The following is a 111,391-nucleotide window of genomic DNA, read 5'->3' as shown; positions in this document are numbered from 1 at the left end:
TCGCCCAGCCATGCACCGTCTTCACGCCAGCTTTCTTCAGCAGGCCGGCGACGCCGTTGTTCAGCCGGCTAACGATGCCGTCTTTCCAGGCAATGGTCGCCGCGAGATCAAGCGACGGTGCCGCGACCGTTATGCCGAGTGGGCTTTTGCCGCCGGCCATGTGCGAGAGCTTTTCGAACTCTTCGGCTGCATGGATCAGCGCCTTTGACGGGATGCAGCCGACATTGAGGCAAGTGCCGCCCGGTCTGCCTGCCTCGACGATCACTGTGTCGATGCCCAGCTGCCCGGCGCGGATGGCACAGACATAGCCGCCCGGACCGGCGCCGATGACCAGCAGCTTGCAGGAGATTTCCTTCATGTCAGCTGCGTCCTTTCGGGGATAAATGCCCCACCATCCGGCCGCTGCGCGCCTTTCCTTCTCCCCCTGTGGGAGAAGGTGGATCGGCGCGTAGCGCCGAGACGGATGAGGGGTGTTGGACGGAGTGCGGTAGGTGCCAAGCTGGAGCACCCCTCATCCGTCGCCTTCGGCGACACCTTCTCCCACAAGGGGAGAAGGGGGAGCCAGCGTCCCGGCGCCCCATGCTGCCGGGCGAGGGGGCCTTTGCGACCGTTCTCATCTCCTCAGTCCACAAAAATCAGCGCCGGCGTTTCCAGCAGCGTCTTTATCCGCTGGATAAACACCGCCGCGTCCCAGCCGTCGATGACGCGGTGGTCGAAGCTGGAGGACAGGTTCATCATCTTGCGCGGGATGAACTGACTGCCGTCCCATACCGGCCGCACCATCATCTTGTTGACGCCGACGATCGCCACTTCCGGATGATTGATCACCGGCGTCGTCGCCACGCCGCCCATGGCGCCCAGCGAAGTGATGGTGATGGTCGATCCCGAGAGTTCGTCGCGCGTCGCCGTGCCGGATTTTGCCGCCTCGGCCAGCCTGACAACCTCGGCTGCACAGTCCCAGATGTCGCGCGCCTCGGCGTGCTTGACCACCGGCACCATCAGCCCGGAAGCCGTCTGCGCGGCGATGCCGATATGGACGCCGCCATGCTGGTGGACGATGCCGGCTTCGTCGTCGAACAGTGCGTTGACATTGGGCTGGTCGGCGATTGCCTTGACCATCGCCCGCATCAAGAACGGCAGCAGCGTCAGCTTCGGCCTGTCCGCGCCCGGCCGCTTCTCCTTGTTGAGCGCGGCGCGCAAATCCTCGAGCGCGGTGACGTCGATCTCCTCGACATAGGTGATATGCGGGATGCGCGACTTGGCCAGCGTCATCTTCTCGGCGATCTTTCGCCTGAGTCCGACTATCTTGATGTCCTCGACCGCCTCGTTGCGGGCAAGGCCGGAAACCTTGGCGAGCCGGGGTCCGCGCGCCAGGAAAGCCTCGATATCCTCGTGCCGGATGCGCCCGGCCGCGCCGGTTCCCGGGACCTGCCGAAGGTCGATGCCGGCCTCTTTCGCCCTCAAGCGGACGGCCGGCGAGGCCAGTGGCTTTTCGCCCTCGGGGCGCGGCGCACCGACCGGCACTATACCCCCGAAAGCCGGCGCAGTACCCCCACCCCTAAACCCTCCCCACAAGGGGGAGGGGGACTCCGTATCCGCCGTTCGTGCGCCCTCGGTTCTTGGCACATGCCCGACCAAGGGCGAGCTGGACCTGGCTTCGGCTTTGGCGGCCGAAGCTCGTCCCCCTCCCCCTTGTGGGGAGGGGCTAGGGGTGGGGGTAGGTGCCACCTCACCCTCCGCCGATTTCGCGCCTGCGTTCACATTTCCCTCGCCGGCCACCTTCAACCTGACAATCGGCGAGCCGATCGCCACCGTGTCGCCGATCTCGGCGCCCAACCAGACGATCTCGCCATCGACGGGCGACGGAATTTCGACCGTCGCCTTGTCGGTCATGACAGCGGCAAGCACGGCGTCCTCGCGCACGAGATCGCCGACCTTGACCTGCCATTCGACGAGCTCGGCCTCGGCGACGCCTTCGCCGACATCGGGCAGCTTGATGACATATTCGCCCATCGTCCCCCCTCAGGCTTCCATCGTTTCGATCAGCGCGCGGCCTAGCCGGGCAGGACCGGGAAAATAGTCCCACTCCTGCGCATGAGGATAGGGCGTGTCCCAGCCGGTGACCCGCGCCACCGGCGCTTCCAGATGGTAGAAGCAGTTCTCCTGGACCAGCGCCGAAAGTTCGGCACCGAACCCCGATGTCAGCGTCGCCTCGTGCACGACCACGCAGCGCCCGGTCTTGTTGACCGAGGCGACGATCGTCTCGAGGTCGAGCGGCAGCAGTGTCCTCAGATCGATGATCTCGGCATCGATCCCGGTCTCCTCGGCTGCCGCCTGGGCGACATAGACCATCGTGCCGTAGGCAAGCACGGTGACCGCCGCACCCGGCCGTCGGATCACCGCCTTGCCGAGCGGCACCGTGTAATGGCCGTCGGCAACCTCGCCGAGCTCATGTTTCGACCATGGCGTTACCGGCCGCTCGTGATGACCGTCGAAGGGGCCGTTGTAGAGCCGCTTCGGCTCCAGGAAGATCACCGGGTCCGGATCCTCGATCGCCGCGATCAAAAGGCCTTTGGCGTCATACGGATTCGAGGGCACCACGACTTTCAAGCCGGAGACGTGGGTGAACAGCGCCTCCGGGCTCTGGCTGTGGGTCTGGCCGCCGAAAATGCCGCCGCCGGTCGGCATTCTCACGACGATCGGGCAGGTGAAATCGCCGTTCGACCGGTAGCGCAGCCGCGCCGCTTCCGAGACAATCTGGTCATAGGCCGGATATACATAGTCGGCAAACTGCACCTCGACGCAAGGCTTCAGCCCGTAGGCGGCCATGCCGATGGCCGCGCCGACAATGCCGGATTCGCTGATCGGCGCATCGAAGCAGCGGCCCTTGCCGTATTTCGCCTGCAGGCCTTGCGTGCAGCGGAAGACGCCGCCGAAGAAGCCGACATCCTCGCCGAACACGATGACTTGGCTGTCGCGTGCCATCGACACGTCCATGGCGTCGCGGATCGCCTCGATCATGGTCCGCCGCGGCATGGTCAGACCCCTGCCTGTTGGCGCTGGCGCCTGAGATGCGGCGGCATCTCGGCATAGACGCCCTCGAACATGTCGCGCGCCGAGGGCTTGCCGCCGGCATGCAGCGTGCCGTGGCGCTCGGCCTCCCGCTGCGCCGAAATCACCGTGTCGAGGATTTCCGCCTCGGCCTGGGCGTGGCGCTCGTCCGACCAGACGCCGCGCTGGATGAGATGGTTCTTCAGCCTGACGATCGGGTCACCGAGCGGCCAGGCATCGGACTCGGCCTTCGGCCGGTAGGCCGACGGGTCGTCGGAGCTCGAATGGGCGCCGACGCGGTAAGTGACGTATTCGACCAGCGTCGGCCCGAGATTGCTGCGCGCCCGTTCCGCCGCCCATTTGGCCACCGCATGGACGGCGAGATAGTCGTTGCCGTCGACGCGCAGCGACGGAATACCGAAGCCGAGCCCACGGGCGGCAAAAGTACCGGAGCCGCCGCGGGCGATGCCCTGGAAGGTCGAGATCGCCCACTGGTTGTTGACGACGTTGAGCACGACCGGCGCCTTGTAGGTCGAGGCGAACACCAGCGCCGAATGGAAGTCGGACTCGGCGGTCGAACCGTCGCCGATCCACGCGGCGGCGATCTTTGAATCGTTGCTGATTGCCGAGGCCATCGCCCAGCCGACCGCCTGGATGTACTGCGTCGCCAGATTGCCGGAGATAGAGAAGAAGCCGTGCTCCTTCGATGAATACATGATCGGCAATTGCCGCCCTTTCAGCGGATCGGCCTCGTTCGAATAGATCTGGTTCATCATCGTGACCATCGGGTAGCCGTCGGCGATGAGCAGGCCGGCCTGCCGATAGGTCGGAAAATTCATGTCGCCCCGCGACAGCGCCTTGCGGAAGGCGCAACTCACTGCCTCTTCGCCGAGATGCTGCATGTAGAAAGAGGTCTTGCCCTGGCGCTGCGCCATCTGCATGCGCGCATCGAAGCTGCGCAGCGTCATCATATGGCGCAGCCCCTCCAGCAACTCGTCGTCCGAAAGCAGCCCTGCCCACGGCCCGACCGCCTCGCCGGCGCGGTTGAGCACGCGAATGATCGAGAAGGCCAGATCGCGGATGTCGCGCGGGTCGACGTCGATCTTCGGGCGCGGCACCGAGCCAGCTTTTGGAATGCTCACATTAGAGAAATCCGGCGTCCCGCCCGGCCGCACTTCCGGTTCCGGAACATGGAAGCGCAGCATTCCGGCATCGGCCATGATCTCGGTCCTCCACTGTTGCCCGGCCAGGATATTTGCACACCGCCAGACCAGTGCCAATTCGTCGGGCGAGGCTTCGCTGCCGCTGGCTGCTGCCCGCGGCCGACAGGATGGAGATATGTCGGCGAAATTTCTTGTCGATCTTGCGCGCCGGCGCGCAATTTGGGAGATGATTGCGCCGGGTTTCCCGCCAGATAAGGCATGCGTCGGGTTGGGCGGCGCGAGCACCTCCTACTCCCCTTGTGGGAGAAGGTGGCCGAGCGAAGCTCGGTCGGATGAGGGGTGTTCCAGCTTGGCAAGGACGGCACTCCGTCCAGCACCCCTCATCCGTCTTGGCGCTGCGCGCCAATCCACCTTCTCCCACAAGGGGAGAAGGAAAGGAGGGCGGCGCCGTTCACCCCGCGCCCGCGTCATGCTAATCAGCGCCCATGGCACAAAAGAAAGCATACGAGGTCGATGCATGGCTCGCGAAGCCGGATCCGCGCGTCTCGATCGTGCTGCTTTACGGTCCCGATCGCGGGCTGGTTGCCGAGCGGGCAAAGGCCTTTGCCGGCAAGACCGGCCTGCCGCTCGACGATCCGTTCTCGGTCGTCAGGCTGGACGGATCGGAAGTCGATCGCGACGAGGGCCGTCTGCTCGACGAGGCGCGCACCGTGCCGATGTTTTCGGAGCGGCGCCTGCTATGGGTGCGCAACGCCGGCGCTCAGAAGGCGCTTGCCGATGACGTCAAGGCGCTGACGTCGGAGCCCGCGCGGGACGCCATCATCCTCATCGAGGCCGGCGACTTGAAGAAGGGCGTCGGCCTGCGCGCCGTGGTGGAGGCGGCGGATAATGCCATGGCATTGCCTTGCTATGCCGATGAGGCCAGGGATATCGATACGGTCATCGACGACGAACTGCGCAAGGCCGGCATGTCGATGACACTGGAGGCGCGGCAGGCGCTGCGCCGCAATCTCGGCGGCGACCGGCTGGCCTCGCGCGGCGAGATCGAAAAGCTGGTGCTTTACGCGCATGGCCAGGCCGAAATCGGCCTCGACGACGTCAAGGCGACGTCTGGCGATGTCTCGGGCCTCTCCTTCGACGCGGCGGTCGACGCCCTGCTCGAAGGCAGGATCGCCGACTTCGACACCGCCTTCACCCGCCATTGCCAGTCCGGCGGCCAGCCCTTTCTGGTACTTTCATCGGCGATGCGGCAGTTGCAGGCGATTCAGGCGATGCGCGGCCTGATGGACGCCGGGGGCCGCAATGCCGCTTCGGTCGTAGCCGCGGCGCGCCCGCCGGTGTTTTTCTCCAGGCGCAAGCTGGTCGAGAAAGCCCTCGAACGCTGGAGCAGCGAGGCGCTCGGCCGCGCCCTCAACCGCCTGCAGACGGCGGTTCTGCAGACACGCCGGCGGCCGGATCTGTCGGTCGCGCTGGCACGCCAGGCCCTGCTCGGCATTGCCGTGGAGAGCGCCAGGCTGGCGCAGCGCACCTGATCTCCCCCCTTGAGGGGGAGATGTCGCCAAAGGCGACAGAGGGTCACAGCGCGTAGAACACCAGCCCCTTCCGCGACGACAGAGGAGGTGGGCGCTTGAAATTTGACGACCCCTTCTGGCCTGCCGGCCATCTCCCCCTCAAGGGGGGAGATTAACTACTTCGACGATTTCGCCAATCACCGCACGGCAGCAAAAATCTTATTTGCCGGCTAATTTTAGCAACCTACCTACTCCCGCTTCAGCCTTCGGCAAAGCTCGTCGAGCTGCTCCAGCGTCCGGTAGGCGACGCTGATCACGCCGCCGCGCTGGTTGTGCTCGATCGTGACAATCATGCCGATCGTGCTGGTCATCAGCCGCTCCAGCGCCAGCGTGTCGGCATCCTTTTGCGGCGGTGCGGCGGGCTGGCGTTTTGCCGACGGCGCGCCGACCGGCAGCTGCGCCAAGGCCTCGGCCTGGCGCACCGAAAGCCCCTCATCGATGATCCGCTTGGCAAGCCCGGCCGGGTCGTTGGCCGTCACCAGGGTACGGGCGTGGCCGGCAGAGAGCGCCCCGTCGACCAGCATGTCGCGGATGACGTCGGGCAGCTTGAGCAGTCTCAACGTGTTGGCGACATGGCTGCGGCTCTTGCCGATCACCTGGCCGAGATCGGCCTGGGTATAGCCATGGTCGTCGATCAGCTGCTGGTAGCCGAGCGCCTCCTCGACCGGGTTGAGGTCGGTGCGCTGGACGTTTTCGATGATCGCCAGTTCGAGCGCCGTGCGATCGTTGACGTCGCGCACGATAATCGGGATTTCGGTCAGCCCGGCGCGTTGCGCCGCACGCCAGCGTCGCTCGCCGGCGATGATCTCATAGCGGCCCGGCTGGGTTTTCGACGGCCGCGCCACCACCGGCTGCACCACGCCATGTTCGCGGATGGACTGGGCGAGGTCGGTCAGGTCGGCGTCGCCAAAATGCCGGCGCGGGTTTTTCGGGTTAGGGCTGAGGAACTCGATCGGCACCTTGCCGTCGGCCGCCAACCCGGGCTTTTCCGGTGCCGCCGGGCGATCGATTTCGCCGATCAGGGCCGCCAGTCCCCGTCCCAGTCTTTTCCTCGAAGGGTCTTCGTTCATCGTCCGTCCAGATCGTTTCGGTATCGAATCGCTTGTTGGTTACTGCTAGGCGGCACGCAATTTGCGCTCGCGGCGGATGACTTCCGAAGCAAGCTGCAGATAGGCCTGGCTGCCCGAACATTTGAGGTCGTAGAGAATCGCCGGCTTGCCGTAGGACGGCGCCTCGGAAACGCGGACATTGCGCGGGATGACGGTTTCATAGACCTTGTCGCCCATATGCGCCCGCACATCCTGCACCACCTGGTTGGCGAGATTGTTGCGCCCGTCAAACATGGTTAGCACGATGCCCTGGATCGTCAGGTCGGGGTTGATCGAACGGCGCACCTGCTCGACCGTCTCCAAAAGCTGGCTCAGGCCCTCCAGCGCGAAAAACTCGCACTGCAGCGGCACCAGCACCGAATCTGCCGCAGCCATCGAATTCAGTGTCAGCAGGTTGAGCGAGGGCGGGCAATCGATCAGCACATAGCCGAAATTGGCCGAGCGCGCGGCCGAAGCCCGCAGCGCGTTGCGCAGCCGCAGCACCCGATCCGGCGCCGAGGCGATTTCCATCTCGATGCCGAGCAGGTCGAGCGTCGACGGCACGATCGACAGGCCAGGCACCGCCGTCGGGATTGCCGCCGCTTCGAGGTCCAGTTCGCCGGTCAGCACATCATAGGAGGAGACCATGCGGTCGCGCCGGTCAATGCCGAGCCCGGTGCTGGCGTTGCCCTGCGGGTCGAGGTCGACGATCAGCACCTGTTCGCCTATGGCCGCCAGTGCGGTGGCCAGATTGATGGCCGTCGTCGTCTTGCCGACGCCGCCCTTCTGGTTGGCGACGGTGATGATTCGGGGGCCGTTCTTCATCATGGGTCTATGCCAGAAATTCATTTGGGCCAGAGATTCATTGGGGGTCGCCGGTCACAAGCCAGGGTGCGGTCGCAAGTCGGATACTTCGAGAATGACGCCCTGCGCGTCGGTTGCACTGGCATGTTCTACCAGATCGAAAGACCATCGTTGAGCGCTTTCTGCCACTTCGGCGCGGTAATCCCGGCCTTTGTGAAACAGGCCATGCGACCCCTTGGTTAGCCACGGCGCCGCCAGGTCGAGCAAGTCAGGCAGCGATGCGAGTGCCCTGGCTGTGACGATTTGCGGTGCAGGAACAAGCGGATAGCTATCGTCGATGCGGCGCGCGATGACCGTGGCGGGCAGATTGAACTGTCCGACCACCGTTTGCAGGAACGATGCTTTTTTCCGGTTGCTTTCAACAAGATCGATGCCGGCGCCTTCCCGCTCGGCAAGCAAAAATGCCAGCACGAGGCCGGGAAACCCGCCGCCGGAGCCCAGATCGACCCAGCGCTTCGCCTCTGGTTTGATTCGCGCCAGCTGCGCGCTGTCGAGGATGTGGCGGCGCCAGACATCGTCCTGCGTCGATTGCGCGGCCAGATTGATCCGGCGGTTCCATTTCTGGAAGACGGCCTCGAACGCGACCAGGCGATCGAATGTTTCACGTGAAACCGGGCCTGCTGCCTCTTGCAGGTTTGCCCAGGACGCAGCGCTCACGCGACCTGCTTTCGCGCAGCCGCCTCGGCATTGCGCACATGGGCGACGATAATCGCCAGCGCCGCCGGCGTCATGCCTTCGATACGCTGCGCATCGGCAATGGAGCGCGGCTGGCGTGCCAGCATCTTCTGCTTCAATTCATTGGACAGGCCGGGAACAGAGGCAAAGTCGAGCGATTCGGGAATCAGCCGGCTCTCTTCATGCCTGATCTGCGAGACGTCAGCCCGCTGGCGGTCGAGATAGACAGAATATTTAGCTTCCGTTTCAAGACGTTCGGCCGTTTTGCTGTCGATCGCCGCGAAAGCCGGTTCGATGCGCGCCAGCCAGGCGATGTCGACGCCCGGATAGGCCAGCAACTCATAGGCCGAGCGACGGACGCCGTCCCGGTTGATTTCGAGCCCATGGCGCGCTGCCTCATTGGGGGTCATGGTGGTGCCGAGGGCGAGGTGTCGCGCCTTCTCAAGGTCTTGCACGACATTGTTGAACCGCTGCATCCGCTCCGGCGAGGCAATCCCCAGCCTTATCGCCAGTGGCGTCAGCCGCTCATCGGCGTTGTCGGCTCGCAGCGATAGCCGGAACTCGGCCCGCGAGGTGAACATGCGGTACGGTTCGGCGATGCCGCGGCTGGTCAAATCGTCGACCATCACGCCGATATAGGCTTCGGTGCGGCTGAGCACGATTTCCTCGCTCGCCGACGCCTTGCGCGCTGCATTCAAGCCGGCAAGCAGCCCTTGCGCGCCGGCCTCCTCGTAGCCGGTGGTGCCGTTGATCTGGCCGGCGAGGAAAAGGCCGGCGATCCGCCTGGTTTCCAGCGTTGGCTTGAGCTCGCGTGGATCGACATGGTCATACTCGATGGCATAGCCCGGCTGCAGCATGGTTGCCCGCTCCAGCCCCCGAATGGTCTTCAGGATGTCGAGTTGTACGTCCTCGGGCAGCGAGGTCGAAATGCCGTTCGGGTAGACCGTGTCGTCGTCCAGCCCTTCCGGCTCCAGAAAGATCTGGTGGCCGTCACGATCGCCGAATTTGACGATCTTGTCTTCGATCGACGGGCAATAGCGCGGCCCGACGCCTTCGATCGACCCCGAATACATGGCCGAGCGGCCGAGATTGGCGCGAATCAGCTCGTGCGTTGCATTGGTCGTTCGGGTAATGCCGCAATGGATCTGCGGATTTTCGATGCGCGCGGTGAGCAGCGAGAACGGCACGGGGTCCTCGTCCGCCGCCTGGCTCTCCAGCGACGCCCAATCGATCGTCCTGCCGTCCAGCCGCGGCGGCGTGCCGGTCTTCAGCCGCCCGAGCTTGAAGCCGGCGCGGCTCATCGTCGCCGACAGGCCGACGCTCGCCTGCTCGTTCATGCGGCCGGCGACGATCTTCTTCTCGCCGATATGGATCAGCCCGCGCAAGAAAGTGCCGGTCGTCAGCACCACGGCGCCGCAGGCGAACCTGCTTCCATCCGCCAGCAGCACCGCCGCGATGCGTCCGTCGTCGATTTCCCCGTCGTTGATTTCGAAATCCAGGACCTCGCCCTCGACCACGTCGAGGCCAGCCTGTTCGCGAATCGCCGCCTGCATGGCGAGCCGATAGAGTTTTCTGTCGGCCTGCGTCCGTGGCCCGCGCACCGCCGGTCCTTTGCGGCGGTTGAGCAAACGGAACTGGATGCCGGCCGCATCGGCAACGCGGCCCATCAGCCCGTCCATGGCGTCGATCTCACGAACCAGATGGCCCTTGCCGAGGCCGCCGATCGCCGGATTGCAGGACATCACGCCGATCGTGTCGAAGCGCAGCGTCACCAGCGCCGTCCTGGCGCCAGCCCGCGCGGCCGCACTAGCCGCCTCGCACCCAGCATGGCCGCCACCCACCACCACCACATCGTAGCGATTGGTCATTTCAGAATCCCGAATTCAAGTGGACCGACACATGTCCCTGGAGGCACGCGCTGTCAAGGACGCAGGGCCTTCAGACGCATGACAGCCCCCGACAATGCAGACAGAGATCGCCTGGCGCCGCCCCTTTTCCTTCTCCCCTTGTGGGAGAAGGTGGATTGGCGCGCAGCGCCAAGACGGTTGAGGGGTGCTGGACGGAGTGCAGGTGATGCCAAGCTGGAACACCCCTCATCCGACCGAGCTTCGCTCGGCCATCTTCTCCCACAAGGGGAGAAGGGGAGACGCTACGAGCGAGATCGTTTCACGTGAAACAGTCCCCCTATTCCTGGGCCGTGTTTCACGTGAATCACCGCCGGTGCTCCTTCCCCTATGTTTCACGTGAGTCATTTCCCAATACAAAACTGCGAAAAAATCACATCGAGCATGTCTTCGACATCGACCGACCCGACGATTCGTCCGAGCCGATCCGCCGCCAGGCGCAGCTCCTCGGCCTGCAGTTCCCGGCCGCGATCACCACTGGCCACTGCTGCGAGCAGGAAGCGTTTCGTCTCATTGAGCAACTCGACGTGCCGCAGCCGCGACGGCAGGATATCGCCGGCCTTGCCGATCTGCGCTGCGGCACGACGCCCGATCTCGTCCAGCAATTCGGCCAGACCCGTGCCGTCCCGCGTCGAGATGGCGAAATCATAGTGCGCCGTGGGCGAGGGTGACTTGCCCCCCAACAGGTCAATTTTTGTTCCGACCCTCAGCGCCGGCATGTCGCCCGGCCGCATACCGATCGCGACTGGCTCCGCCAGATCCTCCAGCAGCAGCAGCAGATCAGCGCTGTGCGCCTTGGTCCTGGCCTTCTCTATGCCAATCGCCTCGATCTTGCCGGGCGCCTCGCGCAGACCGGCGGTGTCGGTTACCCTGACCCGCACCCCTTCCAGGTCCAGCACCACTTCTAGCAGGTCGCGGGTCGTGCCGGGCTCGTCGGTGACGATGGCCGCTTCGCGCCGCGCCAAAGCGTTGAACAGGCTGGACTTGCCGGCATTCGGCGCGCCAAGGATCACGACTTCGAATCCGTCGCGGATGATTTCGGCGGCACGAAAGCCGGCGACATGGCGCTCGATTTCGTCGATCATGGCCTGAACATCGGACCAGACCGTATCGGCGACCGAACCCGGCACGTCGTCCTCGTCGGCAAAATCGATCTCGGCCTCGATCATCGCCCGAGCGTGGATCAGCCGTCGGCGCCAGCCCAGATAGAGTTCGCTCTGCACGCCCTGAGCGTTGTGAACGGCAAAGCGCCGCTGCGCTTCGGTCTCGGCGTTGATGAGATCGGCCAGCGCCTCGGTCTCGACCAGATCGAGCTTGCCGCTGAGAAAGGCACGGCGGGTGAATTCACCAGGCTCGGCGTGCCTGACGCCGTCGAAGGAGGCGATGGTTTCCAGCATCCTCGCCACGACGGCGCGTCCGCCATGCACATGGAACTCGGCGACGTCCTCGCCGGTGAAACTGTCGGGCCCGGCAAAGAAGACGACCAGGCCGCTGTCCAGCACCGATCCGTCGGGCGCCCGGAGCTTGCGATAGGCGGCCACGCGGTTCGGCACGGTCGATCCGGAAATCGTTTCGACAACGAATCGACTCTGCGGCCCGGAAATCCGAATCACCGCAATGCCGGCCGGCAGGCGCCCGCTCGACAGCGCTACAATGGAGTCTTTCAAAATCATTTGCCCGCTCTGCCGAAGCGCCCTAGCTATGCCTGTTCAATCCGCCTTCGAGTAGCGCCGTGACCTTGCCTGCACAAAACTTGCTTGCCGAAGAGGCCAGCCCCTATCTGCAGCAGCACAGCGGCAATCCGGTGCACTGGCGGCCATGGTCGCCCGCCGCTCTGGCCGAAGCAAAGGCGCTGCAGCGCCCGATCCTGCTCTCTGTCGGCTACGCCGCGTGCCATTGGTGCCACGTCATGGCGCATGAGAGCTTCGAGAACGACGACGTCGCCGCCGTCATGAACCGTCTCTTCGTCAATATCAAGGTCGACCGCGAGGAGCGCCCCGACATCGACCAGATCTATATGGCGGCATTGTCCTCGATGGGCGAGCAAGGCGGCTGGCCGCTGACCATGTTCCTGACCCCGGATGGCAAGCCGTTCTGGGGCGGCACTTACTTTCCGCGCGAGGCCCGCTACGGCCGGCCGGGCTTTGTCCAGGTGCTGGAGGCGGTTGACAAGGCTTGGCGGGAGAAGAAAGAAAGCGTTAACCAAAGTGCCGACGGCTTGAGCACGCATGTCGAGACGCGGCTGGCGGGCAGCCATGCCAAGGCCGTGCTCGACCGCGGCATGCTGGCAAAGTTCGCCAACGGCATTGACGGCATGATCGACCGCGAGCTGGGCGGCCTGCGCGGCGCGCCGAAATTCCCCAACGCGCCGTTCATGCAGAGCCTCTGGTTGTGCTGGCTGCGCGACGGCACCGCATCCCACCGCGACGCCGTTCTCCTCAGCCTCGAAAAGATGCTGGCCGGCGGCATCTACGACCATATTGGCGGCGGCCTCAGCCGCTACTCGACCGACGCCGGATGGCTGGTGCCGCATTTCGAAAAGATGCTCTACGACAATGCCCAGCTCATCCGCTTGTGCAACTGGGCCTATGCGTCAACCGGCAAGGAATTATTCCGGCTGCGAATCGAAGAGACGATTGCCTGGCTGTTGCGCGAAATGCGGGTCGAGGACGGTGCCTTTGCCGCCAGCCTCGATGCCGATAGCGAGGGCGAGGAGGGGTTGTTCTACACCTGGAGCAGGGATGAAATCGAGACCGTCCTTGGCTACGAATCAGCCTTGTTTTTCAAATACTTCACACTTGCCGATCCGCATGGCTGGGAAGGCAAGCCGATCATCCACCAAACCGAAGCCCAGCAAATACAAAGCGTCGTCGATCGTGACCTCCTGGTTCCGCTCAAGCAAAGGCTGCTGGCAGCGAGGGAACAGCGCGTTCGGCCCGGGCGTGACGGCAAGGCCCTGACCGACTGGAACGGCTTGACGATCGCAGCCCTTGCCGAGGCCGGACGATCGCTTGGCCGATCCGACTGGATCGAAGCGGCGGAAGCGGCCTTTGCCGCCATTGCGGGCGCCGCCCGCGACGCCCGTCTGCCGCATTCCATGCTCGGGGAGAAGAAATTGTTTCCCGCGCTGTCGAGCGACTATGCCGCCATGGCCAATGCCGCCATCTCACTGCTCGAGGCGACCGGCAATCCCGACTATATCGATCGCGCCGGGAACTTCATTGAGCAACTCGATCTTTGGCACCGGGACAGCGACAAGACCGGCTACTATCTGACCGCGTCCGACAGCGCGGATGTGCCGATCCGCATCCGCGGCGATGTCGACGAAGCCATTCCTTCCGCTACCGGCCAGATCATCGAAGCCCTGGTCCGATTGTCGTCGCTTTCGGGCGATCTCGATCTCTGGGAAAAAGCCTGGACAGTCGCCGAGCATGCCGCCGGGCGGGCCGAGCACCAGCCCTATGGCCAGGCGGGTATAGTCAATGCCTGTACCTTGGCGTTCGAGCCGTTGAAATTGGTGATCGTGGATAGATCTGAGAATTCAAGGCTTGTTCCGGTTGCGAATCGAAATCCGGACCCGCGCCGGGTGGACATCGTCGTGCCTGTCGGCTCTGCGACAAACCTGCCGACGCTGCCAGGCGGCGTCCTGCCACCAACCGAAAAGCCCGGCGCCTGGCTCTGCACCGGCCAGGTCTGCCTGCCAGTGATAACGGAAGCTGAGGAGCTGGAACGGATGCTGCGGCGGTGATGGACCTGACGCTCCGTCCCTTCTCCCTTGTGGGAGAAGGTGGATCGGCGCTAAGCGCCGAGACGGTTGAGGGGTGTTGGAAGAAATGAGGCGATGCCAAGCTGGAGCACCCTCATCCGACCGAGCTTCGCTCGGCAACCTTCTCCCACAAGGGAGAAGGGAAGGCCCGCAACCCTACGTGTTCATCGAATCGAAGAAATCCGCATTGGTCTTGGTCTGCTTGAGCTTGTCGATCAGGAACTCGATGGCGTCGGTTGTTCCCATCGGCGCTAGGATGCGGCGCAGCACGAAGATCTTCTGCAGGTCCTGGCGCGGAACCAGAAGGTCCTCCTTGCGGGTGCCGGACTTGAGGATGTCCATGGCCGGGTATATGCGCTTGTCCGCCACCTTGCGGTCGAGCACGATTTCCGAATTGCCGGTGCCCTTGAACTCTTCGAAGATGACTTCGTCCATGCGGCTGCCGGTGTCGATCAGCGCGGTGGCGATGATGGTCAGCGAACCGCCTTCCTCGATATTGCGGGCAGCACCGAAGAAGCGCTTCGGCCGTTGCAGCGCGTTGGCGTCGACACCGCCGGTCAGCACCTTGCCGGATGACGGCACGACGGTGTTGTAGGCGCGGCCGAGGCGGGTGATCGAATCCAGCAGGATGACGACGTCGCGGCCGTGCTCGACGAGGCGCTTGGCCTTCTCGATGACCATTTCGGCAACCTGGACGTGGCGAACCGCCGGCTCGTCGAAGGTCGAGGAGACGACCTCCCCCTTCACCGAGCGCTGCATGTCGGTGACTTCCTCCGGCCGCTCGTCGATCAGAAGCACGATCAGGTAGCATTCCGGGTGGTTGGTAGTGATCGAATGGGCGATGTTCTGCAACAGCACCGTCTTGCCGGTGCGCGGCTGCGCCACGATCAGGGCGCGCTGGCCCTTGCCGAGCGGCGCCACCAGGTCGATGACGCGCGCCGAAATATCCTTGGAGGTCGGAACCTCCATCTCCATCTTCAGCCGCGAGGTCGGATAAAGCGGCGTCAGATTGTCGAAATGGATCTTGTGGCGGATTTTTTCAGGGTCGTCGAAATTGATCGTGTTGACCTTGAGCAGCGCAAAATAGCGCTCGCCCTCTTTCGGGCTGCGGATCGGCCCTTCGACCGTATCGCCGGTCTTCAGTGAGAATCGCCGGATCTGCGAGGGTGAAATATAGATGTCGTCGGGACCTGGCAAATAGTTGGCGTTGGCGGAGCGCAGGAAGCCAAAACCGTCCTGCAGCACTTCGACGACGCCGTCGCCGATGATCTCGATATCCTGGGTCGCCAGTCTCTTCAGGATCGCGAACATCAGCTCCTGCTTGCGCATGACGCTGGCGTTCTCGACCTCGAGCGATTCCGCATAAGCGATCAGCTCTGGTGGTTTCTTGTTCTTGAACTCTGTGAGCTTCATTTCTTGCATCATTAGACGGACTCTGAGTAAGCTTTGGGAAAAATATCGGCGGGATGCGACAAATGCCGGGCGCGGCCGAAGCGATAAATGGGCGGCGCATGACGGGAAGGAAGACCCGTCTTTTATCGTCGGTCGGTTGAAAGAGCAAGCCGCCTTTTGCGGGCAACCGAGGACGTCAGAACGGTTTTACGATAACCAGGACGACGATGACGATCATCAGCAATGTAGGGATCTCATTGACGATCCGCCAGTGCCTTGCCGATTTTTCATTGCGGTCTTCGGCAAATTTGCGGACGGCGCCGGCGAGATAGCCATGCGCGGCCGACAGACCAACCACCGCAGCGATCTTGGCATGCAGCCAGCCGCCCTGAAAACCAAAGCCTTTCCAGGCGAGCCACAGGCCGAATGCCCAGGTAATCACCATTGCCGGATTGATGATGCCGCGCAGCAGGCGGCGCTCCATCACCTTGAAGGTCTCCGACTGGATGGAGCCTTTTTCGGCATCGGCATGATAGACCAGCAAGCGCGGCAGATAGAGGATGCCCGCCATCCAGGAGATGACGGCAATCACATGGATCGCCTTCGCCCACGGATAGAAATCATCGGGCCCGAAGAAAAACAGCAGCCCGGCCAGCACCAGGAAGATGGCGATCGCAATTGCCGCGCGGTGCATCGCCCCTCGACCGCTGTTCGCGTTGTCTGCGCCCATCATCGTCACGATGCGCTCCGCACCAGTTTCACCATCTGCTCGACATGCGCCAGCGGCGTCTCCGGCGTGATGCCGTGGCCGAGGTTGAAGATCAGTGGTCCGTCGCCCAGCGCCTTCAGGATCGCCGCTACGCCGTCGGCAAGCGCCTTGCCGCCGGCTACAAGCCTCAGCGGATCGAGATTGCCCTGCACGGCGCCGTCGCGCTGCAATTCCTTCGCCGTCGACAAGGGCACAGTCCAGTCGAGGCCCAACCCGGTCACGCCGGTCTGCTGGCGATAGCTTCGATAGTGGTCTCCCGCGCCCTTGGGAAAGCCGATGATCGGAACGTTGGGATGGACAGCATTCACTTGCCGGACGATCTCGGCCACCGGCTCGACGCAGAACAATCCGAAAGACGCTTCGTCGAGCACGCCTGACCACGAATCGAAGATCTGCACGACATCGGCGCCGGCTTCGATCTGGCGGATCAGATAGGCAGCCGAATGATCGGCGAGCACCTTCAGCAACCGAAGAAAGGCCGCCGGCTCGCGATAGGCGAACAGCCTGGCCGGCGCCTGGTCGGGCGTTCCGTGGCCGGCAATCATGTAGGTCGCCACTGTCCAGGGCGCACCGCAGAAGCCGATCAGCGTCGTTTCATCGGGCAGTCTGGCGCGCAATCGCCGCACCGTCTCGTAGACCGGCTCAAGATTCACGTGAAACGTTTCGCCGTCGAGAGCCTCGATCTCCACAGCCGTGATCGGCGTCAGCAGCGGGCCGCGTCCTTCCTCGAAGCGCACGTCGCGGCCGAGCGCATGCGGAACGACAAGGATGTCGGAAAACAGGATCGATGCATCGAAGCCGAAGCGTTCGATCGGCTGCAGCGTCACTTCAACGGCGAGATCCGGGTCGTAGCAAAGATCGAGGAAGGATCCGGCCCGCCTCCTCGTCTCCCGGTATTCCGGCAGATAGCGGCCGGCCTGGCGCATCATCCAGACCGGTGGCGGAAACGCCGTCTTGCCTCTCAACACGTCCAGCACGATCCGGTCTTGAGGCATTGAGCGCTAGCCTTTCCAGGCTTCCCTATAATTAAATATTCTATGTTTAGGAATCTTATGATTCTAAGAGTCTGTTGGTTGTGGTGGTTGTCTCCTGTCCCGCTTTGCCCTGGAAAAGACCAGCCAGCATATTGTCGCGCGCATCTCCAGCGGGATTGCAGGACTTTGTGGAAAACCGCGAATTTACGACTGGAGTCAATGCGTTGCCGCCACGCCAGGGAAATTGCCCCTGTGGATGAAGCGAAGGCAAAAAGCTCCGTCCCCGGACTTGTCCCCAACCGCGCGGAGAAGCCGACAGCAGATCGAATTGTGGACAAACCGGCATCTGATACAGTCGCTTTGCGGTGGCCGAGTTTTCCGCCCGGCTTATCCACATCGGCCCACAGCCTGGAATGTATCCTGTGAACAAACCGCAAAGCTTCTTTCATCTTCACCTGATTTCCGACGCGACCGGCGAAACGCTGCTGGCTGCCGGCCGCGCGGCTTCTGCGCAATACAAGGATGCGCGCGCCATCGAACATATCTATCCGCTCATTCGCACCGAAAAGCAGGTGACGAAGGTGTTCGAGGACATCGAAGAGGAGCCAGGCATCATCCTCTACACGGTGGTCGACCAGAAGCTTGCCCGCGGCATTGACGAACGCTGCGCGGCGATGGGCCTGCCTTGCGTCTCGGTGCTGGAACCGGTGCTGACGGTGTTCCAGTCCTATCTCGGCACGCCTGCCGGCCGACGCGTCGGTGCCCAGCATGTGCTGGACGCCGAATATTTCCGCCGCATCGACGCGCTCAACTTCACCATGGAGCATGACGATGGCCAGCTGCCGGCCAATATGGATGATGCCGACATCGTGCTCGTCGGCATCTCCCGCACCTCGAAGACGCCGACCAGCATCTATCTCGCCAATCGCGGCATCAAGACCGCCAACATCCCGATCGTGCTCGGCGTGCCGGTGCCCGAAAGCCTGGTCAATGCCACGCGGCCGCTGATCGTCGGCCTGGTCGCCACCGCCGAACGGATCTCGCAGGTCCGGCAGAACCGCATTCTCGGCACCAGCGCCTACGAACCGACCGACTATGTCGACCGTGCCGCGATCGCCGAAGAGCTCGCCTATGCCCGCCAGATATGCACGCGGCATGGCTGGCCGATGATCGACGTCAGCCGCCGTTCAATCGAGGAGACGGCGGCGGCCATCGTTGCCCTGCGCGGCAAGACGCGGTAGGGCATGTCGATATTCAGGTGATGCCGGCCTGTGAACGGCGGTTTCCTGCGCTTCCGGTACTCACGGACCCAAATGTCCGCTCCGTTCCGGTTCTCGGAACCCACCATTCTCGACGCGGCCTGGCCTGAATCTCGACACACCCTAGTGAGCGCCAGGAAACGGGCGAAAAAAATGGCGGAAAAAATCATCCTTGCCTCGGGCAGCCCGTTCCGCAAGGCGCTGCTCGTCAATGCCGGCATCACTGTCGAAGCGGTTCCGGCTTCTGTCGATGAGCGCGCGCTGGAGGCGCCGCTGCAGAATAGTGGCGTGTCGCCGGAGGACGTCGCCCTGGTGCTCGCCGAAGCCAAGGCCACCGAAGTCAGCGAGCGCAGGCCCGGCGCCCTGGTGCTCGGCTGCGACCAGACGCTGTCGCTCGGCGACGAGCTGTTCCACAAGCCCGCCGACATGGAAGGGGCGCGCCGTCATCTGCTGGCGCTGTCGGGCAAGACGCATCATCTCAACAGCGCCGTCGTGCTCGCCCGTGACGGCCAGGTTCTGTGGCGGCATGTCGGCATCGCCAGTCTGACCATGCGCAAACTCGATCCGGCCTTCATCGGCCGCCATCTGGCGCGAGTCGGCGCCAAGGCGTTGTCCAGCGTCGGCGCCTACCAGATCGAAGGCGAAGGCATCCAGCTATTCGAAAAAATCGAAGGCGACTATTTTACCATTGTCGGTCTGCCACTTTTGCCGGTGCTGGCCCAGCTGCGTGAGTTCGGGGCGATCGATGGCTGAAGCCTCGAAAAAAGCCTTCGTCACCGGCCACCCGATCGCCCATTCCAGGTCTCCGAAGATCCACGGCCACTGGCTGGCGAAATACGGCATAGACGGCGTCTACGAGGCCATTGACGTTGCACCGGAGGCCTTTGCCAAATTCCTGCAGACGCTGCGGGCACAAGGCTATCGCGGCGGCAACGTCACCATCCCGCACAAGGAAGCCGCCTTCGCTTTGGCCAAGCGGCGTGACGCCGACGCCGAACAGATCGGTGCGGTCAATACGCTGTGGTTCGAGAATGGCGAATTGTGGGGCGGCAACACCGATGCCCATGGCTTTGCCGCCAATCTGGACGAATATGCACCGGGCTGGGCGGCCAACGGCCCCGCCGTGGTGCTCGGTGCCGGCGGCGCCGCTCGCGCGGTCATCCATGCGCTGAAGCAGCGCGGCATCAACGATATCCGCATCGTCAACCGGACGCTTGCAAGGGCGCAGGAACTGCGCGACCGCTTCGGTGCCGGCGTCTCGGCCTATGGCATGGTGGCGACCGGCGAATTCCTCGAAGATGCCGGCCTGCTGGTCAACACGACAGCGCTCGGCATGCATGGCAATGAAGGCCTGTCCGCGGATCCGGGCAGACTGCCGGACCGCGCCATCGTCACCGACATCGTCTACGTGCCGCTGGAGACGCCGCTGCTTGCCACCGCCAAAGCGCGCGGCCTGAGAACCGTCGATGGGCTCGGCATGCTGCTGCACCAGGCGGTGCCCGGCTTCGAACGCTGGTTCGGCATCAGGCCACAAGTCACCGCCGAACTGCGGCAAATGATTATTGCCGATATCGGCGCGATAAAATGATCGTGCTCGGCCTCACCGGATCGATCGGCATGGGCAAATCGACGACGGCCAAGATGTTTGCCGAAGCCGGCGTGCCGGTCCATGATTCCGACGAGGCTGTGCATCGCCTCTATGCCGGCAAGGCCGCGCCCTTGGTCGAGGCAGCCTTTCCCGGCACCACCAGATCCGGTGCGGTCGACCGCGCGGCACTGGCGGAGCGGGTGCTCGGCGACGCCCCCGCGCTGAAACGGCTGGAAGCGATCATCCATCCGCTGGTCCGTGCCGATGCCGATACGTTCCTGGCTGAAAATCGTGCCGCCGGCGCGCCGCTTGCCGTGCTCGATATACCGCTGCTGTTCGAGACCGGCGGCGGGAACCGCGTCGACAAGGTCGTGGTCGTCACCGCGCCGCCTGAAGTTCAGCGCGCCCGCGTGCTGGCGCGGCCGGGCATGAACGAGGAGAAACTGGCGTCGATCCTGGCCAGGCAGGTTCCCGACACCGAAAAGCGCCGGCGCGCCGACTTTGTCATCGACACTGGTCAGGGCTTTGACGCCGCTCGCGCGGCCGTCAAGGCCATCATCGCCGAACTAGTCGTGGATAAGGCAGCCAGGCCTGGTTAAGAGGCTTGCAGACCCACATTACTTGTTGCCATTTTGTTCCTGGTGTGATTCGGCTAGAATGATGCCGGCACCAGTGGACTGATTCGATGCGTGAGATCATCTTCGATACGGAAACCACCGGCCTCGACACGCGCGAGGACCGCGTCATCGAGCTTGGCGGCGTCGAGTTGGTCAACCGTTTCCCGACCGGCCGAACCTTCCACAAATATATCAACCCGCAAGGCCGCCAGATCCATCACGAGGCGCAGGCCGTGCACGGCATCAGCGCCGCCGATCTCGTCGGCAAGCCGACTTTCATGGAGATCGCCGAGGAGTTTCTGGCCTTCATCGACGGCGCCAAACTGGTCGCGCACAATGCCGGCTTCGACATCGGCTTCCTCAATCTCGAATTCGGCCGGCTTGGTCATCCGGCCATCGATCCGGGACGGATCGTCGACACGCTGGCGCTGGCGCGCCGCAAGCATCCGATGGGCCCCAATTCGCTCGACGCGCTCTGCCGCCGCTACGGCATCGACAACGGCCGCCGCACCAAGCACGGCGCGCTGCTCGATTCGGAATTGCTGGCCGAGGTCTATATCGAGCTCATCGGCGGCAAGCAGGCAAGCCTTATCCTCGACAGCATCCTGACTCCGGCGGGCGGCAGGCAGAATGTCGAAGACATCGATATTTCGATCGGCGTCAGGCCGATCGCCTTGCCGTCGCGCCTGACCGACGCCGAGCGCACCGCGCACGCGGGCATGGTTGGCACATTGGGCGAAAAGGCGCTCTGGCTGCGCGTCGCCCAGGAAGCGAGTTCCGCGGCATAGTTGGGGCCGATCGGCAGCGAACGTCGATAGTTCTGTTCAGTGGCAAATCGCAAAGTTTCGAGATTAGCTGAAACACCCTCCTTCGTGATCCCAGGGCGGAGCAAGGAGCGCAGCGACGCGGCGCAGACCCTAGGATGACGAAGGCATAGTGGCTAAGGCCAATCGCAGATGTCGCAGATTGGCAGTTGTCTTCCAGACATAGCGGATTGTGGCTGATGGGAACCATCGACGCTTGCGTCCGATCGGCCTTCAGCCTGTCGGGCGGGACATCGTTATAAAAAACCCGGCGCAAGGCCGGGTTTGTCAAACACTGGCGAGACAGCCGCGCTCAGCTCACCTTGACCTTGGCGGCAGCCTGGTCCTCTGCCAGCTTCTGCTGGAACATCTGCGCGAAATCGATCGGGTCCAGCATCAGCGGCGGGAAGCCGCCGTTGCGTGTTGCCTCGGCAATGATCTGCCGCGCGAACGGGAACAGCAGCCGCGGGCATTCGATGAACAGGATCGGCAGCATGTGCTCCTGCGGGAAGCCGCTGATGGCGAAGACGCCGCCATAGACCAGTTCGACATTGAACAGCACTTCCTGGTCGAACGACGCTTTGGCGTTCAGCGTCAAATTGACGTCGAACTGCTTGTCCGAAAGCGGATTGGCGTTGACGTTGACGTTGATGGCGATGCCGGGTGCCTTGTCGCGACCGCGCAGCGAGTTCGGTGCACCGGGGCTTTCGAAGGACAGGTCCTTCACATATTGCGCAAGCACGTTGAGCGAAGGCTGCGCCGCATTTCCATTACCGTTGGCTGCGCCGGTCGGCGCGTCGTCGTTGCTGGCCATAAGCTGTGGTCCTTTTGCCTGGGCAGCGTTGCTGACCGGATTGAAATTCGGGCGTTCGCTATCATGGCCGGCCCGACAAGACAAGTTTGCAAAAGACGCTGGTTGCTTTGCGGCTACTCGTCCTTGAGGCGGCGCCAGGGAGAATCCGGTCCGCGCGTATGGTCGTCGGCACGCGAATAGTCGCCGTCGTCGAGATCGATGATCTTGCCGCGTTGCCTTGCCCGCAAACCACTGCTGAAATCGGTGGCCAGCACGATGCGGCCTTTCAGCATCCGCCAGGCAAGATCGCGCACTGGCGGCAGGAACAGCAGAATGCCGAAAATATCCGAGATGAAGCCGGGGATAATCAAAAGGATCGCGGCCAGCACGATCATGGCGCCATGCGCAAGCTGGCCGCTCGGATCACGCCCGGCGTCCATTTCGGCACGTACCCTGGCCATGACGCCAAAACCCTGGTGTCGAAGGAGCAAGGCGCCGGCGACGCTCGAGGCCAGCACCAGCCCGACCGTCGCCAGCGCGCCGATCTGGCGGCCGACAATGACGAAACCGGCTATCTCCAGCAGCGGAAGCGCGAGAATGAACAGGGGAAACAGCGAGATACGCAAATCTTGACCGATCGTTTCGATGTTTTGCCGGCCGGCGAGCAATCGCCGCTGGCACCAGAGCTGTTAGATAGGTATGGCTGCCTTTGATTTGAATGATTGCGCCATGCGTTCTATATGCTTTGGATACCGAACGCTATGTGATCGCGGCCCCTGCTTGGCCGCTGGTCCGGCCAAAGCAGGGATTGATTGGCGCAAGATATGGGCTTCTTCGACTTCGGCACGATTTTCTTTCTGATTGCGGCGGTGGTGATCTTCTTCCAGCTGCGCAACGTGCTTGGCCGACGCACGGGCAACGAGCGCCCGCCCTTCGATCCATATACGGCAGCGCGCAAAAACGACAAGGATGCCGCCCAGAAACCCGAGAACGTGGTTTCGCTGCCGCGCAAGCGCCTGACAGGAGAGCCGGCGGCCGACACCTATGCGGCGATCGATGCCTTTGCCAAGCCCGACACCGATCTCAACCGGGGCCTGCGGGCGATCAAGGACAATGATCCGACGTTCGACCCGAAGACCTTCGTCGACGGCGCAAAGATGGCTTATGAGATGATCGTCATGGCCTACGCGGATGGCGACCGCAAAACCTTGAAGAACCTTTTGTCGCGCGAGGTCTATGACGGCTTCGTCGCGGCCATCGGCGACCGTGAGGCGAAAGCCGAAAAGATCCAGTCCTCCTTCGTCGGCATCGACAAGGCCGACATCGTTTCGGCCGAGATGAAGGGCAGCGAGGCGCACATCACGCTGCGCATTGTCAGCGAGCTGATTTCGGCGACCCGCGACAAGGCCGGCGCTGTCATCGACGGCGATCCCGAGACCGTCGCCGAGGTCAAGGATGTCTGGACCTTCGCCCGCGACACGCGCTCGCGCGATCCGAACTGGAAGCTCGTCGCCACCGAAGAAGAAGACTGAACTGGACGGCGGCGGAGGCTGTCGTGTCGCTTTCTCGAGCCTTCAGCGAAAAATCCTTTGGCCAATTGCCGGGCTGGGGCGAGGACGACCATCTCCCTGCCTTTGACGCCTTTCGCCGCTCGGCCTTTCATATCCTGACCAAACCCTACCGCTCCGGCGCGCTCGGCGTCGACTACAATGGCTTTGCCGATGCCTATGCCGAAGCGCGTACCGTTTCGTCGGCGAATCGGTTGCAGGCCCGAAGCTTTTTCGAGCGCCATTTCGTTCCGACCCGTATCGATGCCGAAGATGGTGGTCCCGGCCTGGTAACCGGCTTTTATGAGCCGGAGGTCGAAGCCTCGCCGGTGCGCACGGAACGATTTTCGGTACCGTTGCTGGCGCGCCCTGCCGACCTGGTCGACATCGACGACGGCAATCGTCCTTCCGGCTTGGATCCTTATCTCGCCTTCGCTCGTGCGGCGCCGAACGGCCCGGTCGAATATTTCGACCGCGGCGAGATCGAACGCGGCGCGCTTGCCGGAAAAGGGCTGGAAATCGCCTGGCTCGCCGACAAGGTCGACGCCTTCTTCATTCACGTGCAGGGCGCGGCACGGCTCAACATGACCGATGGCAGGCTTCGCCGCATCACCTATGCCGCCAAATCCGGCCAGCGCTTTACCGGACCGGGCAAGATCCTGAGCGAGCAAGGCGAGATCCCGCTGGAGAAGGTGACGATGCAGTCGATCCGTGCCTGGTTCAAGGCGCATCCGGAGCGCGTCGACGAGACCCTGTGGCGCAACCGCTCCTATATCTTCTTCCGCGAGATGGGCGTCGACGACCGGGAGCTCGGCCCGATTGCTGCCGCCAAGGTGCCGCTGACACCCGGCCGCTCGATCGCCGTCGACCGGCTGCTGCACACGTTCGGCACGCCCTTCCATATCGACGCGCCGTCCCTGACCGCCTTCGACGGAAAACCGTTCCGGCGGTTGATGATCGCGCAGGACACCGGTTCGGCGATCACCGGCCCGGCCCGCGGTGATTTGTTTGCCGGGTCGGGCGAAGCGGCCGGCGAGATCGCCGGCGTTATCCGCAACACCGCCGATTTTTATGCGCTGATCCCCCGGTCGCTGGTTTAGAGGAGCAGGCCGATGACCCGGCGCATCGACAGGCTGAGCGAGGACGACCGGGTGCTGTGGAACCTGGTGGCGCGCACGGCAAAACCGCTGAAGGGCAGAACCGCCGTCGAAATTCCACACGTTGGGCCGGAGATCGACGAGACCAGGCAGGCGCCGCCCCCGGAACAGGTCGCGGGCAATCCTGCCGCGGCCGCAAAGCCGAAGGCGCAGCATGTCTCCCATGCACTCGACGAACCGACGCTGGACAAGCTGTCGAACGGCCGGCTGCCGATCGAGGGCCGCGTCGACCTGCATGGCCTGACCCAGGACCAAGCCTATTCACTGCTGTTTTCCTTCCTGTGCCGGGCGCATGCCGGCGGCATCCGCTACGTCCTGGTGATCACCGGCAAGGGCTCTTCGTCGGGCGGTGATGGCGTCTTGCGGCGCGCCGTGCCGTCATGGCTGTCGACACCCGCCTTCCGGCCCCTCGTCTCCAGCCACGACCATGCCGCCCGCAAACATGGCGGCTCGGGTGCGCTCTATGTCCGCTTGCGGCGGGCACGCTCATGAGGGCATGCCGATGAGGGACGCACCTATGAGGATGCATCCATGAAGGTGCGCTTGTGACCCCGTTCGGCGAAAAGCTTCGCGTGCTGCGAAACGAGCGCGGCGTCAGCCAGAAGGACATGGCCAAGGCGATCGGCGTCAGCGCAGCCTATCTCTCGGCGCTGGAACACGGCCGCCGCGGTGCGCCGAGCTGGACGCTGATCCAGAAGATCATCGGCTATTTCAACATCATTTGGGACGACGCCGAGGAACTGGCGCGGCTGGCCGAAACCTCGCATCCGCGCGTCAAGCTCGACACGTCGGGCCTTAGCCCGGCGGCGACCGAACTTGCCAATCTCCTGGCCGACAATATTGAAAAGCTCGACGAAGCCGAGCTTCGCCGCATCACTGCGTCGATCCGCGCCGCGCTGGCACGGCCGAAATGAGTTGCCTTGTTACTGGACCGAGCCGACCAGAACCTGCTGGCCGCCGCGGATGGAGACCCACCGGCCGGTATTGTCGATCGCCTGCCGCTTGAGGAAACGATAGCCGGTCTGGTCCCAGGAACGGACCTGGTCGGTCAGATTGTCAAGGATGTAGTCGCCCTTGTCGGTGCGCACCGTCAGCACCGCGTGGCCTTCGCCATCCGGCTTGCGCACGACGGTCATCAGCAGATCGGCAAACGAGACGCCCAGCCGGTTCAGCTCACGGCGCTTTTCCAGGACATAGTCCTCGCAATCGCCAACGCCCTTGTCGGGATAGGCCCAGACCTCATCCTTGCCGTAGATGTCGAAGTCGCTCTCCGGCTTGACGGCGGCGTTGACCTTTGCCGTGACGCTGAGCAGCTTGCGCCACAGCGAGCCGGTCAGGCTGGCGGGCGACAGATCCTTCGGGCGGATCGAGCATTCGGAGGCGTAGCTCTTGCAGAAATCATAATGGCCGATCGGCTGTGAGGTCGGGCCACCTGTTATCATCGGGCCGGCCGCCGAGGCCGAACTGGCCCAACCTGCCGCCACAGTAAGTCCGGCCAGCGCGCACAGGCGCAGCGTTCTCGCCATTGGTGAGGAAATCATTGTCCCCGCTTGTCCCTTGTTATTAACGAAACGTTAAGGGGTATTTACAGTCCGTGTCAATTATGAGGATGGATTGATTTTGCGGCATGGTTACCCGCGTGGCGCCAACGCGACTATTGTGCAACAGGTCGACCCGCCGCACGGCCGCGCCAACCGATGATTTTGGCATAGACCGACCTGATGCGGATTGACGGGCATCATCACTGGTCGCCTATTTCTTGCCGGTCCTGACCAGCTTGGGCTTCACCGCAACACGGTTCTGACGGCCGTAGCTGGTGATGAAGTCGACGATGCGCGGCACGATTTCGGAACGGAAGCGCGAGCCGTTGAACACACCATAATGGCCGACCGCAGGCTGCATGTAATGGGCGTGCCTGTCGGCCGGGATGTTGATGCACAGGTCGTGCGCGGCCTTGGTCTGGCCGAGTCCGGAGATGTCGTCGTTCTCGCCCTCGACCGTGAACAGGGCGACATTGCGGATCGCCGAAGGGTCGACCGCGATACCGCGATGCGTCATTTTGCCCTTGGGCAGGGCCTGGCGGACAAACACGGTGTCGACGGTCTGCAGGTAGAATTCCGCCGTCAGATCCATCACCGCCAGATATTCGTCGTAGAACTCGCGGTGCTTCTCGGCATTGTCACCGTCATGCTTCACCAGATGCATGAAGAAGTCCTTGTGGGCGGTGATGTGGCGGTCGAGGTTCATGCTCATGAAACCCGAAAGCTGCAGGAAGCCGGGATAGACCTCGCGGCCGAAGCCCGGCACAGGCCAGGGCGCGCGCATGATGACATTGTCGCGGAACCAGTCGATCCCCTTTTCCTGCGCCAGCAGATTGACCGCTGTCGGATTGCGGCGCGTGTCGATCGGCCCGCCCATCAGCGTCATCGTCGAGGGCACGAACGGATCACCCTTGGCTTCCATCAGTGCCGCCGCCGCCAGCACCGGCACCGAAGGCTGGCACACCGCCATCACATGGGTGTCGGGGCCTAGCGCATGCAGCATGTCGACGATGTAGTCGATATAGTCGTCAAGATCGAAGCTGCCGTCGGCCAGCGGCACCATGCGGGCGTCGACCCAGTCGGTGATATGCACGTCGGCATAGGGCAGCATCGCCTCCACCGTGCCGCGCAGCAGCGTCGCGTAGTGGCCCGACATCGGCGCGACGATCAACAGCTTCGGATCCGGCCGGCGCCCTGCAGGAACCGCCCGCTCGAAACGAACCAGGTTGCAGAACGGCCGCGACCAGACGGTGCGTTCGCTGACCTCGACGTTTTTCCAGTCGACCACGGTCTTGGTCAGGCCGAATTGCGGCTTGCCGTAGCGGCGCGTCGTGCGCTCGAACAGTTCGGCCGTTGCCGCAACCGAGCGGCCCCAGGACGTGTGTGAGACCGGATTGAGCGGATTGGAGTAGAACAGGCGCACCGCATCGGCATAGAGGCGCGCCGGCTGCAAGGCGGCGTGGTTCAGTTCGTAGAGCTGGTAGAACATCGAGAACCCCGCTGCCGACTGCGATTGAAGGGCCGACGAGCAGCGCCGAGCCTTGAATGCTTTGCGGGGAAGTTAGCAACAATCTGCTGCGATGCAATACGTCAACCTGCGTGATTTATGCTCGTTCTTTCGTCCAAGGCGTTGAGAATCCGCCTTCAACGGCAACAGCCGGCTCAATGTGCACCTGCGAAGGCCAGGCAAGGGCCGGCTATCGGGACAATCGTTGGAGGCGGCGTCCGGCCGTGGCGGCCGGACCGTTAGACCCGTGCCATGCAGACAGCCGTATGGCCCGAGCTGATGAAGCCAAGCTGACTGGCTGCGCCCTTCGACAGATCGAGCATCCGGCCCCTGATAAAGGGGCCGCGGTCGTTGATGCGCACGACGACGCTGCGGCCATTGTTGCGATTGGTCACCTTCAGCTTGGTGCCGAACGGCAGGCTGCGATGCGCGGCGGTCAGCGCCGACGGGTTCATGCGCTCGCCGGAAGCGGTTCTGGAATGCAGTGAGTACCAGGAGGCACGGCCGCACTGAGCGGCGGCGTTGGCGGTGGATGCGCCGACCGTCAGGCCGGCCGCAATCGTGGCCGCGACGAGCGCGGCCTGATAGCTTTTCTTCATGCTTGGGGTTAGCTCCGTTGACAGACCCAAGCCGTTAGGTGCGGAACAAGGCAGCAAATGCGGCAATGATCTGTCGGTTCCATGGCAATGTTACACGTTTGGAGTCGGCGCGAAACAATTTGTCAGAGACTTTCCGCAGCGAGGCGCAGCTTCTTTGATGATGTCTGCGCCGATCTCCGGGCGTCTTGCACAAGATCAGAGATTAGCATCCAAGTAGAAGTTGGTGTAATCGAGCGGCCTCTTTTCGCTGTTCCATTCCGGCTGGAACGCGGTTTATGATCGACTTGGAACGGAGTTCTAGCGATGAGATTGATCAAAAATCTGCTGGCCTTGATTGTGCTCGCCATGGGCGTGCTGTGGACGTTGCAAGGCATCGGCGTTATCGGCGGCAGCTTTATGACCGGCCAGTCGCAATGGCTCTATGTCGGCATCGTCACCGCGCTGGTCGGCCTGGCCGGCCTGGCCTGGGCGAACCGTTCGCGCGTTTGAACGGGCGTCCATGCTCAAGCTCCCTTGAGAGCAGCGCACAGCGGACCCTGGCGGCCGGTCACCGCGACCAGTACTGCCAGCCCCAGTAGAAACTTTCGTCGCGCGGCGGTAAGCGGTTGCGCTCCGCGTCCAGATGCACCGGCGTTTTGCGTTCGCCGTCAGGCGGCTGTTTGTCCCCGGCCTTGATCAGGCGGAGCCAATGGCCGAAATGCGCGAACAATACAGCGATGGAATGGGGCATTGTCGGTCATTCCCGCCCTGCCCACGGGACGAGCACCCGCTCGATCCTGCGGATGATGAATTCGAGCACGAAGGCAATGGCCGCGATCACCAGTATGCCCATCACCACCACGTCGGTGACGAGGAACTGGGCAGCGGACTGGATCATGAAACCGAGCCCGCGCGTCGCGGCCACCAGCTCGGCGGCGACCAGCGTCGACCAACCGGCGCCAAGCGCGATGCGCAGACCGGTCAGGATCGAGGGCAGCGCGCTGGGCAGGGTGACGTGCCTGATCACTTGGCGCTGCGTGGCGCCAAGCGAGCGCGCTGCATTGATGCGTTCCTGCGAGACGCCGCGAACACCCGATGCCGTCGACAGCGCAACCGGCGCCAGCATGGCAATGGCAATCACCAGGATCTTGGACGGCTCGCCAATGCCGAACCAGATAATGATCAGCGGCAGATAGGCCAGCGGCGGGATCGGCCGCAGGAATTCGAGCAGCGGATCGAAGATGCCGCGCCCGATCGTGCTGATGCCGATAGCCAGCCCGATGGGAACGCCGATGACAAGGGCGACGATCAGCGCTGCAAACACCCGCCACAGACTGGCGGCGATATGCTGGAGCAGCGTCGCGTCGACAAAGCCGTCACCGGCGACGACGACAAATTTGTTCCAGACTGCCACAGGCGACGGCAGGAAAACCGGCGACACCAATTGCAGGCGGGCCGATGCCGTCCACACCGCCACCACCATTAGAATGGTGATCGCGCTGACCACGCGGGCCGAAACGCGGCTGCGTCTCGGCCGCGGCCGCGACCATGGCACCGACAGCGCGTCGGCTCCGTCGTCGACTTTGGAGCGCTGCGGCCGCTCGGTATAGGAGGTAACGGTCATGCTGCCTCCCCTTCGAAGATCGCGTCGGTCAGCTCGCCGCGCGCCGCGGCGAAGGCGGGATCGGCCTTGATGCTACGAATGGCCTCGCCGGCTGCATAGCGCCGGCTGAAACCGGCCTCGAAACTCCGCACCACCCGGCCAGGGCCGGGAGCGAGCACAATGATGCGAGTGGCGAGCACCAGCGCTTCGTCGATGCCGTGCGTGACCATCAGCACGCCGACCTGGCTTGCCGTCCACAGATCGAGCAGCGTTGTCTGCATGCGTTCCCGTGTCAGCGCATCGAGTGCGCCCAGCGGTTCGTCGAGCAGCAGGAATTGCGGCTCGGCTGCCAGCGCCCTGGCCAGGCCGACGCGCTGGCGCATGCCGCCGGAAAGCTCCCAGATGCGCTTGTCGCCGTCGCCGTCGAGCTTCACCAGCGCCAGAAGGTCGTCGGCAGTCCGCGCCCGTTCGGCGGCCCTGACACCGCGCAGCCTGAGAGCAAAGGCGACATTTTCCCGCGCGGTCAGCCACGGAAACAATGCGTCGTTCTGGAACACGACGGCGCGGTCCGAGCCTGGCGCCGTGATCGGCCTGCCGCCAATCGTGGCGCGTCCGCGCACAGGCTCGACCAGGCCCGCGGCGACGTTGAGCAACGAGGTCTTGCCGCAGCCGGAACGGCCGACCAGGACAACGAAGTCGTCCTTAGCGATGTCAATCGACACGCGTTCGACGGCCGGCGCCGGCTGGCCGTCATAGTGAACCGAGACTTGGTCGAGCACGAGATGCGTCATGTGGGGTCGCCGATATTCTGAACCTGCCTGCCCCGAAGCCGTTCCTCGTCAGCGGCTCCGGGGCAGGCAACGCGCGTCAGGGAAGGGAGGACGCGCGGTATTGAGCCGCCGCTAATTCGAGGCCAGCGCCTCGCCGACATATTTCGACGACACGTATTTCGAATAATCCGGCAACACGGCGTCGATCTTGCCCTGCTCCTTGAGGAAGGCCGATGTCGCCTCGACCGCCTTGACAGTGCCGCCACCGAGGAACTTTTCCGAGGCTTGCTCCTCGAGCGTCGGGAAGACATAGCCCCTCAGCAGTTGCGGCACGTCTTCGAGCTTGGCCCCGGTGATCCTGGCGATCTTGGCCGCTTGCGGCGAGGACACCGACCATTGATCCGGCTTGGCCAGGAAGTCGGCATAGGCAGCGCCCGTTACTTTGACGAAGTCGCGCACCGCTTCCGGGTTCCTTTCGGCGAAGTCGGTGCGCACGATCCAGGCGTCGAAGGTTGGCGCGCCCCAGGCGGCGACCTGCGAGGAATCCAGCACGACCTTGCCCGTCGTCTTGATCTGGCCGAGTGCCGGATCCCAGACATAGGCGGCGTCGATGTCGCCGCGCGCCCATGCCGCCGCGATCTCCGGTGGCCGCAGATTGAGAATATCGACCGACTTCGGGTCGATACCCTCATGCTTCAGCGCGGCAAGCAGGCTGTAATGCGTCGTCGAAACGAAGGGCACCGCCACCTTCTTGCCGGCAAGGTCGGCGGCCTTCTCGATGCCGGCGCCGTTGCGGGCGACAAGGGCCTCGGATTCGCCGATCAGCCCGACAATGAAGATTGTCTGGATTGGAAGCTCGCGGCTCGCCGCCGCCGCCAGCGGGCTCGAGCCGACATAACCGATGTCGACCGAACCGGAAGCGATGGCGGCGATCACGTCGGCGCCGGAATCGAATTTCCGCCAGTCGATTGCCGCCTTGGTCGCGCTCTCATAGGCGCCGTCGGCCTGCGGCACCTTCGAGGGTTCGACGACCGTCTGGTAGCCGATAGTGATCTTGAAGTCCTGCGCATCGGCTGGGCCGAGAAAGGCGGCACCAGCCAAGGCCGCCGAAGACAAGAGAACGATACGTCGCGAAATGGTGGACATGAAAGGCTCCTTGGAAACGAGAAAAACCGGATTGCGTCTCATAGTCACCTAACTCTATTGGTCTTGTAGAGTTAATCCTTCCAATCGGTTCGGCCTTGTTAGAAAAAGTCATCTGGCTATGGCAGTTGCCCATTCGCACACTTCTGGGTGATGGCCCCGGGTGAGAATCGTCGTCCTTGCCCGGGAACCGCTTCCGCGCCGTCCATGCGCGCAGCAAGGATTTTCCCGCGTTCGCCCCTGCATCGGCAAATTCATGCTGTGAATAGCCAACAAATTGGAAACAAGTTCCCTGTGTTCGCGGTTAAGTCTAGTATCCTTATCGACATTGAAGGATTGGAGAGGACGATGAGCGACGCCACCCTCCTTGTTGCCGTGCGCGGCATGCTTTGGCCTTCAAATTCAGGGGCAGAAGCTGCCGTCGGTATCCTAGCCGATCGGGACATTCCTGCCGCCGGCCAGTTTGCCGGTGTGCCATTCGCGGCGGCTACTGTGCTCGCAAGGGCACAAGCCCCAACCAAAATGGCCATTGCGGCTTGAAAACGAAGCAAAATCAACGTTTCTGAGCTTGTATATCATGTCACTAGAATTTATCTGTAGTGACAGCTTGGACGCGGCGGGGAGGCACGCCAGGCGTTTCGCAACCGGTGGCCTTGCGCCATCGCATGACAGAGAAACGTTCGGGTTATGCTCACGAAAAAAGGTAAATACGGCCTCAAGGCGCTCGTCCATCTGGCGCGCCTGCCGGTTGGACAGCTCGCCTTCGTCAACGACATCGCCACAGGAAACAATATTCCGAAGAAGTTCCTTGATGCCATTCTTGGCGAATTGCGCAATGCGGGGTTCGTCCAGAGCCGCAAGGGCAAGGACGGCGGCTATCGGCTGGCGCGCCCGGCGGACGAGATCAAGGTCGGCCACGTCGTGCGCGTGCTCGACGGGCCGCTTGCCCCCATTCCTTGCGCCAGCCGCACCCAGTATCAGCGCTGCGAAGACTGCAACGAGGCGACATGCCAAGTCCGACACCTGATGCTGGAGGTCCGGCAGGCCATCGCCGAGGTGCTGGATCAGCGCAGCCTCGCCGAAATGCGCGATATCGTCGGCGACGAAGACTTTTCGGCGGCGTTGAAAATCCAGGCCTGAACCAATCTCTCCTGAGCCGGCGACGATCGCCAGCACAGCTGGTGTGCGTATGACCGGGCGCGTTACGCCAAATTCGATCATCATTGTCGGTGGCGGCGCCAGCGGCGTCGTGCTTGCGGCGCATCTGCTGAAGTCGCCCAATCCCGATCTCCGCGTCAGCCTGATCGAAAAACGCCCGCATTTTGGGCAAGGCATGGCCTATTCAACGCTGCTGTCGGCGCATGTGCTGAATGTCAGTGCGTTGGGCATGAGCGCCTATGCCGACGATCCCGGCAATTTCTCGCGCTGGCTGCTTGAACGCGGCATAGCGACGCCGGAACAGGCGCCAGTCTATGCGCCGCGCAGCGTCTACGCCCGCTATCTCAAGGAGCTGCTCGACGAGCTTGAGGCGCGTGAGCAGCACACGGGCCGGCTGCGCCTGATCCGCGAGGAGAGCCTGTCGATCTCGCCGACCGCCTCCGGCGTCGAGGTGGCGTTGGCCAACGGCACCAGCGTGGTCGCGCATCTTGCCGTGCTCGCCACCGGGCATGACGAAGAGCCGGGGGCGGGGCAGGGGCATGCGATCAGGATGGGATCCGAGGCGGACACTGCGCTCGACCCCGAAGCCCAAGTCCTGGTCCTGGGCACCGGCTTGAGCATGGTCGATGCCTTCCTGTCGCTCGAGCAGCGCGGCCACCGCGGCGCGATCGTCGCGGTGTCGCGGCGCGGCCTGCTGCCTTCGCCGCATCGCAAGGGCAATCCGATCAAGCTCGACGTCGCCGACATTCCGCTCGGCACCCAGCTTTCCTATTTCGTCGGCTGGTTCCGCGACCTGATCCGGGAAAACCAGAAGGCCGGTATCGACTGGCGCGACGTGGTCGACGGTCTGAGACCCTTCAACCAGAAGATCTGGCAGAACTGGCCGTCATCGGCCAAGCGCCGCTTCGTTGAGCACACCAAGGCCTGGTGGGACATCCACCGCCATCGCATGGCGCCGGAAGTCTACACCCGCGTTGCCGAGGCGGTGCAAGCGGGCCGCATCCGCCTTGTCGCCGGGCGCGTCGTCGAGATCGCCGCCGGCGACGGCTTCAGCGTACAGGTCCAGTCGCGCCACACGCAGCAGCTCGAAAGGTTCGACGTCACCCGCATCTATGATTGCACAGGCATCGCCAGGGACATCTCGACCACCTCGAACAGCGTGGTACGGTCGCTGGTCGACCGTGGGCTGGCACGGCCGGATCCGCTGCGCCTCGGCCTCGACGTGACCGCGAACTGCGAGGTCATCGCCGGCGATGGCACGGTATCGGCCAAGATCCTCGCCGTCGGGCCGCTGACGCGCGGCACCTTCTTCGAGATCGACGCCATTCCGGATATTCGCGTGCAGTGCGCGCGGCTGAGCAAGCGGTTGCTCGGATAAGGCCCCTTTGTCTCGACGCAATTTCGGATGCAAGACCGCCGACCAGCCAGCCCGTCGTGGTCGATACAGCCAGGCGATGACGATCGCCACAGGTTTCGGCCGTCTCGCATTGACCGGATTGGTGTCGCGCAGGCTCGTCTTTGTTCTCCTCCATGGATTTTGTCGCCGGCGCGGCCGCGAGCCGCGACCCTGGTCAGATGACCGGGCAAATTCTGCTTTCGTCGTCGCCGTGCCTTGCCTACCATGGGGCATGACCCAACGCGGAAGACTCTACGGCTGTCCGGTCGAGTTCGCGCTCGACGCACTCGGCGGCAAATGGAAGACGGTGATCCTGGCGCGCATCAAGGAACAGCCGATGCGCTAATCCGACCTGCGCCGGCTGATCCCTTCGCTTTCCGACAAGATGCTGAAGACCTCGTCAGCCTCTCGGTCTATATCGCCGCCGACCTGGATATAGGGCCGGCCTTCGGCGCCTGGATGGCCTTCTGGGCAAACCGTGGCGCGCCGCCGATCATCAAGGTGCTGCGCGTCGCCGGCCTCGGCAATCCGGATTTTCTGATCGAGATCGAAGCCCAGGCCGCGATCGCCTGAACCCTAAGCAGGTTCTGCAAATCTTTTGCCCTGCCTGGAGCCGGCGAAGCTTTCGCGAAATTCCATTCCCCTGCTGGCGGCCGGATTGGCACGATCTATCTTCTTTCCAACTGCAAACGGCTGGAAAAGACGGTAGGTTGCCGTCTTCCAGGGCGGTTGCTCATTCTGGCAACGGAGCATCTGATATGAGCAAGCACAAGATCGTGGCACAGGACGATGCATCGTCCCGCCTGCGCCCGCCCTATGCCTCGGTTCTCGACCTGATCGGGCAGACGCCGGTCGTCGAGCTGACCAAGTTCGACATCGGCAAGTGCCGGCTGTTCATCAAGCTCGAAAGCCAGAATCCCGGCGGCTCGATCAAGGACCGCATCGCGCTGTCGATGATTGCCGCCGCCGAAAAACAGGGCAAACTGAAACGCGGCGGGACGATCGTCGAGGCGACCGCCGGCAACACCGGTCTTGGTCTCGCCCAGGTCGGCATCCCCAAGGGCTACCACATCATCCTTGTCGTGCCTGACAAGATGTCGCGCGAAAAGATCCAGCATCTGCGGGCGCTCGGCGCGGAAGTGCGCATGACGCGTTCCGATGTCGGCAAGGGCCATGCCGAATATTATCAGGACATGGCCGAAAAGATCGCCGCCGAGCTGCCCGGCGCCTTCTATGCCAACCAGTTTGCCAACCCGGCCAATCCGCACGCCCACGAGACCACGACCGGGCCGGAAATCTTTCAGCAGCTAGAAGGCGATGTCGATGCGGTGGTCGTCGGCGTCGGCTCCGGCGGCACACTGACCGGGCTCGGCCGCTACTTTGCGAAAGTCTCGCCGAAGACCGAGATGGTGCTCGCTGATCCGGTCGGCTCGGTGCTGGCGCCCCTGATCAAGACCGGCAAGATGGTAGAGGCCGGAAGCTGGACCGTCGAAGGCATCGGCGAGGATTTCGTGCCGCCCAACGCCGATCTGTCGCTGGTCAGGAAGGCCTACTCCATCCCCGACAAGCAGAGCATGCTTGCGGTGCGCGACCTGCTTTCGAAGGAAGGCATTCTCGCCGGCTCGTCGTCCGGCACGCTGCTTTCGGCAGCACTCCGCTATTGCCGCGAGCAGACCGTGCCGAAGCGCGTCGTCACGTTCGTCTGCGACAGCGGCAACAAGTACCTGTCGAAAGTCTTCGACGATTTCTGGCTGGCCGAGCAGGGCCTTGCCGAGCACGAGCAGCATGGCGACCTGCGCGACCTGGTGATGCGCACGCTCCGCACCGGCGATGTCGTGTCCGTCGGCCCCGACGAAAGCCTGCTCAACGCCTATGGCCGCATGCGCCGCTCGGATGTCTCGCAACTGCCGGTGCTGGACGAGGGCAAGCTCGTCGGCATCATCGACGAAAGCGATATCCTGGCCAAGGTCGAAGGCCCCTATGACAGCCGCTGGGACCGCTTCAAGGCCCCGGTTCGTACGGCGATGACCTCCAATCTGCATACGCTGCAGGCCAGCCAGACGCTGGACGCGCTGTTGCCGGTGTTCGACCGCAACGAGGTCGCCATCGTCTTCGACGGCGACGAATTTATTGGCCTGATAACCCGCATCGACCTGATCAACCATCTGAGGCGCGCCCGATGACCATAAAAGCCACTGTATCGGGCAAAAACCGCCTCGCCTTCTCGACCCGCACCATCCATGGCGGCCAGAGCCACGACCCGACGACGGGCGCGGTGATGGTGCCGATCTACGCCACCTCGACCTATGGCCAGCAGAGCCCGGGCGTGCACAAGGGCTTTGAATATGCCCGCAGCCAGAACCCGACCCGCTTTGCCTTCGAACGCGCTGTGGCCGACCTCGAAAGCGGCACAGCCGCTTTCGCCTTCGCTTCGGGGCTGGCGGCGATCGCCACGGTGTTTGAACTGCTCGATTCAGGCGCGCATATCGTCGCCACCGACGACATCTATGGCGGCACGTTCCGATTGCTCGAGCGGGTGCGCAAGCGCTCGGCCAATTTGCAGGTCGACTTCGTCGACTTCACCGATCTTGCCGCCGTCGAGGCGGCGATCCGCCCCGAGACCAAGCTGCTCTGGGTTGAGACGCCGACCAATCCGCTGCTGCGTGTCGTCGATCTGGAAGCGGTCGCGGCACTGGCCAGGCACAAAGGCGTGCTTTCGGTCGCCGACAACACCTTCTGCAGCCCCTATCTGCAGCGGCCGCTGGAGCTCGGCATCGACATATCAGTCCATTCGACGACCAAATACCTCAATGGCCATTCCGACATGGTCGGCGGCGTCGCCGTGGTCGGCGACAACAAGGATCTCACTGAGCGGCTGAAATTCCTGCAGAACGCCATCGGTGCCATTTCCGGGCCGTTCGACAGTTTCCTGGCGCTGCGCGGCTTGAAGACGCTGGCGCTCAGGATGGAGCGCCATTCGTCGAACGGCCAGAAGATCGCGCACTGGCTGGAAGGCCGCCCCGACATCCGTCGTGTCATCTATCCCGGCCTGCCCAGCCATCCGCAGCACGCCATCGCCAGGCGGCAGATGCACGCCTTCGGCGGTATGATCACCGTCGAGCTCGACCGCGACCTCGCCGGCACCAAGCGCTTCCTCGAACACACGCAACTGTTCACGCTGGCCGAAAGCCTCGGCGGTGTCGAAAGCCTGATCGAGCACCCGGCGCTGATGACGCACGGCTCGATCCCGGCGAAAAAACGCGCCGAGATCGGGATATCCGATTCGCTGGTGCGCTTGTCGGCCGGGATCGAGGATGGTGATGATCTGATTGCGGATCTAGATCAGGCGCTCGCGAGTTGAGCCCGGCAACAAGAACCTTGCGAGACGTCGGCGGACAGTGCGCCTCTGCCCTACCGGGCATCTCGGCCACGAGGGGTGAGATTGGCCGTCATCTTGCGCTTTCGCCAACCTCCAACACTGAAACACGGACGGGACGGCGAAGCTGCCAATCTCCCCCCTCGAGGGGGAGATGTCCGGCAGGACAGAAGGGGGCGTGAAGGATCGCCAACGAGCGGCGCTTGTTCTGCATCCATCCATGTGTCTTACATTCTATTCCGTTGACCTTGGCGCCATCTGGCAGAATTGTAGCTTCCTGATCCACCTTGCTGCCTGGCTCCGGAAGCTATGGACAACCGACAACGCAACCAACCGACGGCAAGCGACACCCCGCTCACCTTCGCCATCCTCGTCTTCCCCGGCTTTCCGATGATGGCGTTCAGTTCGGTCATCGAGCCGCTCCGCGCCGCCAACGTGCTGGCCAAGCGGGACTATTATCGCTGGATCATTGTCGGCGCCGCCGAAGGCCCGGTCGAGGCTTCGAACGGCGTCGTCATCCAGCCCGGCTTTTCCGCCCATGACGCGCCGAAGGTCGATCGCATCGTCGTCTGCTCGGGCGGAGATGCCGATCATCTCGTCGCGTACGATGCCGTGAGCTGGATCCGCAAGAGCCTGCGCGGTGGCGCCCATATCGGTGCTGTGGCGGATGCGGCGTTCTTCCTTGCCCGCGCGGGCCTGCTCGACGGCCATGCCTGCACCTTGCACTGGACCAGCCAGGCCGCCTTCACCGAGGCCTTTCCCGACATCGAGCTCAGGCGCGATCTCTACGTCATCGACCGCAAGCGCTTCACCTCGGCCGGCGGTGTCGGCAGCCTCGACATGATGCTGGAGATCATCACCCGCGATTATGGCGCCGAGCTGTCGGCCGGCGTCGCCGAGTGGTTCGTGCACAGCCCGCTGCGCTCCAGCGTCGACCGCAAGCTGATGCCGCTGCGCTTACGCACCGGCGTGCAGAATGAACTGGTGCTGTCGGCCATCGCCATCATGGAGGATGCAGTGGAGGAACGGCTCGGCATGGCGGAGTTGGCGAATAGGCTTGGCGTCTCCTCCGACAAGCTCGAACGCAATTTTCGCTCCGAGCTCAGCATTTCGCCCAACGGCTACTACCGCCGGCTGCGGCTGAAGCGTGCCGCCGACCTGCTGGCGCATTCCACGCTGATGGTGCGCGACGTGGCGCTCGCCTGCGGCTTTGCCTCGATGTCGAGCTTTGCCCGCGCGTTTCGGGAAGAGCATGGGCATGCGCCGAAGGTGATGCGGAGGCATTAGGGGCCTCTGCAAGCCGCAAACGTCGGAGATTGGCCGAACACCCCTCCACTTCGTCATCCCAGGGCGGAGCAAGGAGCGAAGCGACGCGGCGCGGACCCTGGGATCCATGCCGTTACCTCGCGGCAGTGCGCCTGCGGACCCGTCCCGCGAAAAAGCTCGAACCATTCCGGATTGGTCTTCTCGATGAGCTCGATCTTCCATTGGCGTGGCCAGCGCTTCAGCGACTTCTCGCGCTGGATGGCGTCGACAATGTCGAAATGTTCCTCATACCAGACCAGACGCTGCACACCGTAGCGGCTGGTGAACCGCGAGCCCTCGCCGGATTTGTGCTCCGGCATGCGGCGGCCGAGATCATTCGTAACCCCGATATAGATCGTGCCGCGCTTCTGGCTTGCGGTCATGTAAACGTAGCCGGTCATGGTTTCAGGGTAGCGAGCATCGATGCGCGCACAAGCGCCATTCCGCCGCATTCTACGACCAATGTCACGGCATGGATCCTAGGGTCTGCGCTGCGTCGCTTCGCTCCTTGCTCCGCCCTAGGATGACGAAAACGTTCGGGCCCACAGTCAATCGCCGAGGTAATTGAAGGGGGCTGCCGCCTAGCGGCATCCGGCACAACACCTGCGGGATTTCGCACAGACTTTGCGCCACCCTTGGCCCATCCTCGCCGCTTCCAGGAGGCACCCATGAGCATTGTCGTTTTTGACCCCGACAGCACCGAGGACGTCGACTTCAAGGACCGCATGCGCCATCCGGCGGCGGCCGATCCGGCCGGCGGCATGTGGCTGTCCGATACCGAGCCGTCCTTCATCGACGCCGACGCGCTGCGCAAGGGGCGCCTTGCCAAGCTGCGTGCCTGGATGCGCGAGGCCGGCTATGGCGGCGTCGTTTTGTTCGACCCCTACAACCAGCGTTACGCCACCGGTTCGCGCAACATGTTCGGCTATTTCCTGCGCAACTCGACGCGCTACTTCTTCATCCCCACCGAAGGGCCGATCGTGCTGTTCGAATATCCGCAGAGCTACCATGTCTCGATGGTGCTCGACACGATCGACGAGGCGCGTCCGTCCAAGCTGGTATGGTCTTCGGTGTCGGGCCGCGACGACGAAACCGCGGGTCCCTTCGCCGACGAGATCGCCGATTTGCTCAAGGCGCATGGCGGCGGCTCGATGAAGCTCGGCCTCGACCGCTGCAGCCATCTGCAGGCGCTGGCGCTCAAAAAGCGCGGCTGCGACGTCCGCGATTGCCAGGGCGAGATTTTGGCGGTGCGCGCGGTCAAGACGCCCGAGGAAGTAAAATGCCTGCAGGTGTCGATGGCCGGCGCCGAGGCCGCCGTCTATGCCGTGCGCGAGGCGATCAAGCCAGGCGTTTCCGAAAACGAGCTGTTCGCCATCATGTATGGCGAGGTGATCCGCCAAGGCGGCGAGTTCATCGAAACCCGTTTGCTGACCTCGGGCCAGCGCACCAATCCTTGGTTCAACGAAGCGAGCGGCCGCAAGATCAGGCCGGGCGAACTCTTGGCGCTCGATACCGACACGATCGGCTGCTACGGCTATTATTCGGACTTCTCGCGCACCTTCCGCTGCGGCCCGGGCAGGCCGACGGATTACCAGAAGTCGCTCTACAAGATGGCGCACGACCAGGTTCAGCACAATATCGGGGTCGTCAAGCCGGGTATGACGTTTCGCGAGATTGCCGAAAAGGCCTGGAAAATTCCCGACCGCTTCGTCGACCAGCGCTACACCTCGGTCATGCACGGCGTCGGCATGCATGGCGAGACGCCGTTCATCGCGCACGCCATGGATTACGAAACCTATGGTCGCGACGGTGTCATCGTGCCCGGCATGGTGGTCAGCGTCGAAAGCTATATCGGCGAGAAGGGCGGCCGCGAGGGCGTCAAGCTGGAGGACGAGATCCTGATCACCGAGACCGGCACCGAACTTCTGTCGCGGTTCCCTTATGAGGACGATTTCTTGGAGAAACAGGTTTGATGCTCGTTCCCTCGCAAAGTTTTGATAGACGGACGCGTTTGGCCGGTCGCACGCTTTGGCGACTGTCGGAAACACCCTTTGCTTCGTCATCCTGGGGCGGAGCAAGGAGCGCAGCGACGCGGCGCAGACCCCAGGATCCATGCCGTGACTTCAGAACGCTGCTGCGGTGCAGGATTCTGTTCCGCCGCATTCCTCGGCAGCCGTCACGGAATGGATCCCAGGGTCTCCGCGACGGAGCTTCGCTCCTGCTTCGCCCTGAGATGACGAAGCTGGCTAGGCGTCGCCCAATCTCCACGGCTTGCGGTAGCCCACCGAAAGGAACAGCGTTGGCCGGGAAGCCAGGCAGTTTTGCATGAAAAGCCCGATCTCGATCAAGTCCGGCAAGGCGGCGGCGGTGTTCATCGATCTCCAGGAGGAGCATCGGCGGGACAAGCGCTATCTGGTCGAAGGCTATGGCGATATCCTCGCCAACGTACAGCGCCTGCAGGCAGCGGCACGGGCCAATCATGTGCCGTTGTATCACTGGGCCTATGTCGTCGATCTCGCCACAGCACGGCCGTTCCACCCGGTCGAGGCCAACGGCAAGTCGGCCTTTTCCGACAAGGACGATCCGCTGACGGCGATCTGTCCGGAAGTGGCGCCTGCAGCCGGCGAGACGATGCTGGTCAAGACCGATGCCAGCGCCTTCCGCGCGGGGCCTGCCGCCGGGCGGCTCAAGGCCGACGGCATCGAGTGGCTGGTCGTCGCCGGCGTCTGGACCGAGGCCTGCATCGATGCCACCGTCAAAGATGCGGTGGCGCTCGGGTTTCGCGTGCTGCTGGTCAAGGATGCCTGCGGCAGCGGCAGCTCGGCGATGCACCAGACGGCCATTCTCAACCTCGCCAACCGGCTCTATGGCGGCGCCGTCACCACCACCGAGGCCGCCTGCCGGCTGCTGGCCGGCGAGACGGTCGATGCCTGGCAGGTCGAGGGCTCAGTGCCGCTGCGTTTCAGCTACGAAAACGCCGCCCGGCTCTATGCCGAGCTCTGAGCGGAATCGCGCCGCGATGGTCACCGAAGCCGATCGACCCGAAATAAAAGACCGCGGAAAATACCAAACGCTGCTCGATCCGGAACTGTGGGCCTATATCGACAGGGTCAACGAGTGGTATCCGCCCGAAATCGTCTACATGCCGATCGACAGGCAGCGGGCGGTCTATGACGCCATGTGCCGGGCGTTTCGCGAGCCCTATCCACCCGGCGTCAAGGCCAGCGACAGCAGCGTCGGCGACCGTGCGATCCCGGTCCGGCGTTACCATATGGCGGGAACGGCGCCGCAGGCGATGGTCGTCTATTATCACGGCGGCGGTTTCGTGCTTGGCGGGCTCGACAGCCATGACGACATCTGCGCCGAGATCTGCGCCGGCACCGGCTTTGCGGTTCTGTCCGCCGACTACCGGCTGGCGCCGGAACATCTGCATCCGGCGGCCTTCGAGGATGCGCTGGCGGTGTTCGAATGGGCTGCGGCGACGACCGGCTTGCCGATCGTGCTCTGCGGCGAGAGCGCCGGCGGCAACCTGGCCGCAGCAGTGGCGCAGGCGACACGCACTCATCCTCGCCGCGCGATCGGCCAGGTGCTGATCTATCCCGAGCTCGGCGGTGACGAGCTAGACGGCCCAGAGCTGGACCGCAAAGCGCGCACCGGCTCCTATATCGAGCACGCCGAAGCGCCGCTGCTGACGTTGCGGGACGTCGAATTCTATCGCCATATCCGGGCAGCGAAGGGGCAGTCGCCGGACGACCCGACAATTTCGCCACTTGGCGATAGCGACTTCTCCAGCCTGCCGCCGACGGTAATCGTCACCGCGCAATGCGATCCGCTGTCATCGGACGGCCAGACCTATCGCGACCGCATCCTTGCCGCCGGCGGTAAGGCATGGTGGCGCGAGGAGCCGCGCCTCGTGCACAGTTTCCTGCGCGCCCGCAAGACCGTGCCGCGCGCCAGCGAGGCCGTTGATCGCATCGTCGCGGCTATAGCCGCGCTGGGCGGGGGTAAGTGGCCGGAGTGACGGCGGAGTGCGGCTCTCATGCCGGCCAGGCAAGCGCAGAAATCCTCTCTCCTCAAGCTCCCCACTGCGGAACAGCGCACAACAACTGCGGAAAACCGAACACTTGCCCGCTCAGGCCAGCATTATCATCACCTCACGTAAGGCGCCCTGCGAAACGCAACCACCCCCGCGGCGCGGTCGGTCGGAGGCGCCCAACAAAGAGGGAACGACGATGAAGTTCATGCTGACCGATCGGAAATTGCATCCGCAGGCCGCGCCCGTCGCCGACGGCTTCAAGAAGGGCCAGATGAACCGGCGCGAATATCTCGCCACCATGGCCGCGTTTGGTGTCAGCGCTGCCGGCGCGCTGGCGCTTGGCGGGCTTGCTCCGTCACCGGCCAGGGCCGAGGAGGCGAAGCGCGGTGGCGTCTTGCGCGTTGCCATGAACGTCAAGGGCTGGAAGGATCCGCGCACCTTCGACGGCGTCGAGATGTCCAACGTCGCCCGCCAGTGTAATGAATATCTGGTGCGCTGGAACCGCGACTTCACCTTCGAGCCATGGCTGCTCGAGAGCTGGGAGACCAGCGACGATGCCCGCGTGCTGACGCTGCATGTCCGCAAAGGCGTCAACTGGTCGAATGGCGACACCTTCAACGCCGACGATGTCATTCACAATCTGACGCGCTGGTGCGATGCGTCCGTCGCCGGCAATTCTGTCGCCGCGCGGATGGGCGCGCTGGTCAACGCGGACACCAAGAAAGCCGTCGACGGCGGCATCGAACGCGTCGACGACTTCACCGTGCGGCTCAATTTGCCCAAGCCCGACATTTCACTGATTGCCGGCATGGCCGACTATCCGGCGCTGATCATGCACCGCAGCTATGAAGGCGACGGCGACCCGATGAAGGCATTGGCGATCACCACCGGGCCGTGCGAACTCGTGGCATGGGACGCCGAGGTCGGCGCCGAAGTCCGCCGCAAGGACAAGCCATGGTGGAAGGGCGAATTCTACCTCGACGGCATCAAATGGGTCGACTACGGTTCCGATCCCAACGCCATGCTGTCTGCCTTCGAATCGGGCGAGATCGACACCGACCACGAAACCGCCTCCGACACGGTTGCGCAGACGGACTCCATGGGCCTGAGCAATTCCGAGATCGCCACCGGCTCGACGATCGTCGCGCGTTTCAATGTCGCCAATCCGCCCTATGACGACATCAAGGTGCGCCGCGCCGCCCAGCTCGCCGTCGACAACGCCGCTGTGCTGAAGATCGGCATGGACAACCGCGGCAAGCCGGCCGAGAACCATCATGTCGGGCCGATGCATCCCGAATATGCCGATATCGGCCCAGCCGTGCGCAACATCGATCAAGCCAAGGCCCTGCTCGCCGAGGCCGGCAAGGCCGATCACGAATACGAGCTCATTTCGGTCGACGTCGACTGGCAAAAGACCACCGGCGACGCCATCGCAGCGCAGATGCGCGAAGCTGGGCTGAAGATCAAGCGCACGGTGCTGCCGGCCGCCACCTTCTGGAACGACTGGAGCAAATATCCGTTCTCCTGCACCGAATGGCTCGGCCGGCCGCTGGGCGTGCAGGTGCTGGCGCTGGCCTACAAATCGGGTGCCGCCTGGAACGAGAGCGCCTACGCCAATCCGGAATTCGACAGCCTACTCGACAAGGCGCTGGCGATGCCCGATGCCGGTGCCCGCAAGGAGATCATGGCGAAGATCGAGCAGAATCTCCGCGATTCCGGCATCATCATCCAGCCCTACTGGCGCTCGGTCTACCGCACCTACCGCAAGGGCGTCCATGGCTGCGAGCAGCACCAGTCGCTCGAGCAGCATTTCGAGAAGGTCTGGCTCGAGGCGTGACTCGTGCCGCCCGACGGAAGGCCGGCGCGCAAGGCAGCGGAAGCCAGCGTCACCCGGCGGTGCCCGCCCTTGAAATCTCCCGCCCGAGGCGCACCGTTTCCCGCACCAGCAGGTCCAGATCGTCGCGCCGGGTACGGTGGTTGTTGATGGCGACCCTGAGGCAATGTTGGCCATGCACCGTCGTGTCGGAAATGGCGGCGATGCCTTCTTCCTGCAGCCTCAGCATGATCTCGGTATTGAGCGCTTTCAGGCGCTCAGCGTCCAACCCATCGGCGCGATAACCAAAGCAGACGATGTTGATGTTCACCGGCGCCACCAGCTCGAGCGCCGGTTCGGCCTCGATCAGCTGACCGAGATAGTGCCCTTGCGCGATGTTCTGGTCGATCAGCCCGCCGAACTTTTCGATGCCATGTTCTCTCAGCGCCATCCACACCTTCAGCGCCCGGAAGCCGCGTGACGTCTGCAAGCCGTAGTCGTGCAGCCATTGGCCGGAGGCCAGGCCGCGCGGCGTCGATTCCAGATATTCCGGCGTCACCGCGAACGTGCGGCGATGCGCGGAGGCATCCCGGATCAGCGCGCAGCCGACCTCGAAGGGCGCGTGCAGCCATTTATGCGGATCGAGCGCGATTGAGTGGGCGTGCTCGATGCCGGCAACGCGATGCGAATTGTCCGGCGCAATCGCAAGCAAGGCGCCGATGCAGCCATCGACGTGAAACCACAGATCCTCTTTTGCCGCCAGGTCGGCCAGCGCTTGCAGATCGTCGATTGCGCCGGTGTTCACCGTGCCGGCCGTACCGATTACGCAGGCCGGCTTGAAACCGGCGTCACGGTCCTCGGCGATCGCCGCCCGCAACGCAGCGATGTCGATCCGCAGCCCGGCATCGCTCGGGATGCGGCGCAGCGCCCGGTTGCCGAGGCCGAGCGCCTCCATCGCCTTGCGATGGCAGGAGTGAAGCTGGTCGGAGCCGTAGAAACGCAGTGGCTTGTCGATGCCGGCAACGCCGTGCTCGCGTATGTCGATGCCGGCCTTGGCGTTGCGCGCCACGGTCAGACCGATGATGTTGGCCATCGAGCCGCCGCTGACCAGTGTGCCGCTGGCCGATTGCGGAAAGCCCATCATTTCCTTGCACCAGTCGACGACCTGGTTGTCCATCAGCGCGGCGGCATGATTGCCGCCGCCGAGGTTGGAGCCCTGGATCGCCGCCAGGAAATCGCCGAGCGCGCCGGTGAAATTGCTCGAACCCATATACCAGGACCAGAAGCGCGGATGGATATTGCCCATCGGATAGGGCATCAGGCTCCTGGTGACGTCGCCATAGATTTCTGCCAGCGGCGCCGGCGAACGCGGCAGCGGCGATGTGAAGAAGGTCCTCACATCAACCGGCATCTCCTGCCACACCGGACGCTCTCTGACATCGCGCAGGTAAGCGACGGCATCGTCGACGATCCGATGCGACAGGACCTGCACATCGGCCCAGTTCGAGGGGTCAAGCGTTTCCTCGCTGGCCGTGACGGCCAATCCAGGTTTCGTGTCCATGCAGGCCGCTCCCGATGTGCCGCCGTCACGCCGGAAACTGGCAGCCGGGCGTCGACTGCGAAAGCGCGGTCTCCTCGGCGTCCATCTCCGCTTCGATGCCGTCGAACAGCGGCGTGGTCATGTAACGCTCGCCGGTGTCGGGAAGCATGCACAGGATCACCGAGCCGGGTAGCGCCTTTTCCGCGATCTGCCGCGCCACCGCGAAGGTCGCCCCGCCGGAGATGCCGGTGAAAATCCCTTCCTTCTGCGCCAGCGCCTTGGCCCATTTCATGCCCTCGGGCCCGGCAATCGGCACCACGTCGTCGTAGAGGCTTGTATCGATCGCCTCCTGCAGCACGTCCGGAATGAAGTCGGGCGTCCAGCCCTGGATCGGATGCGGCTCGAACGCTGGATGGCTGGCGGCAGGCGCGCCGCCGGCCCCGCGCTGCTGCGGCTTGCCGCTGCCGATAAGCTGCGCATTGGCCGGTTCGGCGAGCACGATCCGGGTCTCCGGCCGCTCGCGGCGCAGCACGCGTCCGACGCCGGCGACGGTGCCGCCCGTGCCATAGCCGGTGACGAAACAGTCGAGCCGCGAGCCGGCGAAATCGTTGATGATCTCGCGCGCCGTGGTCGCTTCGTGAATGGCGGCATTGGCCTTGGTCTCGAACTGGCGGGCAAGGAACCAGCCATTGGCCTCGGCGAGCTCCACCGCCTTCGTGTACATGCCAAAACCCTTCTGGGCGCGCGGCGTCAGCACCACCTTGGCGCCCAGCATGCGCATCAGCTTGCGGCGTTCGATGGAAAAACTGTCGGCCATCGTCACCACCAGCGGATAGCCCTTCTGGGCGCAAACCATGGCAAGGCCGATGCCGGTGTTGCCGCTGGTCGCCTCGACCACGGTCTGGCCCGGCTTCAAGGCGCCGCTGCGCTCGCCCTCCTCGATGATGTTGAGTGCCAGCCTGTCCTTTACCGAGGCGGCGGGATTGAAGAACTCGGCCTTCACATAGATCGTGGCATGGTCCGGTCCGAGATTATTGATGCGGATCACCGGCGTATCGCCGACCGTGTCGAGAATGCTGTCGAACAGACGGCCGCGCCCGGCGGTGGTTCTGATTTTCTGTTGATGCAACATGTCGATCTCCTCGCGTTGTCGTTGTCTCTTGTCGTCACGGGCCGGTTACAGACCGGTGGCTTGGGCGGCGAGGTTTCGAGACCTTGCCACGCTACATCTGCCTCCCGGCAATGCCAGCATCCGGCGCGGGAATTCGCTGCCGGATGCACCGTGTCACGTTTGGTGATAAAACAAAGGCCGACTGGCCAGCGTGGGAGCAGGCGTGGAAACTTACGTGGAATCCGCCCGATCGAGCCTCGGCGGCGAGATGGCCGGTCTTTCCGTGCGTCTGCTCGGACCGCTGACGATCGCACGCAACGGCATCATCATCCAGCTCCCAAAATCGCGCAAGCTGCGTGCGCTGCTCGCCTATCTGGCGCTGGCGCCGCATCCGGTCGGCCGCAGCCGCCTCTGCGAGCTTTTGTGGGATGTGCCGAACGACCCGCGCGGCGAGCTTCGCTGGTGCCTGAGCAAGCTTAGAGGCATCCTCGATGAACCGCACCATCGCAGGGTCGAGACACCAGGCGACACGATCGCGCTTGATCTGAAAGGTGCTTCCGTCGACGCTGTCGACATAGCCTCGGCCGCCGCCAAGGGTGTTGAGACGCTCGGTCTGGAGCGGCTGCAGGCCCTTTCCGGAATGTTCGCCGGCGATTTTCTCGATGGGCTGGAGATCGACCGCAGCCCGCATTTCAACGGTTGGCTGATCGCTCAGCGCCGCCGCTTCAGCTCCTGGCACGCCGCAATCCTGGAACACCTCGTCAACAAGCTTCCGGCGGATGCCGACGAAATGTCCTTCCATCTGGACAAATGGCTGGACCTCGCTCCGTTCGACGGGCGCGCGCATGTGGCTCTTCTGAAAAGGCTGGCGCAGCGCGGCCAGTTTGGCGCGGGCGAGGAACATCTCGCTTCCGCGGCGCGGCTGTTTGCTTCAGAGGATCTGGATTTCGGAGCCGTTCGGGAGGCATGGCGGACGATCCGCGGCGAACGACCTGCAGCAGCGCTCTGGGCGCGACCTTCACTCGTACCCGCGGCCCCCCACGCGTCAATTGTGCCTCCCCGTTCCGATACTGCTGCATCGCAGAAGGCTTCGCTCGCCGTGATGCCGTTTGCCGAAGAGGCGGCTGGCGGGGGCCCACGCGGAGGCATAGCCGATGGCCTCACCCACGACATCATCACCCGCCTGGCCAAGCTCAGGGATTTCTTCGTCATCGCGCGCGGCTCGGTGTTTGCCTTGGCGGAGAAAAACATCGCGCCCGAAGATGCCGGCCGGCGGCTCAACGTCGACTATGTCGCCACCGGCACCGTGCGCTGCCAGGCCGGCCGCGTCACCGTCGCGGTCGAGCTGGTCGAAGTGCGCACCGCCAGGATCGTCTGGGCCGAGACGTTCGAGCGCAAGCCGGACGACATCTTTGCCGTGCTCGACGACATCGGCAACAGCATCGTCTCGTCGATCTCGGCCGAGATCGAGACGGTCGAGCGCAATCGCGCCATGCTGAAGGCGCCCAATTCGCTGAACGCCTGGGAAGCCTACCACCGGGGCCTCTGGCACATGTATCGCTTCACCCGCACGGAAAACGAACAGGCCCGGCATTTCTTCGACATAGCCTTGAAGCTCGATCCGACCTTCGCCCGCGCCTATGCCGGGCTCTCCTTCACCCATTGGCAAAATGCCTTCCAGCGTTGGGGCGACCGCGACCAGGAAAGCGCCCTGGCCTTCGAGGCAGCCGGCCAGAGCCTGCTCGTCGACGATCACAATCCGGCCGCGCACTGGGCCATGGGGCGGGCGCTGTGGCTGCGCGGCGAGCAGGACGGCTCCCTCATCGAGCTCGTACGCGCCGTCGACCTCAGCCCGAATTTCGCGCTCGGTCACTATGCGTTGTCTTTCGTCCATTCGCAGTCGGGCGACCCGCAAGCTGCGATCGGCTCGTCCGATCATTCCAGGCATCTGAGTCCCTTCGATCCGCTGCTGTTCGGCATGTTGGGCGCCAGGGCGATGTCGCATGTCCGGCTTGGCCAGTTCGACGAGGCCGCCGAATGGGCGCTGAAAGCAGCCGCGCGTCCCAACGCCCACGCCATCATCCTGGCGATTGCCGCGCATTGCCTTGCGCTGGCGGGGCGGCTCGAGGAGGCACGAAGTTTCGCCGCTGCGCTGCGCAAGATGCTGCCGAACTACTGCGCCGACGATTTCATCGGCACCTTCCGCTTCGAGCCGGGCGCCGAGGCGCTGTTCCGGCAAGGCGCCAAGCGGATCGGGCTGCGGTGAGACAAGGCGTGGTTCGTCCGGCTCTCTAAACCGCTCATCGCGGCTGGCGCCACGAAACATCGTCATGTCCGCAGCCAAGGCGCATCGTCAGGCTGACCTTGAGGATGTTTGCCGTCGCTTGGCCCGACGGCCAGTACGAAAAGTCGGCAAAGGGGCGGCGTTTCTTTCGGCCCTCGCAACGGGTTGGGCTGGGTTCGAAAAAATACCACAATAGATCACGATTAGGGCGATCTTATAAGAAACGGTTTCGTCGCGTTTTTTCGTAGAGCAGGCGAAAAGTCACAACGATATGGAGTATTATTTGTATCAACGAGAAACAAAGCTAATGGAACGTTCCGTAATCTTGCTGGAGATGCATGTTTCAGTGTCTGCTAAGATAACCGGTTCTGATTCCGAAATATTAAGCATTTGCCAAATTCAATCCTGCGATATTGGGATCTGTCCTTGTCACAGGCGGATTCGAATGCAATTTCTTGGAAGCACAGCCGCGTCAGCGGATTGTTGAAACATGCTTGGGCGGACGGGGCACTAAGCATGGAGAGGAATATTGACATTCGCTAATGCGGCGGCCCCCGCCGGGAGCGTTCCCTCCGACGTTAGAGATTACGACAACCATCGGCTAAGTCGTCGAATGCGTCGCCTACAGCCTGGCTCTCGTTCGATGGCCGGCGAAGCTTTGCCCTCCTCCGATTGGCGCCAGACTCCGCGGCAAAGGCGGGGATCGCCGCCTGCAACGGCCTTCCGACATCGACGATGTCCGCCAGCCAGTCGGAGGAATGAACCATGAAATTCGTAATCTGTGCGGCCTTGGCCACTGCTGTGATGGCGATCGCCGGTTGTACCACCGACGATTACGATGATTGTCGCGGAAAGGGCTGCCTGGTTGATCCGCCCCACAAAGCCGGCCGAAAGATTGATGACCGGCCGCAGTTCGACAGGAACGGCAATCCCAACTTCGATACGCGGGGCCGCTACATCGGCTGCCATGGGCTCGGATGTAAAGTCGATGATCCTGATGACGGGGATCAAAGCATCGACGACAGACCGCAGTACGACAAAGAAGGCAATCCCAACTTCGATACGCAAGGCAACTACCAAGGCTGCCGCGGTATCGGCTGCGAGGTCGATACACCGGACGATGACAGTTCATCGAACGATGACGATTCCGAATAAGGGACTCCGGGGCGAAAAAGGAGGAAGCCAATTATGCCTGAATTCAGCGGCCTGGTCCGGCGACATTTCAAAATCGTTATGGTCGGCCTCGCGGGGCTGGGAATGACGCTGATCTCCGCTTTCGCTGCGGGTAACGCCTGCGACGGCATAAAGGTCGAAGCGACGAAGGCGCGCAAGCAGGAATATGCCACGCTCGTCGCCTCGGCGTTGAACAACAAGGTCAAGCCCGCTCGGGTGAAGTTCATCACGATCATGGAGAACGGCAACTGGAGCGCCGCTTACGTCTCCACGCCCGTGAGCGACGACGGTGTGATGTTCTTCCAGACAGTCGATGGAAAAAAGCAGTTCCGCGACGTCTGGGGCGGCTATGCCGAGCCGTCGGAAAAACCTGAACTGGTATCCTGGGCGAAGAAGCTCGGAGCGCCGCAAGATCTGGCAAAGTGTTTTGCCGAGCAAGTTACGGAATGATGGTGATCGGTGGAGATTTGCCGCCGACGCCGTTGGCGCATGAGGAGAACAACTATTCCGGCGTGACGGAAGTCGTGTCACGGTCTCCGAAGGTGACAAAGCTGATCCAACGAAAACCAGATAATCACGCCATGGGCACGGCTGACCGTGGCAATGACGGACAGCTGAAGAGGACATGGGGCGGGGCTGAGCAACTTAAGAGCTTGACTGCAACCGGAAAGGGAAATCGATGAAAACCGCAATACTGATTGCTGCCGTGGTTCCGGCCATGCCGACTTTCGCCTTCGCCGAGGACAAGTGCGCCGATGCCAACGATCAGGCCACCATGAACCAGTGCTTCGGTGCCGAGTTTCAGAAATCCGACAAGAAGCTCAACGAGCTTTACAAGCAGATCGAAGCCCGCCTGAAGAACGATGCGGATACCAAGAAGCTTCTTGTTCAGGCACAGCGGGATTGGGGCAAGTTTCGCGACGCGGAGTGCAGTTTCCAGACCGCGGGAGCGGCCGGAGGAAGCATGATGCCAATGCTCATCGCGCAGTGCATGGACGGCCTTACGCAATCCCGTGCCAAAGATTTCGAAGGCTATCTGAAATGCCAGGAGGGCGACATGAGCTGCCCTGTTCCGGCCGCGAACTGACACACGCCACAGCTGATCTGATCACGATGACGCCGGCGGCGAGCGTGGCGTCGCCACCGGGCATGAAAGGATGCGAGGCGCGCAAGGGCAGTGCGGACAATTGGCTCAACGGCGATTTCATCGACGGTCCACTGTGCGCTACCGCAACGACAGATCGCTACCTAACCCGGACGGATAGGCATAACCGGAGACCAGTGACAGTCAGGAAATGGCGCCTCTCTGAGCAACACGCTGCGGTACTGTGCCGACGATTTCATCAATCCCTTACGTTTTCGAGCCCGACGCCGAGGCCCGTTTCGGCAAGGCACCAGGCGGATTGGCTGGGGTGATGGCGGCGCGCCTTACTAGTGGTCGCGACAAAGGCAAAACTTCAAGTTGCTCTCACCAAATCTGCAACGAGGATTCGACAGTGTCGTCCGCCGAAGCTAGGCTACTTTGGGGGTATTATGGGCCATGTCTCGCATCTTTTTCGTTCGTGTCTTGTTGTGGTTTGCATCGATGCTGCTGGGCGCTCCGGTGGCGCATGCCGGTTTGCAGTTTCAAGCCGGGCAGACCGACTCCGGATTTCAGTATATCCTCGTGTCGGGTGATTTCTCGTATCAGGACGACCTATCGGTTTTCGAGGCACTGGCACGGTCCAATGCATCAGTCGCTGTCACCTTCCAGTCCCCCGGCGGCAATATCCAGAAGGCTATGGAGCTTGGCCGCCTTATTCGTAGGCTGCGCCTTAGCACGGCTCAATTCAGGGCTGTCGAGTGTGCTTCGGCCTGTTCCCTGGCGTTCCTTGGTGGCGTTGTGCGCTTTGCCGAGCCGGGTTCCATCGGCGTCCATAGATCCTCATTCAGTGGCGACATTCCCGTAAACAGCAAGGACGCCGTTTCCGGCATCCAGCAAATGACCGCCGACATCATCACCTACATGATCGAAATGGGCGTGGATCCCGCTCTGCTTCAGCTTTCGCTGCAATATGACAGTGACGACATACGTTATCTTTCTAGGAGCGAGATGGCTAAGTACAAGGTCGTTACCTTGGAACCCGAAGCAAGCTGGCCGCAGGTCGCAAACCAGGCACCATCCTCGACGCCATCGTCCCAGCAAGCGCCGTTACAACCGCCTGTCGCCTCTTTGCCACCTGCTTCCACGAATCCTTCACTCGTTATTCCTCAAGCCCGCTCGGGCCGTATTCTCCGCTCCCAGGGCGCGGCGCCTTTAAAGGCCCTCCCAGAGGTAAAATCCGCCACGCTCGCAAATGTGCGAAACGGCGGCGCAGTCGTGATCTTGGGTAATGTCGAGCGATGGTACCGTGTCCGTGCAGGCGGTCAGGTCGGCTACATGCATGACACCTGGGTCTACGTCGACCAGTATGAGAGCGGCCCCTTCGGACAGCGTCATATCCAGGTCAAGAGCTTCGACAATCTCGCCGAGACGGAGGCCTATGTGCGATCGGCATCAATCCCGCTTGTCGCCTACCTCGCCACCAACGGGTGGTTCGCCATTACGTTACGCGGCACCTATGCCCAGGATGCCGCTAAGGACCTAGCCAAGGCGATGAAGGAAAACGGGGCGATCCCCGACGACGCCTACGTTACTTATGGCAACACTTACGTCCGCAATGTCTGTTGTCGCTAACCGGCACGTTTAACAGCAAGGGCAGCACTTCACCCGGCCGGACCCCAAAAGGCCATGAAACAACAAAAAAGCCCGGCAAAACCGGGCTTTTTCTTGGGGTCTCCGAACCATATCAAACGGTCCGAAACGGGAATTTGGTGCCCAGAAGAGGACTCGAACCTCCACTCCTTGCGGAACACGGACCTGAACCGTGCGCGTCTACCAATTCCGCCATCTGGGCTGGTGCGCGCTCATTAAGCGGGCGAGGGATGAGTGTCAACGCGCTTTTTTGAAAGCCGCGTTCCTTCTCCGGCTCAATGCTCCAGCACTTCCTTCGATGCCACCGTCGAATCGGTGTTGAGCGTGTATATGACCGGCACGCCGGTGCCGAGCTCGAGCTTGACGATCTCCTCGCCCGATTGGCCGTCCAGCGCCATGATCAGCGCGCGCAGCGAATTGCCGTGCGCCGCCACCAGCACCGTACCGCCGCGCAGCACATGCGGCTGCAGATCGTGCAGGTAGTAGGGCCAGACGCGCGCGCCGGTGTCTTTCAGGCTTTCACCGCCGGGCGGCGCCACGTCGTAGGAGCGGCGCCAGACATGCACCTGCTCCTCGCCCCATTTCTTGCGCGCATCATCCTTGTTGAGGCCGGAGAGATCGCCATAGTCGCGCTCGTTCAGCGCCTGGTCGCGGATGGTCTCGAGCTCGCTCTGGCCAACGGCGTCGAGAATATGCTGGCAGGTCTTCTGCGCCCGGATCAGCGACGACGTGAAGGCGATGTCGAATTTCATGCCGCGCGCCCTGAGCTTGGCGCCCGCCGCCTTGGCCTCGGCATGACCCAGTTCGGTCAGGTCGACGTCGCGCCAGCCGGTAAACAGGTTCTTCAGGTTCCATTCGCTCTGGCCGTGGCGCACGAGCACGAGAGTTCTCGACATATTTGCTCCTTCAAATTTTGTGAATCAGCCAAATCTTCAGCCAAATCTGCGGATCAGCCAAGTCTGTGGATCAGCTTGTCAGGCCGAGCACGTCCCGCATCGAATAGAGGCCCGGCTTGCGGCCGCGCGCCCACAGGGCTGCCTTGACCGCGCCGCGGGCAAAGATTGCCCGGTCTTCGGCGTGGTGGGCGAGCGTGATGCGCTCGCCGGTACCGGCCAGCACCACACTGTGATCGCCGACCACCGAGCCGCCACGCAAGCTGGCGAAACCGATCGAGCCTACCTTGCGCACGCCGGTATGGCCGTCGCGTACGCGAACATCGTTGCCGGCAAGTGCTACGCCGCGCCCGGCAGCGGCGGCTTCGCCGAGCAGCAGCGCCGTGCCCGACGGCGCATCGACCTTGTGCCGGTGATGCATTTCCAGGATCTCGATGTCGAAATCGTCGGCATCGAGCGCGCGCGCGGCCTGCTCAACCAGCACTGCCAGCAGATTGACGCCGAGGCTCATATTGCCTGACTTGACGATCGTCGCGTGCCGTGCCGCCGCCGCGATCCTGGCGTTGTCTTCGGCCGAGCCGCCGGTTGTGCCGATGATATGGGCGATGCGCGCCTGCGCGGCGTAGCCGGCGAATTCGACGGTCGCCGCCGGCGTGGTGAAATCGAGCACGCCGTCGGCCTTGGCGAAGGCCGGCAGCGGATCGTCGCCGATTGCCACCTCGAGCCTGCCGACGCCGGCCAGTTCGCCGGCATCCTTGCCGATATGGGGCGAGCCGGCCCGCTCGATGGCGGCGGCGACGCGGGCACCCGGTATCGTGTGGATGGCGCGGATCAGCGCCTGGCCCATGCGGCCGGCCGCGCCCACCACCACCAGGCCCATTTCCCCCGTTTCATTGATGTCGACGGTCGGTATGTCGCTCATGAATGTCTCCCGGCCGCCTGTTTCGCGTGACCATTTTGCGCCGCAGTCTGGATTGGCTTGGCGTCATCGACAAGCCCCAGCCCTTTCCTGCCCTGCACCCGGTGGAACCGCGCATAGACGCTGTGCGGGTCGGCCATCAACGAGGCATGCGTGCCCTGTTCGACCAGCCGGCCCTGCTCGAGCACGATGATATGGTCGGCATTGACCACCGTCGACAGCCGGTGCGCTATGACGATGGTGGTGCGCCCTTCCATGACATGGGTCAGCGCTTCCTGGACGCGGGCCTCGGCCTCGTTGTCGAGCGCCGAGGTGGCTTCATCGAGCAGCAGGATCGGCGCCTGCCGAACGATGGCGCGTGCAATCGATACACGCTGGCGCTGGCCGCCCGACAGCGTCACGCCGTTCTCGCCGACCGGCGTGTCGTAGCCTTGCGGCTGCTGGCGGATGAAATCGTCGGCCGCGGCCTGTTGCGCGGCGCGTTCAATCTCGGCGTCGGTGGCGCTCAGACGTCCGTAGCGGATGTTGTCGCGGATGGTGCCTTCGAACAGATAGGGCTGCTGCGAAACATAGGCGATCGAGCCGCGCAGCGAATGCTTGGTGACCTTTGAAATGTCCTGGCCGTCGATTTCGATGCTGCCCGACTCGACGTCGTAGAAGCGCTGCAGCAGCGCAACCAGCGTCGTCTTGCCGGCGCCCGAGGCGCCGACGATGGCGGTCACCTTTCCGGCGGCGGCGACAAAGCTCAAATCCTGCAGGACCGGCGCTTCTTCGACATAGCGAAAGGACACGTTGTTGAAGCGCACTTCGCCAGAGGTGAATTTCGCCTCGGCGGCTCCCGGCACGTCACGCTGCTGCGGCTCGAGGTCGAGAAGCTCGTAGATCATGCGCGCATTGACCAGCGACTTTTCCATGCCGACCTGCATGCGCGCCAGCCGCCTGGCGGGGTCATAGGCAAGCAGCAGGGCGGTGATGAAGGCAAACACCGCGCCGGGCGGCTGGCCGCCGACGGTCGCCCGGTAGCCGGAATAGGCGATAACGCCGGCGACGGCGAAGCCGGCCAGCATTTCGGAGATCGGCGTCAGCCGTTCCGAGACGCGGGCGATCTTGTTTGCCCGCTGCTCGGCGCCCGCGACGAGGCCGCCGATGCGGCGCGACAGCTCGTCTTCCAGGGTGAGGGCCTTGACGATGGCGATGCCTTGCGTTGCTTCTTGCATGGCGCCGATCAGCCGCGAGTTGATCTGCACCGATTCACGGGTGATGCGACGCACCCGGCGCATCAGATAGGTGACACTGTAGATCAAAGGCGGGCCGATCAGCAGCGACATCGCGGAGAGCATCGGGTCCTGCCAGATCATGACGCCGACCAGCGCGACAAGCGATACCGCATCGCGCGCCAGCGATGTCAGCGTCATCGACAGGAGATCGCGGATGCCGTTGACGTTCTCGTTGATCTGCGCGGCGAGCCGGCCCGAGCGGGTGTCGTTGAAGAAGCCGACGCCGAGCTTCATCAGGTGGTCGAAGATGCGGCGTTGATAGCGCGCCACCAGATTGTTGCCGATTTTGGCCAGCGTCACTGCCTGACCGTAGCTGGCCAGCCCGCGCAGCATGAAGGCGGCCAGGATCGACACGCTGATCAGCGCGATAAGATCGCCGCGCCGTTGGTAGAAGATCTGATCGATGACATCCTTCATGATCCACGCTGTGAAGGCGGTCGTCGCCGCGATCGTCACCAGGCACAGCACGGCAAGAGCATAGTACAAGCGATAATCGCGGCTGTTCTCGGCGATGACGCGGCGGATAATAGCCACGATCTCGCTGGGACGGACTTTCCCTTTGGTTGGTGCTGGAAGTGTCACGTTTGAGCGCTTTGTGGTTTCGGTTCGGCCGGGCTGCAATTCGGCAACCTCTTAACGCCCCAATGGCGGCTTGCCTATGGCCGGGGACGGCGAAACTTCGTCGCGGCGCAGCTTGTGTCCTAAACCCGCCAGCGTCGCCCCGCCGTCTGCACGCCGAACAGCGACGGATTTCTGGCATAGGCGGCCAGCCCTAAAAGCGCTGCCAGCGGATGGGTGATGACGTAGACCGGCATGCTGCGCATCAGGGCGCTGTGCGGCGCCTTGTCCTCGAAGGCAGCGCGGAAACTGCCGGTCCGCAGCGCCGGCAGGATTTTTTGCGCGATGCCGCCGGTGAGGAAAACACCGCTGCGGCTCATGAACACCAGAGCGAGGTCGCCGGCGGTGCGCCCCAGGCAGGTGACGAAGATCGACAGCGCCTCTTCGGCCACCGGATCGTTCTTTGCCAGCGCCGCGGCGGTGATCTCGGCAGGCGTGGTGAAGGGCGACGGCTTGCCGTCCGCTTTGGCCACCGCCCGGTAGGCGTTTACCAGGCCGCGTCCTGACAGGATCTGTTCGCCGGAGATGCGACCCTCGAGCTTCTCGATATGCGGAAACACCTCGAAATCACGCGGCGAGCGCGGCCCGATATCCATATGGCCGCCCTCGCCGGGCACCGGTATCCAGTGATGCAGCGCATAAACCAGCCCGGCGACGCCGAGCCCGGTTCCCGGGCCGAGCACCACCCGCCCGGAATTCGGTTCCGGCTCGTCGCCGCCGATCTTTTCCATGTGCTCTTCGCCGAGCGCGACGACAGCCAACGCCTGCGCCTCGAAGTCGTTGAGCACCACGACGTCGCCGAGACCGAGACTGGCGAACATCTGTCTCGGCTTGACGATCCATGGGCAATTGGTGAGGGGGATCTCGTCGCTCTCGACAGGGCCGGCCACCGCCAGCACAGCTGAATTCGGCCGGACCGACGAGCGGTCGAGCACGGCCGACTGGATCGCCTCGTCGATCGTATTGAAGTTGGCGGTTTGGACGATGGTCGGCTCGCCGGCCTCGGAATTCGCGTCAAGTACGATCGAGAAGCGCGCATTGGTGCCGCCTATGTCGCCGATCAGGATCGGAAATCGCAACAGAGTGTCGTCGTCGCTTACGCCTGGCATGCTCTCGTCCGTTCCCGACGCGTATCGCCGTTCTCTCGTTGACTAGCGCATGACCGCAAAAAGGGAAATCGGTTTTCGAAGTGGAGAGGCACGGATGCAGACAGCGAACACGCTGCCCGCATCAGTGCCCCGGTCGTGGCCGCGGCAGCGGAATGCCGAACTCGGGCGTCGCCATAAAGGCGTTCGCCGAGGCCGGAAGCGCTGCCGCGCCGGCTGCGAGCGTCGGCGGCGGCGAAGGCTCTGCCGCGGGAGCGGGTGTGGCCGCAACCGGCACGCCGTCGCCATAGTAGGTGACTGCTTCCGCCGAGGGCGGAGCCGGCGCGTCGAGCACGAACTGGCATTGCCTGGGCAGGTTCGCCATCGTCATCACGTCGCGTGCCTTCGGCTTGTCCGGGTTCTTGTTGGGACGCCACGGCTCCTCGGTGAACCACCAGGCCAGCGCCTGGTCGCAGCCATCGCCCGGCGCCGTCGCTTCCTGCGCCTTGCAGTCGGGTGACCCAGGCTGGCAGCCGATGCGAATGTGGAAGTGGTAGTCGTGGCCCCAGAACGGCCTGACCTTGCGCAACCAGCTACGGTCGCCTTTGACCGTGTCGCAGAGCTTCTTCTTGATCCCGGGATTGACCAGGATGCGCTCGACTTCGGGATAGCTCGCGGCGCGCCTCAACAGCCGCGTATGCATCGGCGTCCACAGCCCGTCCTTCACCAGATGGGTCTTTTCGTCGACCATCAAGGTAGCGCCGATGGTTTCGCGCTCTTCGGCCGAGAGCTTGCGGTCGGGCATCGGCGTCAGCCAGATGTCGGCGTCGAGGCCGATCTGGTGCGAGGCATGGCCGGTCAGCATCGGACCGCCGCGCGGTTGCGAGATGTCGCCGATCAACAGGCCCGGCCAGCCATCGGCGGCGGCATCGCGCGACAGCTTCTCGATCAGCGCGATCATTGCCGGATGGCCCCAGCGGCGATTGCGCGACGGTCGCATCACCTCCCAGTGCCGGCCGTCCAGGGGCAGGGCGACGCCGCCGGAAAAACAGCCTTTGGAATAGAAGCCGATCGATTGCGCTGCTGCGAGTGCCGGCAGCTTTTTGGCGCCGAACAGGTCCTTTGCCCGTTGCTCGGCACTCCCTGGCTGCGTTGCAAGCGCCGCCAAGCTGGCGACGGCCAGTGCTGCCGTCAGCGGCAGCGTTTTGCCGGGCAAGGCTCGCTTCAACATTTTCCCCAAGCTGGACCCCTCCGCGATTTGAACCGCATCATACCATAGCCCGCGCAACGTATCGATCAGGACCGTTTCATCGGGCTGCGCGCCTCACCGTCGCGCCAGTCGCCGCTCGCCCACATGGCATCGAGCGCCGAGCGGTAGTCGGGAAAGCGAAAGCCATAACCGGCCGCCTTGATTGCCGCGTTGGCGACACGCTTGTTCTCGCCATAAAAAGACCGCGCCATGGGCGAAAGTTGGGCGGTCTCGAACGGAATTTCGGGCGGCGGCTCGATGCCCATCAATTGGGCGGCATAGGCGACGACGTCCTGCGGCGGCGCCGGCAGGTCGTCGGTGATGTTGAAGATGCCGCCGCGATTGCCTTCGGCCAGATGCCAGAGCGCGCCGGCAATGTCGTCGCAATGGATGCGGTTGAACACCTGGCCCGGCTTGACCAACCGCCGGGCGGTGCCGTTTTCCAGATTGACCAAGGCGTTGCGGCCTGGCCCATAAATGCCGGAAAGTCGCAGGATCGCCACCGGTCGGCCGACGTCGTGGCCCAGTTTCAGCCAATCCTGCTCGGCGGCAACCCTCATCGCTGATCGCTTCGATACTGGCCGGCATTCGGCGGCCTCGTCCACCCAATTGCCGCCATGGTCGCCATAGACGCCGACGGTGGAGAGATAGGCGATCCATTCGAGCTCCGGCATGTTGGCCGCGATCTCCTCGCGGGCCGCGCCCAGCACCGGGTCGCCGGCCTCGTCCGGCGCGACCGAGACGACGAGATGGGTTGTCTTCCCAAGGGCATCGCCGATTTCGGAGGTCAGTGTGCCATCGAAACGCAGCGGCACGATACCGGCTTGCCGCAGCGCCGCGAATTTTTCCAGCGACCGTGTTGTACCGAAGATCGTTGTGTCGGCGTCCCTGTTGGCGCGGGCGAAGGCCTTGCCCGAATAACCGGCGCCGAAGATGAAAATCTGCTTTTTTGTCATGTATGCGCCTCGATCGGCTTTGGCAGGGGCAGAAGCCATTCGCCTCTCACCGCCTCGTCATCTTCTGCCTGCAAAGCGGCTGCGGCACGTTCGGCAAACTCCCGACCCGGCACCAGCCGCGACAGCGCCCATACCGCGGCTCCGCGAACCAGGGGCGAGGCGTCGTCGAGCAGCGCGCGAACGGCGCCGGCCAGCGACAAGTCCTGGGAATTGCCGGCCGCTATCAGCACGTTGCGGATAAAACGGTCGCGGCCGATGCGCTTGATCGGCGAGCCCGAAAAAAGCGTTCGGAAGGCAGTGTCGTCGAGACGCAGCAGCTCGGCGATCGGCGGTTCGCGCAAGTCCGCGCGGGCGGCAAGCTTTGCCTCAGAAGCGGCTTGGGCGAACTTGTTCCACGGGCAGGCGGCCAGGCAGTCGTCGCAGCCATAGATGCGATTGCCGATCTTTTCCCGGAACTCATGCGGGATCGGTCCTTTGTTCTCGATGGTGAGGTATGAAATGCAGCGCCGCGCATCGAGCCGGTAAGGCGCCGGAAAGGCATCGGTCGGGCAGGCGTCGAGGCAGGCCTGGCAGGAGCCGCAATGATCGTTCTCAGGCGCGTCCGGCACCAGCTCGGCCGTCGTGAAGATGGTGCCGAGGAACAGCCAGGAGCCATGCGCGCGGCTAACCAGGTTGGTGTGCTTGCCTTGCCAGCCGAGGCCGGCCGCCTCGGCCAGCGGCTTTTCCATCACCGGTGCGGTGTCGACAAACACTTTCACGTCACCGCCGGCGCGCGCCACGATCTTGCCGGCGATCTCTTTCAGCCGGCCTTTCATCACGTCATGATAGTCGCGGTTCTGCGCATAGGCCGAGATCGCGCCGCGGTCGCGCTTCGCCAGCACCTCGCGTGGGTCGTGGTCGGGGCCGTAATTCATCGCCAGCACGACGATCGAGCGGACCTCTGGCCAAAGCGTCGTCGGTTTGCCTCGCCGCTCGAGCGTTTCGGCAATCCAGCCCATCGAGCCGTGAAAGCCGTCGGCAACGAACTCGGCCAGCCGCTCCGGCGCCTGCGGGATAGCATCGGGCGTGGTGACGGCAACGGCGTCGAAGCCGGCGTTCCGCGCCTCGCGGTCGATGAGCGCGCGCAGCTTTGCCGTATCAGAAATCGAGATCCGCATAATGTGACACCGGCGACAGGCCGCGCACCCGGTCGGACAGAAGCGGCCGGAACGAAGGCCGTGATTTCACCCTTGTATACCATTCGCGCGCGGCGCTGTGTTCGCGCCAGTCGATCTCGCCGAGATAGTCGAGCACCGACAGTGCCGCCGCCGCCGCGAGATCGGCATAGGTGACCTTGTTGCCGGCCAGCCAATGACGGGTGCCGGCCAGCCAGTTGGTGTATTTCATATGCTGGCGAATATTGGCGCGGGCGGCGCGGATCGCCGCCGAATCGGGCGAGCCGCCGCCTGCCGTTTCTGGCATGACCGGCTTCAGGACGCGCTCGCGCACCAGATGCCGGGTAACCTCGCTTTCCGCCTTGTTGAGGTACCAGTCGGTCAGCCGGCGGATTTCGGCGCGCTCCATCGGATCCTCGGCGAACAGCCGCTTGTCGCGCTTGAGTACGCCGCGCGTCTCGTCGAGATATTCGGCGATGACCATCGCGCCGACGATCGGCACGTCGCCCTCGGCAAGCAGGATCGGCAGCGTGCCGGCCGGGTTCAGTGCCAGGAACTCCTTGCGCCGCGTCCACGGCTTTTCTTCGATCAGCGCCAGTTCCTCGGCATACTCGCCAAAGGCGAGGCGGACGAAGCGGCAGCTGGCGAACATCGGATGGTGGAAAAGCGTCAGCATGGTCCCGCGATAATAGAGCGCACTGGCAAATCGCCGGCTGCGCCGGTAAGTCTTGGCCGCCCGATTCAGGGGCTGTCAGGGTGCTGCGACCTATAGGGGGAGTTCCGCGCCGTGACAAGCAAACCGTTTTCTCAAGCCCGCCCTCCAACGCCGAGGTTGCCATGGAAAGCCAAACCGTAGTCGAAGCGCTGCTGCTCGGCATGCTCGAGGGCCTGACCGAGTTTATTCCGGTGTCTTCGACCGGTCATATCCTGCTCGCCGGCCATTTCCTCGGCTTTCATTCGACCGGCAAGGCCTTCGAGATCCTGATCCAGCTCGGCGCCATATTGGCGATCCTCAGCGTCTATTTCCGCCGTCTCTGGAAGATGCTGCTCGAGCTGCCCTACGATCGGCTGACGCGGCATTTCGTCCTTGGCATTCTCATCGCATTCCTGCCGGCGGCCATTATCGGCGCACTGGCGCATGACTTCATCAAGACGGTGCTGTTCGAATCGCCGCGGCTGATCTGCATCATGCTGATCATCGGCGGTGTCATCCTACTGCTGGTCGATCGCATGACGCCGAAGCCGTATTACCACGATGTCGAGCGGTTTCCGACCAGGCTTTATCTGCAGATCGGGCTGTTCCAGTGCTTGTCGCTAATCCCCGGCACGTCGCGTTCGGGCTCGACCATCGTCGGCGCGCTGCTGCTCGGCGTCGACAAGCGGGCGGCGGCGGAATTCTCTTTCTTCCTTGCCATCCCGACGATGGTCGGCGCCTTCGCCTTCGACCTGTTCAAGAACCGCAATGTGCTAAGCAGCGCCGACTTGCCCATCATCACGGTCGGCTTCGTTGCCGCCTTCGTCACCGCGCTAATCGTCGTGCGCTTCCTGCTCGACTACGTCTCGCGCCATGGCTACGCGCTGTTCGGCTGGTGGCGGCTGGTCATCGGCATCGTCGGGCTGACGGGGCTGGCAATCTGGGGGTGAGCCGGCGCGGATAGCGCAAATCCCAGCCGGAACTCTATTCTTGCCTGAAGCCGAGCCATACGATCTTGTGGACGTATGGTTGGCAGGGGGAATGCGTGAGCGAAGTTCTTGACGCCCTCGTTATTGGCGCCGGTCCGGCGGGACTCGGCGTCAGCTACTTCTTGAAACGGCGGGCCCGCGACCACCGTGTACTCGATCGAGGCCGGATTGGCGAAACGTGGCGAACGCAGCGATGGAACTCGTTTCGACTGAACTCGCCGACCATTCGCTCCATCTTACCCGGTGATTCCTACGACGGCCCCGAGCCCTGGGGCGCGATAACCCACCACGAGTTCGTCGCATACCTCGAAGGCTATGCCGAGCGGCACCGCTTGCCGGTAAGCACTCAAACTCCGGTGCAAGAGCTGACCAGAGACGACGGGATCTTTCGCATCACCACGACGGACAGGGCATTTCTGGCGCGCACTGTGGTGATCGCCACCGGCGACCAGAATCGGCAGGTCCGGCCAGCAGGGTCGGCGGATTTGCCAACCGCAATTCGCCAAGTCGATTCCTCGGCTTATCGCCACCCGGCCGAGTTCGAGAGTGGCGCGGTGCTGGTGGTCGGCAGCGGCCAGTCGGGCGGCCAGATCGCCGAGGATCTGGCGTTGGCAGGACGTGTGGTCTTTTTGGCGACCAGCCGCAACGGCCGTTGGGTGCGGCGCTACCGCGGGGGCAACATACTTAATTGGCTGACGCTGTCCGGTTTTCTCGACGTTCCGCGCAAGGAACTCGTCCTCCCCTCCGGCAAGCTGCAGGCCCGCGCGCTGGTCGGCGGGACTCACACGATCAGCCTGCAATCGCTGAGCGCGCAGGGCGTGGTGCTGCTCGGCCGCTTCAGGGGTGTGGAGAACGGCAACCTCGTCTTCGGCGACGAGCTCGACGACCATATGCGATTTGCCGACGAAGTCTCCGCGAATGCCAAGCGCCTGGTTGACGAGTACATCGAGCGCGCCGGCCTCGATGCGCAACTGGCCGAGGATGATCCGGCCGAGACGATTGAACCGCGCTTGCCCGATCCTCCGATCCGCTCCCTCGACTGGACGGCGAGCGGCATCAGATCAGTGATCTGGTGCACGGGCTTCACCGGCGATTTCTCATGGGTTCGGCTTCCCGGCGCGCTCGATGCAGCCGGCCAGCCCGTCCACGAGGATGGCGTCGGCGCTGTTCCAGGTCTGTTTTTCGCCGGCCTCGATTTCGGATCGACGCGGAAGTCGGGCACCATACCGGCCATTCCAGAGGAGGCGGCCGCCGTCGTGGAGCGACTTGTCCAAGCGCGAGCCGACTTGCCACGGAACGGCGTCTAAACGAGCCGTCGAACGCGGTTCTTGAACGTGCAAGAACATGACAGCTCTGGCGCGATCAAGACGACGTACGCTGCCTAGCGGACCGAGCCGGCACAGCCGTTCGGAATGGTCGACCTGGAGACGCCAAAAGGAGGTGCGTCAAGGCGCACGATCGGTCAGCGCGCTCGCGCCTTCTTCCGCGGCGCAATGTGCGCAGCAGTAGATGATGTCATCCTGTTCGACGCCATGTCCGATGATCCGGCATCCGCAATGCGGACACGTCGGAGCAAGTTTCTGGACCGCGCATTCGAAGCTGTCGAATGTGTAGGTCTCGTCGGCCATCGTCACGTTGAAAGCCTTATCGTAGTCATTCCCGCATTGATCGCATCTGGCCATAGTTCTTTTCCTTCTTTCACTGGCTTCAAGCTCGACCAACCTGTCGCGCGGCGATAGGTTCCCGCCAGGATCAGGGGGTCGTCCTAAGGCGGAGACGACCGCGAGCCTGTGCCACGACGCTGTTCGATCGCACGGATCACCTCGTCGATACCCCGCGGCTCGATGTCGAGTTCCTTCAGGCCAGGCACGTCGATTGCTGCCACATTGTCCTGACGCATGAGATCGACCTGGTTGCGCGTTATGGGGGCAGCCGGGAGGAGTTCCGCGACGCCAGCCAAGGCGTTCCATACCGCAAACGGCACCGGCATCAGCTGGACGTGCGTACCGAGCTGTCGGGCGATCTCCCGAAGCAGTTCCTTATAGGTGTAGATGCGCGGGCCACCGAATTCGAATATGGATGAACCCTTGTGGGTTCGCCCGTCGATCAGCCGGCTCACTGCTTCTGCGACGTCTGCCACATGGACCGGCTGAAGCCGTGTGCCTCCATCGCCGAACAGCGGATAGACCGGCAGGAGGCGTATCAGCCTCACAATGGTTGTCAGGAAAGCGTCGTCAGGTCCTGTCATGACGGCGGGACGCACAATGAAAGCGCCGGGAAATGCGCTTTCCACGGCACCTTCTCCGCGCCCACGCGCCCTTATGTAATTCGAATCCGATTGAGGATCGGAGCCGATCCCCGAAATCTGGACGAACTGGTCGATCGCGCGGTCGCGCGACGCGGCAGCGAGATCGACCGCGGCCTTTACGTGCACGCGTTCAAAGGTCTGGACGCCCTGCTCGACGTAAAGACTGACGGCATTCACGACCGCCCGCGATCCGGTAATGGCCGACCCGATCGAGGACGCATCCGTTATATCCGCCTCGACTGCTTCGGGCATCCTCGTAATCGAGGAGAAGACCAGGGCCACGCGAGCCGGATGGCGAGATGCGGCGCGCACCGTGAAACCTCTTTCGAGGAGTCGCTTCACGATCCTGCGCCCGAGAAAGCCAGTTCCGCCGAACACGGTGACGATCCGTTCCGGGTTGAGATCGTCGGGATCCATTTGCCTCGCCATCCCTTTGTCCTCGCCTAGCTGTCACGAGGACTGCCCTGGCCGGCATTTGAACCAGCCCGTCGAACATCAGGACGATTGAGGAACAACGCAGGAACGCTTTTGTTCCGGTCAGCGCTGGGCGGATGCTTGACAGATCGGCAAACCATGATCTGAACCGCAGGCGCAGCAAAACGGCCCCACTTCGAGAATGGCCTAGTTTCGCCCGTAAAACACATTCTCGACATGCACCGGCCAACGCCACGGCAGCACCGCCACCATGTCGAAGCGCACCGATAATTTTCCGTAGTCGGATTGGCGCGACAGCCAGAAATCGGCGGCGCCTTCGATGCGGTGCTCCGATTCGCGACCGACGGCTTCCATTGCCTCCATCAGCGTGCGGCGCGCCTTGACCTCGACGATCAGCACCAGATCGCCACGCCGCGCGATCAGGTCGATCTCGCCGAACCTGGTGCGGTGGCGGCGGGCAAGAATTCGGTAGCCTTTCAGCATCAGCGCCGCCGCCGCCAGCCATTCGCCGTGATAGCCGCGCCGGTAGGCCTTTTGCCGGCTGGCGCTTGGCCGTTCAGCCATCGCCGTCTCCGCCGGCCCCGTCTCTTCCAGCATTCTTGAGGTCGAGCAGCCGACGATAGAGCGTCTGCTTCTGGCCACCCGTCATCTTGGCGGCTTCCGCCGCTGCCTTGGAGGCCGGCATTTCGGCGGCGAGCGAAAGCAGCAGCCGGTCGATGTCTTCTGGCTCATCAGCGACCGCATCGGCCGGGCCGACGCAGATGACGATTTCACCCTTGGGCGTATCGGCTCCCGCATAATGGCCGGCGAGCGATTGCAGGGTGCCGGTCCGCATCTCCTCGAAAGTCTTGGTCAGCTCGCGGCCGATCGCCGCCTTGCGGGCACCGCCCAGCACCTCGACCATGGCACTGAGCGTCTCGGCCAGCCGGCGCGGCGATTCGAAGAAGATCAACGTTGCCGGCACCGCCTTCAGCGCTTCCAGCCGCATCAGCCGCTGCCCGGTCTTCACCGGCAGGAAGCCGGCAAACAGAAACGCGTCCGAGGGCAGGCCGGATGCCGTCAAAGCGGCAAGTGCTGCTGACGGGCCGGGGATCGGCACGACACGAATGCCGCGTTCCAGCGCCTCACCGACCAGCCGGTAGCCGGGGTCGGAGATGAGCGGCGTGCCGGCATCCGAGTTCAGCGCTAAGCTTTGGCCGGCCAGCAGCGCCGCGATCAGCTTCGGTCCGGCCTCGCCGGCATTGTGCTCGTGGTAGGCGGTGGTGCGGCGGCGGATGCCGTAGCGGTCGAGCAGCACGCGGCTGACACGTGTGTCCTCGCAAGCGACGATATCGGCGGCGGCGAGCGTTTCCAGCGCGCGCAGCGTGATGTCGGCGAGATTGCCGATAGGCGTCGCCACCAGGTAGAGCGCCGGCTCGAGCGGCCGGGCGGCGATTTCGGTCTGCCCGACCACATAACTGCGTTTGGCCGATTCGCCGGTCACCTGCACAACTCCGTTCGACCCTGTTTGGCACGGCTCACGCTTGGTTGCAAAAGCCTGGGTTGCAAAGGCCCGGGTTCCAAAAGGGATGCCGACGTGAACCAGCCGCCATGCCTTCGCCATAGTAGGGAACGAAACCGTTGCCGGCGAATTTTACACCTGATCTCGGGAGGAGCAGGATGAACAGCCTGACCATACAGGACGTTTTCGAACCCTACTATGCCGGCCGCAAACGCTTCGCCGCGCCATGCGACAAGAGCCTGCCTGCCGAAGCCGCAGATGGCAGAGCCAAGAAGCCGCTTGCGCGTCAGAGATCGGCAGAGAGCAAGCCCGCAACCGAAACCGACAGCACGACGGAGCACTGACCGGACGATGCCCAATCGCTTCGACATTTTCATCACCCGCCTCGAAACAAAAAGCGCCCGCGATGGCGCAGCGTCACATTCCACAGACGACCAGCACCATGCCTCACGCGACAAAAGCGAGATCAAGCCGGCCCGTTCCGGAGAGACCAGCGAAAAAGATCGCGCCAAACACCGCCACAAGCACGAGGCTTGACCCCGCAAACCTTAGCGATCGGTCGAGACAGTTCTCGAAGCGCGGTTGCGAATGCTCCGCGATCTATCATTCAACCCAGATACTTCGAGACACGCGCCTCCAGCAGGCCCACCAGAGCCGGGTCCATGAATGCATAGTCGTCGGGAATATCGAGGCAGATTACTCGAGCCTTTTTCAGGCTTGTCTTGAATTTCTGCTGCAGTTTGGCGCGGTGCGTTTTTTCCATCACGAAGATGATGTCGGCCCAGGCGACGAGTTCATGCGTCAACGGAATGTCGGCATCGTGATTAGTGCCGCCCGAAGCGACCTCGATGTCCCGCCGCTTGGAAAACACCTGCTCCGCCGTCGGGCTGCGCAAGCGATTCTGCTGCAGATGAAGAGAACGTTCTTCAACGTGCTATCTGGCCAAATCCGCCACGACCGCATCGAGCACGATCATGCCGGCCGGCGTGGCGCGCAGGCGGGCATTGCCGATCGGTGCCACCAGGCCTTCGTCCTGCAGCACCGACAGCCGTGCCGTCGACAGGCCGCGCCCTGAAAATGCCTCGTAGCGGGAAAGGTCGATGCCTTCCGCCAGCCTCAGCCCCATCAGCAGGAACTCGTCGGCCTCTTCCGAGCGCGTCAGGATTTCGCCGCCGGTAACGCCATGGCCCTTGGCCTCGACCAGATTGGCCCAGGTCTCCGGCATTTTCTCGGCGATCGTCACCACGCGGCGGCCATTTTCGACGAACCGGCCATGCGCGCCGGGACCGACGCCGACATATTCGCCATAACGCCAGTAGGTGAGATTGTGCCGGCTTTCGGCGCCGGGCCTGGCGTGGTTGGAAATCTCGTAGGCCGGCAGTCCGTGCGCGGCGGTGATCTCCTGTGTCAACGCGTAGAGATCGGCGGCAAGCTCATTGTCTGGAATGATGAATTTCCTTGCCGCATGCAGTGCATGGAACGGCGTGCCTTCCTCGATGGTCAGCTGATAGAGCGACAGATGGTCTGCGGCGTGGCCGATCGCCTGCTCGAGCTCCGCCTGCCACGCTTCCGGCGTCTGACCAGGTCGCGCGTAGATCAGGTCGAACGACAGCCGTGGGAATATCTCGCGCGCCAGGCCGATCGCATGCAGGGCCTCATCGACATTGTGCAAACGGCCGAGGAAGCGCAGATCCTTGTCGTTCAGCGCCTGCACGCCAAGCGACACCCGGTTGACGCCGGCCGCGCGATAGCCGCGAAAGCGCTCGGCCTCGACCGAGGACGGATTGGCCTCCAGCGTCACCTCGATGCCATCAGGCACCGTCCAGTTCTTCGCCACTGCATCCAGCACCGCCGACACGGTCTGCGGCTTCATCAGCGAGGGCGTGCCGCCGCCAAGAAAGATACTGGTCACCTCGCGCGGCCCGGTGCGGCCGCGCATCGTCGCTAGCTCGGTCTCGAAGGCGCGGGCAAAACGCTCCTGGTCGACCGGCTGGTGGCGGACATGGCTGTTGAAGTCGCAATAGGGGCATTTGGCCGCGCAGAATGGCCAGTGGACGTAGACGCCGAAACCGGGGCTGCGGTCGAGCAGCATGGTCATGCGCCGGCCAATCGGGCTTGCGCGAATTTCTGGAAAGCACGGGCACGGTGCGACAATGCGGTTGGCTGGCCGGGCTTCCAGCCATGCTTTTCCTCCGCGCTCATCTCGCCGAAGGTCTTTTCGAACCCATCGGGCAAGAACACCGGATCGTAGCCGAAGCCGAGCTCGCCGCGCGGCGGCCATACCAGCGTGCCCTCGACCTCACCGCGAAAATATTCCGCCTGGCCATCGGGGAAGGCAAGGCAGATGACCGCGACAAAGCGGCCCTTGCGCTGGGCAGGCGTGATCGCGCCAACTTCTTGCAAGGCCACTTCCGTGCGCTGCATGGCCATGCCGAAGTCGCGGGAGCCGTCCGGCGTCTCGGCCCAGTTGGCGGTGTAGACGCCGGGTGCGCCGTCGAGCGCATCGACACACAGGCCGGAATCGTCCGACAGCGCCGGCAATCCAGTTGCCTTGGCGGCGGCCAAGGCCTTTATGAGGGCGTTCTGCTCGAAAGTGGTGCCAGTCTCGTCCGGCTCCGGCAAGCCGTATTCCTTTGCGGACTTCGCTTCTATGCCGAATGGCGCCATCAGATCGGTGAATTCGCGCAATTTGCCGGCATTGTGGCTTGCGACGACGATCTTATGCCCGTCAAGCGAGTGAACAGTTGGCGAATGCATCAGATGCCCCAGATTCTTGGCTCGGCGAATTCGATCGAATTGCCCGAGGGGTCGCGAATATAGATCGAGCGACCGCCCTGAGGCCATTCGAACTCACTTTCGATGGCGATTTTCTTCGCCTCAAGATGCGCTTTCCAGCGCGGGATTTCATCCGCGCTTGCGGCGAAGCAAAGATGGCCCTCGCCGACCGTGCCATGCGGCGGCACGGGCAGCTTGGCGTCGGCCCGCGGCGGCACTTTGGTCGCCTCGGCATTGAAGATAAGCAGCACGCCGTCGCCGCAGCGGAAGAAGAGATGCCTGCCATCGACCTTACCGAGCAGATCGAGCCCGAGGACGCCCGAATAGAACCGTTCCGCGGCAGCAAGGTCCGTCACGTAGAGTGCTGATTCCAGGATTGCGGAAGGAGTCACAGGATCGCCAATCTCTTCAATATTGACCGCAGCTAAGCCACCGCCATCTGCTGCAAGCTGACCAGGCGCTGAATGCCTTTCTTGGCGAGCCCCATCAGCGCCGCGAACTGCTCTTCCGAGAACGGCTCGCCCTCGGCTGTGCCCTGGATCTCGACGATACCGCCCTTGCCGGTCATGACGAAATTGGCGTCGGTGCCGGCCGAGGAATCCTCGATATAGTCGAGATCGATGACCGGCTGGCCATCATGGATGCCGCAGGAGATCGCCGCGACGTGATCCTTAAGCACCTTGCCCAGGCTCGCCATCTGGCGGGCTTCCATCCAGCGCAGGCAGTCGTAGAGCGCCACCCAGCCGCCGGTGATCGAAGCGGTGCGCGTGCCGCCGTCGGCTTGGATCACGTCGCAGTCGACGGTGATCTGCTGCTCACCGAGCGCCTGCAGATCGACCACGGCGCGCAGGGAGCGGCCGATCAGCCGCTGGATCTCCAGCGTGCGGCCGCCTTGTTTGCCGGCCGAAGCCTCGCGGCGCATGCGCTCGCCGGTCGAACGCGGCAGCATGCCGTATTCCGCCGTCACCCAGCCCTTGCCGGAGTTGCGCATCCAGCCCGGCACCTTTTCCTCCAGGCTGGCCGTACACAGCACATGAGTGTCGCCGAACTTCACCAGGCACGAGCCTTCCGCATGCTTGGAGACGCCGCGCTCGAAGGAGATGGGGCGCATTTCGTCGAATTGGCGTTTGGAAGGGCGCATTCAGGCTTCTTTCTTTCTTCGGAATCTTGGCCGGGGAATCTTGGCCGGCTTGTAGCCGCACGGGGCGTGAGGCGCAAAGGAAAATGGACCGGTTGCGCCGACGCCGCGGAAGTCTATATCTTCGGACCGGAGGTTTTTGGCTCGAATGACCAAGGTAGTCGATCCCGGTTCGCAGTCGCCAGTGCTCTCGTCGCCGGCACTTCAATCGCCCGCGCTTCAATCGCTCGATATGCGTTCGCGCGACATCTTCCGGCGCATCGTCGATTCCTATTTGAGGGATGGCGAGCCGGTCGGTTCGCGCAGCCTGTCGCGCATCCTGCCGTCATCGCTGTCGCCGGCCACCATCCGCAACGTGATGAGCGACCTCGAGCATCTCGGCCTGATCTACGCGCCGCACATCTCGGCTGGCCGGCTGCCGACCCAGGCCGGCTTGCGCTTCTTCGTCGATGCATTCATGGAACTCGGCGACCTCTCCGACGAGGAGCGCCGCACCATCGAGGCGCAGGTGCGCGCCTCCGGCTCGGGCGCGACGCTGGAGCATATGCTGACCGAGGCCAGCCAGATGCTGTCCGGCATGTCGCGCGGCGCCGGCCTCGTGCTCGCCGCCAAAAATGAGGCGGCGCTGAAGCACATCGAATTCATCCAGCTCGAGCCGACCAAGGCGCTGGCCGTGCTGGTCTCGCAGAACGGCGACGTCGAAAATCGCGTCATCGATCTGCCCGCCGGCATCACCGTCTCGCAATTGCACGAAGCCTCCAACTTCCTCAACGCCCATATCCGCGGCCGCACCCTGGCCGAGGCCCGGGTCGAAATCGCCCGCATCAAGGAAGAGACCAGGGCAGCCCTCGACACGCTGTCGCAGGATCTGGTCGAGAAGGGCCTGGCGGTCTGGGCAGGCGCCGAAAGCGGGGTGCCTGGGCGGCTTATCGTGCGCGGCCGCGCCAATCTCCTGGAAAACGTCACCGCCCAGGCCGACATAGAATTGCTGCGGCATCTGTTCGAGGATCTGGAGACGCAGAATGGGCTGATCCAGCTCCTCGACCTCGCCGAGGAAGGCCCGGGGGTGCGCATATTCATCGGTTCGGAAAACAAGCTGTTTTCGCTGTCGGGCTCCTCGCTGGTGGTGGCACCCTATCGCGACAAGGACGCGCGCGTCGTCGGTGCGCTCGGCGTCATCGGGCCGACGCGGCTGAATTATGCGCGCATAGTACCGATGGTCGACTATACCGCGCAGCTGATTTCGCGCATGCTGCGCTAGGAGCCGCCGCGGCCTGCCGCAAGGAGAAAAAGAATGGCGCTGGAATCGTTCAAGGCCCAGATCAGCCTCCTGCTCGAGGAAATGGTCAATCAGCCTGAGGATCAGCACGAGGTGCAAGAGCAGTTGCGTGAGAAGCTGCAAGAGATGCGGGCCATGGGCCTGCCGCTGCCGGCCGATCTGGTCGCGCTGGAAAAGCGCCTCGACGACGACTTCTACGCCTCTGGCAACTGAACGGGGTTCGGCTTCAAATCCTCGTGTGCTGGACGACCGCTTGGAACGACCAATGCCTGATCCCGTTTGTCCTCTTCGAGGCAAACCTCGGAGGACGTTAATGATCCGATCTGGCGGCTTTGCGGCCGTTGCCGTTGCCCTCCTTGCCGCGACACCGGCAGCCGCCCAGCAGGCGGATCAAAAGGTGCTCAAAGGCGAAGCCGCTTTTGGCGATTGGCACGCCGACAGGCCTGGCGTCCGCCGCCTGATCGGGCCGCAAGACATGCCGGCAGCCGACCCCGCTCAATCCGCTTCGAACGGGGGCGGCATGGCGGAACGGCCCGAAAGCGCCGAGCCAGAATTGCCGCCGGGCTTTTCGGCCGAAATGATCGCCTCCGGACTCTATAATCCGCGCGTCGTTCGCGTCGCTCCGAACGGCGACCTGTTCATCGCAAACGGCCATGCCGACCAAATACGCGTCTACCGTCTGGCCGAGGGCCGCGCCAAACCCATCGAGAAAGCGATTTTCGCCCAAGGCCTCAACTATCCATACGGCATCGCCTTCTATCCGCCAGGCGGCAAGCCGCGATGGGTCTATGTCGCAAACAGCGACAGCATCGTCCGCTTCCCCTATCGCGACGGTGACCTGAAGGCGTCCGGTAAACCAGAAACCATTGTCGCCAAAATCCCGTCGGGCGGTCACTCGACCCGCGACATCGCCTTCTCGCTTGACGGCAAGACGCTTTTTTTATCGGTTGGCTCGGACTCGAATGTCGCCGAGGACATGGACAGGCGGCCGGATGGCGGCCTCGACGCCTGGGCGAAATCAAAGCCGCTCGGGGCGGCCTGGGGCCCCGAGGAAGGCCGTGCCGATGTGCTCGCCTTTGACCCGGACGGGAAAAATCCCCGAACTGTCGCCACCGGCCTACGCAACTGTACGGGCATGACGGTGCAGCCCGCCAGCGGCGCGTTGTGGTGCGTCGTCAACGAGCGCGACGAGCTCGGCGACAATGTGCCGTTCGAGTTTGCGACTGAAGTCAAGGACGGTGCGTTCTATGGTTGGCCTTGGTACTACATCGGCAATCACGAGGATCCGCGCCATCAGGGCGAGCGGCCAGACCTCGCCGGCAAGGCCACTGTCCCCGACGTGTTGATGCAGGCGCATTCGGCGCCGATGAACATAGCCTTCTACGACGGCAAGAACTTTCCGGCGGATTACCGGGGTGATGCTTTCGTCACCATGCATGGTTCGTGGAACCGTGGCGCCAGGACCGGCTACAAAGTGGTGAGGCTCAAATTCAGGGATGGCAAGCCGACCGGCGAGTATGAGGACTTCATGACCGGCTTCGTCATCTCGAACGACGCCGTCTGGGGCCGCCCGGTCGGTGTCGCCATGGCCAAGGACGGCTCCCTGATCGTCACCGAGGACGGTAACGGCACCATCTGGCGCGTTACCTACGAAGACGGCCGCTCCTGAACGGCGGCGTCGCCTGCTGCGCTGGCGCAATCGAATTCGGCGCGAGGGAATTCACCCAACTTCAACATTGTGCGACAAGCGCGAACCATGACGCTCACCGGGTTCCTCGCCTATAGCGCCGCCCTCGGCATCGCCGCAGCCATCCCCGGCCCAGGCATCACCGCGCTTGTTGCGCGTGCGCTGGGTTCCGGCTTCCGCTCGTCGCTGGCCATGTCGTTCGGGCTGATGCTCGGCGACCTGACCTATTTGACTGCCGTGGTGCTCGGCCTGGCTTTCGTCGCACAGACGTTCGGCGTGATCTTCCTGGCCATCAAATGGCTGGGCGTCGCCTACCTCGCTTTTCTTGGCTGGCGTTTCTGGACGAGCGGCATCACGCCCGAATCGGTAGAGGCGAAGAAAGGCAAAGGCGGCTTGGCATCCAGCTTTGTAGCCGGTCTCGCCGTCACACTCGGCAATCCGAAGACGATGATCTTCTATCTCGCCATCACCCCTACCATCGTCGATCTGAAGACGATCACACTGGCCGATTACGGCATCCTGGTCGCGCTCACTATCATCGTTCTGCTCGTGGTGCTGGTGCCCTATCTGGCGCTGGCGGCCAAGGCGCGCTGGTTCCTGAAGTCGCCGCGGGCGCTGAGGGCACTCAACCGCACCGCCGCCGGCTTCATGGTCGGTGCGGCGGCGGCAATTGCCGCCCGCCAGTAGATCTCTTCGCCAATCCGCCCAACGCCCTGCAAGGCGCCGGTATTCAGCACGAACGTCACTCGGATATTTTTCGAACGTGCCTATCTTGCGTGGTGGATGGCTCTATCCTATGTCCGCCCGGCTCTTGCCGCTTGACCTCTGGGAGGAAAACCAATGAACAAGCCCGCCACCCACACACACGTGCCCGGCCGCGGCCGCATCTACAATTCGATCACCGAGACGATCGGCGACACGCCGCTGGTGCGGTTGGATAAATTCGCCAGGGAGAAGGGTGTCGTCGCCAATCTGCTGGCCAAGCTCGAATTCTTCAATCCGATCGCCTCGGTCAAGGACCGCATCGGCGTCTCGATGATCGAGGCATTGGAGGCTTCGGGCAGGATTACACCCGGCAAGACCACGCTGATCGAGCCGACCTCGGGCAATACCGGCATCGCGCTCGCCTTTGCCGCCGCCGCCAAGGGCTACAAGCTGATCCTGACCATGCCGGAAACCATGTCCGTCGAACGCCGCAAGATGCTGGCGCTGCTCGGTGCCGAGCTGGTGCTGACCGAAGGGCCGAAAGGCATGAAGGGCGCCATCGCCAAGGCGGACGAGCTGGCGGCAACACTGCCCGACGCCGTCATTCCGCAGCAATTCGAAAACCCCGCCAATCCGGAAATCCATCGCCGCACCACGGCCGAGGAAATCTGGAACGACACCCATGGCGAAGTCGATATCTTCGTTGCCGGCATCGGGACCGGCGGCACCATCACCGGCGTCGGCCAGGTGCTGAAGAAACGCAAGCCCTCGGTGCATGTCGTCGCCGTCGAACCGGAAGCCTCGCCGGTGCTGTCGGGCGGCCAGCCAGGCCCGCACAAGATCCAGGGCATTGGCGCCGGCTTCGCGCCAAAAATCCTCGACACGACGATCTACGACGAGATCGTCAAGGTCTCGAACGAGGATTCTGTTGCCAATGCACGGCTCGTCGCTCGGCTCGAAGGTGTGCCGGTCGGCATTTCGTCGGGTGCCGCCCTGCAAGCGGCGATCGTCGTCGGCTCGCGGCCCGAAAACAAGGGCAAGACCCTCGTCGTCGTCATCCCCTCCTTCGCCGAGCGCTATCTCTCGACTATCCTGTTCGAGGGATTGGGGACTTAGAGTCTGGACACGAGAGTGTTTGACCGGTTGTAGCGATCCTTCGCGCTGCCCCTCCGGCATCAAACGTTCTGTATCGACGCTTCGGCGTGGAAACCACCAAATCGTCGCTGCCCGGCAGGTGGAGGACTTCATGTACAAGCTCTATACGCGTGCCAATACCGGCGGCTTTGTCGTTGAGGCGGCGCTTGCATTGGCAGGCGTGCCTTTCCACCAGGTCGACGTTCCGAAGGGCCGCCTCGATCAGGCCTTTCTTGATATCAGCCCCTTGAACCAGGTGCCGGTGCTGATCTTGCCGGACGGACGCTCGATGACCGAATCCGCGGCGATCTGCATCCTGCTGGCCGAGCGCCACCCGGAAGCAGGCCTGGCGCCCGCGGCAAGTTCGCCTGACCGTGCGGATTTCCTGCGCTGGATGATCTTCATGTCGTCGGTCATCTATCCAGCCAACCTGCGGTTCTTCTACGCATATCGCTACACGGCCGACGCCGGCGGCGTGGACGCCCTCAAACAGGCGGCGGTCTCGGAAATGGATCGCAGCTTCGCCATTCTCGATGCCGCTCTCGACGGCCGCGACTGGCTGGCCGGCGACCAACTCTCGCTGGCCGACATCTATCTCGTCATGTTGGTGGCCTGGCATCCGGAGGTCGCGAAGGTTCCAACCGCTTGGCCGAACATCGAACGCCTGTGGGCCAATTTGCGGGAACATCGGGTGATGAAGAGGCTGAATGCTTCCCACGACATGTGGCCGGCCTGAGCACTCCGCCTTGTCTCAGTCTTTTTCCGCGCGGCCGAGCGCGGCCCGTCGTTCCTGCAGGAACCGGCGCACGGCTGGATCGCGTTCGAGGCCGATAGCCCGGTCATAGGCCTCGCTCGCCTGCGGAACTTTGCCGACCCTGGCCAGCAGGCCCGCGCGGGCGGCCCAGTAAGGTTGATAGTCATACAGCCGCTTATCGCCGCTGAGTTGATCAAGGGCGCCCAATCCTGCCGAGGCACCTCCGGCCTCGGCAATGGCCACCGCACGGTTGATCGAAACCACCGGCGAGCCGGCAATCACCGACAGCGCGTCATAGAGCTCCTTGATCGCGACCCAGTCGGTGCCGCCGGTCAGCCGTCTTGTCGCATGGGCGGACTGCACGGCGGCCTCAAGCTGGTAGCGGCCGACAACGCCCTTGGCCGCGGCGCGCCCAAGCAGCGTCTCCGCTTCATCGATCAGTGTATCGTCCCACAGTGCAAGATCCTGCTCGGCCAGCGGCACATAATCGCCCGCCGCATTGCGCCGCGCCGCGCGCCGCGCTTCGGCGAACAGCATCAGCGCCAAAAGGCCGAGCGCCTCCGGCTCGTCCGGCATCAGCGTGGCCATCAGACGGCCGAGCCAGATGGCTTCGGTCGCGAGGTTGCGGCGCCGCGTTTCGGTGCCGGCCGGGTCGGACCAGCCTTCGGCAAACGCCGCGTAGATTGCTTCCAGAACGGTGCCCAGCCGCTCGCCGAGTTCGGCCCGCTCCGGCACGCGGAACGGAATGCCTGTCTCGCGAATTCGTGTCTTGGCGCGCACCAGGCGCTGGCTCATCGTGGCTGGCGAGACAAGGAAAGCCGAGGCGATCGTCGCTGCGTCGAAGCCCAGGACCGTCTGCAGGATCAGCGGCGCGCGGACGCCGGCCTCGATCGCCGGATGGGCGCAGGCAAACATCAGCCGGAGCCGCTCGTCCGGCAGGTCTTCCTCGACCATGCGTGCCTCCATCTCCTCGGCGATCAGCCTAAGGTGGTCGCGGGCCGCCTCGCTTGTCAGTCGTCGTCTGACCGCGTCGACGCGGCGCTTGCGTGCCACCGCCAGCAGCCAGGCTTCCGGCTTGTCGGGCACGCCCGCCTGTGGCCAACGCTCGAGCGCCGCTGCAAAGGCATCTGCCAAGGCGTCCTCGGCAGCGGCCACGTCGCGTGTGCGCGCGGCGAGATACGCGACCAGCTTGCCGTAGCTTTGCCGGGCGGCCGCTTCCGCCGCCGCCCGCGCGATCTCCGGACGACTGTTCATCACCCGGTCACTTCTGGGATGGGTACTCGGTCATTTCCCAGATCGGCCGCACCTCGATCGTGCCGGTGCTGGCACCCGGGCAGCGAGCCGCCCAGGCAATTGCTGCGTCGGCGTCCTCAGCCTCGATCATGTAGAAGCCGGCGAGTTGCTCCTTGGTGTCGGCATAGGGACCGTCGAGCACATTGGTCTTGCCGTCGGCCATCCGCACCGTGGTGGCGGTCTGGGTCGGCTTCAACCGGTCGCCGGCCAGCCACGCTCCGGATTTCTTCAACGCCTCGGTATAGGCTCCATAGGCTGCGCTGATTTCGTAGGTCTTCTCCGTCGGCGCGACCGCCATCGCGGCTTCGTTCGCATAGATCAAAAGCATGTATCGCATGGTCTTCTCCCGTTTTTCTCGAAGGCCGCTCCGTTGCGGGCCGAACGTATGTCGCGTGGCCTCGCCCGATTTCGACACGCGCTGCAAAAATCTTTCGGCTCCCATGGCATTTCACGCAAGCTCAACCGTTCGTCTAATGGCGACAATTGCGGGTTGGCATTTCCCGCCCGCTCTCTAAACTCGTCCAGGATCGCGCTGACGAGGAGAGTGCGGCAGATACTTCAGGGAGGAAACCGAATGCTCAATTTCAGGACGAAGTTCGTTGCCGCCAGCGCGGTAGCGCTGTCGCTTGGCCTTGGCGCGGTATCGGTCAAGGCACAGGAATTCATCAACGTGCTGACCGGCGGCACGTCGGGCGTCTACTATCCGCTCGGCGTCGCGCTGTCGGAAATCTACGGCAAGGGCATCGAAGGCGCGCGCACCCAGGTGCAGGCGACGAAAGCGTCGGTCGAAAACCTCAACCTGCTGCAGCAGGGCAAGGGCGAGATCGCCTTTGCGCTCGGCGATTCCGTCAAGCTGGCCGCCGAAGGCAACACCGAAGCAGGCTTCCCAGGCAAGCTCGACAAGCTGCGCGGCATTGCGGCCATCTATCCCAATTACATCCAGATCGTCGCCAGCAAGGAATCCGGCATCAAGACGCTCGCCGATCTCAAGGGCAAGAGCCTTTCGGTCGGCGCGCCGGCCTCAGGCACCGAGCTCAACGCCCGCACCATTTTCGCCGCTGCCGGGCTGAAATACGAAGACCTCGGGCGGATCGAATATCTGCCCTTTGCCGAGTCCGTAGAGTTGATCAAGAACCGCCAGCTCGACGCCACGCTGCAGTCGGCGGGCCTTGGGGTCGCATCGATCCGTGACCTCGCCACCTCCGTGCCGGTAAACATCGTTGCCGTGCCGGCGGAGGTCGTCGCCAAGATCGGCTCGCCCTATCTGTCCGTGGTCATCCCCAAGGGCACCTATGAGGGCCAGACCGAGGATGTCGCGACCGCCGCCGTCGGCAATTTCCTGATCACCAGCGCCGATGTCCCTGACGAGACCGCCTACCAGATGACCAAATTGCTGTTCGAGCATCTCGACCAGCTCATCGCTGCCCACGCCGCTGCCAAGGCGATCGACCCCGCCAAGGCGCTCGACGGCATGCCGGTGCCGCTGCATCCAGGCGCCGAGAGGTATTACAAGGAAAAGGGATTGGTGAAGTAAGGAGCCTCGCCTCGCTCGGCACCCTCCCTCGGGGAGGGGAGCGCCCCGCCAGGAACCCCGCCAATGACCGCAACCCCGACCGTTCTTTCCCCCACAGCGGAAGCTCCTGTCGAAGGATTGCCGCCGGGCTTCGGCGAAGGCATCGCCGGCAAGGCGGCTTTTCTCATCGCCATCGCCTTCTCCATCTTCCAGATCTACATCGCCGCCTATGGCAGCCTGCCGAGCCAGGTCGTACGCGCCATGCATGTCGGCTTCCTGCTGCTGCTCGGCTTTGCCCTAATCACCAATCTGCGCGCCAAAAGCGTCCCGGCGAAAGCAGTGTTCTGGACGCTCGGGGTGCTCGGCTTCGCCACCGGTCTGTACAATTGGGTGTTCTATGCCGACCTCATCCGCCGCTCCGGCTTTCTCACCACGCCTGACCTGATCGTCGGCGCGGTGCTGGTCGTGCTGGTCTTCGAGGCGGCGCGGCGGTTGATGGGGCTGCCGCTCGCCGTCATTGCCTTCATCTTTCTCGCCTACGCATTTGCCGGCAATCATCTGCCGCCGCCCTTCATCCATCGCGGCTATGATTTCGCCCAACTCGTCGACACCTTCGCCTATGGCACCGAAGGCATCTACGGCACGCCGATCTATGTTTCGGCCGCCTACATCTTCATCTTCGTCGTCTTCGCCGCCTTTCTTGAGCGCGCCGGCATGATCGCGCTGTTCAACGATTTTGCGCTTGGCCTGGTCGGCTCGTGGCGCGGAGGCCCGGCACAGGTCTGCGTGCTGTCCTCGGCGCTGATGGGCACCATTTCCGGCTCCGGCGTCGCCAATGTGGTGGCCAGCGGCCAGTTCACCATCCCGCTGATGAAGCGCTTCGGTTTCCGCTCGGCTTTCGCCGGCGCCGTCGAGGCGACCTCGTCGATGGGCGGCCAGATCATGCCGCCGGTGATGGGAGCGGTTGCCTTCATCATGGCCGAGACCCTGAACATCCCCTATGCCGCGGTGGTCAAGGCGGCGATCATCCCGGCGCTGCTCTATTTCGGCGCCTGTTTCTGGCAGGTGCACCTGGAGGCAGGCAAGGCCGGCCTGCACGGCATGGCCAAGGCCGACCTGCCCAATCCGTGGGATGCGGTGAGACAGCACTGGCCGCTGGTACTGCCGCTCGCAGCACTGATCTATCTGCTGTTTGCCGGCTACACACCGGTGTTCGCCGGCACCATGGGCCTCGCGTTGACTATCGTGCTCATCCTCGGCACGCCGCTGGCAGCATCGATCGGGCCGCTCGCCTTCCGCATCGTCTTCTGGCTGGCGCTCGGGCTTGCCGCGGCTTCCTTCATGAAATTCGGCGTCGACATCCTCAGCCTGGTCATCGCCGTGCTGGTCGTCGCCTGCCTCACGTTCAAGGGCGGGCGCGAGACGCTGCGCATATGCATCGATTCCCTTGCGGAGGGAGCAAAGAACGCGCTGCCGGTCGGCATTGCCTGCGCCATCGTCGGCATCGTCATCGGCACGTTGACGCTTACCGGCATCGCCTCGACCTTCATCGGCTGGATCATCTCGATCGGCGAGAACAATCTGTTCCTGTCGCTGCTTTTGACCATGCTCACCTGCCTGGTGCTCGGCATGGGCATACCGACCATACCCAACTATATCATCACTTCGTCGCTGGCCGGGCCGGCGCTGCTGTCGCTCGGCGTGCCGTTGGTGGTCAGCCATATGTTCGTCTTCTATTTCGGCATCATGGCCGATCTCACCCCGCCTGTGGCGCTGGCCGCCTTCGCCGCCGCACCCATGGCCAAGGAAAGCGGCCTCAAGATCGGCATCCAGGCCACCAAGCTTGCCATTGCCGGCTTCGTTGTGCCGTTCATGGCGGTCTATACCCCGGCGCTGATGCTGCAGGATCCCGGCCCGATCGCCGCCCAGTTCGGCTATCCCGTCGAGGTCGCCTATATCGTCATCAAAGCCTGCATGGGCATCGTCCTGTGGGGCGCCGCTGCCGTCGGATTTCTGGCCCGGCGCATGGCCTGGTGGGAACGCCTCATCGCCTTCGCCGCCGGTGTGCTGCTGGTTGCGGCGCTGCCGCTTACCGACGAGGCGGGCTGGGCGCTGTCCCTTGCCTGGATCGGCTGGCACTGCTGGCGCGCGCGGCAGGCTTCGCTGGCCAACTCGGCATGAGCCTCTGCATCGTCGCGGCCGGCAAGACGGTGACGCTCGCGGTCGCTGCCTTCACGCTCTCCTGGGTGCATTCGGTGGAGAAAACCCAGTGGCAGGAAGACTGGAAGGTGCTGGCGTCCGGCCTGCAGCTGGTCGGGGCCCGCATCAAGGGATCGGGCGCCGGGATGGAGCCGCCGCAAGGCTCGGTGCTGATAAACGGCTGGTGGGTCTATGCGCCCAAGGTCGGGCCACAGCGGCGCCTCGTGCTTGCCGCCTCGGGCGCTACGGGTCAGGGTTGGACGCTGTGCACGGCGCAGGACTGCCGCGAACTGGCTAAGCTGGCAGGCGACACGATCTCGCTGGAGCCGTGCGGGCCGGAGGGCTCCAGCCAGCCGCGGTAGCAGGCGATCATGCCGGCAAGTGGATGCGAGATCTCGACGTGGAAGCGGAAGCGGCCATCCTCCACCGTTTCGTAGGGATCCGAGCGTGGACCGAGCCACATCGGCAGCGGCAGGCCAAAAAAGCTCCAGCGGCGCAAGACCAGCGCCAGCCGGCCGTCCTCGGCAACCAGCGCCATCGCGAAGGTCAGCGGGCCGAAGCGTTCGCACAGCAGGCGCTGCGATCGACCCCGGCCTGCGAACTGTAGGCTCGAAAAACTGTGCTTGCCGAATGTCCGCGTCCAGGTCTCGCCGTCCTTCTCGGTGTCGAAGCGGACATCAACCGGGATGTCCTCGCTTGCCCCGGGGAAGCCGACCATCCGGGCCATTAGCCGGCCAAGAACATTGCGCCCGCGTTCGACGCGCGCGCGGCCTGCCGCCATTGTTGTGCAATCGTGCATGGCGCGGATTTCCCGGGGCAGGCCATGCCAGGCGTCGCCGAGCAAGACGGCATAAAGCGACTTGTCCCTGTCAGCGGGCTCATTCCTGAACCCGGTGTAGATTGTCTTGCCGGCGAACAGCGCTTCATAATCCCGGAGCTCCAAATCGCGCACCGCCGCCCGTGCGCCCGGCGCGGGCTGATGTCCGGCCAGCGCTTTGCGGACCAGCGCTTCGACCGCCATCGACGGGATCAGCGGCCCATCATTGCCCTCGGCCAAGAGATGCCACGAGCGCTTGACGATGGCGCCCGCCCGGTCAGATCCCTCCACCTCGACGAACATGCCGCCGCGATGCTCGCCCCAGCGCAGCCGGTTCGTTGCCTGATGCATCAGCGGCGCCAGCGGCAAAAGCGAACCGATCAATCCGGCGCGCACCAGCCAGGCGAGGCAGATCAGGGCGCGGTGCAGCAACTCGGGTACCGGCCCGGCTCCCATCCAGATGGTCCTCGCCTCCGGCCAAAGCTCGGCCAAGGCGCGCAGGTCGGGAACGTCGACAAGCGAAAACAGCCTGTATCGAAGCGGCAGCCGGCCCGGCGGCACGATGGTGTAGCGCAGTTGTTCGGTGAACGGACGGCCTTGTTCCGGACGGCCATTGCGAACAAGCCGCACCGGCTGACCGGCATAACCGGCGATAGCGTGAATGACGTTTCCGCCGACACCGGCAAAGGGCGACGGCGCGATGCCGCCGCGAATGCCGTCGACCCGCGTCAGGTCCGACGACAGGCGGCGCACAACCGCGGCCGTCAGCACCGGAAAGCTCGAGACGCCGGACAGCACGAAAACCCCGGCATTTCGCGCCGCCTCGTCGAACGCAGAGACGCCGGCGACGAAATCCGAGCCGTCGGCTAGATCGAGATAGTTGATGCGCCGGGCGATGCAGGCTTCGATCAGGCGATAGCGTCCCTCGCCATAGGCCTGGAATGGGCCGCTCGCGTCGACTACAATATCAGGCTCAAATGCAGCGAGTTGCGCGGCGAGATCGCCGTCACGGTCGAACAGGGCCGGCTCCAGCCGGGCTGCTGTCGGCGCAGGCCTGTCGCAATAAGCGTCAGCCTTGGCAAGCGAGCGCCCGGCGACGAAGAGGATCAGACGCGGTTCGCCCTCCAAAAGCTCGACGGTGCGACCGCCAAAGGTGCCATAGCCGCCGACGACAAGAACCTTCATCCGCAGTTCCCCCAAAATGCCCCGCGCCGCTCCCGGCCACGGCGGTGAGCCTAGCCGATCAACCTTGCCCTCACCTCGGCGGAAGGGATTTCACAATTGTCCTTCTTGCCGAACAGAGCGTAGCGGTTCTTTGCGATGCGGTCGTAGAGCCAGTCGCGAAGCGGGCGCGGCAACAGCAGCAGGATCCGCGCTGCCCGCCACGGCCAGCCGAGTTCGGCCATGACGGCAACGAAACTGTCCAGGCGGGTGAAAGCGGCGCCATCGACGATGACGAGATTGGTCTCGTAGCGATCCGCTCGCAGCCCGTATTTCTGGAACAGCATCTCGCCGAAGGGCGACTGCGCCGTTGCGAAATGGAAGCGGCCCTTGCGGTCGAGCTTCACCACCATGCGCACAAAGCCCGAGCACAACACGCAAATACCGTCGAACACGATCAACGGGCGACGTGATTCGAATTCTGGCGGCTCAGGAGAATGGTTCGGCTTGACGATCACGTGACGCCCGGCAGCTGGTGTCAGGCGACACTAGACCTGCCGGCGGCTCGATCAAAGCCCGGACTGCTGAAGGCTTGGCGTTGTCGCACGCCGTCTGTCGGTCAGCGCAGGGCGCTCGGCGCGATAGGTCGTTGACCGATTGTCGGCGTCGGGCCGGCATATCCGGCTGTCGTGACGGCTCTCCATGCTCATCATCAGTGCACGCTGATCCCAAGCGTGTTGCCCCGGCGCGCGCAGGCGGGGCCTGGGCCGCGCATGTAATAGCGCTCGGGCCGATAGGTCGGTGCGACGAATTCGCGGATGGCGGCAGCATAGCCGGCGATGTGATTCCAGAAGCTCATTTTACTCGGTCCCTGTCCCGTTTCGGATGTCCCTTCCGAATTGCGGGGATCATAGCGTCCAGGCGTGAATAGTCGGTGAACGCGATGTTAATCTCTGGTCGAAAATGCCTTCGTTCATGGCTGGAATGCGGCTGATTCGCGGTGTTTCCATGCAGTCCGTCGGCATTTCGCCCAGTGTGACTTTTGCATCACATATGTTTCGCCTGAATGTCGCTGAGGCGCGGTTTTGTTTCAGCTTTTTGCTGGACCGCGAAATTTCCGTGCACGCGGCCGGAAAACCAGGAACCCGCCCGTCAGCCGCACGTTGATTTCCCAGTGCCGGGACGAACCGGTTCCGCAGGCTGTGGTGCTCGGGTTGGGCCGCAGCCAAAAATCCGAAACTGCAAGAGAATGGAAAGGCAAAGGCCATGAGCTTCTTTTCGAAGGATATCAAAACACTCGATGACCTGTTCGTGCACACGCTGCGCGACATCTATTACGCTGAAAAACAGATCGAGAAATCGCTGCCGAAGATGATCGACAAGGCGAGTGATCCGCAGCTGAAAGCCGGCTTTGAGAAACATCTCGCCCAGACCAAGGGTCATATCCAGCGTGTCGAGCAGGTGTTCGAACTGCACGGTGTGAAGGCCAAGCAGGTCGACTGCCCGGCCATCGACGGCATTCTCGAAGAGGCCGACGACATCAGCGGCGACATCGCCGACAAGGAGGTCCTCGACGCTGCGCTGATCGCCTCGGCCCAGGCGGTCGAGCATTATGAGATGACCCGTTACGGCACCTTGATTGCCTGGGCCAAGCAACTGGGCCGCAGCGACTGCGCCAATGTGCTGGCCAACAATCTCAAGGAGGAGCAGGCGACCGACCGCAAGCTTACCGAGATAGCGGAAAGCAAGATCAACCTGCAAGCCGCCGAGTAGGGCAGCGATAGAGAATTGAGTTCAGGGCAAGGCCGGGCCGAAAGCCCGGACTTGCCTTTTTGCGCCGCCGGAACCGGAACGGGCTTTGGCCGTTCTCGGTTGAACGCCGTTCTCGGTTGAACCTTGTCGCGCAGGGAGTTTGTCATGGCGCCGCGCCCCGCCTGGAGAGGATATCTCAAGCTTTCGCTGGTTACTTGCGCCGTCGAACTGACCAATGTCGTGACCCAGGCGGAGAAAGTCTCGTTCCGCGTGCTCAACCGCAAGACCGGCAATACCGTCAAGCGCGTCTATGTCGATCCGGCCAGCGGCAAGCCGCTCGATGAAGGGGACGAGATCAAGGGCTACGAGATCGGCGACGGCGACTTCGTCCAAATCGAGGAGGAGGAGATCGAAGCCGTGCAGATCGAATCCTCGCACACGATGAGCCTCGATGGTTTCATCGAAAAATCCTCGATCCAGCAGATCTATCTCGATACGCCCTATTATGTGACGCCTGCGGACGAGGTCTCGGAAGAGGCCTTCGCCGTCATCCGCGACGCCATGGCCGCCAAGAAGACGGCGGGGCTGGCCCGTATCGTGCTCTATCGCCGCGAACGTCCGGTGGTCATCGAGCCGTTGGGCAAGGGTCTGCTGCTGACGACCCTGCGCTATGGCGATACGGTTCGCAGGCCCGAGATGGTGTTCGGCGACATCAAGCCGGTGAAGACCGACGCCGAAATGATCAGGCTGGCCGAACACATCGTCTATGAGAAACAGGCGAAGTTCGATCCTTCCGAATTCGAGGACAAATACGAAAACGCCCTGATCGAGCTGGTCCGCGCCAAGAAGGCCGGCAGGAAGGCACCGAAGACAAAGGCGGAACCACGGCCCTCCAACGTCGTCAATCTCTTCGATGCACTGAAGAAGAGCCTTTCGTCGGAAGCCGGTGCGCCGGCAAAGACCGGACGCCCGGCAAAGGGCGCCAAGTCCAAAGCCGCTCGGCGCAAATCTGCTTAGGATCAGACCATGGTCAGCCTCGAGCAGTATCACGCCAAGCGCAATTTCAAGAAGACCACCGAACCGGCCGGCAAGGTTTCGCGCGGCAAGAAAGCCGAGCCAGGTGGCATCTTCGTCATCCACAAGCATGCCGCCACCAGGCTCCACTACGACCTTCGTCTCGAGCATGGCGGCGTGCTGTGGAGCTGGGCAGTGACGCGGGGCCCGAGCCTCGACCCGCACGAAAAGCGGCTCGCCGTGCATGTCGAGGACCACCCGATCGACTATGCGCCGTTTGAAGGCACTATCCCGAAGGACCAATATGGCGGCGGCTCGGTCATTGTCTGGGACGAGGGAACTTGGGTCCCCGATGGCGACCCGGCAAAAGCGATGAAGAAAGGCCATATCAGTTTCGAACTGCATGGCCACAAATTGCATGGCGCCTGGCATCTGGTGCGGCTGAAGCCGCGTCCGGGCGAAAAGCGTGACAACTGGTTGCTGATCAAATCCGACGATGCCGCCGCGCGTCCGGGCGAGGACATTTTGCAGGAGGCGCCGCAATCGGTGAAATCCGGCCTGACCATCGAGGAGGTTGGCGAAGGCAAGACCGCCGATGGCAAGAAGCCAAGCGTCTGGCAGTCCGACAGGCCGGCCGCCAGCAAAGCGAAGGCCGTCGCCGCAAGGCGGCTCGAATTCATCGAACCGGCGCTCGCAACGCTGGAGCGGGACGCCCCGCCCGGCAAGGACTGGCTGCATGAGGTGAAGTTCGACGGCTATCGCATGCAGGCGCAGCTTGCCGGCACCGAGGTTCGGCTTTTGACACGCGCCGGCCTCGACTGGACCGACAAGTTCGGTGGCGCAATTGTCGCGGCACTTGGCGGCCTGAAATGCACCGATGCTATCATCGACGGCGAAATCGTCGTGCTGGCGGATAATGGCGTGTCGTCATTCTCGCTGCTGCAGCAAGATCTGTCGGCAGGCCGCACGGATCGTTTCATCTACTACGTTTTCGACCTGCTGCGTCTTAACGGTGAGGATATCCGTTCCGAGCCGCTGGTCGAGCGCAAGGAAAGGCTGCGCACGTTGCTCGCCGGACAGGCCGAGGATCAGGCCGTGCGCTTCAGCGACCACTTTGCCGAGCCCGGCAAGATCATGCTGGAGCATGCTTGCCGGCTGGGGCTCGAAGGCGTCGTCTCCAAGCGCGCCGATGCGCCCTACCGCAGCGGCCGGGTCCCGTCCTGGGTGAAGTCGAAATGTACGGCGCGCCAGGAATTCGTCATCGGCGGCTACATGCCGTCGGACAAGACCGGGCGGGGCCTGCGCTCGCTGCTGGTCGGCTATCACGAGGGCGGCAAGCTGCGCTATGCCGGCCGCGTCGGCACCGGCTTCACGGCCAAAAGCACCAACGAGCTGAAGAAGAGGCTTGATGCGCTGAAGACGACAACCTCGCCCTTCGACAGGGCGGTGCCAAGGGGTAAGGGGCTGGTCTGGGTCAAGCCCGAACTTGTCGGCGAAGTGGAGTTTCGCAGTTGGACGTCGGACCGTATAATACGCCACGCGTCGTTCCAGGGATTGCGCGAGGACAAGCCGGCGGAGGAAGTCGTGCAGGAGAAACCGAAAGCACGCTCAGCCCCGGCAGAGTCGAAGCCAAAGCCCGCCAAACCCGTGGCCACGGCGAAAACCTCGGTTACGCTGTCCCGCCCCGACAAGCTTCTGTGGCCCGAGGAGAACGTATCGAAGCAGGATCTGGTCGATCACTACGCGCTGGTCTGGCCGCGCATGAAGCAATTCGTCATCAACCGGCCGCTCAGCCTCGTGCGGGCGCCGGACGGTGTTGGCGGCCAATGGTTCTTCCAGAAGCATGCCTCGGCCGGCATGCACGACAAGATCGCCGTGATGAAGGATCCCACCGACGGCGAGGAGATATTGTTCATCCGCGATTTCGACGGTGTCGTGGCCCTCGTTCAACTTGGCGTCGTCGAGATCCACATCTGGGGCTCGACCACGGACGAGCTGGAAAAACCAGACCAGATCATCTTCGATCTCGATCCCGACGAGGGTGTCGACGTGAAGGCGGTGCTTGCCGCGGCGCTCGACATCCGCAGCCGGCTCGACGAACTGTCCCTGCCTAATTTCGTCAAGACCTCGGGCGGCAAGGGCTATCATGTCCTCGTCCCGCTGAAGCCGTCGGCGGACTGGGATGAGGTCAAAGGCTTCGCCCATGAGTTCGCTCGAGCGCTCGAGCAAGCCGCACCCGACCGCTACACGGCGACGCTGTCGAAGAAGGCGCGCACCGGCAGGATATTCGTCGATTATCTGCGCAATGGCCGTGGCGCGACCACGGTCGCGCCCTATTCGTCGCGCGCCAAGAAAGGTGCCACTGTATCAATGCCGGTGACCTGGGCGGAAATCGAGGCCGGATTGCCGCCGAACGCCTTTCCGATAGGCGACAAGACGACGCTGAAGCGGCTTGGGCAAGCCGATCCCTGGGAGGATTTTTTCAAGCAGGCCAAGCCGCTCAAGCGCGGCTAGAGCAATTCCAGGAAAAGTGTGTGGAACGATTTTCTGTCCGGAATTGCGTCAAAACAAAAAAGATAGAGCGGTTCGGCGTTTCCGTGGAGACGGCGAGCCGTTCTGGTGCGTCGAAGCGAGCCGTCAGGCGAGAAACGTCTTCTCGAATGCCTGCTTGCCTGTCGGCGAGAAGATCACTGCACGGCTGTCCTTCTCGCGCCGCGCCCATTTTTCGGCGAGGATCTTATCGAGAATGGCGGCGCCCAGCGTGCCGGCGAGGTGCGAACGCCGCACGCTCCAATCGAGGCAGGCCCGGCACACCGGTCGCCGCGCCTTGCCCTCGACATCGATGCCGATCGCGGCGAAATGCGAGGCGGCCGACGGCCCAAGCCGGATCTCCTCATCATTGCGCAGGAGCACTTGTCGAGCGACGAGACGGTCCAGCATCGCCACCGCCTGCTCGCCGGCGAGGTGGTCGTAGCAGACCCGCGCCACGCGCATGGCAGCGTCGCGTGGGCCAGGCCGCACTCGTTGCGGCCCGACCGCGGCGGCAACACCGGTGATCGCCTCAATCATGCCTGCTACCTGCGGGCCGGCGAGGCCGTAGTAGCGGTGCCGTCCCTGGCTTGCCAGCGTCAGCAGCCCGCCTTCCATCAGCTTCGACAGATGGGAGCTCGCTGTCGGAAGCGACACGCCGGCCTCGAGTGCCAGTTCACTCGCCGTCAGTGCCGTGCCGCCCATCAGTGCGGACAGCATGTTTGCCCGCGCCGGATCGCCCACCAGGCTGGCAATGCGGGCTATGTCAGGTCCTTCGCGCATGGTTCGTTCATCATCGAAGCATCCTCGTCAGACAAGCATTAATCTCGATGCAAATCAAGGAGACGACAATGCCTGCAAGGACTATTCTCGGCGCCGCGCCTGCTCGCCGGCCGTTCCCGTTCATTGTCTTGCGCCGCCTGCGGCTGCGGCTCCTGAAGCGGTGGTACGACCGTCATTTGCAGCGTCTCGACCTCGCCGAGATCGACGATCATCTGCTGCGTGACCTTGGCCTGACACCCGAAGACGTCCGCCGCGAATGCGCGAAATCCTTCTGGCAAACCTGACCGGCCAGCGAATTTGCCTAGCATATCGATCTTCGGAACGTTTCGACCCGGCTCGAACTGTGACCGCCAGAAAACATCCACCGCCAAGGAGGCGAAAATGACCATCACCTGCTTCATCCGCTACGAGATCGATCCGTTCGGCAAGGCGGCGTTCGAGGAATATGCACGCAATTGGGGGCAGGCGATCCCGCGCTGCGGCGCCGATCTGATCGGCTATTTCGCGCCGCACGAAGGCTCGGCCACTACGGCTTATGCCGCCTACAACATCGACAGTCTTGCGGCCTACGAAGCCTACCGCGCCCGGCTCGCCGCCGATCCCGCCGGCAAGGCGAATTACGAGTTCGCCCGGCGGGAAAAATTTATCCTGAAGGAGGACCACATCTTCCTCAAACTGGCCTCCGGGCCACATGCTTCTTTGGTGAAGCCATGATCGCCGTCATCTTCGAGGTCGAGCCGGCGGCGGGCATGCGCGATGCCTATCTCGGCATCGCCGCCGATCTGCGCCCACTGCTCGACGGCATCGACGGTTTCCTGTCGATCGAGCGCTTCCAGAGCCTTGCCGATCCGAACCGCATCCTGTCGCTGTCCTTCTGGCGCGACGAGGATGCGGTGAAGGCCTGGCGCAACACGCAGGAACATCGGCAGGCGCAGAGGGCTGGGCGCGGCGGCATCTTTGCCGGCTACCGTTTGCGGATCGCCCATGTCATGCGCGACTACGGCCTGACCGAACGCGCCGAGGCGCCAGCAGACAGCCGGGCGGTGAATGGGTAGCGACTGCTATGCATTCCCGATCAGCACCCCTGCCGCAAACACCAGCGCGCCGCCCAGCACCACCTGGAAGGCGGCGCGCCAGAATGGCGTCTGCATGTAGCGGTTCTGTACGAAGGCGATCGTCCAAAGTTCGAAGAACACCACGACCGCGGCGACGATCGTCGCCGTCCAGAAAAGCGGGATGAGATAGGGCAGCGCGTGCCCGAGCCCGCCCAGCGTCGTCATGACGCCGACGGTCAGCCCGCGTTTTACCGGCGAGCCGCGGCCGGATAGCTTGCCGTCGTCGGAGGCCACTTCGGTGAATCCCATCGAGATACCGGCGCCGATCGAGGCGGCAAGCCCGACCAGAAAGGTCTGGAACGTGTCGTGCGTGGCAAAGGCCGCGGCAAAGATCGGCGCCAGCGTCGACACCGAGCCATCCATCAGCCCGGCCAGCCCGGGCTGCACGTAGGTCAGGATGAACTGACGTTGCTCGGCCGCCGCCTCTTCGTCCTTGACCGCGCCCGATATATGCTTTTGCTCCAGCCGCTGCGCCAGTGTCTCGTGGCCCTGTTCGGCCACCGCCAGATCGTCGAGCAACTTTCTCGTCGAGGCATCGCCTGTGCGTTTGGCCGCCTCGATATAGAACAGGTAGGCCTGCCGCTCCATGGCCTCGGCTTGGCTGCGCACATGATCGATACCGAGCGGCCTCACCAGCCAGTCCGGCTTGCGCTCGTAATAACCCTTCACATGCTCGCGCCGGATCAGCGGTATGCGCTCGCCGAAACGCTTGCGGTAAAGCTCGATCAGCGCGTCGCGATGGCCGTCCTCTTCCTCCGCCATCTCCTCGAACACTTTGGCCGATTGCGGAAAGCTTTCCGCCAGCCCGTCGGCATAGGCGCGATAGATGCGCCCGTCATCCTCCTCGGAGGAGATTGCGAGCGCCAGGATCTCCTGCTCCGAGAGAGATTCAAACGGACGGCGGCCGAAGCCAAAAACGCGGGAAAGCATGAGAAATTCGCCCCAGTTTAGAATAGTTCTAAACTAGAGCTTCGCACATCCTCGGTCAATCGCGCCCCTCCACTCATCTGCTCAAAAGTATCGACGTCGAAACCGAACGAGGCATCGTTTGCTATCGGCAAACGTTCACCTATATGATCGAATCTGAACCAAGAGAAAGGAACCCCGCAGATGCCGGAACAACAGCAGCCATTTGACCCCAAGCCGGTTCTCGACCTGATCGCTAACATCGAGGCGGACTTGCAGCGCCTGAAAGGGCTGGTCGAGCAGCAGGTCGAAAAATTCGATCCCGCCAATCCACACAACAAGGCTCCCGACGGCAAGTTGACCGAGGAGGGCGTCGAGTGCTGCTATCGCCTGTTCGACGAGGGTAAGTCGCGCTATTCGGTTGCTCAGCAGATGAAGATCTCCTTCGCTGCTGCCACCCATCGCTTCAACACCTGGCGCAAGATGGGCGGCCCCAAACGGAAAAAGACGCTGTTGGGATGAGGAGCGGCCGGCAATGCCGGTCAGGCAACGATTTGTCGATTGAAGTGACGAATGCATAGCGGAGGGCGGAGGCGGCGGTGGGTGACAGTCACGCCCCACTCCTGCCTCCAAGTCGATTTGTAACGGTCACATTTTTTATTGGTGCGCGGCCTCCCTTTCCGTGCACCATAGGCGGTCTCATTTCTTGCAGGACCCCAGCCATGACCATCCCTCCCGGCATCGCCGATATTCACAGCGCAGCAGCGCGATTGTCCGGACTGATCGTCGAAACGCCGCTGATCGAATCGCCGGAGTTGAACAAGCGCTTCGGCGCCAGGATCCTGTTCAAGCCGGAGACGTTGCAGCGCACCGGCTCGTTCAAGTTCCGCGGTGCCTATAACAGGCTCTCCTCGCTCTCGGCGGAAGAACGCGCCCGCGGCGTCGTCGCCTTCTCGTCGGGCAATCACGCGCAAGGCGTTGCCGCCGCAGCGGCGATGTTCGGCGTCAAGGCCATCATCGCCATGCCTGCCGATGCGCCGGCGATGAAGGTCGGCAATGTCAGGAAGATGGGCGCCGAAGTGATCACCTTCGACCGGGTCCGCGACGATCGCACTGCCGTTGTCCGTTCTTACGTGGAAAAGGGCATGGTCCTGGTGCCGCCCTACGACGATCCGGCCATCATCGCCGGCCAGGGCACGATCGGCCTCGAATTGATGCGCCAAGCAAAAGCGCTTGGCGTCAGCCTCGATGCGGTGGTGGTTCCCTGCGGCGGCGGCGGGTTGAGCAGCGGCATTTCGATCGCGATCAAGGACGCCTCGCCGGACACCGCCGTCTGGGCTGTGGAACCCGAGCATTTCGACGACACACGCCGCTCGCTGATCCAAGGCGCCAGGGTGTCGAACGTGCCCGGCCACACCTCGATCTGCGATGCCCTTCTCGTCGCCGAGCCGGGTGCGATCACTTTCGAGATCAACCGCAAGAATCTCGCGGGCGCCATCGCCGTTTCCGACAAGGCGGTGGCTCAGGCGACGCGCGACGCGATGGCTTGCCTGAAGCTGGTGGTCGAACCTGGCGGCTGCGTCGGCTTGGCCGCGCTGTCGTCAGGCGAGATCGACCTTACCGGGAAATGCGTGGCCGTGGTGCTGTCCGGCGGCAATGTCGATTTCAGCACCTATGCCGAGATCATTGCTGCCAGCTAAGATAGCAACCAGTTGCAGGTCATGTGCCGGTTCGAGGCGCTCGAGCCTCCGTTGCGTCCGGTCGAACCGGCCCCATTCAAAGACTGAGATCAATGAAACTGTTCTTCAGCCGCAATCCCAATCCTCGCCTCGCGGTCGCCGTGGCACGTTATCTCAATGCCAAGGTCGAGTTTGAATTCGCCTCCCCCTTCGCTCCGGGGCAGGCCGAGCGCTTTCGGCCGCTCAATCCAAATCTTTCATTGCCCATCCTTGTGGACTTGGGAAAAAGCCTCTGGGAGGCCGATGCCATAGCCTGCCGGCTTTCACGCGACACGCATTCGCATTTCTGGCGCGCCGGCGACGACGAGCCGGAGATGATCCGATGGCTGAGTTGGGGCAAGGAGAACTTCGCAAGAGCCTGCGACGTTGTGCATTTCGAACGCGGGACCAAACAGCGCTATGGGCTCGGCCCGATCGATCAGGCACGGGTTGAGGAGGGCCTGAGGGACTTCAGTACCGCCGCTGCAATACTTGATGCTGAGCTTTCCCAGCGAGAATGGCTGGTCGGAAATTCGGTTTCCTACGCCGACTTTCGAATGGCGACGTTTCTGCCCTTCAACGACGTCGCCCGATTGCCTCTCGACGATTATCCCTCTGTCGGCCGCTGGTATCGGCAGCTTGAAGAAATCGATGCCTGGCGCGATCCCTTCGAAGGGCTCAATGCACCTGAATTGACACCGGTCCCGGGCCAGGCCAAGGCCGTGTGATTCTCGATCATTTGCGCAAGCTGATTGCGCCGACCCTAATCCAGCGTCCGGCGGAACCGCACCAGCGCAATGCCGGCGAACAGCGCCACGAACACCACCAGCCAGCCGATCTCCGTTGCAACTGCCGGCAGCTCGGCGCCCTTCAGCATCACCGCGCGGATAATGCGCAGGAAATGCGTCAGCGGCAGCACTTCGCCGAAAACTTGCGCCCAGTCCGGCATGCCGCGATAGGGGAACATGAAGCCGGACAGCATGATCGACGGCAGGAAGAAAAAGAAGGTGAGCTGCAGGGCCTGCATCTGCGTGCGGGCGATCGTCGAAATCGTGTAGCCGAGCAGCACCAGCGCCAAGACGAAGATCAGGACCGCCGTCAACAGCAGCGACATAGATCCGGTGAAGGGTATGGCAAACAGAAGCTTCGAGGCCGCCAGCACCACCACCACCTGCACGGCGCCTACCGCTAGATAGGGCAGCACCTTGCCCAGCATGATCTCGAGCGGGCTGGACGGCATCGCCAGAAGGTTCTCCATCGTGCCGCGTTCGGTCTCGCGCGTCAGCGCGATCGAGGTCATCATCACCATCGTCATCTGCAGGATGACGCCGAGCAGACCGGGCACGATGTTGTACTGCGAGACGGCTTCCGGATTGTAGCGCCGGTGCACCACCACCTGGAGCTGGCCCCGGGCAGCTTCGGCCGCCGTCTCCTGCATGCCGCGTGCCCTGAGCAGCGCCTGGTTGGCGACGGTGCCGAGCGTCGAGATGGCGCCGCTCGCGACGGCCGGGTCGGTTGCATCCGCCTCGATCAGGATCTGCGGGCTGTCGCCGCGCTCGACCCGTCGGGCAAAATCGGCGGGAATGGTGACGACGAAGGCGACATCGCCGCGCGCCATCAGGAATTCGGCTTCGGCGGCACTTTGCGCAACATGGTCGAAGCGGTAATAGCCGGTGGTCTGCAGCGCCGAAACCATGGCCCGCGTGTAAGGATCGCTGCTCATCGCCACCAGCGCTGCCGGCAGGCTCTTCGGATCGTTGTTGATGGCATAGCCGAACAGCACCAGCTGCATCAGCGGCACGCCGAGCATCATGGCGAAGGTGATGCGGTCGCGCCGCATCTGGATGAACTCCTTGATCAGCAGCGCGCCTAGCCTGGCGAAGGAAAAGATGCTGTTTATCCCGTTCTTCATCCCATGTTGTCCTTCGAACCGGACATGAACTGGATGAACACATCCTCCAGGCTGGTCTCGCCGGGCGATACCGTGACGCCCTTGTGCTCCTTCTCGACATCGGCAAGCGCTGCCTGAAGCGCCTTCCTGTCGGAACCGACGACATGCAGCGTCGCCCCGAACGGCGCCACCTGGTCGACGCCGTGGCGGCCATGAAGTGCGGCCGCGACCTGATCGAGCCGTGGCCCTTGCAGGACGAAGGTGGTCAGCCCGGCATTCCTCACCACGTCCTCGACCGTGCCAGTGGCCAGCATCTTGCCGTAGGAGATGTAGCTGATGCGGTGGCAGCGCTCGGCTTCGTCCATGTAATGGGTGGAGACCAGCACGGTCAGGCCGCCGCTCGCCAGCCGGTGGATCTCGTCCCAGAATTCGCGTCTGGCCTTCGGATCGACGCCCGCCGTCGGCTCGTCGAGCAGCAGCAATTTCGGCTTGTGCATGATGCAGGCGGCCAGCGCCAGCCGCTGCTTCCAGCCGCCGGACAGCGTACCGGCCAGCTGGTTCTTGCGCGATGTCAGGCCGAGCTCCTCAAGCGTCTTAGCCACATGCCCGTCGAGCGGCTTCAGCCGGTAAAGCCGTGCCACGAATTCGAGATTCTCGCCGATCGTGAGGTCTTCGTAGAACGAGAATCTCTGTGTCATGTAGCCGACTTCGCGCTTGATCCGCAGGCTGTCGGTGCGAATGTCGAAGCCCAGAACCGTGCCTTCGCCCTCATCCGGCGTCAGCAAGCCGCACATGATGCGGATGGTCGTCGTCTTGCCTGAGCCGTTCGGCCCGAGGAAGCCGACGATCTCGCCCTCGGCCACCGTCATCGTCACATGGTCGACGACGGTCTTGTCACCGAAGCGCTTGACCAGGCCATGCACGTCGATGACGTTCATTTTCCGATGTCCGCCAGATCGACGTCGACGATCTGCCCGGGCTGCAATGCGCTGGCGTCGCCCTCCGGCCGCGCTTCCACCAGATAGACCAGCTTTTGCCGGGTCTCGAGCGAGTAGATCACCGGCGGCGTGAATTCCGGATCCGGTGACACGTAGCTGACGCGAGCCTTCACGCCCGATCCGCAACCGTCGCAATGGACGTTGAGCAGCGTTCCGACATCGACCGAGGAGAACGCGCTTTCCGGCACATAGACGCTAAGCTTCACCGCGCCATCCGGCAGTATGGAGATGACCGGCGCGGTCGGCCCGGCCGTGTCGCCAGGATAGCGGATGACATCGTTGACCCGGCCGGGCGAGGGCGCCGTCAGCACGCGCTTCGACAGCCGCCATTGCGCTTGCTCCAGCGCCGACTGCGCCTGCCTGACCTGATTGTCGGCGGCCTTGATCGTCTCGGGCCGTGCCGGCAGGCCGCCGACGGCGAGATTGGCCTCCGCCTGGCCGACCTGCGCGTTGGCCGTCTCCAGCGTCGCGGAAGCCGTGTCGTAGTCCGCCTGTGTGCCGGTGCCGCGTTTGAACAGATCGCTGGCGCGGATGTAACGGCGTTTGGCGTCGGCGGCTTGCGCCTTGGCCATGTCGACCTGCGCCTTGAGCACCGCAATCTCTTCCGGCCGCTTGCCGACCTGCAGGTCGGCAAGTTGCGCCTGGGCCTGCGCAAGGGCCGCCTCGGCTTGTGCGATGGCGATCTTGGCGTCGGCGTTTTCCAGCGTCACCACCGGCGTGCCGGGCGTGACGCGGTCGCCGCGCTTGACCGCAATCGTCTCGACCTGCGCCACCTCGATCGGCGCGAGCAGGACGTAGTCGCCCTCGACGTAGCCGACGGCGAGCGGTGCTGCCGGCGCGCAGGCGCTGAAAAGCTGGGCGGCAAGCGGCAAAGAACAGAGCAGGCTCATGATCCAGGATCCTTCCGGACAGCCAAATCGCGCCGAGCTAAAATCGCGCTGAGATTGTCGGTTATTGTTGCCGCGATCTTGCCGGCCTCATCGTCGCCGATCTTGCGCCAGCCCATCCGGCGCATAACCGCCTCGCGGCCGATGCGGAAATAGACGACCTGGCCGATCAGCGTGAATACGGTGAGTTTTGTGCGCTCGCTCTCGGCCGGCTCGCCCGTCGCCTGTTCCCAGATGAGGCAGAGCCGGCGATGCGCCGGTTCGAACACGCCGTCATAGATACGGTCGAGCGCCGCGGTAGGATGCGACAGCTCGCGCAGGACGAACTGTACAATCTCGCCGGCTTCCGGCCTTGCCGCGATGAAGGCGACCATGCGCTCCAGTGCGACGGCTAAATGTGCCCGCGCGGCCTCGGTGTCCGCCAATGCCGCGACCGGCGCCTGCAGATTGCCGATCGCCTGGCCGGCAACGGTCTGGATGGTGTCGACGATGTAGTCGGCTGCCGCGTTGCGGAGCCCTTCCTTGCCGCCGAAATGATAGGCGATCGAGCCGATATTGGCCTTGGCCTCAGCCGCGATCTGGCGCGTCGACGTGCCGTCGAAACCCTGGCGTCCGAACAGCTTCAGCGCCGCGCGCACGAGTGCCGTCCGCGTCATATCTGCGGCGGTCTTGGGCGCCTCATGAGGAAGGCTGCTGGCGCTGGGCGATTTGATCATCATCGATAATTTAATCAATCGAATGATTAAAGTCAACTGCGATCAAGCGGCTTGCCAACTCTGGCCGTGCGCGCTCTAGTGCATGGCCATGGGCAAGGAAATCGAGCGTAAATTCCTGGTCTCAGGTGAGGAATGGCGGGCAATGGTCGAGGCGGACATTCATATCCGTCAATTCTACCTTGTCGCCGAACCCAGCCGTACGGTGCGTGTGCGCATCAGCAATGATGCCGTCGCCAAGCTGACGCTCAAGTTCGGCAGCCAGGCACGCCAGCGCGATGAATTCGAATATCCGGTGCCTTTGGCGGAGGCGCAGGAGATGCAGGCCTTTGCCATCGGACATGTCATCGAGAAGACACGCCATCATGTTAGACACCGCGGCTATCTCTACGAAGTCGATGTCTTCGGCGGGACGCTTGCGGGGTTGGTGATCGCCGAGCTCGAGACGCCGGAGGATGTACCGGACGAAATGCTGCCAGATTGGCTCGGCCGTGAAGTCACCGGCGAGTCGAGATTTTACAACGCGTCGCTCGCCCTTGGGGGGATTTCGGAGATCGTCGCATGAGCTTTCGTATCGATCCGCACATCTCGCTGACCGGCGAGATCAGACGCATCCTCGCTGAGGAGATCGGCAAGGCGCTTGTCCATCTGGACGCCGCGCGTGACAGGCCCGAGCAGGGGCTGCACAACTGTCGCAAACGGCTGAAGAACGTCCGCGCCTTGCTGCGCCTTGTCCGTTCCGGAGACGAAACATTCTGCGTGACTGAGAATGAATGCTACCGCCAGGTGGCGGCCCTGCTTGCCGGCCCGCGCGAGGCAACCGCACTGGTGGAAACAATCGACCGGCTAGCGGCAAGCTTTCCCGAGCAAAGTGCCGGCGGTGGCCTCGATGCCGTTCGCGACCGGCTCGTCGCGCGCCAGCATGAACTGCATGGCGGAGCAGGCCTCGATGCTGCGATAGGCGCGGCGATCGCCGCTTGCGAGGAAGGTGTCGGCCGGATCGACAAGCTCGCTCTGCCCGACCAGCCGGAGCAGGCTGCCGACGTGCTCGCCGAAGGCGCGCGCGCCACTTTGCGCCGCGCCAGGAAAGCGCTGGACAAGGCGGCTTCGCGCGGCGAAGCCGATGACTTTCACGACCTGCGCAAGGCGGCCAAGACGCATGGCATGCACCTGTCGCTGCTCGGCCGGCTGTGGCCGACGCCGATCAAGGCCCGGCGCAAGGCCGTCGATGAATTGGGCGAGCGGCTCGGCGAACTGCACGACGTGTTCGTCATGCGCGCGCTTCTCGATGCCGAGGACCAGCCGCTCGGTCCCCCTGAGGACACGCGGTTGCTTGCCAAGCTGCTGAAGCGCTCGGAAAAGAGCCTGAAAAAAACCTGCCTCGCCGAGGCGGCCGAGCTTTTCGGCGACCGTCCGAAGCGCTCGACAAGGAAGCTTGCCCACAAGGTGCGCGACGATCTCACAGCGGTATCGCACGAAGACGCCGGCGCGCCTGGCGTGGGCTGATCATGTGTAATTGGCCGCCTGTGATAATCGCCGTCTGGCATGACCGAGCCCGGCGACACGCTTCTGGACCGACTTGGCCGCTGGCTTGCCGGCCGACTGCAGGAGGAATCGTCCGGCTACAAGCCTTACACGCCGTGAGACGCTATTCGCGCAAGGAAATCCTGCACATCCGCCATCACTCGCTCTACACGCCGCGCGACTTCGACCTGTCGCCCTATTTCCGCATCATCAAGCCGACCCTCGAATATGGTTTCGACTACCGGCAGATGATTTGGGACGACAAGCCCTGGATTACCAGCGCCGAAACAAGGGTTCAGAGTGGCGGCTAGGCCGGCAGCGGCCGTCGTGTCTTTGCGGCGGCCCGGCCGGGTGTCCGCGCGCCGGCGTCGCGCGGATGCGGCCCTATCGGCATGATCACCGGGAACGGCGTTGCGCCGAACGCAAACGTCCACTTGTAACCGACCAGCCCGTCTTCGGGCGTCGTGTGCTGATCGTGATGCGCAAGCAATTTGGCGCGCTCGGCCAGTTCCTCCGCCTCCCGCCTGACCATTTCCGCCGTCTCGGGCCGCATCCGCCTGGAGAAGCTGACGAATGTCGCCTCGCGCTCCAGATGCGTGATGGCCCAGCCGATGAAGTTCTTGTTGGTCACCTCGAACAGTGGCCGCAATGGCCCGTCGAAATTCCACTGGATTGGCGTCTCGACCAGCAGCCTGGCCGACAGGCCGCGACCGAGCGCGACCAGCCCCAACTCCTCGAGGTCTCGCAGATAGAGGAACATCGAAGCCTCGCTCAACCCCTGTGAGCGCATGATGCCTTCGGGCGTAAATTTTTCCGAAAGCATGACGAAGATGAACAGCAGTGCCGGCCGGCCGGCGAGCTTGCGCTCGATCTCCGGCGCGACGTGGTTGGCAGGTCCTGGTCCTCTGTTCATAGAGCCGAGCACGTTCTCCAACTCCACGCCGGCGGCAGCGCAGATCTCCATCAGCCGGTCGAGCTTGCAGTTGCGCTCGTGGAAGATGCGCTTCACCGTCGGCTCGGAAACGCCCATTCGCTCGGCAAGGACGCGGTAGGTCACGCCCTTGGCCTTCAGCGTCCGCTTCAGCGCGTCGAAGATCAGGCCGTTCACGGGATGCACCTCTTTTGCACGATTTGGTATCAACCTTCGGTACTAGTCCCGATAGATCTTCCCGGAAAGTATCGAAAGGCCTAGCTCTCCGCCAGTCCATTACGGGAGACTAGCCATGAAAAGCCTCTTCACACCGATACTTCTCGCCATCTTCGGCATCGCGACTGCGCCGGCAGTTCAGGCCGCTGAACTCTGGCGCGCCAGCGGCCTCGAGCAACCTGAATCGGCGCTGTTCGACGCCGCCGGCCAGCGCGTTATCGTCTCGAACATCGTCGGCAATCCCGGCGAAGCCGACGGCAACGGCTATCTGTCGGTTCTGTCGATGGACGGCAAGCTGGTCACACAACACTGGACCGACGGCATGGACGCGCCCAAGGGCATGGCGATTGCCGGCGGCAAACTCTACGTCGCCGACATCACCCATGTGCGCGTCGTCGATCTCCAAAGCGGCAAGCTAGCGTCGACGATCGACGTGCCGAACGCTGTCTTTCTCAACGACATGACCGCTGATGCATCCGGCAAGGTCTACGTCACGGATATGCTTGCCGATACGATCTATCGCATCGACGGCGACCGGCTCGAACTGTTCATCAAGGATGCGGCGCTCGCTTCGCCGAATGGCATCTTCGCCGATGGTGGCCGGCTGATCGTCGCTTCGTGGGGCAAGGGCATCAAGCCCGACTTCAGCACCGCGGAGCCGGGCGGCCTGCTCTCGGTCGATCTCGCCACCAAGGCCGTTTCGCCTCTGGCTGGCGCGGAAAACTTTGCCAACCTCGATGGCGTCGTTGCCATCGGCGGCAGCATCTACGCCACTGCCTATATGACCGGCACGCTCTACCGCTACAAAGCCGGCGGTACGCCGCAAGTGGTTGCGACGTTCAAGCCGGGCAGCGCCGATATCGGCACAGATGGCAAGTCGACAATCTTCGTGCCGCTGATGAACGAGGGCGAGGTCTCAGCGTTGGGCCTCGACTAAGCCGGCAGTTGCCAGCTCAGGCGGCGGGCGCGGCTTTCTTCAGCTGCGCCCGCGCATCCGTGATCGATGCGGCATAAGTCACCAGCGGCCGCTTGACACCGTGGTTGATCAGCATGCGGCGTGTCTGCGGTGAAGCGCCTGAGATAATAAAGCGAACGCCGGCGCGCTTGGCCTTGTGGGCCGCGCCCTCGATGACATTGGCCGCCGTCGAATCGAAGAACGGCACCGCCGAACAGTCGAGGATGAAGTTCTTGCGCTGGTCGGCGATGCGGTCCAGCACCGTGCCGACGGTCGAGGCGGCGCCGAAGAAAAAGGCGCCCGATATCCGGTAGACGACGGTGTCGGCATCGCTCGCCTCGCTGGAATCATAAGCGCTGGCTCGGTCGGCGACGTCTTCCTGCACCAGGGATTGATGGTCCGCCTCCACCGCGATGCTCTTGGCCATGCGGTCGATGAACAGGATCGAGCCTAGCGCGAAGCCGACGACGATGCCTTCGGTCAGGTCGCGGAAGATGACGATCAGGAACGTCGCCATCAGTACCAGCGCATCGCCGCGCGAGGCGCGCAGCAAGGTGGCGAAGGCCTGTTTCTCGAACATGTTCCAGCACACCACCGCCAGCACGCCGGCAAGTGCTGCAAGCGGGATATAGCTGGCCAGCGGTGCCGCCACCAGCATCAGAGCAAGCAGAATGGCCGAGTGCATCATGCCTGAGACCGGTCCATGCGCGCCGGCCCGTACATTGGTCGCGGTGCGGGCAATGGTGCCAGTGGTGCATATGCCGCCGAACAAGGCGGAGGCGATATTGGCGAAGCCTTGCGCCACCAACTCGCAATTGGAGCGATGCCGCCTTCCGGTCATGCCGTCGGCGACGACGGCCGACAGCAGCGATTCGATCGCCCCGAGCAGCGCAAAGGCGATGGCGTCCGGCAGCACGTCGATTATCCTGTCGAGGCTGAGCGGCGGGAAGGCCGGCCATTGCAGGCTGCGCGGGATGCCGCCGAAGCGCGTGCCGATCGTCTCGGCCGGCATGGCGAGCAATGCGACGACGAGGGATGCCAGTCCGATGGCAATCAGCATAGCCGGCCACTTCGGCCGAAACCGCCTCAACGTCGCAATGGTGATGATGGTCAGCGCCGCCACCGCAGTTGCGGCGAGGTTGATTGTTCCGGCCGCTTCGCCGATGGCCATCAGCTTCGGCACCAGCGGCCCTGGCTCCTTGCCGGCGAGCTTCAGCCCGAACAGTTCGACGATCTGGCCGGAGAAGATGATGACAGCGATGCCGGCGGTGAAGCCGACGGTCACCGGGTAGGGGATGAACTTGATGTAGGTGCCAAGTCTGAGATAGCCGATGGCAAGCAGGAACACGCCGGCCATCATCGTCGCCAGCAGCAAGCCGTCGACGCCAACCCGCGCCACTGTCGCCGCCACAAGCACAATGAAGGCGCCGGCCGGGCCGCCGATCTGGAAACGGCTGCCGCCAAGCGCCGAGACCAGGAAGCCGCCAATGATCGAGGTGTAGAGCCCGCGCTCCGGCGTCACGCCTGAAGCAATGGCAATTGCCATCGACAACGGCAGCGCAATGATGGCGACAGTCAGCCCGGCGATGGCATCCGCCTTGAAATGCGTGAGCGTGTAGCCCTCCCGCAGCACCGTCACCAGCTTCGGGGTGAACAGTTCGGAAAATGTCGGCCGCGCCGGTTGATGCACTGCCCGCTGCGTCTGATCCATCGAGTGCCTTCCGCATGAAACCAAGGAGCGGCGGGATCGTCGGCAGGACTGTCGGCGGTCGCCGTCGCGACTTGGAGCGGCGTGCGTCCAAATAGGCGCACAGATACGCCCCAACACTTTTGACCCGCGCATCGGACTATCCGAAAACCGAATTTGATTTTCGGCGATGCGGCAGTAGCGTCAGCCTTGCGGGTTCTGCGGCGTGACAGGCTTGAGGCGAACGCCCCTGCCGCCACGCTCGCTCGCCTGGTTTTCGCCGATCAGCTCGACCCCGGCCTCTTCAAGGGCCTGGATGACCTTCATCAGCGTATCGACCACGCCCCGGACCACGCCGTCGCTCGCTTCCATGCGCTGAATGGTTGGAAGCGAAACCCCGGCGCGCTCGGCGAGGGTCTTCTGATCGATGCCGGCCAGCGCCCTCGCGGCACGCATCTGCGCGGCAGTGATCATCGGTCAAAACCCCGTCTGAGTTCTGCAGTATCACGTATAATACCTTCATGATGATGGGTCAAACATCATCTTGCATATGTGAAACATGCAACAGTCTTTGCCAGCCGGTGCGCTGGCATGCTACAAACCTCGGCATCGTTTGGCGGGACATCCATTACGGTACCGATTTTACAGTAGGACCTCAAAAAGGATGAGCAGGTGAAGACATTCAAAGCGTTGGCGACCTCGACAGTCGTGCTGTCGATGGTTTTCCTGCTGGCAGGCTGCGGACATGGCCTGATCAACAGGCTGATTTGAAATAGTCCGGCCGACGTCAGGTGCCGTCGGCCCGCCCTAGCCATCGCTGCAGCAGTCGTGCCGCCAGCCAGCACAGCATCGCCCAGGCAAAGCCGGCGCACCAGCCGGCCAGCACGTCGGACGGCCAGTGGACGCCGAGATAGATGCGGCTGATGCCGACCACCACCGTCGTCAGCACCGCCAGCACGAGCACATAGATCTTCGTCGTGCGCCCGGGCAAAAACCGTGCCGCCATGCTGCCCAGCGTCAAATACGTCACCGCCGACAGCATGGCGTGGCCGCTCGGAAACGAAAGCGATGCCACATCGGCGAGATGCGAGACCAGATCGGGGCGCGGCCGGTCGATATCGAATTTCAGCACGCTTGACAGGAGCTGGCCGCCCGCCACCGCGACGAACATGAGAAGCGCCGCGCCTGGCCTGCGGATAAGGAGCAGATAGACGATCATTGCTGCCGTGATCAGCACCAGCACGCTGGCGCTGCCAAGGCTGGTGACGTCGCGCATCGCTCCTTCCAGCCACGCCGGTCCGATCGGATTGTCGGGCTGGCCGGCCTTGCGGAAGGCAAGCAGGATTTCGGTGTCGAAGGCATGCGGCGTGGTCGCCCGCGCCAGCTCCATCAGTTCTTCGAACCCCCACAGCCCGCCGGCAATGACCAGCCCGGCCAGCAGAACCGGGAACTCCAGCCAGTTGCGCAGTCTGCTTGCAATCTTCTTCATCGGCCTGATCGCAGCTACAGCCTTTGCAGATAGGGCCCGAGCGTGATCAGCGCCACAGCTGCGACGGCAAGCACAATGCCGGTTGCCTGTAAGGCATTGACGCGCTCGCCGAAGAAGACCAGCGCCACCACATTCACCGACACCAGCTGGATCACCGCCGACAGGCTGAACGACACCGACATGCCGAATTCACGGATCAGCCTCAGCATGATCAGATTGCCCAGCGAATAGAGCGCCAACGTCAGCACGATCTTGCCGAGGCTCGGCGCCAGCCCCCACTGTTTTGCGGCCATCGCCGCCAGCAGGAAGATCACGGTCGAAACGCAGAGCTGCCCAAGTCCCCAGAAACTCACTTTTGTTCCTCCCGATGCGGTCCCTACGCGCCTGCCGCAGCTCTTGTTTCCGAAGCGCCGGTCGCGGTCAAGCGGGACTGATGTTGGATACGAAATCGCAGGTGGCAATTAGCCGGCATGTCATCAAACTGTGACCTGCCGGTAATACCGGATTGGCCAGACAACACGCTCCAGCAATCCATCCAGCCAGAGGCAGGCCCCCATGACTGAACAGCGCTCGACCGAACATCGCACCCCTGACGCCCATTTCCGCACCAGTCTGCTCGAGGAAAACGATGGGCCAGGAGCCAATCCCACCGACAACCGCACCATGGGTGAGATCATCGCCGCGCGGTTCTCGCGCCGCGGCTTCCTCAAGGGCTCGCTTGCCGTCTCGGCCATAGCCGCTACCGTCAGCCCGCTGGCGCTGATCGCCGCCGACAACGCCCGCGCCGCCGAAGGCTCCGCCTTCGCTTTCGACGAGCTCGAGGCCGGCATCGACGACAAGCATCACGTCGCACCTGGCTATGACGCCGACGTGCTGCTGCGCTGGGGCGATCCGCTGTTCGCCGATTCGCCGGAATTCGATCCGACAAAACAGTCGGCGGAAGCCCAGGCCAGACAATTCGGCTACAACAACGACTATGTCGGTTATATCCCGATCGGCGGCTCAGCCGAGCATGGCCTGCTGGTCGTCAACCACGAATACACCAATCCGCATCTGATGTTCCCGGGCCTCGTCACCATCGTCGATGGCAAAGCCAAGCAGGCGCCCCTCAGCAAGGAGCAAGTCGATGTCGAGATGGCCGCGCATGGCGGCACCATTGTCGAGATCCGCAAAGAAGCCGGCAAATGGCAGGTCGTGCGCGACGGCAAGCTCAACCGCCGCATCACTTCCAATACCGAGATGGCACTGTCTGGCCCCGTCGCCGGCCACGACCGCGTCAAGACCAGCGCCGACCCGAGCGGTACGAAGGTCATCGGCACCCTCAACAACTGCGCCGGCGGCGTCACGCCGTGGGGCACCTATGTCATGGCCGAGGAGAACATCCACGGCTATTTCTCGGGCGAGCTGCCGCAGGGCCATAACGAGGCGGCCAACTACAAGCGCCTCGGCATTCCCGAAGGCGCCTATGAATGGGCGGCGCATCACGACCGTTTCGATATCGGCAAGGAGCCGAACGAGCCGAACCGCTTCGGCTGGATCGTCGAGGTCGACGTCCAGGATCCGACGTCGGTGCCGAGGAAGCGCACCGCCATGGGCCGCTTCAAGCATGAGGGCGCAGAATCGATCGTCGCCAAGGATGGCCGTGTCGTCTTCTACCTCGGCGACGACGAGCGCTTCGACTATGTCTATAAGTTCGTCACCACAGGCAAGTTCAATCCGGACGATCGCGCCGCCAACATGAATTTGCTCGACGACGGCACCTTGCATGTCGCCAAGTTCGCCGAGGACGGTTCAATCGAATGGCTGCCGATCGTCTTCGGCCAAGGGCCGCTGACGGCGGAGAACGGCTTTGCCAGCCAGGCCGACGTGCTGATCGAGACGCGCCGCGCCGCCGACCTGCTCGGCGCCACCAAGATGGACCGTCCGGAAGACATCCAGCCCAATGCCGCCAATGGCAAAGTCTATGTCATGCTGACCAACAATTCGAAGCGCAAGGCCGATCAGGTCGACCCCGCCAACCCGCGCGCCGAAAATGCCTTTGGCCACATCATCGAGATCGTCGAGGACGGCGGTGATTTTGCCGCCACCAAGGGCAAGTGGGAAATCCTGCTGAAATGCGGCGATCCCGCCGTGGCCGAAATCGGCGCCACCTTCTCCACCGCAACCACTGCCAATGGCTGGTTCGGCATGCCGGACAATTGCGCGGTCGATTCGGCCGGCCGCCTCTGGGTTGCTACCGACGGCCAGGGCCCGAAGGCCACAGGCCGCACCGACGGCCTGTGGGCGGTCGACACGGAAGGCCCGGCGCGGGCGACCTCAAAGCTGTTCTTCCGTGTGCCGATCGGCGCCGAAATGTGTGGTCCCCTGTTTGCGCCGGACGACCAGACTGCTTTCGTTGCCGTCCAGCATCCAGGCGACGGTGGCGAGGATTGGGAGGCTTTTGGGCGTCCGTCCTATTATGAGGATTTGTCGACCCGCTGGCCTGACTTCAAGCCGGACATGCCGGTGCGCCCGGCGGTCGTTGCCATCACCAGGCAAGGCGGCGGCAAGATCGCGGTCTGAGACGCAGGAAGGCCTTGCAGTCTCGAGGAAGGATTTCGACCATACGAAATCCTTCCTTTCCTGATATGAGATGCATCCATGCTGCGCATCATGCGCCGACCAATCATTCGGTGCGCTGAACCACGGCCACATTCATTGTGCTTCGCAACCTGAAGCCAATGGACTCGTATAGTCTGATGGCCGTGGCGTTGCTGGCATAGGCGTGGAGATAGGGAACTTCGCCGCGCGCCATTATCCGGTTTGCCACGAACAGGGACAGCAGCTTGCCTAGGCCACCGCCGCGAAATTCCGGATGTGAGCACACCCCGCTGAGTTCGGTATAGCCAGGTTGCTTCATGCGCTCGCCGGCCATTGCCACAAGTCTGCCCTCGATTTTCACGCCCCAAAAATCGCCCAGGCTCAGGGCTTCGAGCGTGAATGGGCCAGGCTTGGTGAGCAATGCCAGGGCGAGCATCTCAGCCGCATCGTCTCGGGTCAGACGTTGCACACGTTGGTCAGACACGGTTTGCAACGGCCGCTCGGCAATCATTTGAACCCCGGCTGCGGTGGAAGTCGCAAAAAGCCCCGCGGGCAGAGCAATGGCGTCCGACTGAAGCAGGATGACACTCTCGCCCGCGGAGACAAGCTGTTCGAGCGCCCGCAGGCTTTCGGCGTCGTCGGCGCCAGTGGCGGCGAACGGAACGATCGACGGCCGATACCGCCTGGCGAGGTCATTACCTTGTGCGAACGCCCGATGTCGCGTCTGAAGCGCGCTCCAGATAGGGCGGTCGAGCAGGTGTCTCATTACGCCGCGGCCTCCGGATTTTTCACTCGACGGTCGAGAGGAGCCGCGGCTAGACCGTCCTCGATGGCGGTCAGCTGCTCAAGAAGCGGCCCCGAAAGATCCGCGCACAAATCCGCAACGGCGTTTTCGATGCGCGGCCAGACCTCGCGCTTTGCGACATCGACCAGCCGCCGGCCGTCCCGAGTGAGAGAGACAATCCTGCGCCGCTGGTCATCGGTCGACGGACTAACCTCGAGCAATCCCAATCCGGCCAGAAGCGAGACGCTTCGCGTTACACCCGGCTGCGCGATGCCAAGCGATTGCGCCAGTTCCCCGACAGGCAGCGGGCCCAGCCTGTCGAGCGCGGCCAGCAGTGGGTACTGGCTCGCCTGAACCGGAACATCCAGCCGGTCGAGCAGGCGCTGCGCCTCCGCTTGCAGTTGCTCGCCTATACGCTTCATCCTGCTGCCCAGGCACAAGAAGCCAAGCGATCGTATGATGTCTTCCATAAACCAATCCGTCTCGCGAAAAACAATAACATGATATATAACAAAACATGAAGATCAAGGGCATCGTCGCAAGGGCTGCACTCAGCGCTGTTTCCGTTGACTGATAAGGCTGCTTTGCCTGGCAGGCCAGTCGCTCAGTTGCGCAGCCGGTAGCCGGTCCTGAAGATCCAGGCGACGATTGCTATGCAGACGAGCAGGAAAACAACCGTCATGCCGAGGCTGACGCCGACCGAAACGTCGGACTTGCCGTAAAAACTCCAGCGGAAGCCACTGACCAGGTAGACGACCGGGTTGAACAGCGTCACCGTGCGCCAGATGCCCGGCAGCATGTTGATCGAATAGAAGCTGCCGCCGAGGAAGGTCAGCGGCGTGATGATCAGCAGCGGCACCAGCTGCAGCTGCTCGAAGCTCTTCGCCCAGATGCCGATGATGAAGCCGAACAGGCTGAAGGTCACCGCCGTCAGCACCAGGAAGGCGAGCATCCAGAACGGATGCTCGATGTGAAGCGGCACGAACAGCGAGGCCGTCGCCAGGATGATCAGGCCAAGCACGATCGACTTTGTCGCCGCACCCCCGACATAGGCGATGACGATCTCCAGATAGGACACAGGCGCCGACAGCAATTCGTAGATCGAGCCGACGAATTTCGGAAAATAGATGGCGAAAGAAGCGTTGGAGATCGACTGCGTCAGCAGCGACAGCATGATCAGCCCCGGCACGATGAAGGCGCCGTAGCTGATGCCGTCGATCTCGGTGATGCGCGAGCCGATGGCCGAGCCGAAAACGACGAAATAGAGCGACGTGGAAATGACCGGCGAAACAATGCTCTGCAGCACCGTGCGAAGGGCGCGCGCCATCTCCACCCGATAGATCGCCCATACCGCATGAAGATTCATGACCGCGCGCGGGTTCATGCCGGTTTCCTCACCAGATTGACGAAGATCTCCTCAAGCGAGCTGTTTTCCGTATCGATGTCGCGGAACTGGATGCCGGCCGCCTCGAGCTCGCGGATCAACGAGGCGACGCCCGGCCGTTCGCTCTGGTTGTCATAAGTATAGGTCAGCTGCCCGCCATCCGGCGAAAGCTCCAGCGCGTAGCGCGAAAAGGCGTCGGGAACGGTGGCCAGGGGACTGCGCAGTTCCAGCACAAGCCGCTTGCGGCCGAGCTTGCGCATCAGCTCGGCCTTGTCCTCGACCAGCACGATCTCGCCGCGGTTGATGACGCCGACGCGGTCGGCCATCGCCTCCGCTTCTTCGATGTAGTGCGTGGTCAGGATGATGGTGACGCCGTCTTCGCGCAGCCGGCGCACCATCGCCCACATGTCCTGGCGCAGCTCGACATCGACGCCTGCCGTCGGTTCGTCGAGGAACAGGATGCGCGGCTCGTGCGACAACGCCTTGGCAATCATCAGCCGGCGCTTCATGCCGCCGGACAGCGTGATCGCCTTGGCGTCCTTCTTGTCCCAGAGCGACAGGTCGCGCAGCACTTTTTCGACGAACGCCTTGTCCGCCGGCTTGCCGAACAGGCCGCGGCTATAATTAACCGTCGCCCACACGCTCTCGAAGGCGTCGATGGTCAGTTCCTGCGGCACCAGCCCGATCAGGCTGCGCGCCGCGCGGTAGTCGCGGTTGATGTCATGGCCGTCGACGGTGACGGAACCCGAGGAGCGGTTGACGATGCCGCAGACGATCGAGATCAGCGTCGTCTTGCCGGCGCCGTTCGGACCGAGCAGCGCAAAGATCTCGCCGCGCACTATATCGAGATTGATCTCCTTCAGCGCCTTGAAGCCGGTGGCGTAGGTCTTGGTGACCCCGGAAATCGAGATGATCGGCTGCATGGCTGAAAACGGCTGCTTGAAACAGAGTTG

Annotated in this window: 112 protein-coding genes, 1 tRNA gene and 3 pseudogenes (1 of these 116 running past the window's edge); 54 read left to right on the top strand and 62 right to left on the bottom strand. The window is 63.4% G+C overall.

Going from position 1 to position 111,391, the window contains the following annotated elements; all coding sequences use genetic code 11:
- The 4 genes from lpdA to NKJ13_RS11945 form a co-directional block, all read right to left on the bottom strand.
- Positions 1-358, bottom strand: partial view of a dihydrolipoyl dehydrogenase gene (gene lpdA, locus NKJ13_RS11960; RefSeq protein ID WP_352737886.1) — the start only. Its footprint begins 1,037 nt before the window's first position; the window shows 358 of its 1,395 coding nt (coding positions 1-358); the start codon lies at positions 356-358; its stop codon lies beyond the left edge, outside the window.
- Positions 359-621: 263 nt separating this feature from the next.
- Positions 622-2,013 (bottom strand): dihydrolipoamide acetyltransferase family protein, encoded by a 1,392-nt coding sequence (locus tag NKJ13_RS11955; RefSeq protein ID WP_352737885.1) that lies wholly within the window; start codon positions 2,011-2,013, stop codon positions 622-624.
- A gap of 9 nt (positions 2,014-2,022) precedes the next feature.
- Positions 2,023-3,036 carry an alpha-ketoacid dehydrogenase subunit beta gene (locus NKJ13_RS11950; protein WP_352737884.1) on the bottom strand — a complete coding sequence of 338 codons (1,014 nt, stop codon included), beginning with the start codon at positions 3,034-3,036 and terminating at the stop codon, positions 2,023-2,025.
- Between the two features lie 2 nt (positions 3,037-3,038).
- Positions 3,039-4,271 carry a 3-methyl-2-oxobutanoate dehydrogenase (2-methylpropanoyl-transferring) subunit alpha gene (locus NKJ13_RS11945; RefSeq protein WP_254817940.1) on the bottom strand — a complete coding sequence of 411 codons (1,233 nt, stop codon included), beginning with the start codon at positions 4,269-4,271 and terminating at the stop codon, positions 3,039-3,041.
- Positions 4,272-4,699: 428 nt separating this feature from the next.
- On the opposite strand from NKJ13_RS11945, the gene holA reads away from it, so the two are divergent.
- Positions 4,700-5,746 (top strand): DNA polymerase III subunit delta, encoded by a 1,047-nt coding sequence (gene holA, locus NKJ13_RS11940; RefSeq protein ID WP_352614672.1) that lies wholly within the window; start codon positions 4,700-4,702, stop codon positions 5,744-5,746.
- A gap of 227 nt (positions 5,747-5,973) precedes the next feature.
- On the opposite strand, the gene NKJ13_RS11935 is transcribed toward holA, so the two are convergent.
- The 5 genes from NKJ13_RS11935 to mnmE form a co-directional block, all read right to left on the bottom strand.
- Positions 5,974-6,855: a ParB/RepB/Spo0J family partition protein gene (locus NKJ13_RS11935; protein WP_352491256.1), complete on the bottom strand. Its 882-nt coding sequence runs from the start codon at positions 6,853-6,855 to the stop codon at positions 5,974-5,976.
- A 45-nt stretch (positions 6,856-6,900) separates the two neighbouring features.
- Complete coding sequence (locus NKJ13_RS11930) at positions 6,901-7,701, bottom strand: ParA family protein (protein ID WP_352737883.1); 801 nt, start codon at positions 7,699-7,701, stop codon at positions 6,901-6,903.
- 51 nt (positions 7,702-7,752) lie between these two features.
- Positions 7,753-8,394, bottom strand: coding sequence for a 16S rRNA (guanine(527)-N(7))-methyltransferase RsmG (gene rsmG / locus NKJ13_RS11925; RefSeq protein ID WP_352737882.1), 642 nt, complete (start codon positions 8,392-8,394; stop codon positions 7,753-7,755).
- Entirely contained in the window at positions 8,391-10,280 is a 1,890-nt protein-coding gene (gene mnmG / locus NKJ13_RS11920) for a tRNA uridine-5-carboxymethylaminomethyl(34) synthesis enzyme MnmG (protein ID WP_352777774.1), read from the bottom strand. The genes rsmG and mnmG overlap by 4 nt, the downstream gene beginning before the upstream one ends.
- 380 nt (positions 10,281-10,660) lie before the next feature.
- The gene (gene mnmE, locus NKJ13_RS11915) at positions 10,661-11,989 is read right to left on the bottom strand and encodes a tRNA uridine-5-carboxymethylaminomethyl(34) synthesis GTPase MnmE (protein ID WP_352777771.1); all 1,329 of its coding nucleotides are present in this window, start codon (positions 11,987-11,989) and stop codon (positions 10,661-10,663) included.
- A gap of 59 nt (positions 11,990-12,048) precedes the next feature.
- On the opposite strand from mnmE, the gene NKJ13_RS11910 reads away from it, so the two are divergent.
- On the top strand, positions 12,049-14,064 hold the full coding sequence (locus tag NKJ13_RS11910) for a thioredoxin domain-containing protein (protein WP_352777769.1): 2,016 nt from the start codon (positions 12,049-12,051) through the stop codon (positions 14,062-14,064).
- Between the two features lie 174 nt (positions 14,065-14,238).
- Here the strand turns inward: NKJ13_RS11910 and rho are convergent, their stop codons facing one another.
- The 3 genes from rho to hemE all read right to left on the bottom strand — a co-directional run bounded on the left by rho (position 14,239) and on the right by hemE (position 17,238).
- On the bottom strand, positions 14,239-15,504 hold the full coding sequence (gene rho, locus NKJ13_RS11905; protein ID WP_023675925.1) for a transcription termination factor Rho: 1,266 nt from the start codon (positions 15,502-15,504) through the stop codon (positions 14,239-14,241).
- Positions 15,505-15,670: 166 nt separating this feature from the next.
- Positions 15,671-16,207: a protoporphyrinogen oxidase HemJ gene (hemJ, locus tag NKJ13_RS11900; protein WP_352777783.1), complete on the bottom strand. Its 537-nt coding sequence runs from the start codon at positions 16,205-16,207 to the stop codon at positions 15,671-15,673.
- A 2-nt stretch (positions 16,208-16,209) separates the two neighbouring features.
- Positions 16,210-17,238 carry a uroporphyrinogen decarboxylase gene (gene hemE, locus NKJ13_RS11895; protein WP_352508599.1) on the bottom strand — a complete coding sequence of 343 codons (1,029 nt, stop codon included), beginning with the start codon at positions 17,236-17,238 and terminating at the stop codon, positions 16,210-16,212.
- 401 nt (positions 17,239-17,639) lie between these two features.
- On the opposite strand from hemE, the gene NKJ13_RS11890 reads away from it, so the two are divergent.
- The 5 genes from NKJ13_RS11890 to dnaQ all read left to right on the top strand — a co-directional run bounded on the left by NKJ13_RS11890 (position 17,640) and on the right by dnaQ (position 21,469).
- The gene (locus NKJ13_RS11890) at positions 17,640-18,458 is read left to right on the top strand and encodes a pyruvate, water dikinase regulatory protein (RefSeq protein ID WP_254817949.1); all 819 of its coding nucleotides are present in this window, start codon (positions 17,640-17,642) and stop codon (positions 18,456-18,458) included.
- A 171-nt stretch (positions 18,459-18,629) separates the two neighbouring features.
- The gene (locus tag NKJ13_RS11885; RefSeq protein WP_352508600.1) at positions 18,630-19,229 is read left to right on the top strand and encodes a Maf-like protein; all 600 of its coding nucleotides are present in this window, start codon (positions 18,630-18,632) and stop codon (positions 19,227-19,229) included.
- Positions 19,222-20,064 (top strand): shikimate dehydrogenase, encoded by an 843-nt coding sequence (locus NKJ13_RS11880; protein WP_352689818.1) that lies wholly within the window; start codon positions 19,222-19,224, stop codon positions 20,062-20,064. The genes NKJ13_RS11885 and NKJ13_RS11880 overlap by 8 nt, the downstream gene beginning before the upstream one ends.
- On the top strand, positions 20,061-20,663 hold the full coding sequence (gene coaE / locus NKJ13_RS11875) for a dephospho-CoA kinase (protein ID WP_352508602.1): 603 nt from the start codon (positions 20,061-20,063) through the stop codon (positions 20,661-20,663). The genes NKJ13_RS11880 and coaE overlap by 4 nt, the downstream gene beginning before the upstream one ends.
- Before the next feature lie 86 nt (positions 20,664-20,749).
- Positions 20,750-21,469 (top strand): DNA polymerase III subunit epsilon, encoded by a 720-nt coding sequence (dnaQ, locus tag NKJ13_RS11870; RefSeq protein WP_352508603.1) that lies wholly within the window; start codon positions 20,750-20,752, stop codon positions 21,467-21,469.
- Between the two features lie 328 nt (positions 21,470-21,797).
- On the opposite strand, the gene secB is transcribed toward dnaQ, so the two are convergent.
- Positions 21,798-22,298, bottom strand: coding sequence for a protein-export chaperone SecB (gene secB / locus NKJ13_RS11865; protein ID WP_254817954.1), 501 nt, complete (start codon positions 22,296-22,298; stop codon positions 21,798-21,800).
- A 113-nt stretch (positions 22,299-22,411) separates the two neighbouring features.
- Positions 22,412-22,903 carry an FxsA family protein gene (locus tag NKJ13_RS11860; protein WP_254817955.1) on the bottom strand — a complete coding sequence of 164 codons (492 nt, stop codon included), beginning with the start codon at positions 22,901-22,903 and terminating at the stop codon, positions 22,412-22,414.
- 198 nt (positions 22,904-23,101) lie between these two features.
- Between NKJ13_RS11860 and NKJ13_RS11855 the strand changes: the two genes are divergently transcribed.
- The 4 genes from NKJ13_RS11855 to NKJ13_RS11840 are packed head-to-tail and all read left to right on the top strand — an operon-like array spanning position 23,102 to position 25,895.
- The gene (locus NKJ13_RS11855) at positions 23,102-23,809 is read left to right on the top strand and encodes a Tim44/TimA family putative adaptor protein (protein WP_254817956.1); all 708 of its coding nucleotides are present in this window, start codon (positions 23,102-23,104) and stop codon (positions 23,807-23,809) included.
- Between the two features lie 23 nt (positions 23,810-23,832).
- On the top strand, positions 23,833-24,924 hold the full coding sequence (mltA, locus tag NKJ13_RS11850) for a murein transglycosylase A (protein WP_352777766.1): 1,092 nt from the start codon (positions 23,833-23,835) through the stop codon (positions 24,922-24,924).
- Between the two features lie 12 nt (positions 24,925-24,936).
- On the top strand, positions 24,937-25,473 hold the full coding sequence (locus NKJ13_RS11845; RefSeq protein ID WP_352508605.1) for a Smr/MutS family protein: 537 nt from the start codon (positions 24,937-24,939) through the stop codon (positions 25,471-25,473).
- 53 nt (positions 25,474-25,526) lie between these two features.
- Positions 25,527-25,895, top strand: a complete 369-nt coding sequence (locus NKJ13_RS11840) for a helix-turn-helix domain-containing protein (RefSeq protein WP_352508606.1) — start codon at positions 25,527-25,529, stop codon at positions 25,893-25,895.
- Between the two features lie 9 nt (positions 25,896-25,904).
- Here NKJ13_RS11840 and NKJ13_RS11835 read toward each other — a convergent pair whose 3' ends face one another.
- The 3 genes from NKJ13_RS11835 to NKJ13_RS11825 form a co-directional block, all read right to left on the bottom strand.
- On the bottom strand, positions 25,905-26,522 hold the full coding sequence (locus NKJ13_RS11835) for a transglutaminase-like cysteine peptidase (protein ID WP_254817960.1): 618 nt from the start codon (positions 26,520-26,522) through the stop codon (positions 25,905-25,907).
- Between the two features lie 211 nt (positions 26,523-26,733).
- On the bottom strand, positions 26,734-28,011 hold the full coding sequence (locus tag NKJ13_RS11830; protein WP_352508607.1) for a polyhydroxyalkanoate depolymerase: 1,278 nt from the start codon (positions 28,009-28,011) through the stop codon (positions 26,734-26,736).
- Positions 28,012-28,268: 257 nt separating this feature from the next.
- Positions 28,269-28,628, bottom strand: a complete 360-nt coding sequence (locus NKJ13_RS11825; RefSeq protein ID WP_352701166.1) for a septal ring lytic transglycosylase RlpA family protein — start codon at positions 28,626-28,628, stop codon at positions 28,269-28,271.
- Between the two features lie 303 nt (positions 28,629-28,931).
- Here NKJ13_RS11825 and NKJ13_RS11820 point away from each other — a divergent pair, with 303 nt between their 5' ends.
- Positions 28,932-29,117: a hypothetical protein gene (locus tag NKJ13_RS11820; protein ID WP_352701165.1), complete on the top strand. Its 186-nt coding sequence runs from the start codon at positions 28,932-28,934 to the stop codon at positions 29,115-29,117.
- A gap of 58 nt (positions 29,118-29,175) precedes the next feature.
- Here the strand turns inward: NKJ13_RS11820 and NKJ13_RS11815 are convergent, their stop codons facing one another.
- The 4 genes from NKJ13_RS11815 to tauA form a co-directional block, all read right to left on the bottom strand.
- Positions 29,176-29,358 carry a hypothetical protein gene (locus NKJ13_RS11815; RefSeq protein ID WP_254817964.1) on the bottom strand — a complete coding sequence of 61 codons (183 nt, stop codon included), beginning with the start codon at positions 29,356-29,358 and terminating at the stop codon, positions 29,176-29,178.
- A 6-nt stretch (positions 29,359-29,364) separates the two neighbouring features.
- Positions 29,365-30,231, bottom strand: a complete 867-nt coding sequence (locus NKJ13_RS11810) for an ABC transporter permease subunit (RefSeq protein WP_352701164.1) — start codon at positions 30,229-30,231, stop codon at positions 29,365-29,367.
- Positions 30,228-31,001, bottom strand: a complete 774-nt coding sequence (locus tag NKJ13_RS11805; protein ID WP_352737878.1) for a taurine ABC transporter ATP-binding protein — start codon at positions 30,999-31,001, stop codon at positions 30,228-30,230. The genes NKJ13_RS11810 and NKJ13_RS11805 overlap by 4 nt, the downstream gene beginning before the upstream one ends.
- A gap of 111 nt (positions 31,002-31,112) precedes the next feature.
- Positions 31,113-32,126, bottom strand: a complete 1,014-nt coding sequence (tauA, locus tag NKJ13_RS11800) for a taurine ABC transporter substrate-binding protein (protein WP_352701162.1) — start codon at positions 32,124-32,126, stop codon at positions 31,113-31,115.
- 345 nt (positions 32,127-32,471) lie between these two features.
- On the opposite strand from tauA, the gene NKJ13_RS11795 reads away from it, so the two are divergent.
- The 6 genes from NKJ13_RS11795 to NKJ13_RS11770 all read left to right on the top strand — a co-directional run bounded on the left by NKJ13_RS11795 (position 32,472) and on the right by NKJ13_RS11770 (position 39,340).
- Positions 32,472-32,663, top strand: a complete 192-nt coding sequence (locus tag NKJ13_RS11795; RefSeq protein WP_352737877.1) for a hypothetical protein — start codon at positions 32,472-32,474, stop codon at positions 32,661-32,663.
- A 147-nt stretch (positions 32,664-32,810) separates the two neighbouring features.
- Positions 32,811-33,263, top strand: a complete 453-nt coding sequence (locus tag NKJ13_RS11790) for an RrF2 family transcriptional regulator (protein ID WP_352476864.1) — start codon at positions 32,811-32,813, stop codon at positions 33,261-33,263.
- Positions 33,264-33,312: 49 nt separating this feature from the next.
- Complete coding sequence (locus tag NKJ13_RS11785; RefSeq protein ID WP_352737876.1) at positions 33,313-34,659, top strand: FAD/NAD(P)-binding protein; 1,347 nt, start codon at positions 33,313-33,315, stop codon at positions 34,657-34,659.
- Between the two features lie 776 nt (positions 34,660-35,435).
- Positions 35,436-36,860, top strand: a complete 1,425-nt coding sequence (locus NKJ13_RS11780; RefSeq protein WP_352689815.1) for a pyridoxal-phosphate dependent enzyme — start codon at positions 35,436-35,438, stop codon at positions 36,858-36,860.
- A complete protein-coding gene (locus NKJ13_RS11775; protein ID WP_352777763.1) occupies positions 36,857-38,038 on the top strand; it encodes a cystathionine gamma-synthase in 1,182 nt (393 codons plus the stop codon). The genes NKJ13_RS11780 and NKJ13_RS11775 overlap by 4 nt, the downstream gene beginning before the upstream one ends.
- Before the next feature lie 324 nt (positions 38,039-38,362).
- Positions 38,363-39,340, top strand: coding sequence for a GlxA family transcriptional regulator (locus NKJ13_RS11770; protein WP_352737874.1), 978 nt, complete (start codon positions 38,363-38,365; stop codon positions 39,338-39,340).
- Positions 39,341-39,477: 137 nt separating this feature from the next.
- Here NKJ13_RS11770 and NKJ13_RS11765 read toward each other — a convergent pair.
- Positions 39,478-39,759, bottom strand: a pseudogene (locus tag NKJ13_RS11765) (GIY-YIG nuclease family protein); the annotation flags it as partial.
- Positions 39,760-40,026: 267 nt separating this feature from the next.
- On the opposite strand from NKJ13_RS11765, the gene NKJ13_RS11760 reads away from it, so the two are divergent.
- From NKJ13_RS11760 to NKJ13_RS11745, 4 genes are all read left to right on the top strand, one after another.
- Complete coding sequence (locus tag NKJ13_RS11760; protein WP_352737873.1) at positions 40,027-41,331, top strand: M24 family metallopeptidase; 1,305 nt, start codon at positions 40,027-40,029, stop codon at positions 41,329-41,331.
- A gap of 352 nt (positions 41,332-41,683) precedes the next feature.
- Positions 41,684-42,361: an isochorismatase family protein gene (locus NKJ13_RS11755; protein ID WP_352737872.1), complete on the top strand. Its 678-nt coding sequence runs from the start codon at positions 41,684-41,686 to the stop codon at positions 42,359-42,361.
- 16 nt (positions 42,362-42,377) lie between these two features.
- Complete coding sequence (locus tag NKJ13_RS11750) at positions 42,378-43,379, top strand: alpha/beta hydrolase (RefSeq protein ID WP_352777760.1); 1,002 nt, start codon at positions 42,378-42,380, stop codon at positions 43,377-43,379.
- Between the two features lie 211 nt (positions 43,380-43,590).
- A complete protein-coding gene (locus NKJ13_RS11745) occupies positions 43,591-45,231 on the top strand; it encodes an ABC transporter substrate-binding protein (RefSeq protein ID WP_352737870.1) in 1,641 nt (546 codons plus the stop codon).
- Positions 45,232-45,280: 49 nt separating this feature from the next.
- Here NKJ13_RS11745 and NKJ13_RS11740 read toward each other — a convergent pair whose 3' ends face one another.
- Positions 45,281-46,768 carry a pyridoxal phosphate-dependent decarboxylase family protein gene (locus tag NKJ13_RS11740; RefSeq protein WP_352777757.1) on the bottom strand — a complete coding sequence of 496 codons (1,488 nt, stop codon included), beginning with the start codon at positions 46,766-46,768 and terminating at the stop codon, positions 45,281-45,283.
- A gap of 25 nt (positions 46,769-46,793) precedes the next feature.
- On the bottom strand, positions 46,794-47,879 hold the full coding sequence (locus tag NKJ13_RS11735; protein WP_352508625.1) for a PLP-dependent cysteine synthase family protein: 1,086 nt from the start codon (positions 47,877-47,879) through the stop codon (positions 46,794-46,796).
- A gap of 247 nt (positions 47,880-48,126) precedes the next feature.
- Between NKJ13_RS11735 and NKJ13_RS11730 the strand changes: the two genes are divergently transcribed.
- From NKJ13_RS11730 to NKJ13_RS11705, 6 genes are all read left to right on the top strand, one after another.
- Positions 48,127-50,124 carry a transcriptional regulator gene (locus NKJ13_RS11730; RefSeq protein ID WP_352737891.1) on the top strand — a complete coding sequence of 666 codons (1,998 nt, stop codon included), beginning with the start codon at positions 48,127-48,129 and terminating at the stop codon, positions 50,122-50,124.
- 783 nt (positions 50,125-50,907) lie between these two features.
- A complete protein-coding gene (locus tag NKJ13_RS11725; protein WP_352509730.1) occupies positions 50,908-51,297 on the top strand; it encodes a hypothetical protein in 390 nt (129 codons plus the stop codon).
- 33 nt (positions 51,298-51,330) lie between these two features.
- Positions 51,331-51,765 (top strand): hypothetical protein, encoded by a 435-nt coding sequence (locus NKJ13_RS11720; protein WP_352737868.1) that lies wholly within the window; start codon positions 51,331-51,333, stop codon positions 51,763-51,765.
- Positions 51,762-51,998 (top strand): hypothetical protein, encoded by a 237-nt coding sequence (locus NKJ13_RS11715; protein ID WP_254817983.1) that lies wholly within the window; start codon positions 51,762-51,764, stop codon positions 51,996-51,998. The genes NKJ13_RS11720 and NKJ13_RS11715 overlap by 4 nt, the downstream gene beginning before the upstream one ends.
- Complete coding sequence (locus NKJ13_RS11710; protein ID WP_352737867.1) at positions 51,995-52,402, top strand: lysozyme inhibitor LprI family protein; 408 nt, start codon at positions 51,995-51,997, stop codon at positions 52,400-52,402. Before NKJ13_RS11715 ends, NKJ13_RS11710 begins: the two co-directional genes overlap by 4 nt.
- Before the next feature lie 453 nt (positions 52,403-52,855).
- The gene (locus NKJ13_RS11705) at positions 52,856-54,031 is read left to right on the top strand and encodes a hypothetical protein (protein WP_352737866.1); all 1,176 of its coding nucleotides are present in this window, start codon (positions 52,856-52,858) and stop codon (positions 54,029-54,031) included.
- Positions 54,032-54,166: 135 nt separating this feature from the next.
- Here NKJ13_RS11705 and NKJ13_RS11700 read toward each other — a convergent pair.
- From NKJ13_RS11700 to NKJ13_RS11660, 9 genes are all read right to left on the bottom strand, one after another.
- Positions 54,167-54,251, bottom strand: a tRNA-Leu gene (locus NKJ13_RS11700).
- Between the two features lie 73 nt (positions 54,252-54,324).
- The gene (locus NKJ13_RS11695; protein WP_352737865.1) at positions 54,325-54,945 is read right to left on the bottom strand and encodes a 2,3-bisphosphoglycerate-dependent phosphoglycerate mutase; all 621 of its coding nucleotides are present in this window, start codon (positions 54,943-54,945) and stop codon (positions 54,325-54,327) included.
- A 70-nt stretch (positions 54,946-55,015) separates the two neighbouring features.
- The gene (dapB, locus tag NKJ13_RS11690; protein WP_352737890.1) at positions 55,016-55,840 is read right to left on the bottom strand and encodes a 4-hydroxy-tetrahydrodipicolinate reductase; all 825 of its coding nucleotides are present in this window, start codon (positions 55,838-55,840) and stop codon (positions 55,016-55,018) included.
- Between the two features lie 20 nt (positions 55,841-55,860).
- Complete coding sequence (locus NKJ13_RS11685; RefSeq protein ID WP_352777754.1) at positions 55,861-57,720, bottom strand: ABC transporter ATP-binding protein; 1,860 nt, start codon at positions 57,718-57,720, stop codon at positions 55,861-55,863.
- Positions 57,721-57,839: 119 nt separating this feature from the next.
- A complete protein-coding gene (locus NKJ13_RS11680) occupies positions 57,840-58,865 on the bottom strand; it encodes a glucokinase (RefSeq protein WP_352737863.1) in 1,026 nt (341 codons plus the stop codon).
- Between the two features lie 121 nt (positions 58,866-58,986).
- Entirely contained in the window at positions 58,987-60,072 is a 1,086-nt protein-coding gene (gene mepA / locus NKJ13_RS11675; protein ID WP_352737862.1) for a penicillin-insensitive murein endopeptidase, read from the bottom strand.
- Between the two features lie 65 nt (positions 60,073-60,137).
- Entirely contained in the window at positions 60,138-61,046 is a 909-nt protein-coding gene (locus tag NKJ13_RS11670; protein WP_352737861.1) for an SDR family oxidoreductase, read from the bottom strand.
- Positions 61,043-62,203 carry a tRNA epoxyqueuosine(34) reductase QueG gene (gene queG / locus NKJ13_RS11665; RefSeq protein ID WP_352737860.1) on the bottom strand — a complete coding sequence of 387 codons (1,161 nt, stop codon included), beginning with the start codon at positions 62,201-62,203 and terminating at the stop codon, positions 61,043-61,045. Before queG ends, NKJ13_RS11670 begins: the two co-directional genes overlap by 4 nt.
- Positions 62,184-62,876: a glutathione S-transferase family protein gene (locus NKJ13_RS11660; RefSeq protein WP_254817994.1), complete on the bottom strand. Its 693-nt coding sequence runs from the start codon at positions 62,874-62,876 to the stop codon at positions 62,184-62,186. Before NKJ13_RS11660 ends, queG begins: the two co-directional genes overlap by 20 nt.
- Positions 62,877-63,037: 161 nt before the next feature.
- Between NKJ13_RS11660 and NKJ13_RS11655 the strand changes: the two genes are divergently transcribed.
- A complete protein-coding gene (locus tag NKJ13_RS11655; protein WP_352737859.1) occupies positions 63,038-63,844 on the top strand; it encodes an undecaprenyl-diphosphate phosphatase in 807 nt (268 codons plus the stop codon).
- Positions 63,845-63,939: 95 nt separating this feature from the next.
- The gene (locus tag NKJ13_RS11650; protein WP_352737858.1) at positions 63,940-65,190 is read left to right on the top strand and encodes a flavin-containing monooxygenase; all 1,251 of its coding nucleotides are present in this window, start codon (positions 63,940-63,942) and stop codon (positions 65,188-65,190) included.
- A gap of 138 nt (positions 65,191-65,328) precedes the next feature.
- On the opposite strand, the gene NKJ13_RS11645 is transcribed toward NKJ13_RS11650, so the two are convergent.
- The 4 genes from NKJ13_RS11645 to rsmI form a co-directional block, all read right to left on the bottom strand.
- Positions 65,329-65,565 carry a metallothionein gene (locus NKJ13_RS11645; RefSeq protein WP_254817997.1) on the bottom strand — a complete coding sequence of 79 codons (237 nt, stop codon included), beginning with the start codon at positions 65,563-65,565 and terminating at the stop codon, positions 65,329-65,331.
- An 83-nt stretch (positions 65,566-65,648) separates the two neighbouring features.
- Positions 65,649-66,620, bottom strand: a complete 972-nt coding sequence (locus NKJ13_RS11640) for a complex I NDUFA9 subunit family protein (RefSeq protein WP_352509713.1) — start codon at positions 66,618-66,620, stop codon at positions 65,649-65,651.
- A gap of 192 nt (positions 66,621-66,812) precedes the next feature.
- A complete protein-coding gene (locus NKJ13_RS11635) occupies positions 66,813-67,190 on the bottom strand; it encodes a YraN family protein (protein ID WP_352509712.1) in 378 nt (125 codons plus the stop codon).
- Positions 67,183-68,109, bottom strand: a complete 927-nt coding sequence (gene rsmI / locus NKJ13_RS11630) for a 16S rRNA (cytidine(1402)-2'-O)-methyltransferase (protein ID WP_352777751.1) — start codon at positions 68,107-68,109, stop codon at positions 67,183-67,185. Before rsmI ends, NKJ13_RS11635 begins: the two co-directional genes overlap by 8 nt.
- A 176-nt stretch (positions 68,110-68,285) precedes the next feature.
- Between rsmI and NKJ13_RS11625 the strand changes: the two genes are divergently transcribed.
- On the top strand, positions 68,286-68,471 hold the full coding sequence (locus tag NKJ13_RS11625) for a hypothetical protein (protein ID WP_352509495.1): 186 nt from the start codon (positions 68,286-68,288) through the stop codon (positions 68,469-68,471).
- Between the two features lie 263 nt (positions 68,472-68,734).
- Here NKJ13_RS11625 and NKJ13_RS11620 read toward each other — a convergent pair.
- From NKJ13_RS11620 to rph, 5 genes and pseudogenes are all read right to left on the bottom strand, one after another.
- Positions 68,735-69,057 (bottom strand): annotated as a pseudogene (locus NKJ13_RS11620) (low molecular weight protein tyrosine phosphatase family protein).
- A gap of 4 nt (positions 69,058-69,061) precedes the next feature.
- Entirely contained in the window at positions 69,062-70,225 is a 1,164-nt protein-coding gene (gene hemW, locus NKJ13_RS11615) for a radical SAM family heme chaperone HemW (RefSeq protein WP_352737856.1), read from the bottom strand.
- On the bottom strand, positions 70,222-70,884 hold the full coding sequence (gene rdgB / locus NKJ13_RS11610; RefSeq protein ID WP_352737855.1) for an RdgB/HAM1 family non-canonical purine NTP pyrophosphatase: 663 nt from the start codon (positions 70,882-70,884) through the stop codon (positions 70,222-70,224). The genes hemW and rdgB overlap by 4 nt, the downstream gene beginning before the upstream one ends.
- The gene (locus tag NKJ13_RS11605) at positions 70,884-71,294 is read right to left on the bottom strand and encodes a VOC family protein (protein ID WP_254818002.1); all 411 of its coding nucleotides are present in this window, start codon (positions 71,292-71,294) and stop codon (positions 70,884-70,886) included. The genes rdgB and NKJ13_RS11605 overlap by 1 nt, the downstream gene beginning before the upstream one ends.
- A gap of 32 nt (positions 71,295-71,326) precedes the next feature.
- Positions 71,327-72,043, bottom strand: coding sequence for a ribonuclease PH (gene rph, locus NKJ13_RS11600; RefSeq protein WP_254818003.1), 717 nt, complete (start codon positions 72,041-72,043; stop codon positions 71,327-71,329).
- 145 nt (positions 72,044-72,188) lie between these two features.
- Between rph and hrcA the strand changes: the two genes are divergently transcribed.
- The 6 genes from hrcA (at position 72,189) to NKJ13_RS11570 (ending at position 77,581) form a co-directional block, all read left to right on the top strand.
- A complete protein-coding gene (gene hrcA / locus NKJ13_RS11595) occupies positions 72,189-73,301 on the top strand; it encodes a heat-inducible transcriptional repressor HrcA (RefSeq protein WP_352737854.1) in 1,113 nt (370 codons plus the stop codon).
- A gap of 33 nt (positions 73,302-73,334) precedes the next feature.
- Positions 73,335-73,532: a hypothetical protein gene (locus tag NKJ13_RS11590; RefSeq protein ID WP_254818005.1), complete on the top strand. Its 198-nt coding sequence runs from the start codon at positions 73,335-73,337 to the stop codon at positions 73,530-73,532.
- Positions 73,533-73,632: 100 nt separating this feature from the next.
- The gene (locus tag NKJ13_RS11585; RefSeq protein ID WP_352737853.1) at positions 73,633-74,988 is read left to right on the top strand and encodes a PQQ-dependent sugar dehydrogenase; all 1,356 of its coding nucleotides are present in this window, start codon (positions 73,633-73,635) and stop codon (positions 74,986-74,988) included.
- An 87-nt stretch (positions 74,989-75,075) separates the two neighbouring features.
- Complete coding sequence (locus NKJ13_RS11580; protein WP_352509491.1) at positions 75,076-75,693, top strand: LysE family translocator; 618 nt, start codon at positions 75,076-75,078, stop codon at positions 75,691-75,693.
- Positions 75,694-75,846: 153 nt separating this feature from the next.
- Positions 75,847-76,827: a cysteine synthase A gene (cysK, locus tag NKJ13_RS11575; protein ID WP_254818008.1), complete on the top strand. Its 981-nt coding sequence runs from the start codon at positions 75,847-75,849 to the stop codon at positions 76,825-76,827.
- A 130-nt stretch (positions 76,828-76,957) separates the two neighbouring features.
- Positions 76,958-77,581: a glutathione S-transferase family protein gene (locus NKJ13_RS11570; RefSeq protein ID WP_352737852.1), complete on the top strand. Its 624-nt coding sequence runs from the start codon at positions 76,958-76,960 to the stop codon at positions 77,579-77,581.
- A 15-nt stretch (positions 77,582-77,596) separates the two neighbouring features.
- On the opposite strand, the gene NKJ13_RS11565 is transcribed toward NKJ13_RS11570, so the two are convergent.
- Positions 77,597-78,853, bottom strand: a complete 1,257-nt coding sequence (locus tag NKJ13_RS11565; RefSeq protein WP_352737851.1) for an RNA polymerase sigma factor — start codon at positions 78,851-78,853, stop codon at positions 77,597-77,599.
- A 7-nt stretch (positions 78,854-78,860) separates the two neighbouring features.
- A complete protein-coding gene (locus NKJ13_RS11560; protein ID WP_352737850.1) occupies positions 78,861-79,229 on the bottom strand; it encodes a YciI family protein in 369 nt (122 codons plus the stop codon).
- A 237-nt stretch (positions 79,230-79,466) separates the two neighbouring features.
- Here NKJ13_RS11560 and NKJ13_RS11555 point away from each other — a divergent pair, with 237 nt between their 5' ends.
- The 3 genes from NKJ13_RS11555 to NKJ13_RS11545 all read left to right on the top strand — a co-directional run bounded on the left by NKJ13_RS11555 (position 79,467) and on the right by NKJ13_RS11545 (position 82,966).
- Complete coding sequence (locus tag NKJ13_RS11555) at positions 79,467-80,426, top strand: TAXI family TRAP transporter solute-binding subunit (RefSeq protein ID WP_352737849.1); 960 nt, start codon at positions 79,467-79,469, stop codon at positions 80,424-80,426.
- Between the two features lie 63 nt (positions 80,427-80,489).
- Positions 80,490-82,586, top strand: coding sequence for a TRAP transporter permease (locus NKJ13_RS11550; RefSeq protein WP_352737848.1), 2,097 nt, complete (start codon positions 80,490-80,492; stop codon positions 82,584-82,586).
- A complete protein-coding gene (locus tag NKJ13_RS11545) occupies positions 82,583-82,966 on the top strand; it encodes a DUF1850 domain-containing protein (protein ID WP_352737847.1) in 384 nt (127 codons plus the stop codon). The genes NKJ13_RS11550 and NKJ13_RS11545 overlap by 4 nt, the downstream gene beginning before the upstream one ends.
- Here NKJ13_RS11545 and NKJ13_RS11540 read toward each other — a convergent pair.
- The 3 genes from NKJ13_RS11540 to NKJ13_RS11530 all read right to left on the bottom strand — a co-directional run bounded on the left by NKJ13_RS11540 (position 82,855) and on the right by NKJ13_RS11530 (position 85,441).
- Positions 82,855-84,606, bottom strand: coding sequence for a saccharopine dehydrogenase family protein (locus NKJ13_RS11540; RefSeq protein ID WP_352737846.1), 1,752 nt, complete (start codon positions 84,604-84,606; stop codon positions 82,855-82,857). The genes NKJ13_RS11545 and NKJ13_RS11540 overlap by 112 nt on opposite strands.
- A 50-nt stretch (positions 84,607-84,656) precedes the next feature.
- Entirely contained in the window at positions 84,657-85,037 is a 381-nt protein-coding gene (locus tag NKJ13_RS11535) for a thiol-disulfide oxidoreductase DCC family protein (RefSeq protein WP_352777748.1), read from the bottom strand.
- Positions 85,038-85,294: 257 nt separating this feature from the next.
- Positions 85,295-85,441, bottom strand: a complete 147-nt coding sequence (locus NKJ13_RS11530) for a hypothetical protein (RefSeq protein WP_254818015.1) — start codon at positions 85,439-85,441, stop codon at positions 85,295-85,297.
- Positions 85,442-85,848: 407 nt separating this feature from the next.
- On the opposite strand from NKJ13_RS11530, the gene NKJ13_RS11525 reads away from it, so the two are divergent.
- From NKJ13_RS11525 to ligD, 3 genes are all read left to right on the top strand, one after another.
- Complete coding sequence (locus NKJ13_RS11525) at positions 85,849-86,355, top strand: YciE/YciF ferroxidase family protein (protein WP_352737844.1); 507 nt, start codon at positions 85,849-85,851, stop codon at positions 86,353-86,355.
- A gap of 144 nt (positions 86,356-86,499) precedes the next feature.
- The gene (gene ku / locus NKJ13_RS11520) at positions 86,500-87,351 is read left to right on the top strand and encodes a non-homologous end joining protein Ku (RefSeq protein ID WP_352509484.1); all 852 of its coding nucleotides are present in this window, start codon (positions 86,500-86,502) and stop codon (positions 87,349-87,351) included.
- Between the two features lie 9 nt (positions 87,352-87,360).
- The gene (gene ligD / locus NKJ13_RS11515) at positions 87,361-89,862 is read left to right on the top strand and encodes a DNA ligase D (RefSeq protein ID WP_352737843.1); all 2,502 of its coding nucleotides are present in this window, start codon (positions 87,361-87,363) and stop codon (positions 89,860-89,862) included.
- A gap of 123 nt (positions 89,863-89,985) precedes the next feature.
- Here ligD and NKJ13_RS11510 read toward each other — a convergent pair whose 3' ends face one another.
- Positions 89,986-90,660 carry an ArsR/SmtB family transcription factor gene (locus NKJ13_RS11510; RefSeq protein ID WP_254818019.1) on the bottom strand — a complete coding sequence of 225 codons (675 nt, stop codon included), beginning with the start codon at positions 90,658-90,660 and terminating at the stop codon, positions 89,986-89,988.
- Positions 90,661-90,728: 68 nt separating this feature from the next.
- On the opposite strand from NKJ13_RS11510, the gene NKJ13_RS11505 reads away from it, so the two are divergent.
- From NKJ13_RS11505 to NKJ13_RS11495, 3 genes are all read left to right on the top strand, one after another.
- Positions 90,729-90,944, top strand: coding sequence for a DUF1127 domain-containing protein (locus tag NKJ13_RS11505; protein WP_254818020.1), 216 nt, complete (start codon positions 90,729-90,731; stop codon positions 90,942-90,944).
- Between the two features lie 97 nt (positions 90,945-91,041).
- Entirely contained in the window at positions 91,042-91,374 is a 333-nt protein-coding gene (locus tag NKJ13_RS11500) for an NIPSNAP family protein (RefSeq protein WP_352737842.1), read from the top strand.
- On the top strand, positions 91,371-91,715 hold the full coding sequence (locus tag NKJ13_RS11495; RefSeq protein WP_254818022.1) for an antibiotic biosynthesis monooxygenase family protein: 345 nt from the start codon (positions 91,371-91,373) through the stop codon (positions 91,713-91,715). Before NKJ13_RS11500 ends, NKJ13_RS11495 begins: the two co-directional genes overlap by 4 nt.
- A 6-nt stretch (positions 91,716-91,721) precedes the next feature.
- Here NKJ13_RS11495 and mbfA read toward each other — a convergent pair whose 3' ends face one another.
- A complete protein-coding gene (mbfA, locus tag NKJ13_RS11490) occupies positions 91,722-92,705 on the bottom strand; it encodes an iron exporter MbfA (protein WP_254818023.1) in 984 nt (327 codons plus the stop codon).
- 180 nt (positions 92,706-92,885) lie between these two features.
- On the opposite strand from mbfA, the gene NKJ13_RS11485 reads away from it, so the two are divergent.
- The 3 genes from NKJ13_RS11485 (at position 92,886) to NKJ13_RS11475 (ending at position 95,127) form a co-directional block, all read left to right on the top strand.
- On the top strand, positions 92,886-93,203 hold the full coding sequence (locus NKJ13_RS11485) for a hypothetical protein (protein ID WP_352509480.1): 318 nt from the start codon (positions 92,886-92,888) through the stop codon (positions 93,201-93,203).
- Between the two features lie 200 nt (positions 93,204-93,403).
- On the top strand, positions 93,404-94,381 hold the full coding sequence (locus NKJ13_RS11480; RefSeq protein WP_352737841.1) for a threonine/serine dehydratase family protein: 978 nt from the start codon (positions 93,404-93,406) through the stop codon (positions 94,379-94,381).
- A 92-nt stretch (positions 94,382-94,473) separates the two neighbouring features.
- The gene (locus NKJ13_RS11475) at positions 94,474-95,127 is read left to right on the top strand and encodes a glutathione S-transferase family protein (RefSeq protein WP_254818026.1); all 654 of its coding nucleotides are present in this window, start codon (positions 94,474-94,476) and stop codon (positions 95,125-95,127) included.
- A 35-nt stretch (positions 95,128-95,162) separates the two neighbouring features.
- Here NKJ13_RS11475 and NKJ13_RS11470 read toward each other — a convergent pair whose 3' ends face one another.
- The 4 genes from NKJ13_RS11470 to NKJ13_RS11455 are packed head-to-tail and all read right to left on the bottom strand — an operon-like array spanning position 95,163 to position 98,891.
- Positions 95,163-96,299, bottom strand: coding sequence for an ABC transporter permease (locus tag NKJ13_RS11470; protein WP_352477089.1), 1,137 nt, complete (start codon positions 96,297-96,299; stop codon positions 95,163-95,165).
- A gap of 8 nt (positions 96,300-96,307) precedes the next feature.
- Positions 96,308-97,228, bottom strand: a complete 921-nt coding sequence (locus NKJ13_RS11465) for an ABC transporter ATP-binding protein (protein ID WP_352737840.1) — start codon at positions 97,226-97,228, stop codon at positions 96,308-96,310.
- Positions 97,225-98,178, bottom strand: a complete 954-nt coding sequence (locus NKJ13_RS11460) for an HlyD family secretion protein (RefSeq protein WP_352737839.1) — start codon at positions 98,176-98,178, stop codon at positions 97,225-97,227. The genes NKJ13_RS11465 and NKJ13_RS11460 overlap by 4 nt, the downstream gene beginning before the upstream one ends.
- Complete coding sequence (locus NKJ13_RS11455) at positions 98,175-98,891, bottom strand: CerR family C-terminal domain-containing protein (protein WP_352737889.1); 717 nt, start codon at positions 98,889-98,891, stop codon at positions 98,175-98,177. The genes NKJ13_RS11460 and NKJ13_RS11455 overlap by 4 nt, the downstream gene beginning before the upstream one ends.
- An 88-nt stretch (positions 98,892-98,979) precedes the next feature.
- On the opposite strand from NKJ13_RS11455, the gene NKJ13_RS11450 reads away from it, so the two are divergent.
- The 3 genes and pseudogenes from NKJ13_RS11450 to NKJ13_RS11440 all read left to right on the top strand — a co-directional run.
- Positions 98,980-99,453, top strand: a complete 474-nt coding sequence (locus NKJ13_RS11450) for a CYTH domain-containing protein (RefSeq protein ID WP_352737838.1) — start codon at positions 98,980-98,982, stop codon at positions 99,451-99,453.
- Entirely contained in the window at positions 99,450-100,394 is a 945-nt protein-coding gene (locus tag NKJ13_RS11445; RefSeq protein ID WP_352737837.1) for a CHAD domain-containing protein, read from the top strand. Before NKJ13_RS11450 ends, NKJ13_RS11445 begins: the two co-directional genes overlap by 4 nt.
- A 143-nt stretch (positions 100,395-100,537) precedes the next feature.
- A pseudogene (locus NKJ13_RS11440) lies at positions 100,538-100,723 on the top strand (hypothetical protein); the annotation flags it as partial.
- On the opposite strand, the gene NKJ13_RS11435 reads toward NKJ13_RS11440, so the two are convergent.
- Positions 100,720-101,520 (bottom strand): helix-turn-helix domain-containing protein, encoded by an 801-nt coding sequence (locus tag NKJ13_RS11435; protein WP_352737836.1) that lies wholly within the window; start codon positions 101,518-101,520, stop codon positions 100,720-100,722. The pseudogene NKJ13_RS11440 and the gene NKJ13_RS11435 overlap by 4 nt on opposite strands.
- Before the next feature lie 115 nt (positions 101,521-101,635).
- Here NKJ13_RS11435 and NKJ13_RS11430 point away from each other — a divergent pair, with 115 nt between their 5' ends.
- Positions 101,636-102,496 (top strand): SMP-30/gluconolactonase/LRE family protein, encoded by an 861-nt coding sequence (locus NKJ13_RS11430; RefSeq protein WP_352509402.1) that lies wholly within the window; start codon positions 101,636-101,638, stop codon positions 102,494-102,496.
- Between the two features lie 16 nt (positions 102,497-102,512).
- Here NKJ13_RS11430 and NKJ13_RS11425 read toward each other — a convergent pair whose 3' ends face one another.
- The 4 genes from NKJ13_RS11425 to NKJ13_RS11410 form a co-directional block, all read right to left on the bottom strand.
- Positions 102,513-104,225: a SulP family inorganic anion transporter gene (locus tag NKJ13_RS11425; protein WP_352701120.1), complete on the bottom strand. Its 1,713-nt coding sequence runs from the start codon at positions 104,223-104,225 to the stop codon at positions 102,513-102,515.
- A 180-nt stretch (positions 104,226-104,405) separates the two neighbouring features.
- A complete protein-coding gene (locus NKJ13_RS11420; protein WP_292656925.1) occupies positions 104,406-104,675 on the bottom strand; it encodes a helix-turn-helix domain-containing protein in 270 nt (89 codons plus the stop codon).
- Positions 104,676-104,988: 313 nt separating this feature from the next.
- Positions 104,989-105,690, bottom strand: coding sequence for a phosphatase PAP2 family protein (locus tag NKJ13_RS11415; protein ID WP_352476869.1), 702 nt, complete (start codon positions 105,688-105,690; stop codon positions 104,989-104,991).
- 14 nt (positions 105,691-105,704) lie between these two features.
- A complete protein-coding gene (locus NKJ13_RS11410) occupies positions 105,705-106,043 on the bottom strand; it encodes a hypothetical protein (RefSeq protein WP_352737835.1) in 339 nt (112 codons plus the stop codon).
- A gap of 202 nt (positions 106,044-106,245) precedes the next feature.
- Between NKJ13_RS11410 and NKJ13_RS11405 the strand changes: the two genes are divergently transcribed.
- Positions 106,246-108,252: a PhoX family protein gene (locus NKJ13_RS11405; RefSeq protein ID WP_352737834.1), complete on the top strand. Its 2,007-nt coding sequence runs from the start codon at positions 106,246-106,248 to the stop codon at positions 108,250-108,252.
- Positions 108,253-108,355: 103 nt separating this feature from the next.
- Here the strand turns inward: NKJ13_RS11405 and NKJ13_RS11400 are convergent, their stop codons facing one another.
- The 4 genes from NKJ13_RS11400 to NKJ13_RS11385 all read right to left on the bottom strand — a co-directional run bounded on the left by NKJ13_RS11400 (position 108,356) and on the right by NKJ13_RS11385 (position 111,361).
- Entirely contained in the window at positions 108,356-109,036 is a 681-nt protein-coding gene (locus NKJ13_RS11400) for a GNAT family N-acetyltransferase (RefSeq protein WP_352476871.1), read from the bottom strand.
- Positions 109,036-109,524: a MarR family winged helix-turn-helix transcriptional regulator gene (locus tag NKJ13_RS11395; RefSeq protein ID WP_352737833.1), complete on the bottom strand. Its 489-nt coding sequence runs from the start codon at positions 109,522-109,524 to the stop codon at positions 109,036-109,038. The genes NKJ13_RS11400 and NKJ13_RS11395 overlap by 1 nt, the downstream gene beginning before the upstream one ends.
- A 134-nt stretch (positions 109,525-109,658) precedes the next feature.
- Positions 109,659-110,420 (bottom strand): ABC transporter permease, encoded by a 762-nt coding sequence (locus NKJ13_RS11390; protein WP_352509411.1) that lies wholly within the window; start codon positions 110,418-110,420, stop codon positions 109,659-109,661.
- A 14-nt stretch (positions 110,421-110,434) separates the two neighbouring features.
- Complete coding sequence (locus NKJ13_RS11385) at positions 110,435-111,361, bottom strand: ABC transporter ATP-binding protein (RefSeq protein ID WP_352509392.1); 927 nt, start codon at positions 111,359-111,361, stop codon at positions 110,435-110,437.
- Between the last annotated feature and the right edge of the window lie 30 nt (positions 111,362-111,391).

Origin of the sequence: Mesorhizobium sp. M0174, assembly GCF_040322275.1 — a bacterium.
Lineage (GTDB): Bacteria > Pseudomonadota > Alphaproteobacteria > Rhizobiales > Rhizobiaceae > Mesorhizobium.
The sequence above is the reverse complement of the archived record's forward strand: the minus strand, read 5'-3'. Positions and strand labels throughout refer to the sequence as shown.

Bases quoted from the DNA above. Each gene is read 5' to 3' on its own strand.
- NKJ13_RS11955 (WP_352737885.1), bottom strand. From the start codon at position 2,013: ATGGGCGAATATGTCATCAAGCTGCCCGATGTCGGCGAAGGCGTCGCC.
- NKJ13_RS11950 (WP_352737884.1), bottom strand. From the start codon at position 3,036: ATGCCGCGGCGGACCATGATCGAGGCGATCCGCGACGCCATGGACGTG.
- NKJ13_RS11945 (WP_254817940.1), bottom strand. From the start codon at position 4,271: ATGGCCGATGCCGGAATGCTGCGCTTCCATGTTCCGGAACCGGAAGTG.
- holA (WP_352614672.1), top strand. From the start codon at position 4,700: ATGGCACAAAAGAAAGCATACGAGGTCGATGCATGGCTCGCGAAGCCG.
- NKJ13_RS11935 (WP_352491256.1), bottom strand. From the start codon at position 6,855: ATGAACGAAGACCCTTCGAGGAAAAGACTGGGACGGGGACTGGCGGCC.
- NKJ13_RS11930 (WP_352737883.1), bottom strand. From the start codon at position 7,701: ATGATGAAGAACGGCCCCCGAATCATCACCGTCGCCAACCAGAAGGGC.
- mnmG (WP_352777774.1), bottom strand. From the start codon at position 10,280: ATGACCAATCGCTACGATGTGGTGGTGGTGGGTGGCGGCCATGCTGGG.
- mnmE (WP_352777771.1), bottom strand. From the start codon at position 11,989: ATGATTTTGAAAGACTCCATTGTAGCGCTGTCGAGCGGGCGCCTGCCG.
- rho (WP_023675925.1), bottom strand. From the start codon at position 15,504: ATGCAAGAAATGAAGCTCACAGAGTTCAAGAACAAGAAACCACCAGAG.
- hemJ (WP_352777783.1), bottom strand. From the start codon at position 16,207: ATGATGGGCGCAGACAACGCGAACAGCGGTCGAGGGGCGATGCACCGC.
- hemE (WP_352508599.1), bottom strand. From the start codon at position 17,238: ATGCCTCAAGACCGGATCGTGCTGGACGTGTTGAGAGGCAAGACGGCG.
- NKJ13_RS11885 (WP_352508600.1), top strand. From the start codon at position 18,630: ATGGCGGAAAAAATCATCCTTGCCTCGGGCAGCCCGTTCCGCAAGGCG.
- NKJ13_RS11880 (WP_352689818.1), top strand. From the start codon at position 19,222: ATGGCTGAAGCCTCGAAAAAAGCCTTCGTCACCGGCCACCCGATCGCC.
- coaE (WP_352508602.1), top strand. From the start codon at position 20,061: ATGATCGTGCTCGGCCTCACCGGATCGATCGGCATGGGCAAATCGACG.
- dnaQ (WP_352508603.1), top strand. From the start codon at position 20,750: ATGCGTGAGATCATCTTCGATACGGAAACCACCGGCCTCGACACGCGC.
- secB (WP_254817954.1), bottom strand. From the start codon at position 22,298: ATGGCCAGCAACGACGACGCGCCGACCGGCGCAGCCAACGGTAATGGA.
- NKJ13_RS11855 (WP_254817956.1), top strand. From the start codon at position 23,102: ATGGGCTTCTTCGACTTCGGCACGATTTTCTTTCTGATTGCGGCGGTG.
- NKJ13_RS11845 (WP_352508605.1), top strand. From the start codon at position 24,937: ATGACCCGGCGCATCGACAGGCTGAGCGAGGACGACCGGGTGCTGTGG.
- NKJ13_RS11835 (WP_254817960.1), bottom strand. From the start codon at position 26,522: ATGATTTCCTCACCAATGGCGAGAACGCTGCGCCTGTGCGCGCTGGCC.
- NKJ13_RS11830 (WP_352508607.1), bottom strand. From the start codon at position 28,011: ATGTTCTACCAGCTCTACGAACTGAACCACGCCGCCTTGCAGCCGGCG.
- NKJ13_RS11825 (WP_352701166.1), bottom strand. From the start codon at position 28,628: ATGAAGAAAAGCTATCAGGCCGCGCTCGTCGCGGCCACGATTGCGGCC.
- NKJ13_RS11820 (WP_352701165.1), top strand. From the start codon at position 28,932: ATGAGATTGATCAAAAATCTGCTGGCCTTGATTGTGCTCGCCATGGGC.
- NKJ13_RS11815 (WP_254817964.1), bottom strand. From the start codon at position 29,358: ATGCCCCATTCCATCGCTGTATTGTTCGCGCATTTCGGCCATTGGCTC.
- NKJ13_RS11810 (WP_352701164.1), bottom strand. From the start codon at position 30,231: ATGACCGTTACCTCCTATACCGAGCGGCCGCAGCGCTCCAAAGTCGAC.
- NKJ13_RS11805 (WP_352737878.1), bottom strand. From the start codon at position 31,001: ATGACGCATCTCGTGCTCGACCAAGTCTCGGTTCACTATGACGGCCAG.
- tauA (WP_352701162.1), bottom strand. From the start codon at position 32,126: ATGTCCACCATTTCGCGACGTATCGTTCTCTTGTCTTCGGCGGCCTTG.
- NKJ13_RS11795 (WP_352737877.1), top strand. From the start codon at position 32,472: ATGAGCGACGCCACCCTCCTTGTTGCCGTGCGCGGCATGCTTTGGCCT.
- NKJ13_RS11790 (WP_352476864.1), top strand. From the start codon at position 32,811: ATGCTCACGAAAAAAGGTAAATACGGCCTCAAGGCGCTCGTCCATCTG.
- NKJ13_RS11785 (WP_352737876.1), top strand. From the start codon at position 33,313: ATGACCGGGCGCGTTACGCCAAATTCGATCATCATTGTCGGTGGCGGC.
- NKJ13_RS11780 (WP_352689815.1), top strand. From the start codon at position 35,436: ATGAGCAAGCACAAGATCGTGGCACAGGACGATGCATCGTCCCGCCTG.
- NKJ13_RS11775 (WP_352777763.1), top strand. From the start codon at position 36,857: ATGACCATAAAAGCCACTGTATCGGGCAAAAACCGCCTCGCCTTCTCG.
- NKJ13_RS11770 (WP_352737874.1), top strand. From the start codon at position 38,363: ATGGACAACCGACAACGCAACCAACCGACGGCAAGCGACACCCCGCTC.
- NKJ13_RS11760 (WP_352737873.1), top strand. From the start codon at position 40,027: ATGAGCATTGTCGTTTTTGACCCCGACAGCACCGAGGACGTCGACTTC.
- NKJ13_RS11755 (WP_352737872.1), top strand. From the start codon at position 41,684: ATGAAAAGCCCGATCTCGATCAAGTCCGGCAAGGCGGCGGCGGTGTTC.
- NKJ13_RS11750 (WP_352777760.1), top strand. From the start codon at position 42,378: ATGGTCACCGAAGCCGATCGACCCGAAATAAAAGACCGCGGAAAATAC.
- NKJ13_RS11745 (WP_352737870.1), top strand. From the start codon at position 43,591: ATGAAGTTCATGCTGACCGATCGGAAATTGCATCCGCAGGCCGCGCCC.
- NKJ13_RS11740 (WP_352777757.1), bottom strand. From the start codon at position 46,768: ATGGACACGAAACCTGGATTGGCCGTCACGGCCAGCGAGGAAACGCTT.
- NKJ13_RS11735 (WP_352508625.1), bottom strand. From the start codon at position 47,879: ATGTTGCATCAACAGAAAATCAGAACCACCGCCGGGCGCGGCCGTCTG.
- NKJ13_RS11730 (WP_352737891.1), top strand. From the start codon at position 48,127: ATGGCCGGTCTTTCCGTGCGTCTGCTCGGACCGCTGACGATCGCACGC.
- NKJ13_RS11725 (WP_352509730.1), top strand. From the start codon at position 50,908: ATGAAATTCGTAATCTGTGCGGCCTTGGCCACTGCTGTGATGGCGATC.
- NKJ13_RS11720 (WP_352737868.1), top strand. From the start codon at position 51,331: ATGCCTGAATTCAGCGGCCTGGTCCGGCGACATTTCAAAATCGTTATG.
- NKJ13_RS11715 (WP_254817983.1), top strand. From the start codon at position 51,762: ATGATGGTGATCGGTGGAGATTTGCCGCCGACGCCGTTGGCGCATGAG.
- NKJ13_RS11710 (WP_352737867.1), top strand. From the start codon at position 51,995: ATGAAAACCGCAATACTGATTGCTGCCGTGGTTCCGGCCATGCCGACT.
- NKJ13_RS11705 (WP_352737866.1), top strand. From the start codon at position 52,856: ATGTCTCGCATCTTTTTCGTTCGTGTCTTGTTGTGGTTTGCATCGATG.
- NKJ13_RS11695 (WP_352737865.1), bottom strand. From the start codon at position 54,945: ATGTCGAGAACTCTCGTGCTCGTGCGCCACGGCCAGAGCGAATGGAAC.
- NKJ13_RS11680 (WP_352737863.1), bottom strand. From the start codon at position 58,865: ATGCCAGGCGTAAGCGACGACGACACTCTGTTGCGATTTCCGATCCTG.
- mepA (WP_352737862.1), bottom strand. From the start codon at position 60,072: ATGTTGAAGCGAGCCTTGCCCGGCAAAACGCTGCCGCTGACGGCAGCA.
- NKJ13_RS11670 (WP_352737861.1), bottom strand. From the start codon at position 61,046: ATGACAAAAAAGCAGATTTTCATCTTCGGCGCCGGTTATTCGGGCAAG.
- queG (WP_352737860.1), bottom strand. From the start codon at position 62,203: ATGCGGATCTCGATTTCTGATACGGCAAAGCTGCGCGCGCTCATCGAC.
- NKJ13_RS11660 (WP_254817994.1), bottom strand. From the start codon at position 62,876: ATGCTGACGCTTTTCCACCATCCGATGTTCGCCAGCTGCCGCTTCGTC.
- NKJ13_RS11655 (WP_352737859.1), top strand. From the start codon at position 63,038: ATGGAAAGCCAAACCGTAGTCGAAGCGCTGCTGCTCGGCATGCTCGAG.
- NKJ13_RS11645 (WP_254817997.1), bottom strand. From the start codon at position 65,565: ATGGCCAGATGCGATCAATGCGGGAATGACTACGATAAGGCTTTCAAC.
- NKJ13_RS11640 (WP_352509713.1), bottom strand. From the start codon at position 66,620: ATGGCGAGGCAAATGGATCCCGACGATCTCAACCCGGAACGGATCGTC.
- NKJ13_RS11635 (WP_352509712.1), bottom strand. From the start codon at position 67,190: ATGGCTGAACGGCCAAGCGCCAGCCGGCAAAAGGCCTACCGGCGCGGC.
- NKJ13_RS11625 (WP_352509495.1), top strand. From the start codon at position 68,286: ATGAACAGCCTGACCATACAGGACGTTTTCGAACCCTACTATGCCGGC.
- hemW (WP_352737856.1), bottom strand. From the start codon at position 70,225: ATGACCATGCTGCTCGACCGCAGCCCCGGTTTCGGCGTCTACGTCCAC.
- rdgB (WP_352737855.1), bottom strand. From the start codon at position 70,884: ATGCATTCGCCAACTGTTCACTCGCTTGACGGGCATAAGATCGTCGTC.
- rph (WP_254818003.1), bottom strand. From the start codon at position 72,043: ATGCGCCCTTCCAAACGCCAATTCGACGAAATGCGCCCCATCTCCTTC.
- hrcA (WP_352737854.1), top strand. From the start codon at position 72,189: ATGACCAAGGTAGTCGATCCCGGTTCGCAGTCGCCAGTGCTCTCGTCG.
- NKJ13_RS11590 (WP_254818005.1), top strand. From the start codon at position 73,335: ATGGCGCTGGAATCGTTCAAGGCCCAGATCAGCCTCCTGCTCGAGGAA.
- NKJ13_RS11585 (WP_352737853.1), top strand. From the start codon at position 73,633: ATGATCCGATCTGGCGGCTTTGCGGCCGTTGCCGTTGCCCTCCTTGCC.
- NKJ13_RS11580 (WP_352509491.1), top strand. From the start codon at position 75,076: ATGACGCTCACCGGGTTCCTCGCCTATAGCGCCGCCCTCGGCATCGCC.
- cysK (WP_254818008.1), top strand. From the start codon at position 75,847: ATGAACAAGCCCGCCACCCACACACACGTGCCCGGCCGCGGCCGCATC.
- NKJ13_RS11570 (WP_352737852.1), top strand. From the start codon at position 76,958: ATGTACAAGCTCTATACGCGTGCCAATACCGGCGGCTTTGTCGTTGAG.
- NKJ13_RS11565 (WP_352737851.1), bottom strand. From the start codon at position 78,853: ATGAACAGTCGTCCGGAGATCGCGCGGGCGGCGGCGGAAGCGGCCGCC.
- NKJ13_RS11560 (WP_352737850.1), bottom strand. From the start codon at position 79,229: ATGCGATACATGCTTTTGATCTATGCGAACGAAGCCGCGATGGCGGTC.
- NKJ13_RS11555 (WP_352737849.1), top strand. From the start codon at position 79,467: ATGCTCAATTTCAGGACGAAGTTCGTTGCCGCCAGCGCGGTAGCGCTG.
- NKJ13_RS11550 (WP_352737848.1), top strand. From the start codon at position 80,490: ATGACCGCAACCCCGACCGTTCTTTCCCCCACAGCGGAAGCTCCTGTC.
- NKJ13_RS11545 (WP_352737847.1), top strand. From the start codon at position 82,583: ATGAGCCTCTGCATCGTCGCGGCCGGCAAGACGGTGACGCTCGCGGTC.
- NKJ13_RS11540 (WP_352737846.1), bottom strand. From the start codon at position 84,606: ATGAAGGTTCTTGTCGTCGGCGGCTATGGCACCTTTGGCGGTCGCACC.
- NKJ13_RS11530 (WP_254818015.1), bottom strand. From the start codon at position 85,441: ATGAGCTTCTGGAATCACATCGCCGGCTATGCTGCCGCCATCCGCGAA.
- NKJ13_RS11525 (WP_352737844.1), top strand. From the start codon at position 85,849: ATGAGCTTCTTTTCGAAGGATATCAAAACACTCGATGACCTGTTCGTG.
- ku (WP_352509484.1), top strand. From the start codon at position 86,500: ATGGCGCCGCGCCCCGCCTGGAGAGGATATCTCAAGCTTTCGCTGGTT.
- ligD (WP_352737843.1), top strand. From the start codon at position 87,361: ATGGTCAGCCTCGAGCAGTATCACGCCAAGCGCAATTTCAAGAAGACC.
- NKJ13_RS11510 (WP_254818019.1), bottom strand. From the start codon at position 90,660: ATGCGCGAAGGACCTGACATAGCCCGCATTGCCAGCCTGGTGGGCGAT.
- NKJ13_RS11505 (WP_254818020.1), top strand. From the start codon at position 90,729: ATGCCTGCAAGGACTATTCTCGGCGCCGCGCCTGCTCGCCGGCCGTTC.
- NKJ13_RS11500 (WP_352737842.1), top strand. From the start codon at position 91,042: ATGACCATCACCTGCTTCATCCGCTACGAGATCGATCCGTTCGGCAAG.
- NKJ13_RS11495 (WP_254818022.1), top strand. From the start codon at position 91,371: ATGATCGCCGTCATCTTCGAGGTCGAGCCGGCGGCGGGCATGCGCGAT.
- mbfA (WP_254818023.1), bottom strand. From the start codon at position 92,705: ATGCTTTCCCGCGTTTTTGGCTTCGGCCGCCGTCCGTTTGAATCTCTC.
- NKJ13_RS11485 (WP_352509480.1), top strand. From the start codon at position 92,886: ATGCCGGAACAACAGCAGCCATTTGACCCCAAGCCGGTTCTCGACCTG.
- NKJ13_RS11480 (WP_352737841.1), top strand. From the start codon at position 93,404: ATGACCATCCCTCCCGGCATCGCCGATATTCACAGCGCAGCAGCGCGA.
- NKJ13_RS11475 (WP_254818026.1), top strand. From the start codon at position 94,474: ATGAAACTGTTCTTCAGCCGCAATCCCAATCCTCGCCTCGCGGTCGCC.
- NKJ13_RS11465 (WP_352737840.1), bottom strand. From the start codon at position 97,228: ATGAACGTCATCGACGTGCATGGCCTGGTCAAGCGCTTCGGTGACAAG.
- NKJ13_RS11460 (WP_352737839.1), bottom strand. From the start codon at position 98,178: ATGAGCCTGCTCTGTTCTTTGCCGCTTGCCGCCCAGCTTTTCAGCGCC.
- NKJ13_RS11455 (WP_352737889.1), bottom strand. From the start codon at position 98,891: ATGATCAAATCGCCCAGCGCCAGCAGCCTTCCTCATGAGGCGCCCAAG.
- NKJ13_RS11450 (WP_352737838.1), top strand. From the start codon at position 98,980: ATGGGCAAGGAAATCGAGCGTAAATTCCTGGTCTCAGGTGAGGAATGG.
- NKJ13_RS11445 (WP_352737837.1), top strand. From the start codon at position 99,450: ATGAGCTTTCGTATCGATCCGCACATCTCGCTGACCGGCGAGATCAGA.
- NKJ13_RS11430 (WP_352509402.1), top strand. From the start codon at position 101,636: ATGAAAAGCCTCTTCACACCGATACTTCTCGCCATCTTCGGCATCGCG.
- NKJ13_RS11425 (WP_352701120.1), bottom strand. From the start codon at position 104,225: ATGGATCAGACGCAGCGGGCAGTGCATCAACCGGCGCGGCCGACATTT.
- NKJ13_RS11420 (WP_292656925.1), bottom strand. From the start codon at position 104,675: ATGATCACTGCCGCGCAGATGCGTGCCGCGAGGGCGCTGGCCGGCATC.
- NKJ13_RS11415 (WP_352476869.1), bottom strand. From the start codon at position 105,690: ATGAAGAAGATTGCAAGCAGACTGCGCAACTGGCTGGAGTTCCCGGTT.
- NKJ13_RS11405 (WP_352737834.1), top strand. From the start codon at position 106,246: ATGACTGAACAGCGCTCGACCGAACATCGCACCCCTGACGCCCATTTC.
- NKJ13_RS11400 (WP_352476871.1), bottom strand. From the start codon at position 109,036: ATGAGACACCTGCTCGACCGCCCTATCTGGAGCGCGCTTCAGACGCGA.
- NKJ13_RS11395 (WP_352737833.1), bottom strand. From the start codon at position 109,524: ATGGAAGACATCATACGATCGCTTGGCTTCTTGTGCCTGGGCAGCAGG.
- NKJ13_RS11390 (WP_352509411.1), bottom strand. From the start codon at position 110,420: ATGAATCTTCATGCGGTATGGGCGATCTATCGGGTGGAGATGGCGCGC.
- NKJ13_RS11385 (WP_352509392.1), bottom strand. From the start codon at position 111,361: ATGCAGCCGATCATCTCGATTTCCGGGGTCACCAAGACCTACGCCACC.